Below are 105854 nucleotides of genomic sequence, written 5' to 3'. Positions count from 1 at the left end.
CCGCATCGCTGGTGGGCGTGGTCTGGGACGGGCAGGCCGACCGACGCCGACGGCGAGGGGGAGGTGCCGGGGCCCCGAGCCCACCGAACCTGCACCGGCAGCTTGACAGTCCCCCTCTCATAGATGGGTTCGCTCCGCGCGGAACGATGGCTTCGTTCCGTCTTGGGGAACGGGGAGCGAGCGGCGTTTTGTCGGAACAAGCCGGTGCGAGGAACCTCGGCCCGGGGACTCGCGATGGTGCATCCGAGGGTCGTCGGATCCTCGAGGTGCGCTGCTTGGTGCGCTGGGATGGATTGACGGAAGTCCGATTCTCGTCAATGGTTTCGCGAGTTCGTTGGGTTCGCTCCGCGCGGAACGGTGGCTTCGTTCCGTTTTGGAGAACGGGGAGCGGGCGGCGTTTTGTCGGAACAAGCCGGTGCGAGGAGCCTCGGCCCAGTCGCGAGCAATGGTGCATCCAGGGTCAAGCTCCGCCGGGCCCATCGCCGAGCGCGGAAGGAACGATCGCCAGCGCTGGGAATCGGACCGCATCATGGGAGAAGTCGTCGCGGGGCGAGGTCCTGGGTCGATCGGGAGGAAGTCGAGTCGGAAGCGGACGCCCGTGGTCGGGATCGGAGGACGGAAGTCTGATCGCCTTTCTGAGAGGATCGGCCCTAACGACCGATCCGGTGATTCTGGCCCGACGCCGGGGCGCTGAGGGCCCCGGACGTCGGGGGGACAGGCCTTCGGGTCAGATGCGGCCGTGAGCCATCTTTTTCAGCAGGGGATTGATCACCAGAAGGACGACGCCGGGGATGACCGCGAAGAGGAAGAGGAACCGCCAAAGGTCGGTCCCCTCGCCGACGATGGATTCCATCTTGCCGGCCAGGTAGTTCGCCGCCGCGGTGCAGACGAACCAGAGGGCCATCATCAACGAGGCCACCCGGGCCGGCGCGAGCTTGTTGATCAGCGAGAGGCCGATGGGAGAAAGGCAAAGCTCGCCGCTCGTGAACAGGAAGTAAACGAGGACCAGCCAGAGCGGGCTGGCCTTGTTCTCTTCCGAGGCGTTGGACTCCGCGGCGAACATCACCGCCATCCCCGCGCCGAGCAGGATCAGGCCCAGGCCGAACTTGGCGGCGGAGTTGATCGAGAACCGGGTGCGGTCGAGTGTCGTCCAGAGGATTGAGAACGGAATGGCCAGGATGAGGATCAGCAGGGGGTTGATCGACTGGAACCAGGAGGCCGGGATCTCCTCGCCGCCGGTCAGGCCTTGCAGCGTCGGGGGGACGGCGCGTTCCGTCAAGGTGTCGGCGAAGAGGTTCAGCGTGCCGCCGGACTGCTCGAAGCCGGCCCAAAAGAAGATCGAGAAGGCGGAGATGATCAGGGCGACGAAAATCCGCTGCCACTGGGCTGACGTGAAGGGGGAGCTTGGGTCCTCGTCGTCGTCGTCGTCGTCGGTTCGCGGAGCGGGGGGGGTCTGAGTACCGGCGGGATCGGCCATGTCCCTGCCGGGCTCGACCACATTGGCGACGTCTCCGAGGCGGGGGCGGGCGATTGGGCCGTCCGAAGGGGCGACGACGCCAAGCGACCGGCTGGTGAAGGCGATCACGGAGCCGAAGGCCCCGGCGAGCAGCACGAAGAGGGTGAGCAAGGCCGACTTCGCCGCTCCGGCGGGGAGCACGGCGTTGACGGCGGGGATGGCCAGGACCGCCACGACCACCCCTCCCACGCCGATCGCCGAGAGGAGGACCACGTGGAACCAGTCCCTCGCCGTGATCCGCTGACCCTCGGCATGCCGGCCGGGAGGGAACCCGGCGTGCCCGAGCGTCTTCTGGAACAGGGCGAAGTTCAGCAGCCCGAGCACCATGCCCACGCCGGCCAGCCCGAACCCATAGTGCCAGCCGTACTTGGGGCTCTCGCCCAGGTAGCCGCACGCCAGCGGGGCGACGAAGGCGCCGAGGTTGATCCCCATGTAGAAGATGGTGTAGGCGCCGTCTCTCCTCGGATCCCCCTGCGGGTAGAGCTGGCCGACCATCGTCGAGATGTTCGGCTTGAAGAACCCGTTGCCGAGGATCAGCAGCCCGAGGGCGACGTTCAGCAGCGGCTCGAAGGCCATCGCGAAGTGGCCCAGGGCCATGAGGATGCCGCCGATGAGGACCGCCTTGCGCTGGCCGAGGTAGCGGTCGGCCATCAGGCCGCCGAGGAACGGCGTCAGGTAGACCAGGCCGGTGTAGGTGGCGTAGACGTCCAGCGCCGAGGTGCGGTCGACCCCCAGATGGTTGGTCAGATAGAGGACCAGCAGCGCCCTCATCCCGTAGTAGCTGAAGCGTTCCCACATCTCGGCCCCGAAGAGGACATAGAGGCCGGGCGGGTGTCCCCTCCTCGTCGGGGGGGGCGCGACGGCGACGGCTCCTTCGGAGGAGGACATGGGGCAACTCCTGCGGGCGCGGCGGTCGAGGTCGGTGGCGGGTGTGATGAGCCGGGAGCCCGGGTGGGGAGAGGGGTGGGCCCGGGCCCTTCCGATCGAGGCCGCCCCAGCTTACTCGAAGGGGGACCGCCTCCCAAGCCCTCCTCGATCGCCCTCGGCCGGCCCGCCGAGAGCGATCAGTCCGATGCGCCCGGGGGAGTCGCCGGGAGCGTCTGGCCGAGCCATCGGAGGACGATGGGAGCGCAGGCGACCGGGCCGGGCTCCGGGAAGAAGAGGGGCCCCCGAATCAGCTCGACGTGATTGGCGTGGATGACGACGTGTTCGTCGGCACCGTCGAGTTGGGTCGAGGAGACGGCCACGGCGCCGTCTCCGGTCCCGTCGGCCAGGACCTCGAGGACGGCGGGCAGGTCGCCGATGGCGGCGTCGGCCAGCCCGCCCAGCAGGCCGGCCCGGCGCCGCAGGAGGCGGTACTGCGCCTCGATCCGGGCCCTTGTCTCCCTGGAGAGAAAACCGACGTCGCCGGCAAGGATGAAGTAGGGGACACCCGCCGGGGGGCGGGATCGGGAGAGCCGATCGAGGAAGGCGCTGCCGGGGCTGAGGTCCTCGGCGGCCTCGCCGATGCCGTCGCCAAGCTCGGCCAGGGCTCGGCCCCGGGGGTCTTGCGCGGTGTTGAGCCCCTCGATCCACTGGATCACGCCCTGGGCCCGGGCGATCGCCGAGCCCCGGTTCGGCGGGCCGATGAGGATCATCGCGGCGACGTCCCCCCGGTACCGGGGGCCCTCGACGTAGGTCCTCGCGAGCAACGCCCCCATCGAGTGGCAGAGGACCGCCCAGGGTCGGGCGTCTCCGGTTCGCTGTCGGAAGGCGAGCCAGTGGTCAACGAAGGCGGGCGCCGTTTCGTCCAGGTCGCGGTTGAAGGGGTAGTCATACACGACCACACCGTAGCCCGCCTGCTCCAGCTCGGGAATCAGATGGACGAACGAGCCGGAACTGGAATTGATCCCATGCACCAGGCAGACTGTCGGCCGGCCCGGGTCGTTGGGAGCATAGGACGGGCGGACGAAGAAGCCGTGGCGCTGCCGACGGTCGAGCGCCGACCGGGCGCGTGAGGCGAACGCCCGGATCCGATCAGGGAGCTTGTCGGGAGGGCCGGAGAGGGCCAGCTCCAGCGTTTTCTCCCGGACCTCGAGACGAAGGCCCGGCCCGAGGGTCTCCTCGAGGACCGTTCTCGTCAGCGCCCCGGGCAGGCCGGTGACGGGCAGGGTGATTGTCCGGGAGGGGATCAGGTTTTCGCCGTCGGGGCTGGTCAGGCCGCTCTCCCGAGCGAGGACGGCCACCAGCTCGGCCACGTCGACCTCGCCCTCCTGGTTCAACGGAACGACGACTCGGATCGGCTCGGGCCCCTCGACGACCGGGGTGGGCGGGGCCGAGAGGCCGGCGAGGAGCAGGATCAGGCCCATGAGACGACATCCGCACCGGATCACCGACGGGCCGACCGCGGCCGTCAGCCTCGGAAGATGAAATAGACGGCGCCGAGCAAACAGCACCCGGCCCAAAGGTAATTGAGCCGGATCGGCTCGCCGAGGTAGAGCAGCGCGAAGGGGACGAACACGCTCAGCGTGATCACCTCCTGGATGATCTTCAACTGGCCGACGTTGAGCACCTCGCTGCCGACCCGGTTGCTCGGGACCTGGATGAGGTACTCGAAGAACGCGATGAGCCAGCTGACCACGGCGGCGATCAGCCAGGGTCTCCCCTTGAAGTGCTTGAGGTGTCCGTACCAGGCGACCGTCATGAAGACGTTGCTCGCCGTCAGGCCAATCACCAGCAGCAGAACCCGATTCATCCCCGATTCCCTGGGGCCGTCGCGCCCCCGGAGCCGGCCACGGTGGCGGGCTCTGGAGGACCTTCGCGTCTCGGCGTTCCCATCATACGAGCGAGGAAAGACGCCGGGGAGGCGAAGTGAACCTCCCGCCTGGGGAAGAAGCCTTCCCCGGGTCGAGGCCTCCCTCGGCGGTCGTTCCCGATTTCCGAGGATCGGGAACGGAGGGAGCCGACGGTTCGTCCGGACCCGAGCCGGCCGGGCCGATCATTGAATGATCGAGGACCTGGCGGCGGCCGCCTGTTCCATGAACTCCTGGACGCGGGGGACCATCTCCTCGGGGTCGGCCAGGGAGCCCTCCAGGGCCAGGGCGTTGGACCAGAGCTGGAGGCCGCAGGTGGAGATGAAGGAATCGTTGGCGGGGTTGGCCGAAAGCTCGGCGAGGCGACGGATGAGGGGAGCGTCGGGGTTGACCTCCAGGATTCGGCCCACGGCGGGGAAGTCGCGGTTGGCCTGGCGGAGAATGCGCTGCATCTGGGTGCTGAAGCCTCCGGCGGCGTTGACGAGGCAGCAGGGAGCGTCGGTCAGCCGCTTCGATTCTCGGACCTCGGTCACTCGGTCGCCGAGGGCGGAGCGGAAGAGTTCCAGCACTCGGGAGAACCCGGCGAGGCCGGACTCGGCCGGAGGAGTCTCGATCTTCGGGGAGGGAAGGTCGACGTCGGCGGCGTCGATCGACTTCAGGTCCTTGCCGTCGAACCGGCCGAGGGAGGCCATGACGAACTCGTCGATCGGGTCGGTCAGAAACAGCACCTCGACCCCCCGCCGGCGGAAGATCTCGAGGTTGGGGCTCTTGCGAATCGCGGAGAGGTCGGGGCCGCCGAGGTAGTAGATCGCCTTCTGGTCGGCCTGCATCCGGGAGAGGTAGTCCTTCAAGGAGGTCGTCTCCTTGCCCGACTCGTCTCGGGAGGAGGCGAAGCGGAGCAGCGAGGCGATGCGCTCGCGGTGCTCGACGTCGGCGATGACCCCTTCCTTCAGGATCGGGCCGAACTGCTCGCCGAAGGTGCGGAAGGCGTCGGGGTCGTCCGTCGCGAGCTTCTCCAGGCGGTCGAAGACGGCTTTGACCAGGGCATTGCGGATGCGACGGATGACGGTGTTGTCCTGGAGCGTCTCCCGGGAGACGTTCAGGGGGAGGTCCTCGCTGTCGACCAGGCCGTAGAGGAAGCGGAGGAAGTCGGGGAGCAGCTCCCGGCAATCGCTCTGTACCAGGACACGGCGGGCCAGCAGGTTGAGGCCGTGCTCGGTGCGGCCGAAGCCAAGACGTTCCAGGTTGGTGCGCGGGCAGTACAGAACGGAGCGGAACTGGATCGGGGAATCGACCGCCAGGTGCAGGTGCCAGAGGGGTTTCTCGTCGGCCCGGTGGGCCAGGTGCTGGTAGAACTGGGCGTGCTGCTCGTTAGTGACCTGGGCCTTGGGCTCGACCCAGATCGGCCTGACGTCGTTGACAACCTCCTCCCCGATCGTGATCGGGTGGGGGATGAAGCGGGAGTAGGTGCGGACCACCCCCTTGAGGCGGTAGTCCTTGGTCAAATCCTTGACGTCCTCCTTGAGGTGGAGGATGACCTCGGTCCCTCGGTCTTGCTTGTCGATGGGCCGGATTTCGAAGCGTCCGGTGCCGTCGGAGCGCCACTCCCACCCGTGATCGTCCCGGTAGCTGCGGGTCCGGACGGTGACGTGGTCGGCCAGCATGAAGCTCGAATAGAAGCCGACGCCGAACTGGCCGATGAGCGACAGGTCGGCCTTGTCCCGGGCCTCTCCTAGGCTCTTGAGGAACTCCAGCGAGCCGCTGCGGGCGATCGTGCCGAGGTTCTCGACCAACTCGTCATGCGTCATGCCAATGCCGTTGTCTCGGACCACCAGGTCCCGGGAGTCGTCCCGGCCTTCGAGGGTGATCTTCAGGCCCTCGGCGGCGTCGCGATACGCTTCGTTGGTGAGCGCGACGAAGCGCATCTTGTCGAGGGCATCGGAGGCGTTGGAAATCAGCTCCCGGAGCGCGATCTCCCGGCTCTGGTAGAGGGAGTGCGCGAGCAGGTGGAGCAGCTGGGTGATCTCGGCCCGAAACGTGAACTGTTCGGGCTCCTGCACCGAGGTCGACATGGCCCAATGACCCCCGGACTAGCGCCGTCGAACGGATGCCGGCCGATCGCTCGGCCCGAGACGTCGCGGCTCCCCTAGCATGAGGCGTGCCGATCGGGTGCACACGGCGAAAGTTCCAATGGACAAAGACCTTGAGTTGTGGACTCCTCGGCTGGGGGGGGGAATCCATGCTGCCAGAATGACAGCCGGGTGGAACCGGGTCCCTGTCACTCCGGGGGATCGGGCGGTAGGATGTCGGGAAGACGAGACGGCGCGGCAGCTCTGGTCCCGAGGCGGGCGATCTCCAGGAGGCGGTTCATGGGTGAGCATCGAGGCAACGGTGATCGGCTCTCCGGCCTGGATTCTGGTCGACAGCCGGGGGAGGTCGGGCCTCGTCGGCCCGCGATTGGTTTGAGCCAACTCCCGAACTCGAAGGACTTCGAGCTGGTTCACCCCCGCTGCGTGCTCCAGCGCCGAGGGGACTATGAGGAAGGGATGGAACTCTGGAAGGCGGGCGACCCCGAGGGGGCCATTGAGGCGCTGAGGTTCGCGCTCGAGGGCTGCGGCGACAACCTCTGGATTCACGTCGCGCTCGGGAAAATCGCGCTGGAGGAATCCCAGGACTACAACCTGGCCCGGGGGCATTTCGGCTACGCCTTCGAGCTGGTCGAGCGCGCCTTGCCGAAGTCGGTCGCCGTCCGGCTGCCGAGAACCCTACCGGGGAACAAGCCGTTCTTCGAGGCCGCCGAAGGATTGGCCACCTGCTACGAGCGGATGAACCGCCGGGACGAGGCCTCCCGGGTTCGTCGCCAGGCGGAACGACTCGGCGGTCCGGAACGCTGACGGTTCGCCCGTTTCGCAACCACCTCCCATCGCCCGGTTCTCCTGGGGTGATCGGTTCGTTGAGGAGAACGGCCGGGTTCGGGCCGGACGAGAGGAGGCGGCTCGGCTCCCGCACGCTGGTCGCCGAGCTCAGGCGCGATCGGTGGCAATCGCTCCCCTGCCGCTCGGCCAGGCGGGCCGATCGAGGCGGAACTCGGCCGGTCGTTTCGGAGTGGACCGGCGGATTGTCAGATTTTCCGTCGCCGGCCCGATCCCGATTCCGAGATTGTATTTTTTCTATATTGCGGGGTTCCGGGGATCGGTATAGAACGGCCGCCGAACGGGACGGGACGACCGGGGGCGGCAACCGCCCCGGCCCCGACGTCTCGAATCGGCCGTCCCACGGGCGGCCGATGACGGCGGAGACGATCCCCGCGACGAGACTTCCCGACGCTCGGAGGGGCGTCGACACCCGGGGTACGGCCCAATGGTCATCCGTCCCATCGCCGGAGGCGTGCAGGTCCTCGCGCCGGCGAAGCTGAATCTCTTCCTGGAAGTCCTGGGCAAGCGTCCGGACGGCTACCACGAGCTCGAGACGTTGATGGTCGCCATCGATCTTCACGACACGCTGTCCTTCGAGGCCGACGACTCGGGCCGGATCGCGCTGAAATGCGACGATCCGGCCCTGCCGACCGGCCCGGAGAACCTCGTGGTGAAGGCGGCCGAGTTGCTGCGTCGCGAGGCGGGGCCGGAGGGCGTGAGCCGCCTGGGGGCCCGGATCGCGCTGAGCAAGGCGATTCCGGCGCAGGCGGGCCTGGGCGGCGGTTCGAGCGACGCGGCGGCTACGCTGGCGGCGCTGGATCGCCTCTGGGAGCTGAACACCCCGGCCGACCGGCTCCGCGAGCTGGCCGGCCAGATCGGCAGCGATGTGAGCTTCTTCCTGGACACCCCGGCGGCTGTCTGCCGCGGCCGGGGCGAGCGCGTGGAGCCGTTGAGTCTGGACCCGGAATCATCCCCGATCGATTTCCACGCCGTCTTGGTCTGCCCGCCAGTGGGAGTCCGCACGCCGGACGTCTACGCCGGGCTGACCCCGCCGGAGCGGCCCGAGCCGATCGGGCCGGCGATCGACGCCTTCTTGAGCGGCGACCCGGCCCGGTTGGGGAGGCGCCTGTTCAACCGGCTGCAACCGGTGGCCGAGCGGATCGAGCCGGCATTGGGCCGGGTCCGATCGGCCCTGATCGACCTGGGTCCTTCACTGGACGGTCACCTCTTGAGCGGCAGCGGCTCGGCCTACTTCGGCCTCGCCCGCGACCGCGAGGCGGCGCTCGACGCCGCCCAACGGCTCGGCGACCTCGAGATCGGGACGATCCGGGTCGTCCGATGCGGCCCCTGAGCCAGATACCCACCCCGCGTAAAGGAGTACGGCCGTGGAAATCACCGAAGTGCGCATCAAGCTCATGGAGGACAACTCCGGCAGCAACGAGCGGCTTCAGGCCTTCTGCAGCATCACGTTTGACGACATGTTCGTCATTCGGGACCTGAAGATCATCGAGGGAGCCAAGGGCTTCTTCGTGGCCATGCCGAGCCGAAAGCTGACCGACCGCTGCCACCACTGCGGTACGAAGAACCACCTGCGGTCGCGCTTCTGCAACCAGTGCGGGGCCCGCCTGGACGAGAACCGCGCCCTCCGCGACGCCGACGGCCGCGCCAAGCTGCACGCCGACATCGCGCACCCGATCAACTCGGCTTGCCGAGAGAAGATCCAGGCCGCCGTGCTCGCTTCCTACGCCGAGGAGCTGGAGCGCTCCAAGCTGCCGGGTTACGTCTGCCGCTACGACGACTTCGACGACGATTACGACGTCGTCCCCGCCGCCAACCCCTACGAGACCTCCGCTCCCGCCGCTTCGGCCCCTCAGGGCCCGCCGCTCCGCCGCGGACCGCTCCGCAGCCACACCCAGCACGCCCGAGGCGGCCAGCCCGTCTTCCGGGGCCCGCATGTCGCTCCGAGGCCCGAGGGCCGTCCCGCCACCCCGGCCGACCGAGACGCCGAGTTCGGCAACGGGCTCTGAGCGCCGCCGGCCGACTCCGACTCCCTCGCGGGCGGATCGCAACGGCCCCCGGCTCCCCCGACAGGGAGGCGCCGGGGGCCTTCGTCGTTGTGGGCCGGGGCGATCGCTCCCGAAAGCCCGCATCCGGGTGCCCTCTCCGGTCCCTTCCGGAGTCCAGAGCGCCCGGACCGGGGCTCCGGTCGTGCCGGAGCGGAGGTCAGCCCGAGGCTCGCACGCTGGCCAGGGCAAGGATGCCGTAGGCGGTGACGAGGTTTGGATCCCCCTCCATGAAGCGGTCGGCAGGGTTGACCCACTCGCCTCGAGGCCCCTGGCGCTTGACGAGGGCGGCGGTCAGGTCGGCTCGCCAGTCGTGGGAAACCCCCTGGGAATCGACGATGGTCGGCTCTCCGAAAGCGGCCAGCGCCTTGGCCATCGCCTGGTAGTAGTAGTACAGCCCGACCTGGCCGAGTCCGGGGTTCTCCTCGACCGTGTAGTGGGCCCGGATGTACTCCAGCGCGGCCTTCACTCGGGGGTCATCCCGGGTCAGTCCGGCGTAGACGAGGCTCTTGAAGCCGGCGTAGGTCATGCCGCCGTACGAACGGAGGCCGCCGCCGGGCGCCTCACCGGCCAGGCTGGAGCCTCCGTTGGCCGGAGTGTAGATGAAGCCGCCGTCGTTGACCTTCTCGGCCCAGGGCTGATCGTTGAACTCGCTGTCCAGGTTCTGGCTCCGGGAGACAAAAATAAGGGCCTTCTGCAAGGCGGGGTCGTCGGCGGGAAGGCCGGTCTCCCGAAGGGCCTCGACCATGAAGGCGGTGTTCGAGAGGTCGGGCCGATCGCTCCGGCCGCCGTAGCCGGCTCCGCCGTAGAAGACGTCGTCGGGATGCCTCCCTTCCCCCTCGTCCCACTGCTTGGTCTTGAGGAAGTCCTGGCCCCCCTTGACGATCGCGTCGTAGCGGCCGTCTCGGTTGGCCTCGTGGAAGGCCATGATGGCGATCGCCGTGGTGTAGTTGGCGTGAGAGGTGCCGGGAAAGCCGCCGGCGGGGTCGACGAACTGCTCGAGGTAGGCCAGGCCCTTCGAGACGACCGGGTCCAGCGGCGTCATTCGGCCCGACTTCAGCAGCGCCGCGACGACCAGGCCGGTGATGCCGGGTTCGTTCCGCTCTCCCGACCAACTGCCGTCGTCTGCCTGCCGGGTTCGGAGGAACTCGACCGCCCTGGCGATACTAGCGTCGGCGGACTGCGCCGAGGCCCTCCCGAGCCGGGGAAGACCGAGCACGAGGCCGGCAGCCCCAAGCCCCTGGGCCAGAAACGATCGACGCGATTGCATGTTCATCGGTTCCTGCCTCATGCGAGGATTCGTCTAGGATGCGGCGGGAGGAGCCGGGTGATCCGCCTGCCGAGGACGGTGATGACCACCGGCAAGGCGATCCGCGAGAACCCAAGACGCGGGCCACCCGGCCGGCACTCCCGATCGGATGGACCTCCGGGGACCGATCCTGCTTCGGGCAAAGAGCGTGCCCACGAGGCGCTTTGCCGTAAGACACTCGAAGACAATCGATTACGCTGAGGGACGAATCGCCCGACGCGGCGCCTCGGCGGTTTTCTCGCCACGCTCGATGAGAAACTGTCCTGGATTTGGGGTGGAGCGGATCTCCGAGGAGCTAGGGGAGCTCGTGGAGCGGGAGGCCCGGTGACGGGGAGGGCGACCGGGGAGAGCTCGTCTGGTCGAGTTCCGGAGGGTCGGCCGACCCGTCGACTCCGGGCCGGTGGCGAGGCCGACGGGTGGCGTCTCGGTCCATCCCGTTGAGGTGGGCGGTGGAGTAGCGGCCGTAGGAGTCCTCGCCGAGGTGAGCGTCCTCGGGGGAGACGTCGAGCAAGTGCTTGGCCCGGGCTCGGACCTTCTTGTGGCCGGCTCGCTTCAGCTCGCGCTTGGTTTCCCGGAGTTGCCGCTTCTCGTCGTTTCGGCTCATTGCCCGGCCTCCGATCGAGGGGCCTCGAGGGGGGATCGCCCCCCGACCTCGGGTCGAGCGGGTCGAGGGGGCAGACCACGGGAGGCAATCGTCCCCCGACCGTCGCTTCAGCGATAGGAGCGGGGGTCCTCTCGATCATACCGGATTCCAGGAGCTCGGCCGGGTTCGGCCGGTGCGGTCGCCCTCCGGAGGCGGTCCCTGATCGCGACCCAGGGCGGGAGGTCGGGAGGCATTCGGATGAGGATCCGATCGGCTTCCGAAGAGTCGCAGCGGTGCAGGGCGTCGTAGAGGGATTTCGAGGCGGCAACCGGGTCGGGGAGATCGATCCGGAGGCAGGGTTCGAGCTCCGAGAGGTCCCTCGGCTCTCCGCCGACGACGATCACCGCGAGGAGGGCCCCCGTCGGGGAAGGGGGGGGCGACTCTCCTGGCTCGATGCGGATGGCCGGGGTCCTTGGGGCGTAGTGGACGGCCATCAGGCCGGGACTGGCCGCGGCCGGGCCGGGGGAGGCGATCGCGACGGTCGGGGAGGAGGGCAGGACCGGGAAGCCCAGTGCCTCCGCGATCTCGTCTGCCGTGATCGGCCCCGGGCGGAGGATCCGGGGGGGATCGCTCGTGAGATCGAGCACGGTCGATTCGAGGCCGACGGCGGTGGGGCCCGCGTCCAGGATCAGGTCGATCCGGCCGTTGAGGTCCTGGGAGACGTGCTCGGCCCGGGTGGGGGAGATTCCGTTCGATCGGTTGGCGCTGGGAGCGGCCAGGGGACGGCCGACTCGGGCGATCAGGGCCCGGGCCTCGGCGACGGCGGGGACCCGGACGCCGACCGTCGCTCGGCCCCCGGTGACGACGTCGGGGATGATCCGGGAGCGGGGGAGCACGAGCGTCAGCGGGCCAGGCCAGAAGCGTCGGGCGAGGAGGTCGGCGGACTTGGGCCACTCGGCGACGCAGCGTCGGGCGAGGTCGATGCCGTCGGCGTGGACAATCAGCGGGTTGGTCGGCGGCCGGCCCTTGGCGGCGAAGATGCGGGAGACGGCGGCCGGATTGGTCGCGTCGGCGCCAAGGCCGTAGACCGTTTCGGTCGGAAAGGCGACGAGGCCGCCAGAGCGGAGCAGAACGGCTGCCTCGGCCAGAGCCGGAGCGTCGAGGTCATCGAGCGCGATCGACCGTATCGGGGTAGCTGGGATCACGAGAGGGTTGCTCGTTCGGCCCCTTGGTCTTCTGCTTTTCCCGACTGGCGAGGCCGGTGGGAAGGCCTCGGGAGACGCGATCGTGGTAGGCGTTCTTCAGCTGATCAAACATCGCCTCGCGGCGATCGTAGAGCCGCTTCAAGGGCCGGGGCTCGCGTCGGGCGAGGGCGTAGGCGGTCAGCAACGGCAGTGCAATGGTGCTATCCGTATAGCAAACCACCGCGTCGGGCAGCCGATCGGGGTCGACTTTGCCCCAGGTCATCGCCTCGTGCGGGGTGGCACCGGAGAGGCCGCCCGTGTCGGCTCGGGCGTCGGTGATCTGGAGGAAGTAGTCGTGCCCCGACTCTTCCAGGCCCAGGACCTCCTGGATTTGCGGCTCGGTCTGGAGGATGAAGTTCTTCGGGCTGCCGCCGCCGAGGATCAGGACCCCGGACGAGCCGCCGGAGCGCTTGGCGTCGTAGACGATGGCGGCGGTTTCGTTCACGTCCTTGAGCGTATCGAGCTGCAAGGAGCCGCCGGCCAGGGAGCGTTCGGCGGCGTTCATCCCGATGGAGCTGTCGCCGGGGCTGGAGGTGTAGATCGGCACGCCGGCCTGGAAGGCCGCGGCGAGCAGGCTGTTGCCCGGGGTCCCGCCCAAGGCGGAGGAGCGGGCGTGCAGGTACTTGCCGACCTCGTAATGGAACTCGGCGGTGCTCATGCTCCGAGAGAAGGCGTCGGAGGCGAGCAGCTCTCGGTAAAATGCGTCGGTGTCAAGCAGCGTTTTGTAATCGAAAACGATATCGTAAATGCGAATAATATCATGTTCCCGAAGCTTGAAATCATCCAGTCCGGGAAGGCTCTGGTGCAGGGGCAGATCCAGGGCGTAGTGGGTATCGTGGTACAGATTGGCCCCGGTGGAGACGATCCAGTCGACGAAGCCGGCCTTGAGCAGCGGGATCAGGCAGCTCATGCCCAGGCCGGCGGGGGTCAGCGCCCCGGAGATCGTCAGGCCGACGGTGCACTCGGGTTCCAGCATCTTCCTCGTGAAGACCTGGCAGAGCTCACGAAGCCGGCCGCCGTTGTAGCTGATCATCGCTCCATCAATCAGATCGGCGGCGGAAACGTCGCCGGTGACGGCGGGCGGGGCGATGCGGTGGCGGCTGATCTTGCGGAGGAAGTCGTCGGCCATCGGTGATCCCGGGGCGTGCGCCAAGCGAGGCGCGGGTGAGGGGAAAAGCGGCTGAAGGGGCCGGGCTCAGGGCAGGAGGATGGCCGCCGCCACCACGGTGGTCCAGTGGCCCCGGGCGTTGCCGACGGCGGTGGCGGTGATCTCCTTGGTCTGGTAGATCACGTCGGCGATTCTCCAGATCTCTCGCTTCTCGTCCCAGGAGCTGTCGGGGTCGAACTCGACGCCGAGCACGGTGGCCAGCATCTCGGCGGCGAGGTCCTCGGCATAATCCGAGGCGATCCGCTCGCTCTGGCCGTAGGCGTGGTGCTCGGAGAGGTATCCGAAGCGGTTGCGATCTCGAGGGATGGCCACGCCGACGCTGGCGGCGCACAGGCGGTTGGGCTCGGCGGTGGCGCACTCGCTCATCACGCAGTGCACGATCTGGCCGGGCTGGAGCTGCTCCAGGCCCTCGTCGATGGAGATCTCCTCGCAGTTGGGCGGGAAGATGCTCGACACCCGGACGAGGTTGTAATAGGCGATCCGGGCATCCCGCAGAGCCAGCTCGAAGCTTGAGAGCTTCTCGCGATGGACGCCGACACCCTTGGTGAAGAACAGCTTCTTGGGGACGTACATTTCGGGGTTCGCTCTCCTCGCTCGGTGTACGGATCCGGAACCGCCGGTGCCCCGAAGATCGCGAAAAAGACCCTGCAAGGCGGGTGCCGAATCGAATAGGACACTGTAGCGATCCGGGGCCTTCCCGGCAAGGGCGGCCGAGGTCACGAGGTCATCGAACAACCGGTTTCGCCGGGACGCGGGGCGATCGTGGCGATCTCGGCTCGGTTAGAATCATCATCGGAAGCGGCCGACCGGATCGAGGGAGGGGTCGAGGAGCCGGGGATGTCGCGCACGTTGGGGAGAAGGGCGGGAACCTGGGTCGCCGGGGCGAGCCTCGCCCTGGGAGTCGGGATCGTCTCGAGCCGGTTGGGGGCGGGGGTGTGGGCTTGGCTTGGGGCCGGAGCGGCGGGGGGGGGGCTGTGGGCCCTGTTCGCGACGTTCCGGAGGACCTCCGAGGTCGATTCGGAGGGGAATGCTGTCGGATCGGCGGAGGGGAGCGTCCTGGTCCCTTCCAGCGCCCCGAGAGACAACCGGCCAGCCGACGGCGAGGTCGGGATCGTGCCGGTGCTCGGGGTGATCGCCGGCGAAGGCCCCCTGGCCCCGGAGTTCCGACCGTTCGAGGCGCTGGGACCGCTGGCGGAGGAGCCGCCGGCCCGGGGATTCCGGGTCTGGGGGAGAAGGTTCCCCCCCCTGCTGGGACGAGTGGCGATCGTCTCGGTCTTCGTGGGCAGGGATGGCCAGCCGTGGTCCGATGACGAGCTGGTCGGAGCCCACCGCGCGCTGAAGCGGGCCGGAGCGTGGATCGAGCGGGAGGCGATCCGATGGCAGGTCCCGGTGAATGTCGACCTGGCGGATACGTACTTCTCGAGCGTGGAGGAGGACGCCGATCGCGAGGTCGCCATTTTCCGGCCGGATGACTGGGGAGGGATGGGCCTGCCGGACCCAGACGCCGAGGCCCGGATCCTCGGGATCCTTGGGAGGACAGCGGCGGCGCTGGGCTTCGCCGACCCGGTCGACCTGATCGGGAGGATCGGCCGCCGGATCGAGGCCGATCAGATCGTCTGGCTGCTCCACGTCCGGAGGGCGGGGAAGTCGATCGCCTTGCCTAGCGATGCGACCGGAATCCCGGGCGTGGCCGTCGCCGTCTGCTACGCGCAAGAGGAGGACTTCGAGGCGCCGATGTCCGGGCCGCCGTTCGCGGACCCGATCACCTTCGTGCACGAGCTGATGCATCTGTTCGGAGCGAACGACAAGTACGACCAACCTCGGTCGCACGTTCCGCACGGGACGGTGAGCGAGCGGGACATCATGGTGCTAGGCGTGGAGGCGTTGTCTCGCCTGGCGGTCGAGCCGCTGACGGCGGTCGAGATCGGCTGGGCGTCGTCGCCGACGGAGCGGCCGACGGGACCGGTCCGGCCGCTGCGGAGCGCGGCCGACGGGGGGATCCGCGGGACGTCGCCCGCCGGGAAGAAAAAACGCCCGCGTCGGCCGAGATGATCGGCCGGCGCGGGCGGTGGGAGTGATCAGAATGGATTGGGACGGATTCAGGGTTGACCGCAACGATCGGCCGGGAGAACGAACCCCCCGGTCCGGTCAGTTGACCTCGGCCGAATGGCCGGACTGAACGAGCCGATGGATGATTTCGAGGGCGTCCTCGGCCCTCCGAAAGTCGGCGTACTTGGCCATTGGCGCCGACACGGAGCCGTCGCCGTAGACCCCGACGATGGTATGCAGCCCGTTCGACTCGCCGAGGTCGGCCCGGACAAACAATCCCGAGCGGATGAGCGACGCGAGGTTGCGCTGCCAGAGTTGGACATCGGATAATTGCTTCTTCGTCGAGAGCATCGGCGAGTCCTCCCCTGAGGAGATGAGGACCATCCCTGGCCAGTTGTGGCGCCCGAGGACGCCCCGCTGATAATGTAGACGATAGAACGCCCCGAAGGGTTTGCCCGGCTCGATTCCGATCCTCGATCCTCGGGTCGGGCTCACTCCCGGCGGTCGTCCGAAGCGGGAAGCCCGCTCGGGGGGGCCGGGAGATTCGCGATGAGAATCTTCTCCGAGAGCCGAACGGGCGATTGCGTGTCGTCGTGTCAGGCTCCTCCCTGCTTGAGTCGCAAACCGGGGGCCGGGAGCGAAAAATCCGAGGAATGCATCCAATCACGGCTCCGTACGAATTCTACCGCATTCCTCCTTCTGGGTGACACCCAATTCGGGACCATTGTTCGGGACGAGGACGCGAAACGACGCAAGGGACGCAAGCCATTGATCGGAAACCACTTGGACGGCGGTTCCCCCGTCGAGGAGTCGGGCCGGGCCGCCCCTCGATTCGCCGAGGAACCGGACCCCGTTCCAGGGAAGGTGCCCGGCCGTCTGACCAGGCCCTCGGCCGGACGCCGGTTGATTCGGGGACAGGCCAGTTGGAAGCGTGGGCACCGTGCCCGAACTTCGGGCAGCGGAGCGAGCCCACACGAGTGCGACTGCCTCATCCGGTGGCTCCTCCGAGAGCCCGCCGCTTGTGCCAGTCCGGGGAAAAGATGTTGAAGTGCCCGGGCCGGAACGGGAGGGAGCGGATGATCTCCTCGTCCAGTTCGACTCCCCAGCCGGGCCCTCGGGGGAGGGCGAACGCGCCGTCGACGACGCCGGGGCAGCCCGAGGCGGCCGCGAGCACTGGGTTGCCGGGGGGACGGCCGGGGAGGGGGGAATCGGCCTCGAAGTCGTTGAAGGTTTCCATGATCCGGAGGTTCGGCAGGGTCGCGGCCAGGTGGAGATTGGCGGCCATGGCCACCGGGCCGGCGACGTTGTGCGGGGCCACGAGCATTCCGAACGCCTCGGCCATGCTGGCGATCGCCTTCGCCTCGGCGAGGCCGCAGCAGTGGGTCAGGTCGGGCTGGAGGATGGCGCAGGCTCGTTGTTCGAGGAAGGGGAGGAACTCGGATCGGTGGTAGAGCCGCTCTCCGGTGGCGACGGGAACGCCGACGGCGTCGGCCACGCGGCGGTGCCCGTTGGCGTCGAGCGGGTCGACCGGTTCTTCGACCCACCCGGGGTCGATGCGCTCCAGGGCCCGAATCACCCGGATGGCGTCGGCGACGCCGAACCGGCTGTGCATATCGATGAACACGTCGACTTCGGGCCCGACCGCGGCCCGGACCGCCTCGCAGAGGCGAACGACCTCGGCCAGCTCGGGCGAGGAGAGGGAGCCGAGCATCGTGCCGAAGGGGTCGAGCTTCAGTCCCCGGTAGCCGAGGGAGGCGACCTTCCGGGCCGCCTCGGCAAAGGCGTCGGGAGTGCGGTCGACGCGGTACCAGCCGTTGGCGTAGGCGGGGATCGAGTCCCGCACGGCCCCGCCCAGGAGCTGGTAGACGGGGACGCCGAGCGCCTTCCCCTTCAGGTCCCAGCAGGCCATCTCGACCAGGGCGATCGCCGTGGTGACGACCTCTCCCGGGCGGCCCTGATCGCCGACGATCATGGTCCGGACCAGTCGCTCGGTGTCGAACGGGTCGACGCCGAGGATGTAGCGGTCCCGGACGGCGTCGAGGTAGGCCAGCAGCGCCTCGGTCCGGTTGGTCAGGCGGGCCTCGCCGAGGCCGACCAGGCCGTTGTCGGTCGTCAGCTTCAGGAAGGTGAGGTTGCGCCAGGAGGTGCCGAGCACCAGCACTTCGAGGTCGACGATCCGCATGGGGCGGTCCCTCCGGGTCGGAATCCGTTCCTGCCCCCGATCACGACGAGGCCGATCGGGCGGCCGTCCAGGCGTCCTTCGCCAGGGCGAGGCCCCCGAGCAGGACGACGGCCTCCCCCAGGGCGGCCGGCACGACGTCGAACGAGCCGAGGAAGGGAGGGAAGGCGAGGCGGTTCAGCCGGCGTCGGATCGGGTCGAACCAGAGGTCCTCGCCGATCATCGAAACGCCTCCTCCGAGGATGATCCGGCTGGGGCCGAGGAGCGTGACGGCGTGCGCCAGCCCGGCGGCGAGCGACCGGGTCGCGTGGTCGAGGATCGCCTTCGAGGCGGTGTCCCCCAGGCCGGCGGCCATGGCGACGACTTCGGCCGAGACTTGCTCGGGGTCGCCGTCGACGAGGTCGGAGAGCGTCTCGGCGTCGGGGAGACTCTCCGCCACCGCCTGCCGGGCGGACCGGCCGATGGACCAACCGGAAGCCGCTTGCTCCACGGTCTGCCCTCCGAGCCCGTTGTCGTCTGGCGGAGTGACCCAGAGGTGTCCGATCTCGGCGGCGCCGAGGCCGGTGCCGCGGTGGATGCGGCCGCCGAGGATCAGGCCTCCGCCGACTCCGCTGCCAATGGTGACGTAGAGCAAGGGATCCTTCCCCTTGCCGGCGCCGAACCGAGCCTCGCCGAGGCCGGCGGTATCGGCGTCATTCTCGATCGAGACGGCTTCGACGCCGAGTTCGCGGCGGAGCCAGTCGGCCAGGGGAAAGCCATCCCAGCCGGGGACGTGGTGCGAGGTGGTGATGACACCCCGGGAGGAGTCGATCGGCCCTCCGAAGCCGACGCCGACGGCCTCAATCGCCGTTCGGGTCAGGTTGAGCGACCAGCAGCAGTGGTCGACGAGTTCGAGGAGCTGGGCCCGGATCCCCTCGGCGCCGGCGGCGAGGTCGACGGTGGCTCGCCGTTGCTGGAGGATGGTTTCGTCGCCGTGCCCCAGCGCGGCCTGGAGCTTGGTCCCGCCAATCTCGACGCCGAGCAGCAGGGGCTTCGCCATGGGAGGTCTCCATCCCCTCCTCGATCCGGCGGATCAGGCCGAGGCGGCCGGGCCGGAGATGCGCCGGTAGAGATCGCCAATCAGCCAGTGGAAGGCGACCATGTGCAGCGACTCGGCGGTCCCCATGTCGTCGACCGGGCAGTGCAGGTTGTGGTGGGCGATCTCCTTGAGCTTGCCGCCGCCGAAGCCGGTGATGCCGACCGTGATCAGGCCGTGGGCGTTGGCCCACTCGACGGCCTTGAGGATGTTCGGGCTGTTTCCCGAACCGGAGATGGCGAGGACGAGGTCGCCGGGAGAGGCGTAGGTCTTCAGCTGTTCGAGGAACACGCGGTCGTATCCCTCGTCGTTGGCCCAGGCCATGATGCCGGCGGTGTTATCCGTGAGGCTGAGCACCTTGAGGCGCTTCTGGGACTCGAAGTCGCGGAGGGTGCACTTGTTGAGGTCCTCGCACAGGTGCGAGGCGTTGGCCGCCGAGCCGCCGTTGCCGATGACGAAGACGAAGCGGTCGGCGTGATAGGAGCGCTCGATCAGGTCGGCGACCGTCTCCAGCTGCGAGGCGTCGATCCGCTGGATCTCCCGGCAGACGCGGTCGAGATACGCCCGGGCGTCGAGGTTGGCGGCGAGCATGCGCGGGGTTCCGTTCCGTATCGGGTCGGTGCGGCGGGGGGCCTCCGTTCGGGATCGAGCATATCCGAGGGGGGCGGAGGCGCCAATCGAAGCCGGGGCGGCGTGGTTCCGGATCCCCCTCGAAGCCGAGGCTCCTCGGCGGGGAGGAGGGGCGCGGACGGACGGGTCGAGCGACTCGAGGCCGGTTCGCTCCTCGAGCCGATCCCGATCCGAGCCCGAGGGGGAACCGAGTCCCCGACGGGCATCCCGGGGCTCGAAGTCGCCGAGATCGGAGACTTCCGGGACTACTTGCCGGCGGTCAGTCCCCTGGTCTTGGTGGGGATCCGGCACAGGTGCATGTCCGCGGTGACGAAGAGGGTGGAGCCGTCCTCGCCGCCGAAGGTGCAGTTGGCGGTTGCCTCGCCGGTCTTGAGGGTGCCGAGGTGGGTGCCGTCGGGGGAGAAGACGAGCACTCCCCCGGGGCCGGTGGCGAAGATCGTCCCGTCCTGGGAGACCGCCATACCGTCGGGGAGGCCGGGCTCCTTGCCGACCAGCTCGGTGACGTCGGCCAGGACCTTCCCCTCACCGATCGTGCCGTCCTCCTTCACGGGAAAGGCCATCCAGATGGCGCGATCGGGGTCGGAGTTGGCGACGTAGAGCGTCTTCTCGTCGGGGGAGAAGCCGATGCCGTTGGGTCGGCTCATCTCCTTCGTGAGCAGGGTCAGCTCGCCGTCGGGGGAGAGGCGGTAGACCCCCTGATAGTCGAGTTCCTTGGCCGGATCATCGACGTTTCCCGGCAGCCCATAGGGGGGGTCGGTGAAGTAGAGCGATCCGTCGGACTTGAACACGGCGTCATTGGGGCTATTCAGCCGCTTGCCCTGATACTCGGCGGCGAGGGTCTCGAAGGTGCCGTCCTCTTGGAGTCGGGCCACCCGGCGGTCGCCATGTTGGCAGAGGATCAGGTCGCCATCGGGGCTGAACACGAGACCGTTGGACCCGGGCTCCTGGCCGGTGAAGGCGGCGGAGCCGGTGTAGCCGCTCGGCTTCAGGAAGGTCTGAATGCCGCCGTCCTCGGTCCACATGAAGACGGTGTTGCGGGGGATGTCGGAGAACAGCAGGGCCCCCTTCTCCCGCCACCAAACGGGACCTTCGGACCACTCGAAACCGGTGGCGAGGATCGCCAGCGACTGCCCCTCGGGGATCAGGGAGCGAAGCCGCTGGTCCTTGACCTCCACGGTGCCGAGGGACGGGTAGGGGGGGGAGTTGGCCTGCTGGGCCGACACCTCCCTCGTCCCGGGGCTGACCAGGGGAGAGAGCAGGGCGACCGTCGCCCAGGCCAGGGGACGCGCGATCCGATGGAATGTGTTCATCGTCGGTTCCGGTAGATCGAAGGCTTGTCGGAATCCTGGCGACGTGACGAGCGGGGCGTCCGGCCCCGCTCGCACCGGGACGGCCTCGACGCTCGACCATAGTCGAGCCGGACGCGGGCGGCAACGGCCCGATCCCCGGTTCCTTCCCCATCCTGAGGTCCGGCCCGAGGGATTCCTCCCCCGGCGACTGGAACGGCCATCGAGGAAGCGATAGGCTACCAGTCCTGATCGCACCCTCAGGCATCCCATTCCTCGCGTCCCCTCCTTCCCCCGGGTTTCGATCATGTCTAGCCCGCCGACGATCACCGTGACCTGCTCGTGCGGTCGGACGTTCCTGGCGCCCGACTCGGCCGCCGGCAAGCGGGCCCGATGCCCGTCTTGCGACAAGGGGGTCCTCGTCCCGGTCCCCTCGCTGGAAACGAGCGAGGTCGACCACCTGTCGACGACGCAGCTTCGGATGATCGCCCGGCTTCCCTTCCCCCCTTCGGAGGCCCGACCCGAGACGGCGAACGCTCCCGCCGTCGACACGACCCCGGCCTCCTCCCCGCCTCCGGAGTGGGGGCTCCGGGAGTACAAGGTCCTGGGTCGATCCGACGAAGGGCACGATGCGGGGAGCTTCCAGCCCCAGGACCTGGAGGCGGAGCTGAACACCCACGCCGCGCAGGGGTGGCGGCTGCACTCGATCGTCGCGATCCGGGTCCCAGGCACGGCGGCCGACCAGGTGATCGCCATCCTGGAGCGTCCCGCCTGATCGCCGAGGGGAGAGCCGACCTCCGCTGGCGACGACCGACTATCCAGGACCGCCGGCCGGGGCGGCGATCACCGGCAATCGGTCGGGACGAGGCCCCAGGTCCCGGTAGTGGGTGACGCAATTCCGGCCGCGCTGCTTCGAGCTGTAGAGCGCCCGGTCGGCCTGGTCCAGCAAGGCCGAGGGGGTCGGGCTCGCCGGGGTGAGCGTGGCGACGCCGAAGCTGGCCGTGATCGGATCGACCGGCCACGATCGGCCGGCGATGCACTGGCGGAGCCGCTCGGCGAGCGCGACCCCATCGGCCGCCCCGGCTCGGGGCAACAGGACCACGAACTCCTCGCCGCCGTACCGGGCAATCAGGTCCCGGTCCCGGACGTTTCGTCGGAGCTCCTCGGCCACCGCGACCAGGACCTCGTCGCCGGCCGGATGGCCGAAGGTGTCGTTGTAGCGCTTGAACCCGTCCACGTCGAGCAGGATCACCGTCAACGGCAAGCCGGACTCGGCGGCCATCAGGAAGTTGGACTCGAAGAGCCGGTGGAAGTGGCGGCGGTTTCGGAGGCCGGTCAGGGCATCGGTGACCGCCATGTCGGCCAGCCGGGCGTTGCGTTCCTCCAACTCGTGCTTCAACGCTTCCAGCTCCAGGGAGCGGCGGACCAGCCCCTCCTGCATCTCGAGGATGCGACGGGCGATCTCGACCCGGGCCAGTAACTCGTCCAGATGGAGCGGCTTCGTCAGGAAGTCGTCGACGCCGGCGCGATACCCCTCCAGCCGGGCGTCGAGACCGGTGCGGGCGGTAATGAGGATGAAGTACGTGTAGAACGGCCCGGCCCATTCCCGAAGCCGTCGGCAGAGCTCCAGCCCGTCGAGGCCAGGCATCACCCAGTCGGAGATCACCAGCCGGATCGACCGGTCCTCCAGGAGCCGGTGCTCGGCCTCGAGTCCATCGTCGACCACGACGACCTCATAGCGGAGGCGGCGGACGGCGTCGACGATCAGCGCCGAGCTGTACGGATCGTCCTCTGCGAGCAGGAGTTTCATCAGAGCTTCGGCCGGACGACGGTGACTCGGACAGCCTTCGGCGGCGCCCGACGCGCGCGCCCGGTCGCCCCCCGACATCCCCGTCCCGAGGGAACCCTAGGGCGCGAATCGCCGCCGGTGAGGCTCCTGTTGCGCAAGATCACACCCACAATCCCAATGATGAAATCACGCATCATGTCGTCGCTCGGCCGCACCCGCCGAGGCAAGGGAACGGTCCTGGACAGACGTACGGGAGCCCGCTAGAGTAATGCGGCCGGCCCCCCGAGGGGCTGGCACCAGGGAGACGCATCAGGGAGGGGGCGCGCAGGGATGGCCATGGGTGACATCGTGGTCCGGGGAGCCCGGGAGCATAACCTCCGCGACGTGTCGCTGGAGCTGCCAAGAGGGGCGTTGATCTGCTTCACGGGCGTCTCGGGTTCGGGGAAGAGTTCCCTGGCCTTCGACACGTTGTATGCTGAGGGGCAGCGGCGCTACGTCGAGAGCCTCTCCAGCTACGCCCGCCAGTTCCTCGGACAGTTACCCAAGCCGGACGTCGACCGGATCGACGGCCTGAGCCCGTCGATCTCCATCCAGCAGAAGACCGGAGGCCGCAACCCGAGGAGCACCGTCGGGACGATCACCGAGATCCACGACCACCTCCGGGTGCTCTTCGCCCGGGTCGGCCGGCAGCACTGCCCGTCGTGCGGGAGGCCGGTGGCGGCCCAGTCGCGGGAGCAGATCGTCGCCCGGATCCTCGAGCAGCCCTCGGGAACGGCGATCACGGTCCTCGCACCCGTGATCCGAGGCCAGAAGGGGGAGCATCGCGACCGCTTCGCCGAACTCTCCCGGGCCGGCTACGTCCGCGTCCGAGTCGACGGCCGGATCGTCACCCTGTCCGACCCGCCGAGTCTGGACCGGCAGGTCAAGCACGACATCGAGGTGGTGATCGATCGGATCAAGCTCGGGCCGTCGGCCCGTCCCCGGCTGGCGGAGGCGGTCGAGGCGGCCTTGAGGCTGGGGGACGAAACGGTGATCGTGGCGGTCGAGGACCGGCCGGATCTGGTCCTCTCGTCGCGGTACGCCTGCGCCTCCTGCGGCATCGGATTCGACGCTCCCAGCCCTCAGCTCTTCAGCTTCAACAGCCCGCAGGGGATGTGCTCCTCGTGCGACGGTCTCGGTGTGCGGCACGATTTCGACCCCGAGCTGCTGGTGCCGGATCCCTCGCGGTCGGTCTGGGACGGGGCGATCGCGCCGATCGGCCCCGTGAAGACGCTGGGCAAGTGGAAGCGGCATCTGTACGAAGGGTTCGCCGCCAACCTCGAGGCCGAGGGGGAGGGGCTGAAGAAGGGGGCGCTGCTCAGGACCCCCTGGGAGGAGCTCTCGCCGGAGCACCGATCGGCCTGGCTCTTCGGCACCGGCGACCGCACGATCGTCTACCGGTGGCGGAACCGGGGAAGGCACTGGTCGCACGCGGGATCGTGGAAGGGAATCGCCGTCGAGCTGCTGGAGAAATACCGAGGCTCCCAGGGCGGGCCCCACCGAGCCGCTCTCGAGCCGTACATGAGAAGCATGACCTGCCCCGACTGCGGCGGTGCCCGGCTCAACGATCGGGCGCGCTCGGTCCTGGTCGGAGGGCGGTCGCTGCCAGAGCTGGAGGCGATGGACCTCGGCACCCTCTCCCGATGGTTCGACGCGCTCTCGGGAGGCGAGGGCGGCGGCTCGGACAGTCTGCCGGAGCCGCTCGACCCCCTCTCGATGAGGATTGCCGAGGAGCTGCTGAAGGAGATCCGGGGGAGGTTGACGTTCCTCACGGACGTCGGCCTGGAGTACCTGACGCTGGACCGCTCGGCGCCGACGCTCTCCGGAGGAGAGGCGCAGCGGATCCGGCTGGCGAGTCAGGTGGGCGCCGGGCTCGTCGGGGTGCTCTACATCCTGGACGAGCCGTCGATCGGCCTGCATCCGAGGGACAACGACCGGCTCATCGCGACGCTCCAGCGGCTGCGGGACATCGGCAACACCGTCGTCGTGGTCGAGCACGACGAGGACACGATGCGGGCCGCCGACCTGATCGTCGACTTCGGCCCCGGGCCCGGCATCAAGGGCGGCCAGGTGGTGGCTCGGGGAGACCTCTGCTCGGTGGCGAGGAACCCGAGGAGCGTGACCGGCCAGTACCTCTCGGGCCGGAAGATGATCGCGGTGCCCGAGGAGCGGAGGGGGGCGTCGGATCGTTGGCTTCGGATCGTCGGGGCCCGGCAGAACAACCTGAGGGGAGTGGACGTTTCCCTGCCGATCGGCCGGTTCGTCTGCGTGACGGGGGTCTCCGGGTCGGGGAAGAGCTCACTGGTGAGGGACATCCTCCGCGACGCGCTCGCCCGGGACCTCAACGGCGCGAAGGTCGAGCCCGGACGGCACGATCGGATCGAGGGGGTCGACCAGCTCGACAAGATCATCGACATCGACCAGTCCCCCATCGGCCGGACGCCGAGGTCGAACGCGGCGACGTACATCAAACTCTTCGACGAGATCCGGGATCTGTATACGAAGCTGCCTGAATCCAAGACCCGGGGCTACAAGCCCGGCCGGTTCAGCTTCAACGTCCCCGGAGGCCGCTGCGAGGCGTGCGAGGGGAACGGCTCGAACCGGCTGGAGATGGACTTCCTGGCCGACGTCTGGGTGACCTGCCCGGTCTGCGAGGGGCACCGGTTCAACCGGGAGACGCTCCACTGCCGCTTCAAGGGCAAGAGCATCAGCGACGTCCTGGAGATGGACGTCCAGGAGGCGCTGGAACACTTCGCCAATATCCCGAAGATCGAGGCGATGCTCCGGACCCTGCACGACGTGGGGCTCGACTACCTGAAGCTCGGCCAGCCCTCGCCGACGCTCTCCGGAGGAGAGGCGCAGCGAATCAAGCTGGCGAGGGAGCTGGTCAAGAAGGGGACGGGCAAGACGCTCTACGTCCTGGACGAGCCGACCACCGGCCTGCACTTCGAGGACATCCGCCGCCTGCTCGACGTGCTGCACGGCTTCGTCGAGCAGGGGAACACGGTGGTGGTCATCGAGCACAACCTAGACGTGATCAAGACCGCCGACTGGATCATCGACCTCGGCCCCGAGGGGGGCGCTGGTGGCGGCCGGATCGTCGCCGAGGGGACCCCGGAGCACGTGGCGGCCGTTCCGGAGAGTCACACCGGCCGGGCGCTGGCGAGAGTGCTCTCAGGGCCGGTGGGAGTGCCGGAGCATTCGAGGAACGGCACGCCGAGGAAGGCCGGAGCGGCGGAGCTGAAGGAGATCTCGATCGAGGGGGCGAGCCAGCACAACCTCAAGGGGATCGACGTCCGCATCCCTCGCAATCGGATGACGGTTTGCAGCGGGCCGAGCGGGTCGGGCAAGAGCTCGCTGGCGATGGACACCCTGTACGCCGAGGGGCAGCGGCGCTACGTCGAGAGCCTCTCCAGCTACGCCCGCCAGTTCCTCTCGCCGTTGCAGAAGCCGAAGGTGGAGCGCGTCACCGGGCTGTCTCCGGCGATCAGCATCGAGCAGAAGACCACGAGCAAGAGCCCGAGGTCGACGGTCGGCACCGTGACCGAGATCCACGATTACTTGCGGATCCTCTACGCCCGGCTCGGGCACATGCACTGCCCCTCGTGCGGCACCCCGGTCGGCACGCAGACCTCCGACGAGATCGTGGAGAAGATCCTCCACCACCCGGAGGGGACCCGCATCTCCATCATGGCGCCGGTCGATCGCAAGGAGGGGGACGACTACGCCCCGCTCTGGGACGAGCTGCGCGGCTCCGGCTTCGCCCGGGTGCGGGTTGACGGCGTCTCGCACAGCCTGGACGAGCCTCCGACGCTCAACCGGAGGCAGCGGCATCGGATCGAGGTGGTCGTCGACCGGGCGGTCGTCCGCCGCTCGACGCGGTCGAGGCTGGCCGACGCGGTCGAGGCGGCGCTGGACCTGGGCCGGGGCGTGGTTCTGGTGGCGAAGGTGGGGGACAAGGCCGACGAAGCCCGCTGGCCCGTCCGACGGTTCAGCCAGCATCGCTCGTGCGAGGGATGCGGCCGAAGCTTCGAGGAGCTGTCGCCGCACCACTTCTCGTTCAACAGCCCGATCGGATGGTGCCCCTCGTGCGAAGGGCTGGGCGTCCAGCTCGGGGCGGATCCCGCCGCTCTGATCCCCGACGGCCGCAAGAGCCTCCGGGGAGGGGCCGTCGTGGTCTGGCCGGCGATCGATCAGAACCCGACCTTCGCCCGGATGATCGAGGCGATGGCCCGGTCCCTGGGGATCGACCCGGACTCCCCCTTCGACGAGCTGGAGGCCCGGCATCGCCGGATGATCCTCCACGGATCCGGGGAGCACTGGTTCGAGGTGCCGGCCTCCGCCGAATCGCCCGGGTTCCGGTTCCAGTACAAGGGGCTCTTCCCAGCGCTGGAGGAGGCAGGACGGCTCTCGTACCTCTACCGGGCCAAGCTGCGGGGTCTGGTCGCCGAGGCTTCCTGCTCGACCTGCATGGGGGGCCGGCTGAGGGACGACGCGGCGGCCGTCCGCTTCAAGGGGTTCACGATCGATCAAGTGAGCAACTGTCCCCTCGGGCGGGCATACACCTTCTTCAAGGGCTTGAAGCTCTCGGGAGACGAGCGGCACATCGCGGGCGACCTGATCCGGGAGATCCGGGACCGCTTGAGGTTCCTGGTCGACGTGGGTTTGGATTATCTCTCGCTCTCCCGGTCGGCCCCGACGCTCTCCGGCGGCGAGAGCCAACGGATCCGCCTGGCCAGCCAGATCGGCAGCGGCCTGACCGGGGTTCTCTACGTGCTGGACGAGCCGACAATCGGTCTGCACCCGAGGGACAACGCCCGCCTGCTGGGGGCACTGAGGCGCCTGCGCGACCTGGGAAACACGCTGGTGCTGGTCGAGCACGACCGAGAGGTGATCGAGGCGGCCGACCACCTCATCGACCTCGGGCCCGGCTCGGGAGACGGGGGAGGCCGGGTGACGGCAGCCGGTGCTCCGGCCCGGGTGAAGAAGGCGGCTCGGTCGCTCACCGGCCGATACCTGGCGGGGAAGGCGAGCATCCCGATCCCCTCGAACCGGAGGCCGTGCGACGGGCCAGCGCTGGTGGTCCGGGGGGCGAGGCACCACAACCTCAAGGGGATCGACGTGGCCTTCCCGATCGGAGCGGTCACGGTCGTCTCGGGGGTGAGCGGCTCGGGGAAGAGTTCGCTGGTCGAAGACGTGTTGATGAAGGCGTGCTCACAGGCGTTGCACCGCTCCCAGGTGACGCCAGGACGGCACGAGGCGATCGAGGGGCTCGATCGGATCGACAAGGTCATCAGCGTGGACCAGTCGCCAATCGGCGGCACGCCGAACTCGACCCCGGCGACCTACACCGGTGCCTTCGACCTGATGCGCGAGCTCTTCGCCCGGCTTCCCGAGGCCAAGATCCGGGGATACGGGCCCGGCCGGTTCAGCTTCAACATCCCTGGAGGCCGCTGTGAAGCGTGCGAGGGGGCCGGGCAGAAGCGGATCGAGATGCACTTCCTCCCCGACGTCTGGGTGTCCTGCGAGTCGTGCGGCGGCTCCCGGTACACAAGAGAGACGCTGACGGTCACCTACCGGGGCAAGTCGATCGCCGAGGTGCTGGAGCTGAAGGTCGACGCGGCGCTGGAGCTGTTCGCGGCGGTGCCGAAGCTGCGAAGGGTGTTGCAGACGTTGCACGACGTCGGGCTCGGCTACCTGCCGCTCGGCCAGCCGGCGCCAACCCTCTCGGGAGGGGAAGCGCAGCGGATCAAGCTCGCCGCCGAACTGGCTCGGCCCCAGACCGGCAAAACGCTGTACATCTTGGACGAGCCGACCACGGGCCTCCATGCCGACGACGTCCGCAAGCTGCTCGACGTGATCCATCGGCTCGCCGACCTGGGAAACACGGTCGTCATCATCGAGCACAACCTCGATGTGATCAAGACCGCCGACTGGGTGGTCGACATCGGGCCCGAGGCCGGCGAGCGAGGGGGCTCGGTCGTCGCGGCCGGGCCTCCGGAGGAGATCGTGCGGGCGAAGCGGAGCCTGACGGGGGCGGTCCTGAAGCCGGTGCTGGAGGCGGGGCCCGTCGCCGATCGGCCGCGGTACGACCCGGTCGCCGCCGCCCGCCGCGAGCTGGCCGAGGCGAGGAAGGCGGCCGAGGCGCTCGGCGAGGACCAGGCGGTCGCCCCGCCCTGGGAAACCGACGGCCGGCGCTGGCACACCCGGGACCGCGTCACCCGGACCGGCAAGCCGGCCCGATGGGACGGCGAGGCGCTAGGGCTTGTGGTTGACAGGATCGCAGCGATTGAGGGCTTCTCCGAGCCGGACTGGTCGAAGCGGACGCTCGTTCGGATCTCCGGGAAGGCTCCGGGCCCTGGAGTCCCGCCCTTCTTCGAGGCGAGCACCGGCTTCGAATGGTACCTGCTGCTCCGATTCCGGTTTCCCAACGGTTCGGGCTTCTCGCCCACCTCGATCCAGAAGGAACTCGGCCTGCAGCCGTTCGACCGCCTGGCGACGCCGGTCCTCTGCGATCTTCCCCGGGTGTCGATCGGCCCGGTCACAACGACCTCCAGCGAGCTGGTGATCGCCGCTCATTCGGCGGAGGAGCTGTCCACCCCGGCCTTCGACGCCCTGCTGAGAAGGCTGGCCGACGCCTACCTCGGCCGAGGGGCGGTCGACCCCTGGGGGGATGCCAAGGAACGGACTCGGGCGCTGCTCAGCGCGACGGGCCGGCGATGAGGAGGAGGGGAGGGGTCATTTCCTGGGGACCTCCACGGTTCGAAGGAGGTCGACGAGCAGGTCGTCGATCTTCCTTCCCTCGATCTCGGCCTCGGGGGTGAGGATCACTCGATGGCGGAGGGCGGGGACGGCGACCTCGATCACGTCGTCCGGCACGACGAACTCCCTCCCCTCCAGCGCCGCCGCCGCCCGGGCTCCTCGGAGCACGGCGACCCCGGCCCGGGGGGAGGCGCCGATGGCGAAGGCGGGCCACTCTCGGGTCCGGCGGACGATCGCGGCGATGTAGTCGAGCAGGCGGTCGTCGACGAGCACTCGAGCGCAGTGACGCTGCATTTCCAGCACCTCGCTGGGGCCGGTCACGGTCGCGACTCGGTCGGAGAGGATCGACTCGGGGCTCTTCCCCTCGGTATGCAGGCGAAGGATCTCGGTTTCCTCTTGGGGGGAGGGGTAATCGGCGACGAGCTTGAAGAGGAAGCGGTCGAGCTGGGCCTCGGGGAGGTGATATGTCCCCTCGGACTCGATCGGGTTCTGCGTCGCTAGGACCAGGAACGGCGGGTCGAGGATGTGCTCCTGACCGTCGACGGTGACTCGGGCCTCCTGCATGATCTCCAGCAGGGCCGCATGCGTCTTGGCGGGGGAGCGGTTGATCTCGTCGGCCAGCAGAAGCTGGGTGAAGACGGGGCCGGGACGGAAGCGGAACTGGCCGGTGTGCTCCTCGAAGATCGAGGTGCCGGTGATGTCCGACGGCATCAGGTCGGGCGTGAACTGGATGCGGTTGAAGCCGCAGCCGAGGATGCGCCCGAGCACGCGGACCAGCAGCGTCTTGCCCAGTCCCGGCACGCTCTCGATCAGCACATGCCCCTCGGCGAGCAGGGCGATCAGCAGGCCGCGGACCAGCTCGCGCTGGCCGACGTACACCTTGTCGATCTCGGTCTTGACCCGATTGGCCCAGTCGGAGACGGGGCGGATCGGTCGGTCGATCGCAACGCCGTCGGGGTCCTCGGCGCCGGAAGCCGGTGAGGCGTGGAGCTCGGGCCTGGAGGACCCGAGGTTGGAACTGGGAGCGGCCTGGCCGATCTCGCGGTCATCGGCACGCGCGAGCGAGTCGGACAGGGGATCCGAGGACGGCGAGGCGCTGGGGATGACGATCGGATGTTCGCATTGCTTGCAGCGGACGCGTTTCCCCGCGAGGCTGTCATCGACCTGATAGGGTCGGCGGCACTGGTCGCACTCGAAGGAGATCGGCATGGCGGCCCCGGGGCGGTTCTCGGGTCAAACAACGAGGGCCGGGGTGTCGAGCGGGCCCCGGGCGGATCTATCAGAGCGGGCCCGCCGAGTTGCGGTCAAGGCGCCATCGGTGGGGGCCCGATCTCGGGAACGACGAACGCCGGCCACCCTCGAACGGGCGGCCGGCGTCTGGGGAATCGTTGGGAGCGAAGGGATCAACCCTGGTTGGGGCGGAGCCTCGAGAGGGCGTCCCGGACCCGGGTGTTCCCCGCGTTCTGGCCCAACTGGCCGAGGACCGCGTCGACGACCGTCGGGTCCTGGGCCGAGGTGGACGAGGTCTCCGACCCGGAGGACGAGGAGGCCGGGCGGACGAGCCCGGGTTCCTGGAGCGTCCGCTGGGCGACGTTCAGGTAGCGGTCGTAGTACGAGGGGATGCCGACGTTCTGCGACCCACTGCCCGACTGATTGTTCGAGGTCCCGGTGCCGGGGGCCTCGGCCGTCGGGGACTCCTGAGTGGCCTGCGAGTTCGCCTGGGTCGCCAGGGCCCGTTCGGCGGCGGTGCGAGTCGCCCGAGAGGGCTTCGCCGGCGCGCTCTGCTCGAAGAGAGCGTAGAAGGGACCGGCGTTCGGATCGTTGACGCCGAGGCCGCGATTGATCCCGAAGCGGGTCGGGGTGTAGTTCCGGAACCGCCGGACAATTTGCTGCGGCACGAAAGCGTAGGTCGGCAGCAGGCGCTGGAAGTCGGCCCAGTTGCGGACCGGGGTGGCGTCGACGAGGTAGCCGCCGGCCGACCCGCGCTGGCGGTCGGTGATGACGAAGCTGTCCGGCGACGGCAGCAGGGTGTGGGCGAGCAGCTCGAACTGCTGGATCGAGACGACGCCGTCGAGCTTGCCGTCGGCGGCATAGTCGAAGAAGTTGAACCGGCGCTGGTAGACGTTGGGGTCGCCGGGCTGCTCGAGCTGGCTGGTCAGGCCGAGCGGGGAGATCGGGCCGTTGACGACGTCGGTGACGAAGTTCGTCGGCCCGTCGATGGCATTCTCGCCGGTCACTCGGGCGGTCCCGCCGAGCAACCGGGCCATCGCCCCGGCCTCCTGCATGCCGGTCGTGCTCGAGGAATTGACGAAGTTCTCGATCTCCTGGGCGGTGATGAGGCCGTTGTTGTTCGAGTCGATCAGGTTGATCGCCCCCGTGGAGAACAGGTAGGGCAGCGCGACCGAGCCTTCGATCGCCGCGATGGCGTTCCCCACGTCGACTCGGGAGAACTCGCGGTAGAAGGACGGGTAGCCGAGCGAGAACGGCTGGATCTGGTCGACGACCTCGTCGCCGGGGATGTCGGAATCCTGGGCCGGGACGGCGGTCCACTGAAGGATCGAGTTGATCCCGTGAGGGTTGGCGTAGGCGTCGAGGATCCGGAGCGAGCCCGACCCGAAGTTCAGTGCTCTCGCGTCGACCGGGTTCGTCAGGTAGGGGTTGACCGTCGAACCGGTCACGGCCAGATCGTTGTAGAACTCCAGGGCCGAGGCCAGCATGGCGAAGGAGCCGGTGACCATGGCCGAGGAGAGCGAGGTGCCCGCGTCGGTGAACGTCATGTGGTCGTTGTTGTCACCGATGAAGGTGCGGCGATAGGTCGGCACGTTCAAGGCCGGTGCGGCGAAGTCGGTCTTGTGCGTCCGGTTGGCGGCCGAGAGGAGACGATCGGAGTAGATCGTCAGGTCGTTGGCCGCGATGGCCGGAAGCGTGGCGCCGTCCGGAGCGAGCGACGCGGGCGGCAGCAGTCGGCCGAGCGGACCGGGGGACGGGTCGGTCGGCGGGGTCGTCGGGCCGAGCCGGAACGGGAACGAGTAGGAGCCGGTGACGGACACGACCTCGCTGAGGATCGCCGGCAGCGGCTCGCCGTTGACGTTCCCGATCGTCGGGTCCTGCGGGTCGCCGAACTGGCCAGAGGCGGCCACGGGAGTGATTCCCCGGTGCAGCAACCGCTGCATCTGGTTCTTCAGCGCGATGACCAGTTGCTTGTTTTGCCGGAAGGCGGTGCCCTCGGTGTCGAAGGTTTCGATCGTGCCCAAGCCGAAATTGGCCGCGACGACACGGTTAATCTGACCCCGGCGCACCGGGTCGTTGACGAACGGCGTGTCGGCGACGTATCGGATGGCGTCGTAGAAGGCCTGGTTGGTCGTGCCGGAGGCCAAGGGGCTGAAGGCGTTGACCGGCAGCAGGGTCGCCTCGGGGACGAACTGGGCGATGACGCCAGCGACCTGGGTGCCGTGGCCGTTGCCGGCGGCCAGGTCGTCGTTGCCAGGGCCGCCGGTGAAGACGTTCGTGCCCGGCGCGACCCGGCCTCGGAGCTGAGGAGTCTGGGCGTCGATGCCCGAGTCGACCACGGCGACGGCCGTATCCTCCCCCTGGAACGGCACGCCCAGGGTCCGGAGATCGCCCAGGCCGACGAGCTCGCCGGAGTTGGAGTAGGCCAGGCTCAGGGTTGACTTGAACTGCCAGATGCCGTCGCCGTCGGAGACGTACAGCGTCGTGCCGTCGGCCGAGAAGGTGATGCTCAGGCTCGACTCGACGAAGGCGCCCGAATCCTGCCGGCCGGAGGTATTGAAGCCCTCGGCGAAGGGAGTCACGGTGCCGTCGGGGAGCACCCGGACCACCCGGCCGCCGACGTTCCCCCCCGTCGTGTTGCCGTTAATCGGGACGGCGACGACCTGCCCGCTGACCGGGTCCGTCTGCAGGGTGATCGTGCCGGGGCCCTGGATCGGGACGTTGACCGGGTCGGTCGGCAGAGGGTCGACCGGGGTGATCGTCGTCGCCAGGCCGGTCGCCAGGTCGGTGACGAAGAGACTGCCAGCGAAGACCGGAGTCCCGATGACGGGTAGCGCGCCGCCGGTGCCCGGGGTGACGGTCGTCCCGTAGGAGAAGAACCCAAACTCGTCGAAGGCGGCGTCCTGGAACCGGCGGAAGGGTGTGGAGATCGCCCCCTCGGCGTCGGGAGTCGCGCTGTCGTTGACCCCGTTGCCGTTGCCGATCAGGAGATTGCCGTTGAGCCCCTGGAGGCCGCTGTAGCCGGGGAGGGCGGGGCTGAAGCCGGAGATCGCCGGCTGGCCGAAGTCGGTGAAGGCGGAGTAGACGTCCGAGGCGTAGTCCGAATTGGCCGAGGCCAACGCGACCTGGGGCCCGTAGGTCAGGGGGGTCGTCGAGACTCCCATCGGGAACGGGGCGCCGTCGACGATCGTGGTGCCGGAAACCTCGTTGGCGTCGAAGAACAGGGCGGAGAAGAGCGTGTTGTTCCCGGCGGGGGGGATCGGCTCGGGGCTGCCGAGATTGGTCCCGGAGCCGACGAACAGGCCGCGGAGGAAGTCCTGCTGCTGGGCCGGCGGCACGAGCACGGCGCTGGGACGGCGCTGGAGGTTGCCGGCGTCAACCCCTTGGGTGTACACCACGAACAGGCCAAGGAAGGTGCCGTCGGGGGCGATCCGGTAGACGGAATTCTTGAGGGGATCGGTGCGGTCGACCGAGGAGACGAACATCGACGGCAGGCCGTCGAAGACGCCCTCCACGTCGAAGGTGATGTCGTACCAGTTAACCAGGCCCGTCTCGGCGCCGGCGGAGTTGGCGGCGGTCGCTCCGGGCTCGATCTGGTCGATCACGGTGTTCAGGTCGAAGAAGACGGAGGTGTCGCCGGTCGCCGGGTCGACCCGGTAGATGACGCCGGGACGGCCGCCGGAGGTGATTGGCGGGGAGCCGGAATTGATGCCCCGGGTGATGGCGTAGACCGACTTGCCGAAGTCCCCTCCCGGCCCGGCCTCGATCCGGACCAGGTTGTTGCCGAAGCTCGACAGCGGGGTCAGCTGCGAGACGGCCACGTACGGGGCGGCGCTGTTGGTGAGGGCGGCGCCGGGGTTCAGGTCCACGTTGAAGACGTTCTGGGTCGTATCCGGCTGCGTGACGACGACGTCCGTGGCGACGGTCGACAGGTACGGCGCCAGCAGTTGCCGGTCCTCCAGCGGACGGAGGGCCTCGAACCGGTACTTTGGACGCCGGCGCGACTCCGTGGCCTTCGCCCGCGAGCGGTTTGGCTGGGACATTCCGTTCTCTCCTTTGGGCTGACTCGACCGTCCTGGACCGAGGCCGAAACGCCCGGCGCTCCTCGGTATCGGCGCGGAACGCGCCCGCTTCGCAGTGAAATCGCGGACCGCGGCGGGGAGCTCCTGGCCCCCCCGCGCGATCGGCGGGCGCAAGCCGCTCGACCACTCTCCTCGTTGAAATCGGACGGAAGCGGCCCGCGTCATGAGTCAACCCGAATCCCCCGGGTCATCGGGCCCGACGCGGCCTCGGCCCGGTGCGAGCCGCCCCCCCCGGCGCGTCCTATAGTCCCGAGAGGCCCCCAGGCTGCGCTTGACCGGCCCGAGCGGTTTCAATAAAATTTGTTCACCATTGAAGTTAGGGCGGACACACCCCTTTCCCATCGGGAGGCGTTCGGCACTCATGGAGGCGACGGAGCTACTCAGCGACATTTGGGACAAGACCACCAACGCGTTGAACGCCTTCAGCGAGGGGGTCTCCAACGGCCTGGTCCGGATCTTCGGCAACTCGAACGAGCGGCAGATTCGGCGGATGCAACCGATTGTCGCTCGGATCAACGAGTTGGAGAGGACGGTCGAGGGCCTCTCCGACGACGAGTTGAAGGCCAAGTCGGCCGAGTTCCGCCGCCGGTTGGCCGAGGGGGAGACGCTCGACGAGATCCTTCCCGAGGCGTTCGCCGTCTGCCGAGAAGGTGGCAAGCGGTTCCTCAAGATGCGGCACTACGACGTCCAGCTCCTCGGCGGAATCGTGCTGCATGAGGGCAAGATCGCGGAGATGGTCACCGGCGAGGGGAAGACCCTCGTCGCCACCCTGGCGGCCTACCTCAACGCGTTGGAGGGCAAGGGGGTCCACGTCGTCACCGTCAATGACTACCTCGCCCGCCGGGACGCCGAGTGGATGAGCCCGCTGTACAATGGACTAGGGCTCTCGGTCGGCGCGATCCAGTCGCAGATGGACCCCCGCCAGCGCCAGCGGATCTATGGCTGCGACATCACCTACGGCACGAACAACGAATTCGGCTTCGACTACCTGCGCGACAACATGAAGCCGACGCGGGAGGCGCAGGCCCAGGGGCCCTTGCACTACGCGATCATCGACGAGGTCGACTCGATCCTCATTGATGAGGCCCGCACGCCGCTGATCATCTCCGGCCCGGCCTTCGACGACGTGAGAAAGTACGCCGAGGCCGACCGCATCGCCCGGCAGCTCCGCGAGGGGCAGCACTTCGAGGTCAAGGAGAAGGAACGCACCGCCCATCTCACCGAGGAAGGGATCCGAGAGGCCGAGCGCCTGGCCGGGGTCGAGAGCTTCTTCACGCCCGGCAACATGGAGTGGCCCCACCTGATCGACAACGCCTTGAAGGCCCATCACCTGTACAAGCGCGATCGGGAGTACGTCGTCAGCGACAAGGGCGAGATTATCATCGTCGACGAGTTCACCGGCCGCTTGATGGTCGGCCGTCAGTGGTCCGACGGCCTGCACCAGGCGGTCGAGGCCAAGGAGCGGGTCAAGATCAAGGAGGAGAACCAGACGCTCGCGACCATCACGCTCCAGAATTTCTTCAAGCTGTACACCAAGCTCTCAGGCATGACCGGCACGGCCATGACCGAGGCCAACGAGTTCTGGAAGGTGTACAAGCTGGATGTGGTGGCCATCCCCACCAACCGCCCGCTCCAGCGGATCAACGAGCCGGACGTGATCTTCCGGACCGAGAAGGAGAAGTTCCACGCGATCATCGACGAGATCCGGGAGGTCCACCGAACCGGGCGGCCAATCCTCGTCGGCACGACCTCGATCGAGAAGTCGGAGCTGCTCTCCGAGATGCTGAAGCGCTACGGCATCCCCCACCAGGTCCTCAACGCCAAGTATCACGAGCAGGAGGCCGAGATCGTCGCCCAGGCCGGCCGCAAGGGGAAGGTGACGATCGCCACGAACATGGCCGGCCGAGGCACCGACATCATCCTCGGCGGCAACCCCGAGTTCATGGCCTGGGCCGACCTCTCCCGCCTGAAGAACGAGGACGGCCGGCCCCTCTACCCGACCCGGCTGGAGGTCCCGCCGCAGGTCTGGAAGGAGGCCGTCGCGAAGTACGAGCCGGAGATGAAGGCCGAGGGCCGAGAGGTTGCCGAACTCGGCGGGCTGCACATCATCGGCACCGAGCGGCACGAGTCGCGCCGGATCGACAACCAGCTCCGAGGCCGCTCCGGCCGCCAGGGCGACCCGGGCAGCTCCCGGTTCTTCCTGAGCCTGCAAGACGACCTGATGCGGAAGTTCGCCGGGGAGTGGGTCTCCAACGTCCTCCAGCGGCTCGGCATGCAGGACGGCGAGGCGATCGAGAGCAAGCTCGTGACCCGTCGCATCGAGGGGGCGCAGAAGAAGGTCGAAGAGCGCAACTTCGATGCCCGGAAGAACCTCCTCGAATACGACGAGGTGATGGACACCCAGCGCAAGGGCGTCTACTCGTTCCGCCAGCGGCTGCTCGACGGGGCGCCGACGAAGGACGAGATCCTCGCCATGATCGATCGCCAGATCGACCTGGCGGTCGAGCAGTTCCTTGACCAGGACTACGGCCCGAGCAGCTTCGCCGCCTGGGTCGGCCAGCGCCTCGGGGTTGAGTTCGAGGGTCGAGACTTCCGGGGCGACCCGTTCGAGGAGGCGGCGGAGCGCGCCAAGGACCGGGCCGAGGCCCAGGCGGCCGACGCCATCGACGAGGCGATCGAGGAAAATCTCCCCTCCGAGGCCGAGCCCTCGGAGTGGAACTGGATCGCCCTGACCGGCTGGGCCAACGCCCGCTACGGCCTGAACCTGAAGGACCGCGACCTCCGGAAGTTCCAGAAGGGCACCCGGGACGAGGTCGAGTTGGACCGCGTCGAGTTGGCGGACTTCATCCGAGAACAGGCGGTCGCGAAGATCCGGGAGACGGATCTCGAACCCGCCCGCGAGTTCCTCACCCCCGACTGGGGGACCCGATCCCTCGCCGGCTGGGTCCACCGCAAATTCGGGCTGACGACCGATCCGGCCGACTGGGCCGGCAAGTCTCCCGAGGACGTCTCCTCGGATCTCAAGCACCGCGCTCGGGAGCTCTATGCCCGCAAGGAGGCCGAGTTCCCGGTGCGGGTCGGCATGAGCCGCTTTCTCGTCGAGCCGAAGCCCGGCCAGCCGGCCCGGTACGACCGCGAGGGGCTGGCCGCCTGGGCCTCGGAACGCTTCGGCACCCCGGTCGACGTCGAGACGCTCAAGCCGCTGCTCCGACCGGAAATGGAGGCCTTGCTCGTGGGCATCGCCCACGAAACCTACCCCGGGGCCCGGCTTTACGACGAACTCCAGGCGAAGCTCGACGCCGCCTTCGACGACGACGGCGACGCCGATCGCGAGCGCCTGGCCGAGCTGTCCCACTGGGCCCGTCAGCAGCTCGGCATCGAGACGACCGTCGAGGAGCTGGCCGAGCTGGGGGAGGAAGGAACTCGCTCCAAGCTCGTCGGCGCCCTCGACGCGAAGCATCGCCCCGAAATGCGGGAGATGGAGAAGGTGCTCCTGCTCCAGATCCTCGACCAGAGCTGGATGGAGCACCTCCGCACCATGGACCACCTCCGCAGCTCGATCGGGCTGCGAGGCTACGCCCAGGTTGACCCGAAGGTCGAATACAAGCGCGAGGGAAAGCGCATCTACGACGAGATGTGGCAAAGCATCTCCGACAAGATCACCGATCTGGTGTTCCGCATGGAGCAGGTCGACCCGGATTTCCTCTCCTACCTCGGCGCCCGCTGGCAACTCGACCGGGCCCGGACGATCAAGGAAGAGGCCTCGTCCTCGACGACCTCCTCCGGCGGCTCCTCCGCCGGGGCCCTCACCGCCGAAGGCCAGGCCCTGCGCTCCCAGCAGGAGGCGGCCATCGCCGCCAGTCAGCGCCAGGGGCAGCCGGCCAAGGTCGAGCCCGTCCGGAAGACCGGCAAGAAGGTGGGCCGGAACGACCCTTGCCCTTGCGGATCGGGTAAGAAGTTCAAGGCCTGTTGCATGAAAAAGGGAGGAGAGGGCGCTCCCTTCTGAGCGACTTTCCCCAGGGATGACCTCATCCCGTTCCCCGGACCTCATCCCCAGCTCGTTGCCGGGTCGGACCTTCCGCCTTCGGCCCGGCAACGAGTTCCCCGGCCGTCGGGCTCCCTGGGCCGGGATTGGCACTCGGCTTGCATGGAGAGAGCCCTGGCGAGCAGCGCGGCGAGCTCAGGACGGGGCCGCGCCCGGCCCCGCGCTCGCGAAATGGGGCCCAAGCCGCCGGTTCGATCGCCCGCTTCGGGCGAGTCGGGGTGAGGAAAGGAAGCCTGGATGCCCAACCTACTCGATGCGGCCTATCTAGGGCTGTTGCTTGCCTGTTCCCCCGTGCTGGCCTCCCGATCGCTGCGCCGGGGCAAGTACCGGGAAGGCTGGGCGGAGAAGCTCCGAGGCCGGGTCCCTCGCCGGCTGGGAGAGGCGCCGTGCCTCTGGTTCCATGCCGTGAGTGTCGGCGAGGTGCTTCTGCTGCGCCCCCTCGTCGCCGACCTTCAGCGGAGGAGGCCGGCCTGGGAGGTTGTCATCTCGACGACGACGCCGACCGGTCTCGAGGTGGCCCGCCGCACGTTCCCCGACCTCGTGACCTTCTATGCCCCGCTCGACTTTTCCTGGGCCGTCCGACGCGCCCTGGATCGGATCCGACCGACGGTGCTGGCCCTGGTCGAGACCGAACTTTGGCCGAACCTGATCCGGGCCGCCTCGGAACGGGGGGCGCGCGTCGCCGTCATCAACGGCCGGCTGAGCCGTCGGAGCCACCCGCGCTATCGCCGGTTCCGGGCGCTGCTCGGGCCGACTCTGCGTCGACTCGACGCCGTGGCGGCGCAGTCGGAGGAGTCGGCCGAGCGGTTCCGGGACATCGGCGTACCGGCCGATCGGCTCACGGTGACTGGCTCGATCAAGTACGACGGGCTGGACGGGGACCGGCAGTCCTCCCGGGTCCGATCCGCCCGTCGGTCGCTCGGCCTGGAGGATGTCTCCGGCCCGATCTTCGTCGCTGGCAGCACCCAGGAGGGGGAGGAACTCGCCGCCCTGGAGGCCTATCAGGCCGCCCGGGAGGAGCATCCAGGGCTCCGCCTGATCCTCGTTCCTCGTCATCCCGAGCGGGGGGCCGAGCTGGCCGGCTGGCTGGCCTCTCGGGGGGAGCCGGTCTGGAGAAGAAGCGTCGACGAGGTGCCTCCTCGAACGCCGGACCCCGGAGAGCGGCCCCCGGTCCTGCTGATCGACACGGTGGGAGAGCTGTCGAGCATCTGGGGACTGGCCGACGTGGCGTTCGTCGGCGGCAGCCTACACCCGGGCCGGGGCGGGCAAAACATGATGGAGCCGTCGGCCTTCGGGGCCTCGGTCCTGTTCGGCCCGCACACCAGCAACTTCCGGGAGGCGGTCGAGGGGCTCCTCGACCGAGGCGCCGCCCGGGTCGTCCGGGACGCGGCCGAACTGGCCTCGGCCCTCCGAGAGGAGTTGGCGCAACCGACCACCGCCCGGCAGCGAGGGGCCTCGGCCCGGGGCTTTGTGCTCGCCCAGCGCGGGGCGACCGAGCGGACGCTCGCGCTGCTGGACGGACTGGTCGGGCCGATCGGGAAGGCGTCCCGGCCGGGAACCTCGGTGTCGAGGAACGCGTCTCGACCGGCCTCCTCGGCGGCCTGATCGCGGGCGGGAAGTACCCTTGATCGGGGTCGACGCTTGCGTCAGACTGTCGAGACGTCGGGGCAACCGCTCCCGGCCGATCGCGGTGCGTCCCCGCCCCGCCGATTCACGTCCGGGGCCGATTGTGACCGCCGGAACCCGGGGTCGACCAGAGCGGAGGGGCCTGACGCCCCGCTCGAGGCCCCATTCTCTCGTCGGAACAAATTGGATTTCCAGACAGGAGTATGCCATGAGCAGCGGCGAAGGAGCGGGCCCGGAAAAAGAGGGCCAGGCCGCACCGCAGGGGCAGCCGCAGCAGGCGACCACCGAGGTCGTCGTCGATGACTCGAACACGCTGCCGTCCTACTCGAACTTCTGCCGGGTCACGGCCACTCCCGAGGAGGTCATCCTCGACTTCGGCCTCAACCCGCAGCCATTCGCCACGGGCCGGCAGGAGGTGAAGGCCAACCAACGGCTGGTGATGAACTTCTTCACGGCCAAGCGGCTCCTGACGGCGCTGGGGATGACCATCCAACGGCACGAGGCGACCTTCGGCGCCGTCGAGCTGGACGTCCGCCGCCGCGCCGGCGCTTTCCAGGCCCAGACCCAGCGGCCCCAGGGCACCGGCCCGCAGGGCGTCGTCGGCTCCCCCGGCCCGGCCTCCGAGTGACGCCAGCCAGCGCGCGACGAACCTTCGCGCCGCCGGGGCCTCGGCCTGGTCGGGGCCCCGGCGATTCTCGGTCCCGCGCCCCGGGTCCGGGGAGGCCTCCCCGGACTCGCGGGATCGAGTCGTCGCCGCTAGAATGACGGTGGTTGAACCGTCCCGGATCGAGCCGATTGGAGAGGAGTATCGCGCTCGTGGAGGAGTCCGGATCGCAGGCGGCCGCCCCCCCCTCCCGCCGCCTGATTGTGCTCGGTAGCGGCACCTCGACCGGCGTTCCCGTGCTCGGCTGCGACTGCCCGGTCTGTCGGTCGGACGACCCGAGGAATGCCCGGACCCGGCCCAGCGTGCTCCTCCGCCTGCCGGCAGGCGACCTGTTGATCGACACGACGCCGGAGCTTCGCCTGCAGTTGCTGCGGCAACGGGTCGCCGGGGCGCACGCGATCCTCTACACCCACGCCCACGCCGACCACCTCTTCGGGCTCGACGACGCCCGGCTCTTCCCCAAGGTCACGGGGGGCCCGGTCCCCATCTACTGCGAGCAAGAGGTCGAGGAGGCCATTCGCCGAGCCTTCTCCTACGCCTTCGACGAGCGCGTTCGCCGGCTCCCCAGTGGCGGCGTCCCCCAGGTGGAATTCCGTCGGATCGCCCCCGGCGAGCCGTTCGAGGTGCTCGGTGAGCGGATCACGCCGATGCGACTGGAGCACGGCCGCTTTCGCGTGCTCGGATTCCGGCTCGGCGGCCTGGCGTACTGCACCGACGTCTCGAAGATCCCCGAGGAGAGCTGGCCGATGCTCGAGGGGCTCGAGACCCTGCTCATCGACGCGCTGCGGCCCGAGCCGCATCCGACGCACTTCAGCCTGGACGAGGCCCTGGAGGTGATCGCTCGCCTCCGCCCTCGACGCGCCTACCTCACCCACCTTTCGCACTTCTACGATCACGGCCCGGTCGAGGCGCGCTTGCCCCCCGGCGTGTTCCTGGCCTACGATGGCCTCACCATCGCCTTCTGACCGCCGGACGAGACCGACGGACCCACGGCCGGGCAGCGATCGCCCAGGGCCGGGTCCGAGGTCGGCCGCCCTCACCGCCGCCTCCTCGCAGGAGCCGCCCGCCGATGCCCGCCGACCCCGAGCTCGTCGACCTCCTGGCCCGGTTCGGCCAGAGCCACGTGCTCCGATTCTGGGACGAACTCGATGCCCAGGGCCGAGAACGGCTGACCTCGCAGCTCACTCGGCTGGACCTCGGACGGCTCGCTGAGCTGATCGACCGTCTGGTGCTCTCACGAGCCATCGAGACGGACGAGCACGCCATCGACCCGTCCCGGGTCGGTCCGGTCGAGGTTTGTCGGCTGCCTCAAACCGATGCCGAGCGCGTCGCCCGCCGCCGGGCGGCCGATCGAGGGGAGGCGGCCCTGGCCTCTGGTGAGGTGGCCGCCGTGCTCGTCGCGGGAGGTCAGGGGACCCGGCTCGGCTTCGACGGTCCCAAGGGGACCTACCCGATCGGACCGGTTTCCGGCGCCAGCCTCTTTCAGATCCACGCCGAGAAGCTGCTCGCCCTCTCCCGCCGACATGGCCGGGCGATCCCGCTCTACATCATGACCAGCCCGGAGAACCACGAGGCCACGGCCTCCTTCTTCGAGCGTCACGGCAACTTCGGCCTGGAGCACGTCCGGCTGTTCGTCCAGGGCCAGATGCCCGCGGTCGACTCCAAGACCGGCAAGCTGCTGCTGGCCGGCAAGGACCGGCTGGCGATGAGCCCCGACGGCCACGGCGGGACAATCGCTGCGCTGGCCTCTCCTGGAGAGGAAGGCAAGCCGAGTTGCCTGGAGGAGATGAGGGAGCGAGGCATCCGGACCATCTACTATTTCCAGGTCGACAACCCGCTCGCCCAGATTTGCGATCCGGCCTACCTTGGCCTCCACCTGATCGCCGACGCCGAGATCTCCTTCAAGGTGGTCGAGAAGCAGCGTCCCGACGAGAAGGTCGGCGTGGTCGTTGAGGTCGATGGCCGTGCCCGGGTTATCGAGTATTCCGACCTGCCGGCCGAACTGGCCGAGCGCCGGGAGCCCGACGGACGCTTGCAGCTGTGGGCCGGCAGCATCGCCATCCATTGCTTCGACCGGGAGTTCCTCGAACGACTCGCTTCCGGGGGGGGAAAGCTGCCCTTCCACCGGGCGTTGAAGAAGGTGCCCTACGTGGGGGAGGACGGCCATCTCGTCTCCCCCTCGGAGCCGAACGCGGTGAAGTTCGAGACGTTCATCTTCGACGCGCTGCCGCTGGCGCGGCGGTGGTCGATTGTGGAAACCGACCGGGCCACCGAGTTCGAGCCCCTGAAGAACGCCACCGGGGCCGACTCTCCCGCGAGTGTGCGACAGCGTCTGAGCGACCTGTATGGCGACTGGCTGGAGCAGGCCGGCGCCAAGGTGCTGCGCCGGGGAGACGGCTCGGTCCCCTTCGGCATCGAGATCTCCCCCCTGCTGGCCCTGGAAGCGGCCGACCTCAAGGGGAAGATCGAGCCAGGGTTGGTCGTCGACCGGCCACTCTACCTCGGCCCGACCGGCTCGTCCTGAGGAACGACTACCGTGCACGCGATCGCACTCGCTTGAGTCGCTTTCTTAATCGAACAGTGTTTAACGTTGCGTTCCGAAGCGGATGCGCGGTAGGATAAGGAAACGTCGGCCCCAGCCGAACGACCAAGGGTTGCCGATTCGACCCGTCCCGTCCCGGGGAGGGCTTGGTCAAGCGGCCGGGGAGGCTGTTTCCGGGAGTCCTGAACTTCCGTCCTTCGCCCGCCTCCCGACTCGTCCCGGTTCGCGTCCGCCGGGGACCGACGGGCCGAGGAGGGGATCGACCCAGCGCGATCGGGGGCGTCGATGTCGACCGCTTCTGGCATCCCGGGCACGCCGCAGGTGCCTGGCTACGAGCTGTTGAGACCGCTGGGCCGAGGGGCGATGGGAGAGGTCTTCCTCGCTCGACAGTTGCGACTGGGGCGTCTGGTCGCCATCAAGTTCTTGACCGCCGACGGAACGAGCGACCCCGAGAAGCGGGCCGCCCGGTTCCGGCGCGAGGCGGAACTCATGGCGCGAATCTCCCACCCGAACATCCTGGGGATCCATGACTTCGGAGAGGTGGACGGACACCCCTTCCTTGTGATGGAGTATGTCGAGCGGGGCGACCTCCGCCGGATGATGCGCCCAGGTCGGCCGATGCCCGCGGCCCAGGCGATGGCGATCCTGGACGCCGTGGCCGAGGCGCTCGATCACTTGCATCGTCTCGGCATCCTGCATCGGGATCTGAAGCCCGAGAACATCCTGATGCACGACGAGGCCAACCCGAAGGTTGCCGACTTCGGCCTCGCGGTCCTCCGAACCGGGGCGGGGTCGCTGACCCAGACGCAGGAGGGGCTCGGCACGCTTGGCTACGTTGCCCCGGAGCAGCGCTACCGGCTCCGGATCGACGAGCGTGCCGACCAGTATTCGCTGGCCGCCCTATCTTACGAGTTGCTGACCGGCTCTTGCCCCCTCGGGATCATTCGCCCTCCGTCTCAGCTCAACCCTCGGCTACGCCGGGTCGTGGACTCCGTTCTGCTGCGGGCGCTGAAGGAGGATCCGGACGACCGCTACCCCTCAATCCGGCGGTTCGTCGACGACCTTCAGGCGTCGCTTTCGGTGTCCATCCCGACCAGATCATCGACCCGACTCGGCCGATCGACCTGGACCTGGCCCCTGGTTGGGATGATGGCCGCAAGCGTGGCCGTGGCGGCGGTCGTCTTGCCCCGGATCAAACGGCCGACGGAGACCGAGGCCAGCGGAACGGTTGCCGGGTGGGTTTCGGTTCCGACTCCGGTCGAGAAGGGCTCGGGGGCGTCCTCCCGGATGGGTGGTCCAATTCGACCGGCCTCCGCTCCCTCCTCGGGCCCGACCCGGACCAACCCGATGGGGATGACGATGGTCCGCCTGCCGGCTGGTGAGTTCTGGATGGGATCACCTCCGGACGATCCGATGGCCAAGGAGGACGAGCATCCCCGGCGGCTGGTCCGGATCTCCCAGCCCTTCTGGATGGCGGCGCACGAGGTCACTCACGGCCAGTTCCGGAGCTTCGTGGAAGACACCGGCTACATCACGATCGCCGAGTCGGAGGGCGGCCGCGTTTGGGACCGCGAGCTGGGCCAGGTCCGGGCGGACACGGCATTCCACTGGCGAGACCCAGGCTACGGGCGGCCTCCCCTCGACGACGAGCCGGTCGTTCAAATCGCCCGGCCCGACGCCGAGGAGTTCTGCCGCTGGCTCTCCGAGCGAGACGGCCGGGCGTATCGCCTCCCGACCGAGGCCGAATGGGAGTACGCTTGTCGGGCCGGCTCGACGACCCGGTGGTCGATGGGGGACGACCCCGACCGCCTGGCAGCGTTTGCCTGGTGGCGGGCCAATTCCTCCTGGAGGCTCCGCCCGGTCGGCTCGAAGCAGCCGAATCGCTGGGGCCTGTTCGACCTGCACGGCAACGCCTGGGAACTGTGTTCCGATTGGTACGCCCCGTATCCTCCCCCCGACCCGACGGGAGCCCCGATCGTCGACCCGAAGGGCCCGACGTCGGGGTATCGCTGGGTGATCCGGGGCGGCTCGTGGGACGGCCAGGACAGCGAGTCACAGACCCGATCAGCCGCGCGTAGCCACAAGGTTTCTCCGTATTTCACCGTCGGGTTCCGCGTCTGTCACGACGACTCGGGCGCCGGCCGGACGGCTGGCGACGAGTCCGAGTCCGCCCCCCGGCCCGCCGAGCCGGGCCCCTGACCGGGCCCAGTCGGTCCCGCCCCTCGGCGGGTGAGCCTGCCCAGGGAGGGGGCCGAGCCGAATCGGCTTCGAAAGGGCGCCATGTCCGAACGCCATGAGGAGATCGCCCGCTGCCTGTTCCGTGAGTCGAACGATGCCCTGTTCATCTTCGACCCGCGCGACCATCGGGTTATTGACGCCAACCCGGCCGCGCTGCGGCTCACCGGGTTCGAGCGCAAACCGTTGCTCCGGATGCGGGTCTGGGACCTGTTCCGGGGGGCCGAGCCGGGGATCGTCGACCAGTTGATCGAGGCGTACCAGATCAGCTGGTTCTACCACTCCCGGGAGGGGATCTCACTGAGCCGGAAGGCCGGCGAGCCAATCCCGGTCAACGTCACCGTCAGCCGCATCCATACCCGTCCCGACCCGATGGGACTGGTGGTGGCCCGGGACATCTCCGATCGCAAGCAGGCCCAGGAAGCGCTGGATCGCTTCTTCCGGCTGGCGCCGGATCTCTTCGCCATCGCCCGCCCCGGGCCGGACGGGCCAACCTTCGTCCGGCTCAACCCCGCGTGGGAGTCCAGTCTCGGCTACCGGCCCGATGAGTTGAAGGGGACCTCCCCGCTCGATCTGTTCCACCCCGAGGAGCGCGAGGCCGCCCGGTCCTGCCTCGACTCGATGCGGGGAGGCCGGGAGCTGGTCGGCCTGGAATATCGCCTCCGCCACCGGGACGACAGCTACAAGTGGCTCTCGCTGAACGCCGTGCTCGCCGACGGACAGTATTATATCGTGGGCAGGGACGTCACCGAGTCGAAGCGGTTGACCGCACTGCGGCGAGCGATGGAGCGCTCCGAGCTGGCCAGCCGGGCGAAGAGCGAACTGCTGCGCGACCTGGGGCACGAGCTGCGCACCCCTCTGGCGGCGATCGTTGAGTACGCCGAGATGCTCATCCGGGCCGAAAAGGAGGGCAACCCTCCGGCCACCGGCCGGCTCAACCCGCTGCGGACGATCCGGAGGAACGCTCGATACCTGATCCGGCTCCTAAGCGACCTGCTGGACCTGGCCCGGCTGGAGTCGGGGACGATGCGGGTCGACCTGGTCGAGTGCCGGGTGGGGGACCTGCTCGCGTCCGTCGTCGAGCTGATGGCGGCGCAGGCCAGGTCCCGGGGGCTGGCGCTCACCCTGTCGTACCGGACGCCGATTCCCAACGCAATCCGAACCGACCCGCTCCGACTCCGCCAGATCCTGATCAACCTGGTGAGCAACGCGATCAAGTTCACCGAGGCTGGAGCGGTGCGGGTCGAAACCGAGCTGGACGAGTCGCGCCCGGGTCGGGCGACGCTGATTGTGGAGGTCATCGACAGCGGCGTCGGCATGCCCCCGGAGGTCGTGGCCCGGCTCTTCGAGCCGTTCTACCGGGCCTCGGGCTCCGGCCCGGAGGGAGCCGGCCTCGGCCTGGCGCTGAGCCAGCGCATGGCTGGGCTGCTCGGCGGGAGGATCGCCGTCCGGAGCGAGCCGGGCCGGGGCAGCCGGTTCACCCTCTCGATCCCGGTTGGCCCGCTCGGGGCGGGGGATCGGCATCACGTTCCCCCCAACATCGAGCTTGATTCCTCGGAGTGGTCCACTCCCGAACCGGTTCCTCCGCGGCGGCCCCCGACGATCTCCCTGGCCCCGGTCCCGGAGCCGGTGGCCAGGAAGGAGGGGCCCCGCGTCCGCCTATTGCTGGCCGACGACAACCACGACCTCCGGAGGGCGCTGGCGATCCGGCTCAGGAGGTCGGGAATCGACGTGGTGGAGGTCGAGGACGGCCGGAGAGCCGTCGAGGAGTACGGCCGTTGCCGGGAGGAGGGCCAGCCGGTCGACCTGATCTTGATGGACCTCAGGATGACCGTGATGGACGGGCTGGAGGCGGCGAGGCAGCTCCGAGACCAGGGCTGCCAGGCGCCAATGGTGGCCCTGACCGCCTCGGAGGCGGTGGACCCGGCCGAGGAGGGGTTGTTCGTGGATCGCCTGGTCAAGCCGATCGACTGGGAGGTGCTGCGGCAGACCATCGACCGGCACGTGCGAGGCTCCCTTGACAACGACGCCACCGGCCGGGTCCAGTAGTGCCCCCGGCGGGAGGGTCGGAGGAGCCCCCCCGTTGCCGTCCCCAGCAGCCAGGCGTCCGGGACGATCGCAGGGCCGATCGCTCCCCGTCGCCGTCCAGGAGGCCCATCGTGCTCCACGCCGTGATCATGGCCGGCGGCAGCGGAACCCGGTTCTGGCCCAAGAGCCGCCGCAACCGCCCGAAGCAGTTGCTTCGCCTCGTCGGCGACTCGACGATGATCCAGCAGACTCTCTCCCGGGTCGCGCCGATCATCCCTCCGGAGCGCTGCTGGGTCATCACCGGGGAGGACCAGGCCGAGGCCACCCGGGAGCAGTTGCCGGGCCTGCCGGCCGATCAGATTGTGGGAGAGCCCTGCCCGAGAGACACCGCCGCCTGCGTGGGGCTGGCCGCGGCCCTGGTGGAGCGGAGGGATCCGGGCGCCACCACGATCGTCTTGCCGGCCGATCACGTGATCCAGCCGACGGAGGCCTTCCTCGCCTCGGCTCGGGCGGCGGCGGCGATCGTCGAGGCCGACCCCACGGCCTTTGTCACCTTCGGGATCGCCCCGAACCGGCCCGAGACCGGCTACGGCTACATCGAGCGGGGCGAGCTGCTGAGCCATCCCGAGGGGATCCCGCAGTACCGCGTCGAGCGGTTCCGAGAGAAGCCCGACCGCGCCACCGCCGAGCAGTTCCTTGCCACCGGCCGCTTCTTCTGGAATGGCGGCATCTTCGTCTGGAAGGCCCGGGCCATCCTCGAGGCGCTCCAGCGGCACCGGCCCGCCCTGGCCGGGGCGATTGACCGGGTCTCGAAGACCCTCGGCACTCCGGAGTTTCCGGGGGCGATCGAGCGGGAATACGCGACGATGGAGAAGGTCCCCATCGACAAGGCGGTCATGGAGCACGCCGAGAATGTCCGGGTGCTCGAGGTGCCGTTCTCCTGGAACGACGTTGGGGACTGGAGGGCCCTGACGGCCCTGGTTCCCCCCGACGATCGGGGCAACGCGGTGCAGGGACCGGTCCTCACGGTCGAGTCCTCGAACTGCATCATCGTGGCCGACGAGGGGAAACTGGTCGCCGCTCTGGGAGTCGACGACCTGGTGATCGTGCAGTCCGGCAACGCGACCCTGGTCGCCCGCAAGGACCAGCTCGACCGGCTGAAGGCCATGGTCGAGGGGCTGGAATCCGCTGGCTTCGGGGACCTGCTCTGATCCTCCTCCTCGGCGACCCCGCCCCCCTCGGCTCCCAATTCCTTCGGAACGGGGCACGCAGGCCCTTCCGGAGGCCCGATCGCCGCAGTAGATTGGGAATCGAGTCGGGCTCGGCGAGGACGGGACGGAGATCCGGGCCCGGATCGAGCGAGGGAGGCCGATCGTGATCCTGACGACCGGAAGGCCGGGGCGGACGCTGTTGGCGATGGTCGTGGGGATCGCCGTGTTCTCGATCCCGGCCGCCTCCCGGGCTCAGGGACTGGGGCTGGAGGAGGACGAGACGCAAGTCGAGAGCGAGGCCGCGCGCCGATTCCGAGAACTGACCGACCCCGACGCTCAGGCCGATCGGGAGAAGGATACGCTCAAGCCCCCCTTCGAGTTCTATCGGACCCAGGTCGCTCCCTTCGACGTCCTCACTTACGTCAAGCCGAACCACTGGGTCGCGCTGACCCAGGAGCTCCAAGCGAACAACTTCGACTACAGGGGCCAGCTCCGAACCGCCCCCGTCCCCCTGCGGGACATGCCCCGGGCGGTCGACTTCCGGCGCGACGTCCGGCTCCCGGAGGGGGAACCGATGCGGCTGAGCTGGACCGCCTTCCTCCCCGAGTCCTACAAGTCGCTGGAGATCTCCCTGGTCCGGCCCGGCGCCCTTCGGCCGGATGACGCGACCGAGGCCCCGCTGCTTCCCCTGCAGACCCATCAGATGCTTGTGGTCATCCTGGGAAAGGACCCGATGGCCTTCGACCCCTGGAAGCGCTACCAGGCGGTCATCCCCGCGACGACGGACCCCGAGGACCAGCAACTCATCGAGCGGCGCAGCTACTACCGGCTGGTGATCCCCCAGGACCCGGACGAGGTCAACCTGTCGGCCCATCCGCTGACCTGGACCACCATCAGCCACCTGATCTGGGACAACTACGATCCGAACAGCCTGAATGTCGGCCAGCAGCGGGCGATCGTCGACTGGCTGCACTGGGGGGGGCAGCTGATCATCACCGGAGGGCCTAACTCCTCGATCCCGGCGCTGGCCGACGTGGAGAGCTTCCTCGCCCCCTACCTGCCGGGAGAGCTCTCGGGAGAGACGATCACGCTCACCGAGGAGGATCTGCTCGACCTCTCGGCCGACTACCCTCCCCCGGTCTGGCAAGACGTGCTGGAGTCGAACCGGGTGATCGACTACTCCGGATTCCTGCCGACTCAAGAGCCCACCCGATACGGGGACCCGGTGCCGATCGACCTGCCGCCCGACCGCCCACTCGTGCTGACCGGGCTCTCGCCGATCGCCGGGGACGTCTCGTGGATCACGGACGCCCGGGGCCGGCGATTCGGCCTGGAACGCCGGGTCGGGCGGGGCCGGATCTTGATGCTGACCTTCGACCCCAAGGAGGCGGCCTTTCAGCGCTGGCGGGGCAACGACACGTTCGTCCGTCGCGTCGTCCTCCGACGCCCCGAGGACCGTTGGGATCCGACGAATGCGACGGATACGTCGATGCTCGGCGGCCCGGAGCTGAGCTGGTACCGGTTGCTGGCCCGGGACCTCGACCCGGCCCAGCCCCCCTCGGAAGGGAATCGAGTGGTGATGGCTCCCTACGGAATGACTTCCTCGGTCGACCCGCTCGATGAGCTGCCTGGGGCGCCGGTCGCCTCGTGGCTCGACTCGGCCCGGCTGCCGGCCCTGGCGAGGGACACGCTGTTGAAGGCCTCGGGCATCGAGGTGCCCGGGGCGCCGTTCGTGTTGCGGGTGATGGTGGCCTACATCGTGGCCCTGGTGCCGCTGAATTGGTTTGTCTGCCGGTTTGTCCTCCGCCGTCGGGAGCTGGCCTGGGTGGTGGTGCCGCTGCTGGCCCTGGGATTCGCCGGCGCGGTCGAGCGGGCGGCGGCGATCGACACCGGCTACGATCGGGCCTGCGACGAGATTGACCTCCTGGAACTTCAGGCCGAGTACCCGAGGGCGCATCTTAGCCGATTCTCGGTCCTCTACTCGACCGGCCGGGAGGACTTCTCGATCGGCTTCCCGGGCGACCCGACGGCCCTTGCCCTGCCCATGAACGCCAGGCTGACGATCCGGGGGGAGCAGACGACCCAGTCCTCCTGGCAGGCGACCCCCGGGCCCCAATTGCTCGACTTCCGCGTCGAGCCGAGGAGCCTGGCGATGTTCCGGTCCGAGCAACTGGTCGACTTGCCCGGAGGGATCACCCTCCAGGGTACGGCCGAGGGTCCGAGGGAGATCGTCAACGGCTCAGGCCTGGAGTTGCGGGATGCCGTGCTGGTCGACGTCGGGGTCGAGCCGGGCGGGCGGAATCGCTTCTCGACGATCGGGGCGATCCCCGCCGGCGGCGTCGTGACGCTGCCCGGGCCCGAGGCCTCATTTTCGGAGTACACCGGGCCCGATCCGGCCGAGGAGGCCGGGGAAGGGCCTCACTGGGCTGATCTGTCGGGGTTCCTCGGGCCGCTGGCCTCCTACAACTGGGGACGGCCGGAAGACGCCGGAGAGCTCCGGCTGGTTGCCTGGTCCGATGGCCCGATGCCCGGCCAGGAACTACGGCCCGGGGTCGACCGCCACCGAGGCGTCACGCTCGTGGTCGCCCACCTCCGCTACGGGCCGCCACCGTCCCCGCACTCCCGCTCCTACACGTCCTACGAGCCCAAGCCCGTCGATCAGCTGAGACAGGCGAGGTAACCCCTCCGGAGGCCGAGCGGCCATGATCGAGGTGCGGAACTTCACGAAGCGCTACGGCGACTTCGTGGCGGTCGACGACCTGAGCTTCTCCATCGGAGAGGGGGAGATCTTCGGTTTCATCGGCCCCAATGGCGCCGGCAAGAGCACGACGATCCGATTCCTTGCCACGCTGCTCCGCCCCAGCTCCGGCGAGGGATACATCGCCGGGCATTCCGTCGTCGAGGATCCGATGGCCGTTCGCAAGGTCATCGGCTTCATGCCCGACGACTTCGGCGTGTATGACGGCATGAAGGTCTGGGAATTCCTCGACTTCTTCGCCGTCGCCTACAAGATTCCCCGCTCATCCCGCAAGAAGATCATCGCCGAGGTGCTCGAGCTGCTGGACCTGACCCACAAGCGCGACGACTACGTCAACGGCCTCTCGAAGGGGATGAAGCAGCGCCTCTGCCTGGCCAAGACCCTCGTGCACGATCCCCCGGTCCTGATCCTCGACGAGCCCGCCTCGGGGCTCGACCCGAGGGCACGGGCCGAGATGAAGGCGCTGCTGACCGAACTGCGGTCGATGGGGAAGACGATTCTCGTTTCCAGCCACATCCTCCCCGAGCTGGCCGACTTCGTCACCTCGATCGGCATTATCGAGCGGGGGAAGCTGCTGGCCGCCGGCAGCGTGCAGGAGATCCAGCGTCAACTCCGTGCCCACCGCCGGCTTCAGATCCGCATCCTCGACTCCGACCTCGCTCACGCCGAGGCCATCCTCCGGGCTGACGACAAGGTCCGCGACATCACCGGCTACGACCACACCCTCACCGCCGAGGTGGACGGCGGCGACACCGAGATGGCCCGGCTGCTCCAGCACCTCATTGGCTCCGGCGTCTCCGTTCAGTCGTTCGCCGAGGTGGAGATGACGCTCGATGAGGTGTTCATGACAGTGACCAAGGGTATCGTGAACTGATCGAGGAACCCGAGCGGGACGACGGACGACCGAGCGGTGCGGGGAGGGACGGCGGAGGCATCAGGGCCGATCACGGTCGGGGAGTCATCGGTCGGCGATGCTCCGGAACGCTTCCGGTGACGGCTCGGCTCGCTCGGTCGGGCGTCCTCCTCCGCTCGGCGGAGAGACGATCGGCCGCCTTCCGAGCTCTTCTCGCCCCCGGCCCTCTCGGCAGCACCCTCGTCATCCGGCCATCCGCCTCCCGATCCGCTCGTCCTCGCCCCTTCGCAGCCCCGGACTCGGGGACCGGACCCATGATCCTTCGAGAGAACCCCGTCCTGATCCGAGAGCTGCTGGTCAACCTCCGCTCGTCGCGGTCGTTTCTGCTCCAGCTGGCCTACGTCGTGTTTCTCGGCGTGGTCGTCTACTTCGCCTGGCCAGCGGGCGAGGAGGCCACCAATCAGGTCAGCCCGGGGGTGTCGCAGCGGCTCTTCAACCTGTTCTTCCTAGGCCAGTTTTTCCTCGTCGCACTGGTTGCCCCCACCTTCGCCGCCGGCAGCATCACCGGCGAGAAGGAGCGGAAGACGTATGAGCTGCTGCTGGCCAGTCCGCTGGAGCCGTCGACCATCCTGGTGGGCAAGCTGCTCAGCTCGTCGACCTACCTGGTGCTGCTGATCATCTCCAGCCTTCCGCTGATGATCCTCTGTTTCCTGCTGGGGGGGATCCTACTCTCCGAGATCGCCCGGGCGTACCTGGTGCTGATCCTGGCGGCCGGGACGTTCGGCCTGATCAGCGTGGCGTGCTCCAGCTTCTTCGGCCGGACCAGCTCGGCGTTGGTGGTCAGCTACCTGGTGATCCTGCCGCTGGCGCTGATCACGGTCACGGTGACGCAGACCGACGACGTGGTCCTTCGCGATTTCGTGTCGATCGCCGTGCTGCCTCCCTGGTGCATCGCGATCTGGGTGATCGTCGGTCTGCTCATCAATCGCCGCTTGCTCTTCCCTCCGGACGTGGGCAGCGAGGGGAAAGAGGTGATCGACGAAGAGGAGGAGATGAAGTACGCCGTTGGGGTGGTCATCGACCGTGAGCTGTTCCCTGACATGCTCTTCGCGCCGGCCAAGCGCACCGACCTGATGCCCGACGGCACCAACCCCGTGCTCGACAAGGAGCTGCGCTCGGAGATCTTCAGCCAGGGGACCCTGATGCTCCGCCTGGTGATCCAGGTGAGCATGTTCCTCTCGATCCCGCTGATGGCCTACCTGCTGTTCCTCCGGCCGGAGCTCACGGGGTACTATGTCGGTTATGTGCTCATGTTCAACCTGCTCGTTGGCCCGGTCTTCTCCAGCGGCAGCATTACCCAGGAGCGCGAGCGGAAGACGCTCGGCCTGCTGCTGACGACCCTGCTCAAGCCGGGGACGATCGTCATCGCCAAGCTCCTGGCCTCGGCCCGGGTATCGACGGTGCTGACCTTCCTGCTCACGGAGCAACTCCTGCTGGCCTACATCCTGATCCCCGAGCTGCGCGACCGCTGGTGGACGCTGCTGATCTTCCTCTCCCTGATCGCGGCGACCTGTGTGACGACAACCACCGTGGGCCTGCTCTGCTCGGCCCTCAGCCGAAGGACGGCGGTGGCGATGGTGGTGACCTACCTGGCCCTGCTCGCCCTGTTCATCGGCCCGGTGGGGCTGGTCTGGTACCTCCAGGGCTACACCGCGCTGTCTGAGGAGCGGCTCGCGTCGCTGACGATCACCAGCCCCTTCGCGGCGGCCATGAGCATCCCCATCCCCTCGTCGGACGACGGCCAGCCATACACGCCGAGCTTCCTCGGCTCGACCGCCCTGGACCTTTCGATCGGGTCGAAGACCCTCTCGGTGCCGATCTGGGTGGCGTATCTCGCGATGACCCCTGTGATCGTTGTCGTCCTGAACGTGCTCACCTACCTCGCCTTCCGTTGGCGGTGGTGGCGGGCGGGCATGTCGATCTGACGGGGAAGGAGCCGGTCCCCCGCTCAGGGAGGAGGAAGGCGGCCGTCGTCGAGGTACCACATCCGATCGGGGCCCCGGGAGAGTGTGGTCTCGGTCTGGCTCGAGTAGATCGGGCCGTCGGACTCCCGACCCCTCAGGAAGATGAGCAGCCGGTACGACACCTCGATCGCCTCCAGGCCGGCGCTTTTCTCCGATTTGACGACCTCGATGCGGACGCTCACGGGCGTCGCCCTTCCCGCCTTCTCCCGCTTGAGCCGGGAGAGGGTGCGCGTCCAGTAGGAGCGGAACTCGCCATAGGACTGGAAGTCCCGAGACACCTTCCCCGAGGAGCTGAGCAGGAGCCACATCCTCCGGTGATGCGGGAGATGGTGGGCGAGCGCCCCGAAGTAGTCTCGCAGGGCATGCTCCGGGGTCATGCGCACCGGACGCTCCAGTGTGATCGCGATCGGGTAGCTGAGGATAACCGCGATCGCCAGGCCGATCGCCGAGACCGCGACCGCCCCCATCCCGCCTCCGGGGGCAAGCCCGAGGTACAGCAACGCCGCCGTCGTGAGCAAGACCATGCCGATCCGGGAGAGCGTCGGGCCCCATTCCGAGAGGCGGTTCCAGGGCTGATCCACGGGGCTCGGCGCGATCGACCGGCGCTCGGCCGGCCTGGATTCCGGCCTCTCGATCGAGGAGGGCAGGGGGGGGACCGGCCGGGAGGGGACGGCGATCGGCTCGCTCCCGGATTCGGAGTCGGCGAGCTCGTAGCCGCCCTCGGGTTCCCCCGAGTCGGACGGCTTCGAGGCCGATCGACCGGGTGGCCTGGAGCGGTCAGGCTTCGCTGGAACGTTCTCGTCATCGAACAGGAACGACGCATCGGCGATCTCGCGATCGTCGTCGGGTGGGAGGGGCATGAGGGGCGGAACCTCCGTGTCGATCGGTCCCGATGGGAGTGGCGAGCGGGCCTTGGATTACCAGAGGAGGGACGACCTCGGGAACAGTTCGACCATGCCCGAGCCGGAGCCGATCAGCAGATCGAGCGAACCTCGGCCGGTCCAGTCGACGCCCGAAGGACTGACCGAGTCGTCTCTCACGATCAGCGGCCCGCCGTCGGCGAGTCGGATCGGGCGGGGGATGACGACGTTCTCCCCCTGGTTCTCCAGCAAGATCACGTTGGGGACGTCGTCCAGGTCGACAAGCGGCTCCCCCGTCATCGCCGGCACGACGAATCGGGAAGTGATCGGTAGCCCGAGCAGCAGATCGGGCCTCCCCGAGCCGGTCCAGGGGCCCGCCCAGAGGCAGCAATTCCCCACAAGCCCGAAGGGGCCATCGACCCGGATCGGCCGGCCGAGGCGGTCGATCAGCGGCTCGGGAGGGGCGACCTCGAGCGTGTCGACCCTCCTCCAAAGGCAGAGAATCCCGAAGGAATCCGGGGCGATGAGGTCGATCGCCCCCGAGCCTTCCCAGTCGGCTGCCGCCGGCCGGACGCGGGGAGGCAGGTGCACCGGCTTCCGCTCGCACCGCAGAGGCTCGGCGAAGTCGAAGCGGGGCTGGGTCGCATGGCCGTTGTTGCGCAGGAACAGGGTCGCTCCGCCGTTCCCGGTGACGATCAGATCCGGCCTTCCGTTGTTTTTCCAGTCGACGAGCAAGGGAGCGGCGACACTGAGCGGCGGCTCGACCGGACCGAGCCAGAGGCCGTCAGCCCTCGGCCCGATCCGGAAGGGATCGCCCCCGGATTCGATCGCCTCCGGGGGGCCGTAGCGATGGTCCCCGGGACCCCCCAGGTCGAACAGCCAGTGGAGGCGCCCTGAGAGGTCGCCGACGACGAGATCGAGGCCGCCGTCACCGTCCAGGTCGCCGGCCGTCACCACCGCCCCGCCTCCCAGCCGGAGCATCGTCCCTTCCTGGAGCACCGGGCCGACGACCCGCCCTGTATCCTTCCCCTTGCCGGCAACGACCGCGAAGACCCTGCCGTCGGACGTGCCGAAGATCAGCTCGTCGCGGTGGTCTCGGTCGATGTCGGCCGCCGAGACGATGGTGCGGTCCTCCGGCAGGACGATCGGCCGGCCGTCTCCCAGATCGCGGAGCGGCCTGGGTTCCATGAGGACGGGGGGAAGCTGGCCGCCGAAGTTGCGGTAGAACCGCACGGCCCCGGTCGCATCGCTCGCGACCACCTCGGGCGCCCGAGAGGATCCCCAGGGGAGACGCACAACGGCCGGTCGCGCGGCGAAGGCGAGCGAACCATCGGAGTCGATGGGCTCGGGCCCCTCAAACCGCGGGGAGCCGGGCTCGCCGACGTTTCGGAGCCAGAAGAGCCGGCCGATCGGCTCTCGCCCTCGCCAGCGGCCTCGGCGGTCGAGACTGGGGTGGCCACCGTCCACGTCCCAGCCGACCTGCTGTGCCGGCGGCACCTTGGGATCCGGCCAGTAGCCTTCCAGGTCGTCGAGGCCGATCACCAGGTCGACCCGGCCGTCGCCGTCCCAGTCGATGGGAAGCATCTGGGCAATCCGGATGGGCCCGAGGCCGAGATCGGCAGGGAGATCGAGCGAGACGCGAGGGCCGAAGCTCGGGTCGTGCGCTCCCCCGAGATTGGACAGGAACACCAGGCCGGAAGTCGCCAGGGAGATCAGGTCGAAGCGGCTGGGACGGCCGTTGGGGAGCGGGCAAGGCAGCCGGAGTCCATCGAGCGCCGGCAGGTCGATGCCCGGGTCGAAGACCGCCGGCCAGACTCCCGGGGAGGACCTCGGTCGATAGAGCCGGGACCTCCGCCCGGCTCGGCCGACTCGAGTGGTGACGAGCAACTCGGGCTCCCCCCGGCCGGACCAGTCGAGCACGATCGGCTCGGCATCGGGTCCGAATCCCAGGGGCTGGGGACCGACCGATTCGTCCCAGACCAGGACCGATCGCGTCGCCGAGGTTTCGTCTGCTCCGGGCTGGCCCTCGTCGTCCGAACCGAGCTCGAACATCGTCTTTCCCCTCGAACTGGCCGCCTTGCCGGTCGACTTGCATCGGGTTCCATTGTACGAGATCCGCCCCTTCCCCGCGCAGGGTGAGCGGTTCCCGGGAGTCTCCCCCCGCTTTAAAATCGAGGGATGAAGCGCATCCTCGGCCTCGATTTCGGGATTCGTCGCGTCGGCGTCGCGGTGAGCGACCCGGATCGGCGGCTCGCCTCGCCGGTGGAGGTCTACGAACGGCGATCCGATCGGCTCGACGCCGCGTACTTCCGATCGCTGGTCGAGGAATACCGGGTCGATCTCATCGTCATCGGCTTACCGCTGCTCGGCCACGGCGCCGAGGGGAGGTCGGCCGAGTCGGCGAGGACGTGGGGGCGCTGGCTCTCCGATCAACTCGGCATGCCCGTCCGCTTCGTTGACGAACGCTACTCCACCGTCGAGGCCGAGGAGCTGCTCCGGGAGGGCGGGCTGAAGGCCAGCCGCCGCAAGGCGATCCGGGACATGATCGCGGCGCGAATCTTGCTCCAGGCGTATCTGGACGCCGGGTGTCCCGACGAGGAGGCCCCCCCGATGCCGCTCGACGACCCAAGCCCGTCCTTCGAGGACGAGGAGGAGCCGTGAGCACGCTGATCGTCGGGTGCGGGTACCTCGGCATCCGGGTCGCCCGTCTCTTGCGCGCCGAAGGGCAGCGGGTCTTCGCCACCACTCGATCCCGGCAACGGGCCGAGGCCCTGGCCGCCGAGGGGATCGAGCCGATCATCGCCGACGTGCTCGACCGGGAATCGCTCTCGGCCCTGCCTTCGGTCGACCGGGCCTTGTACTGCGTTGGCTTCGACCGCAAGGCCGGGGTGCCGATGGGGATTGTCGCGGTCGACGGACTGCGGCACGCGCTGGGGAAACTGGCGACCCGGGCCCGTCGGCTGGTCTACTCGGGTTCGATCGGCGTTTACGGAAACCAAGGCGGGGATTGGATCGACGAGGAGACGCCGGCCTCTCCCGAGACCGAGTCGGGCCTCGCCAGCCTCGCGGCGGAGGAAGCGATCCGGGAGTTCTCCAGGGAGTACGCCTTCCCGGTCACCATCCTCCGCTACTCGGGCCTCTACGGCCCTGGCCGTCTGATGCGTCGCGACGCGATCTCGGCCGGCGAGCCGATCCCTGCCGACCCCGGCTCGTACCTCAACGTGATTCACATCGACGACGCCGCCTCGGCCGCCTTGCTGGCGCTTCGGGCCCAGAAACCGGGACCGCTTTACCTCGTCAGCGACGATCGGCCGGTGACCCGGGGAGAGTTCTATGCCCGGCTTGCCGAGGCCCTTGGCGCCCCGGCCCCCACGTTCACCGAGCCGACCGACACTGGGCCGGTCCGGGGAAGGGCGAGCAAGCGCGTCTCGAACCGGAAGGCGAAGCGGGAACTCGGACTCTCGCTCGCCTTCCCCGACGTCTCGACGGGCATACCCGCTGCGCTGGCGGCCGAACGAGGGGACACCCAGGAGGGTTCCTGAGCTTCGCCGTCGGAAGGAGTCGGAGGACCGATCATGTCAAACCGGCATTACGTCAGGCGTCCGGGGATCCTCAACGCGATCACGTTCTTCAGCCTGATCCTGTCGCTCCTCAATGTGGTCTGGGTCGTCGTCATCGGTGCGATCGCCACGGTGGCGGGGGTCGCCGGCTGGCTGCTGGGCCCGGTGGCGGGAGCGGTCGGCTCGATTGCGGCGGTGCTGGTGATCTTGGTCTTGCTCATCCAATCGGCCATGGGTATCCTGCTTTTCATGGCCGGGTGGATCACCTGGAGCGGCGATCCCCGGGGCCGATCCCTGCACCTGGCCTGGGCGTGGATCACCGTGGTGATCGACCTGCTCGACCTTGCCTTCACCGCGGGCATCGACGGGGGAGCCTGGGTTCGTTTGATCTATGCGGGGGTCGTCATCCTGGTGATGAACCGGGAGGATGTCAAGGCGTACTTCCTGGGAGGGACGCCGATTGCGTCGAAGACCAGAGGGTGGGACGACTGGTCCTGAGGGCCAGCCACCCACGGACGAGACGGATGCCTTTCGGTTCGTCACCTCCTTGCCACAATTGTAGGCATTGGCACTCCGTGGCACGCCCGGGGGAACGAGTCGAGGGAGATTCTTGAAATCTCCTCCGAATGAACCGGAAAAAGTTCTCCGCCATAACCTAAACTCTGATCAAGAGAACGGGCGTTAGGGCGGGGAATTGCGGGAAAAGGCGAACCCGGCGAGCAGATTTGGCATCGGGTTTTCGACTGGTTAGGAGACGTCGTCGAGTGATCGCGAGGGTCGCGATCAAGACAACCGCGCGGACTTGGAAATCGTGAGGACGATCGTAAGGTCGCATGGCGATGGGCAGCCCTGGTGAGACGTTTGATCGGATTGAGGCACTTCGGGCCCTCCTGGAGCGCCTCAGCGCCCCGGACCTGACTCTCGCCGAGGCCAAGGCCCTGCGGCCCCACCTGACCGATCTGCTGAATCCTCGGATCCAGGACGCCGTTCCGGGGCGGCTCGCCGATTCTGGAGAGGTTGCCTCCCGCCTGGAGTAGCCGTCGTGGCCTGCCGCCCCCCGGCCGGGGGTTGATGAGGCCGTTCCGGTTCGGGTACACCGGAACGGTCCCGCGACTCGCCGCGGGGTCCCAACGTCCCCGGCCGATCGTGCGAGGCCCGCGATCCCGACCCGGCTCGATCGTCGGGCGATCGCTCCACGCCTCCACCCCGGCGAGGAGGCATGGTTTGTCATGTCCCGACCCGCTCGGATCCTGCTCGCCCTTTCGCTGCTTCCCCTGGGATCGATCGCGAGCGCACAGCGCTTCCCCGAGCCATACGATTCGCAGGATCCGGGCAACGGCCTGACACCAACCTCGGAGGCGATCGACGGGCTCCAGCTCCCCGACGGCTTCCGGGCCACCCTGTTCGCCTCGGAGCCTGACGTCCGCCAGCCGATCGCCCTGGCGACCGACCCAAGGGGAAGACTCTGGGTCGCCGAGAACTACACCTATGCCGAGCAGGCCGTCAATTTCGACACGGACCTGCGAGACCGGATCCTCATCCTCGACGATGAGGATGGCGACGGCCGGTTTGATCGCCGCACGGTCTTCTGGGACGAGGGGATCCGCCTGACCAGTGTCGAGGTTGGGTTCGGGGGCGTCTGGGCCCTGTGCGCTCCCTACTTGCTGTTCATCCCCGACCGGGACGGCGACGACCGGCCCGACGGCCCTCCCGTTGTCCTGCTCGACGGCTGGAACGCGGATTCGATTCGGCACAACCTCGTCAACGGCCTCCGCTGGGGACCCGACGGCTGGCTCTACGGCCGACACGGCATTCAGGCGAACTCCCGTGTGGGAGCCCCCGGCACCCCTGACGAGGACCGGGTCCTCCTGAACTGCGGCGTCTGGCGGTATCACCCGACCCGGAAGACCTTCGAGGTCGTGGCCCGGGGGACCACCAATCCCTGGGGCATGGACTGGGACGAGCATGGCCAGCTCTTCCTGATCAACACGGTCATCCCCCACCTCTGGCACGTGATCCCCGGCGCCTCGTTCGAGCGGATGTACGGCGAGCACTTCGACCCTCACCTCTACGTCCTGCTGGGCCAGACCGCTGACCACGTCCACTGGGACACTCGGGAGTCCTGGACCGCCGCCAGCCGATCCGGCGTCTCCGACGGCACTGACCGCGCCGGCGGCGGCCACGCCCACTCTGGATTGCTGATCTACCAGGGAGACGACTGGCCCGAGGAGTATCGCGGCGACATCTTCGCCCTGAACTTCCACGGCCGTCGGGTCAACCGAGACCGGCCCGAACGCGCCGGGGCGACCTACACCGCCCGGCACCTGCCGGACCCGATCCTCTGGTCCGACCCCTGGTTCCGGGGCATCGAGCTGGTGTCCGGCCCCGACGGCGGCGTCTTCGTGGCCGACTGGTCCGATGTGGGCGAATGCCACGAGAACGATGGCGTCCACCGCTCCTCCGGGCGGATCTACAAGATCACGCACGGCGATCCGAGCGAACCCGCCGCCTCCGATCTCTCCTCGCTGGACGACGCTGCCCTGGTTGCACTGCTCCGCCATCCCAACGTCTGGTACGCCCGACAGGCCCGTCATCTGCTCCAGCAGCGGGCTTCGGCAGGGGCCGACCTCTCTCCGATCCTCGATCTCCTGCGCGAGCTGAGTTCGGGGGAAGGCGACGAGGTGCTCAGGCTCCGAGCCTTGTGGACGCTCCATGGCATCGGTGGGACGACCGAGGACGGCCTGATCGCGCTGCTGGACGATCCGGACGAGCAGATCCGGACCTGGGCCATCCGCCTACTGGTCGACCGGGGCCAGCCGTCCGAGAAGGCGATCTCGGCCTTCGGGCGACTGGCCGAGCGGGAGCAATCCGGCCTCGTCCTGACCTTCCTCGCTTCGGCCTTGCAGCGGATGCCGACCGATCGGCGCTGGCCGATCGCCAGGGCGATCGCCTCGCATTCGGAGTTCGCCGATGACCCGGTCCTGCCGATCATGCTCTGGTACGGGATCAAGGACAGCGTTCCGACGGCTCCCGATCGTGCCGCCGAACTGGCCTCCTCAGGGCGATTCGGGGCACTTCCTCGGTTCATCGCCCGTCGGCTCACGGCGGAAGGTTCCGATCCGGGGATGAGGCTCCTCTCCCGGTTCCTCATCCGCCGCGAGGATCTGGCGTTCCGGCGCGACGTGCTCTCCGGGATGGCCGACGCCCTCCGAGGGCTGCGACGGGCCGACCCGCCTCCGGCCTGGGACGAGGTGACGGACTCCCTCTCCTCGATCGACGACGAGGAAATACGAGGCCTCGTCCGGGAGCTTTCCATCGTCTTCGGCCACGGCCGGGGCCTGGATGAGCTGCGTCGGATCGCAACCAATCCGGAGGAAACCCTGTCGGCCCGCCGAGACGCGATCGCGACCCTCGTCCGCAGCCGGGCCGACGGCCTGGCCGAGCTGCTCTCGGGCCTCCTTTCCGAGCGAGACCTGGCCAGCGATGCGGTCCGGGGGCTGGCGACGGTTGACGACCCGGCGACCTCGGCCCTATTGCTCGAGCTTCTCGGCCGCCTCCCGGCCGAGGCGAACCGAGAGGCGCTGGTTGCCCTGGCCTCCCGGGCGACCTCCGCCCGGGCGTTGCTGGATGCCGTGGAGGCTGGCAGGATTGATCGTTCAACGATCTCGGCGTTCCTGGTCCGCCAGCTCCGGACGCTCGGTGACGAGGAGATCGAGCAGCGGGTCGCGACGATCTGGCCGGAGTACCGGCCGATCTCCGAGTCGGCGAGCGCCCGGATCGCGGCCTTGCGCGCCGAATTGACCCCCGATCGCCTCGGCTCGGCCGACCCGACCCGGGGCCGACTCCTGTTCTCCCAGACCTGTGCCCAGTGCCACGTCCTCTTCGGCGAGGGGAGCAAGGTCGGCCCCGAGCTGACCGGGGCCCAGCGCGGAGACCTGGGCTACCTGCTGGAGAACCTCGTCGATCCGAATGCCACGCTCGCGGCTGACTATCGGATGCGCGTCTTCGCCCTCGCCGACGGCCGGATCGTCAACGGCCTGGCCGTCGAGCAAACGGATCGGACGGTGACGATCCAGACCCCATCCGACCGGATGATCATTCCCCGGGACGAGATCGAGGACCAGCGCGTATCCGACGTCTCGCTGATGCCCGAGGGGATGCTCGACAGACTCTCAATCGACGAGGTCGCCGACCTCATCCGCTACTTGCAATCCCCCGGCCAGGTCCCGCTGCCCGACGGAGCGGGGGAATCGGCCCCCTGATCCTCGCCGACGGCCCGTATCGGATCATGGCGTCCGGCGAGGCGAAGCCGTATCGTCGGGGGATCGCGGCGAGACAGCCGTGCGGAGTCGAGGGGAGTCCCATGCGAATCGCCATCCTGACCAACGAGTACCCGCCACACATCTACGGAGGGGCCGGGGTCCATGTCGAATACCTCACCCGGGCCCTGACCGAGGTGGAACCCGGCCTCCATACCGTCCAAGTGCTCTGCTTCGGCGACCAGGATCTTCAGAAGGGGAACCTCACCGTCCGAGGGATCGAGCCGGACTTCCCGCTCCCCTACCAGGATCCTCGCCATAAGAAGTTCAAGGAGACGCTGCTCCGGAACCTGATCATGGCGGGAATGCTCGAGGACGTCGACATCGTCCACTGCCACACGTGGTACACCCACCTGGCCGGGTGTCTGGTCAAGCAACTGGCTGGGGCGAAGCTCGTGCTGACGACCCATTCGTTGGAGCCCCACCGCCCCTGGAAGCGCGAGCAGCTTGGCACCGCTTACGACGCCAGCACCTGGATCGAACGCACCGCCTATCAGAACGCTGACGGCGTCGTCGCCGTCTCCGAGTCAATGAAGGCGGACGTCCACGAACTGTATAAGGTTCCCTTCGAGAAGATCCGGGTCATCCACAACGGGATCGATCTGGACCAGTATCGGCCGACGATTGAGCCGGCGGTGCTCGACCGTTACGGGATCGACCGCTCCCGCCCTTTCGTCCTCTTCGTCGGCCGGATCACCCGGCAGAAGGGGATCATCCACCTCGTCGACGCGATCAAGCACCTCCGCACCGACTGCCAGGTGGTCCTCTGCGCCGGAGCGCCGGACACTGAGGAGATCGGTCGAGAGATGGCCGAGCACGTCGAGAAAGCCCGATCCGAGGCGAAGACGCCGATCCTCTGGATCCCCAAGGTCCTGCCGAAGCCGGAGATCATCGCTCTGTACTCGCAGGCGGCGGTCTTCGTCTGCCCGTCGGTCTACGAGCCATTCGGGATCATCAACCTGGAGGCAATGGCCTGCGGAACGCCAGTGGTCGCTTCGAGCGTGGGAGGGATCAAGGAGGTTGTGATCCCCGAGCGAACCGGCTTGCTCGTTCCCTTCGAGCCCCGGGGAGAGGGTGATCCCCACCCCCACGAGCCGAAGGACCCTGATCGGTTCGCCGCGGACCTGGCCCAGGCCATCGACCGCCTGATTGGGGATCCCGGGCTCCTTCGGGAGATGGGGGCTCGAAGCCGGGAGCGCGTGGAGCACTTCTTCAGCTGGAAGAGCGTCGCCCGGTGGACGATGGACTTCTACTGGGACCTCGTTCAGGCCTGACCCCGGCCGCGATCACCCCGATCGAAGGACCGCGGCCCCGAACGTGAATCCGCCGCCGAACGCCGTCAGGCCGACCCGTCTCGGCATCGGTCCCTTCCCGGCCAGAGCGGCAAGGGCGAGCGGAATGCTCGACGAGGACGTGTTGCCCACCTCTCCGAGGTGGAGGAAGGCGCGATCGGGAGGAAGCTTCAAACGCATCCGGACGTCGTTGATGATCCGGGCGTTCGCTTGGTGAGGAACGATCAGATCAAGGTCCGAAGGAGCGAAACCCTCCGCTCCGCAAGCCGTCTCCAGCAGCGCGATCATGCGGCGCACCGCCTCGGCATACACGCGCCGGCCGTCCATGGCGAGAGAGCCGCTCCCCTCCGCCGGCACCCGGAGCACCTCCCCTGGCTCTCCTCGGGCGGAGAGGACCGGTCTCCGCAGCCGGCCGAGACAAGAGGCGCTGCCGAGGTCGGCGAGCGGGCCTGCGATCAGCGTGGCCGTCGCGGCGTCACCGAAGAGAATGGCGGTGTCGAAGTCGTCCGGATCCGCGAGCGGCGAGAGAGCCTCGGCGGTGATGAGCAGGAGGCGGGCATCTGGCTTCGATTGAGCGAAGTCATACGACGCCGCCAGGCCGTAGAGGTAGCCCGAGCAGGCCGCCGACAGGTCGAAGGCCGGCACCTCTGGGCTCGAACCCTCCCGATCCCCGAGTAGGTGCAGAATTCGGCAGGCGAGGGACGGGGTCACCAGGCCGGGCGTCCCCGTGCAGCAAATCAGCAGGTCGAGATCCGAGGCGGACAGCCCGGCCTCGTCGAGCGCCGACCGCGCCGCCGACACCGCAAGCGTCAGGGCCGACTCCCCGGGCCCGACCCGACGCCGGGAGGCGATCCCCGTCCGCTTGAGGATGTCGTCCTCCGTCCTCCCGGGGAAGCGAGGGGTGAGGTCGGCATTGGTCACGACCGCCGAACCAACGGCGACTCCGGGGACGGCCAGCGTGATCGGGGCCGACCTCCCCGACGTCCCGGCGGCCAGCACGCCGGGAACGCGGCGGCGGAGGAGCGGTCGGCCGTGCTCCTCTCGAGTCGGGGGACGCCTCGGGCCGAGCTGATCCTCCGGCCGATCCAGCTCGAACAACGGGGAACGGACCCGGACCTCCTGCCCCTCCTCGGCGCAGAGCCTCGAGACGCGACCGTCGACCGGCGAGGCGAACTCGAAGACCGCCTTGTCGGCGACCAGTTCAGCCACCGGCTCCCCGGCCCGGACCAGGTCGCCGGGGCGGATTTTCCAGGAGAGCACTCTCACGGCCTCGTCGGCCGGGCTCGTCCCCCGAGCCTCAACGATCGTACCCGGTCCGCCTCCCGACGCCGATTCGGGCTCCCAGGAGAGGTCGAGCCCGAGCAGCTCGGCCGCGACGGCGAGGGTCCGGCGGAACGAGGGAAGGATTTCCAGTTGCGCCGAGAAATTGCAGGGGATGTACGTGTCGGGCCGGGCCACCCGACGGCAGCGCACGTCCGAACCGACCGCCTCGGCGACGTCGGCGACGACCTCGGCGCCAAGGCCACAGGTCAGATTATCCTCGTGGACCACGAGCAATCGCCCGGTGCGCCGGCAGGACTCCCGGACGGCATCCCGGTCCCAGGGGGAGAGGGATCGGAGGTCGATCACGTCGCTGCGCAGGCCGGTTTGCTCCGAGATCGCGTCGGCAGCCTTCTCCGAGATCGCGACGGTCGCCCCCCAGGAAACAAGGGTCAGATCGTCTCCCCTGCGGGCGAACCGAGCCCGGCCGACAGGCAGAAGACGGGCGGTCACATCGGCCGAGGTGGCCCGGTCGCGGTCGTTCAGCGCGATCTTCGGGTAAAAGAAGATCGTCGGCCGTCCCGACTCGAACGCCGCGTTCAGCAACCCGGCGGCATCACCGGCGGTGGACGGCATGAACACGTCCACCCCCGGGACATGGGCCGCGATCGACTCCATCGTCTGCGCGTGGAACGGACCCAGCCCCGGCCGGTATCCGCCGCAGGCGACCAGCAGAATCACCGGGCAGGAGAATGTCCCGGCGCTCCGCCACCAGAGGCTGCCCAGCTCGGAGTGAATCTGATTGAAGGCCACCGGCAAGAAGTCGGCGAACTGGAGGAACGCCACGGGACGCTCGCCGAGCATCGCCCGGCCGATCGCCCCACCAACGATCGTCGCCTCGGCCAGCGGCGCGTTCCGCACCCGGCCGGGGAAGGCGCTGCTCAGCCCCCGGGTCACGCCGAAAACGTCCCCCTTGGGGTCTTCGATGTCCTGCCCGCAGAGAGTCACGCGCGGATCCGTCTCCAGGCGATGGCGGAGGACCTCTCGGATCGCCTCCAGCATCGTCCACCGGCGACCGTTCTCCGGTTCGTCGGGCTCGGCCGGAGCCTGGACCAGGAGGGGGGGCAGGGGAGCCTTCGCCTCGAAAACCGGGGAGGGATCGGGGGCCCGCAGGGCGGCATCGACGGCGAGCCGCACCTCGTCGTCGACCTCGTGCTCGATCCGGTCCAACTCCTCGGGAGACAAGCCCGAGGAGATCAGATGCTGTCTCAGGTTGTGAAGCGGATCGCCGAGACGACGGGCCCGATCGACCTCCTCGGCGGGGCGATAGACACGGTCGTCGTCGGCGTTGGTATGGCTCGTCAGCCGGTCCATCGAAACGACGACGAGCGCGGGGAGGCGATCCTCCCGCATCATCTCCACGATCGGCGCCAATCCGGCATGCAAGGCGACCGGATCCCGGCCATCGAGGCGATGGATCGGCAGCCCGAAGACGAGATCCGGCGTCGGATACACCTCCGGCAACGAGTAGAACGTTCGGCCGGTCGTGCGGGTTGAGATCGAGAGCCCGTTGTCTTCGATCACGAAGAGGACCGGCAGCGATTGTCGGACGGCCTCGGCGACCGCTTCGAGCGCCTCCCCCTCCTGCGAGGCGCCGTCCCCCATCGAGCAGAGGACAATCGGCCGGCCAGGCCGGCGGACGACCGCCTCAGCCACCCCGACGGCCTGCGGGGCGTGATTCCCCACCGGCACATTCTGACAGAGCAGCTTCAGGGCGGGATCGCCCAGGAAGGGGGTCATTTGTCGTCCGGCCGACGGAGACTCGGCACTGGCGACGATGTTGTGCAGGAGCGAGGCCACAGGAAGGCCCCGAGCAAGCACCAGGGCCTTGTCGCGGTAGTGGAGGTGGAGCCAGTCGTCCGGCGTCAGCAATCGAGCCAGGACGGCCATCGCCTCGTGGCCCGAGCAGGGGCAAGAGAAGAACGCCAGCCCTCGGGCGATCAGGTCGGCCTCGGCGAGGTCGACGCGCCTCGCGGCGGCCATGGCCCGATAGACGTCCAGCCATTCGGCCGGATCGACGGGGACGAGGCGATCGGTGTACCGACGATGGGCGACCCGGGGCGACCCCCGGCGATGGTCCTTCTGACTCATGTCCCGTCCCTGGGCCGGTTCCTTCGGGGAGGCTGGGCCTCAGCCGTCCGGGGGATGGCCTCCCTCCTCGATCCAAGCGGACCCCACAACCAGCCAATCACGCCGCGGGTCGCGAGCGGAGCCGGCGGCGGAGCTCGTCCATCAGGTCCGAGACGACACGGAACTCGGGCACGACGTCCAGGTCGAGCTCGATGCCGTGCTCGTCCTGGAGCCGCATCAGCACTGCCACCAGGTCGAGTGAATCGAGGCCGAGATCCTCCACCAGTCGAGACTGAATCTCGATGGGTGTGGCATCGTCGATGGATTCGTTGCAGGCCCGGACGGCGTCGGCCACGGTGCGTAACAGTTCCGGATCGCTCACGGGTCCCCCCCGGCGCTTCGGCAGTCGATCGGGGCCGGTGTGCAAGCGCCTCAAGACGGCCCTCGCCCGGCACCGCTTCCCGAGCCTTCCGAGGGTGATCGACGACCCGCACCGGTAGGCCCTCTCATTGCTATCGACCCGTGTCGATCCCCCTCTTGAACGATGCTCCTCGTCAAGCCCGGGCGGAAACCGCTCCGGTCGTAATGGTCGGGAATGGGAGGACTGGGACGATCCGGCCGATCCGAGCGACCGCTCGCCTCCACAGTCGAGCGTGCCGGTGTTCCCTCGCGTCCCGGAGGCCCCGGGAGCCAACAGAAGCGAATTGACGAGGATCGAGGATGATAGAAGAGAAGATCAATGCGAAGGGAACCGGGCGGTCGAAACCGAGCGCATGGGCCCGGTCCCGGAGAGCGAGTAGGTCGATGCGGTCGCGGACCAGCGCGGAGGTCCCGCGGATGACGGCAAGCATCAGCAGACCGGAGCCGATCCCCTCCATCATCCCGGACCGGGTTAGCCCGACGAGGGCCGAGCGGCGCTCCACGCGAAGGGTCCAGAGGATCGGGAAGCCGAACATCCAGAGCCGGCTGAGTGCGCCCGGCGCCTTGCTCATCGGGCCGGGGGAAGGCGAAGCGCATCGCACCCACCCCGAGCCCCTGAGCGGGCACGATCAGGGCCAATGCCACCAGCGCCCGACGCCGGGAAGAGGAAGCGATCTCCTCCGGATCATGCGAGGCGTCCGCATCGCGCTCTTCAGAAACTCGACTTATGCCGACGGATCGCTCCGGGGCCGGGAGCGCCTCTTGAGCCGACCAGCGACCTGGTGGACCCAGTCGATCGGGGGGGGACCGTAGGGCCGGAACTTCTCCATCAACCCGGCTTCCTCACTCACCAACAGAGCGCGCCGCATGCCGAGTCGGTTGGCCAGCGGAGAGTCGATCAGGGTGGAGGAGTCACCGGAGGACATCTGGAAGAGGACACGGTGCTCCAGCTCTCGGAGCGAGGAGCGGTCGAATGTCCGATTCAGGTTGTTCAGCGTGTCTCCCCAGACGATCAGATGGACTCCGTGGATTGGTCCGTCCCTCAAGATCGTGCCGAGCAGCTCGGAAGGCTTCGCGGGCTCGTCGGGAGCGGGGGTCGAGAAGGAGAAGTCGTCCTCGGCCTTCCGAAGCTGCCGGAAGCGCTGGAGGTCGTGGATCATCAGGTAGAGAGGGGGAGCGTCGGTGATCCCCTCGTCTCGTCGGCGATCCACCTCGGCGGCGACCTCGGCCACGATGGACTCGACTTGTCCCCAGGTGATCGCCTTCGCGTCGTGGGGAAGGGCGTTGAGGATCTCGGCCAGGTAGCCCGAGCTTGGGTCGTCGGCCGGGGTGCCGTCGAGGAGGAGGATGCGGGCGTCGGGCCGATGGGCGGCGAGGCTGAGGATCGAGGTCGCCATCAGGCCTCGGGCCGCCTCTTCGTTCTGACCGACGATGAGCAGGTGCGAGCCGGCCTGCCTCCGGAAGAGCATCGCCGTCGGCGCCTTGATCGCCACCGGCTCGCCGAGCCAGGCGGACGACGCCTTCGGCAGCGGGTCGGGATAGGAGTCGGCCGAGAGAAGGTCGGCGAGGGGTTCGTTCTGAGCGACATCGGGGGCGACATTCCCCTCGAAGATGATGGGAGGCCGGGACTTGATGCCGCGCTCGATTGCCAGGTCGGCAATGCGACGGAGATACTCCTCGCGGCGGTCGTCGGGGAGCCAGACGACCTGGAAGATGCTGTTCCCCTCGAGGCGGCCGTTGGCGTCGTTGTAGATCGCCTCGCCGGGGCGGGAGAGGAGGCGGGCGGCGGTGTTGTCGTCGGAGAGGATCAGGCTGGCGTCGGCCTCGCTGCACTGCAAGGCAATCCGGACGGCCATCTGGCCAATCGTCGCCCGGGCCAGCGTGTAGGCGCCGGCGAGCGTCTGCGAGCCGAGGTGGACGTGGATGCCGAAGGCCCTTCCCTGGCGGACAAGGCGATCGAGCAGCAAAGCGGCCTCCTGCGCGAGCTTGTCATCCTCGACGAAGAACTCCTGGAACTCATCGACGATGAGCAGGATCCGAGGCATCGGCCGGTCGGGGCGGGAGGATCGGAAGGAGGCGAGATCCTGGGCGCCGACCTCCCGGAACAGGTCGCCCCGGACCTTCAGCTCCTCGTCGAGCCGCTGGAGCACCGAGAGGCCGAACTCGCGCTCGCTCTCGACGGCGATCACCCGGGCGTGCGGGAGGCGGTGGGTCGCATACGCCTTGAACTCGACCCCCTTCTTGAAGTCGATCAGGTAGAGCTCGAGCTGGTCGGGGGCATAGGAGAGGGCGGCGCTGGTAATCAACGCGTGCAGCAACGTCGACTTGCCCGACCCCGTCTTGCCGGCGATCAGCACATGCTGCGCCGTACCGGCACCGAGGCGAAGCTGCTGGACCTTGGTCGCGCCGGCCCGGCCGAGGGGGATGGCGACTCCGCTGGCACTGTCGGACCTCCAGTAGGCGTCCGGCTTCGGGGCGAGAAAATCGAAGGGAACCTCGACCCGGCTGGCCCCCTCGGCCTTTCTGCCGATCGCTCGGACGACCTGGGAGAACAGGTCAGGCGGGGGCGGCTCGTCGAGCTGCATCGGGAAGCCGCCCTGGTCGGGGTCGTCCCATCGGAATCGGCCCTCTCGCCATCGGAAGACGGCGCAGTGGCGCTCCAGGTCCTTCAGGTCGATCCCCTGCGGCAGTTCCTGGCGGGTGTCGACCGAGACGATCACGTGGACCCCGCACCGGGGCCCGCTCTGGGCGATGCTCAGCAGACGTCGGGCGGCGGCCTCGTTGAAGCGGACGGGGAAATCGGCGACGATGAGGAAGCGAAACGGCTCGGCGACCTCGCCGGCCTTGGCGTTATACTCGGTGATCGACCGGTACTCGTTGCGCAGGTATTTCTGGATCACATTCTCCATGTGCTCGGTCAGATCCTGGAGGCGCTGCTCGATGTGCTGCGTCTCGGTCCAGACCCGGCTGGAGACGAGTTGCTCGTCGACGTCGGCGAGATGCATGAAGGCGGCGAACGTCTGGCCGAGGCCGACGGGGTCGATCATCGTGAACCGCGCCTTCCCGGGCGGGAAGCCGGTGAGGATCCGGAGCATGACGGCCTGCATCGCCGACAGCGCGGCGGCTCTCCCTTCGGCGTCGGCCTTGAACAGCATCGAGCAGCCTTCGGGGCACCGGACGATCGCCGGGGCCTCGAAACGGTCGGGCAATCCCTCCATCAGAGCGGGATCAGCCGGCCGTCCCCGGGGGAACATGTCCAGATCAATCCGGAGCCGGCCGAACCGAAGGGCGGGGGGGACCTCGGACGGCATGGGGGTGCCGTCCCGGGCCGCGGCCTCGAACGAGGGGAAGCGATGCCCCATCTCGGTGGCGACCTGAGCGATCGCCTCCCCCACCGAGGTCAGGCCTGATCGCCATCGCTTGGCCAGCTCGGCGAAATCGGCCGCGGCACGAGAGTCGGCGTCGGTGATCACCCGGGTATGCTCGGCCGAGAGCCGATCGCGCTCCGCCTCAAACCGGGACCGGATCTCCGGAGTCCGCCGCTCGACCTCCTCGGCGATGCTTCTCAGGATCTCATCCCTCCGGCGTTCCGCCTCCGAGATCGCCGTGAGATGGGCTTCAACGGCGGCGGCGACGGCGGCATCGTGGCGACCGCGGGCGTCGGCGAGGGCGGCACGGGCACGATCGTCGACGGCGGCCTGCTCGCGGTCGCGCTTGCGGAGAAGTTCCTCCTCTCGGCGTCGCTGGAAGGACACCTCGTGCTGCCTCGCATGTCCGGCCTGCGAGGCGGCCGAGGCGATCGCCTCCTGAAGCGGGTCGAGCGCCCGCCTCACCTGCACCCGGGCCGTCGCGAGAAGCCAGATCGCGGCGATCAGGCCGAGAGTCGCTCCGACGACGCCACCGACCGGCGCCGCGACCGTCCACCCCCGGAGTATTCCCCCGGCGACCGCTCCCAGAGCGGCCGGCAGGACCACGATCGCCACCGGGCGAGCCCCTCGGAAGAGCCTCGGGAGCGAGAGCCGGCGCAGGTCGTCCAACCGTTCCTCCGCCTCGTCGAGCGCCCGAGAGGCCGACTCAGCCGAGGGCGGCTGGTCCGGGGAACCGGACCCACTTGAGAGGTCGCCTCGGACGTCGTCGGCCTTGCCGAGCCGATGGGTGCGGAGATACTCCTCGATTTCCTGCCGGATCGCCCGGAGCCGGGAATCGACCTGAGAGAGTGTCGCCTGGGCCTTTTCCAGACGGCTCCGGGAGTCGTTGAGCCCAGCCTCGCAGATGGTTCCGATCTCCCAGCGCTGATCGGCCTGAGCCTTCTTGATCTCCTCCACGTCGTCCCGGAGCCGACGCTCGGCGTCGGCCCGGGCGACTCGGAGGGCGGCCTCGGCTCGTTGCCGGGCGGCCTCGAAGGCGGTCCGAGCGGCCTCGGGCTCCTCCCGGGCCCGTCGTTCGAGGGAACTGCGATCGGCCTTGTAGGTTGCCTCGTTGGCCTTCGTCTCCTGCTGGTAGGCGCGGTCGGCGGCCTCGACGCGTTGGGAGCGATCGAGCTCGATCCGGGCCTCGGCCTCAGTACGCTCCGCCACCAGACGGGCCAGCATCTTCAGGGCCTCGACCTGGCGGTCGACCGGTCCCCGGGTGTGCTCCTGCTGCTCTGACATCGAGGCGTCCCCTCCGCTCCGCTCGGCTCGACTTGGACGCCGGGCGGGATCGTCCCGTTCCCCTCGTCCGATCTCCCCGAGATTCGACCCCGGGACGGAGACGAGCCGTCCCGATCTTTCCAGCCGAGAAGGCCAGTGACAAGGGGGACCGCCCCGTGATGGTCCCGATCAACGGCTCGGGGCACCACTCTCCGGTCGATCGGGGTCGCCTCGATCGCTGAGATCGAGGACGGTGGGACCCGATCGGTCCGATCGCCTGGGTTGCCCCGGACGGACCGCCGCAACCGCTGTCGGTCCGGAAGACCATCACGACTCCTCTCCCGTCCACCACCTGGTCGCACCAGTCATTCACGAACTCGGCATCGGGGCACGTGCCGGAGGCTCGGGAGGGGAGTGCCGGTCCAGAGGGCGGATCTGCTGGCCTTCAGCGGATTCTACCGGGGGAGGACGCGAAGGGGTCATCCCCGGGAGCCGTCTCCCGAGATGAGGGGCCGGACTTGCCTTGGCGTGCGAGCCCCGGGATCTCGTCGTAAACTGGAACGTCGCGTCGGCGATGTTCGACCGGCCTGGACCCGGGACCGACGCGAGCCGGCACCGCCATTCCTCGCGGAGCGATCCCGATGTCGAACCCAATTCCCGCACTTCGGCAGTTTGTCTCCCCGGGCGTCGTGCTCGGCGTGATCGCCTGCGGGACTGCCCTGATGGCCATGGTCCGATCGGAGCCGGACCTGACCGCCCGCCAGGCCGGTGCGGTGCGAGTGGTCTATGTCCCCGCGGAAACCGACCGGAAGCCGGATCGGGGCCCGGCCGTCACAGCCGACCTGCCCCAGATCCAGGGGACGGAATGGGTCGTCGTCGTCGACGGCCCGACGCTTGCGAAGCGGGTCGAGGCCGCGGCGACGGCGCTGTCCGGTGACGGATACGCGATCGTCTCCGTGACTCCGATCCTTCGGGGAGAGGCCCGGACTCAGGAGCGCCAGGGGCCGGCGACTCAGATCGGGGTCGGCGGCGTGGGATCGGTCATCGGCGGCTTTGGCACCGGATGGGGGTCAGGCTACTCGGTGACGGATGGCGTGCTCATCGTCGCGGAGCGCCGCTAACATGACGCTCAAACGGCAGGGACCCAATCCAACGCCACCGCGCACCGCCCCCTCGACCTGCCTGCCTCACCCCGCTTTCGGGAGGAAGGAGCGGCGAGCGGGAGCCCTGTCGCGATCGCGATCCGCCGAGGCCTCCCGGATCGGCGGTCAACTGTGACCGTCCTCCATCTGAAGATGGGTCTGGAGCGTTGGCCTTACCGCCGGGCCGCTCGTCCCAGCCGAAGGGTGGCGAACTCCATGAAAACGTCCCAGTCGCGCAGCGTCACGTCGTGCGCTCCCGGTCGGATGTGATATCCAATCGTCCCGCCGACGAGCGTGTTCACCGGCGGCATTTCGTCGACCCCGAGATCGTCGGCGCCGAGCAGGCGATAGACCGGCCCGGCGTGCTTCGCGGAAAGGAATTCGCCGCGGGGGTCGGCCCAGAGGTCCTCTTCGGCCGAGCAGACGAGCACCGGCCGGGGGGCGATCAGGGCGATGAGCATGTGCTGGTCGAACGGGAGCGAATCCTCGTTGGCGTTGAATTGGTTGAATGAATCGCTGAACCAATGAGGGAAAGTGGTATTGATTCGCTCGACCGTCTCTCCGAACCGTCGGCGGCTCAGGGCGGCGCCACCGCAGCCGGAGTCGTTCGAGATGACCAGCGCGAATCGTTCATCCTGGGCGCCGGCCCACAGGGACGTCTTCCCGAGTCTGGAGTGTCCGAGGACGATCACGCGGCTGCCGTCCACGTCCTCATCGGCTTCCAGGTAGTCCATCGCCCGGCTCAGGCCCCAGGCCCAGGCGCCGATCGCCCCCCATTCGTCAGGGAGGGGACGGTCCTGTCCCTCGGCGTAGAAAATCGGGTGGACGCCGTCGGACCACTGGTCCTTGACATCGGGATCGATGTCGAAGTACCAGGCGGTCGCGACGCCGAAGCCGTTCCGGAGGATGACGTCGATCGGCCAGCGGCCCCTTCGTTCGCCGCGATCCGCCTCGTCCGCCCCGTCGGGGAGGAGGATGGCCGGGTCGGGGAAAACGGTGTGATTCCCCCGGAAGTTCAGGCCGAGGAAAGTCGGCACCGGGCCCTCCGCGGCGGCGGGCGTGTACAGGAGCAGGTCCATGCGGGGGCCGTCGTCGCGACCGTCGAAAAATATGCGGATCTGCTTCCGCGTTGCCAGGCCGTCCAGCGCGTCGTCGCTGGAGTCGACCACCTCCCAGCGCATCCGCTCGGGGCGGCCGCCGGGGGTCTTGCCGTACATGAGCTCCGAGAAGAGGCGGAGGATCTCGGGACGCCGGACGTCCCGCCACTGCTCGGGGGACATCACGCGGGTGCCGTCCTCGGCGACGAGGGGGTCGGGCAGGGTGTAGTCGGGGACCTTCGACTCGTCGTAATTCGCCCCGGCCGGCTGGGCTTCCGCCCGGGGGGACGCGGAGAGCACGGCCGCCGCGAGCACGGCGAGCGACGCGAGTGAGGCGCGGTGGTTCATCCGAGGACTCCTCGGCGGCGGGAATCGGCCTGGGACAAACGAGACGGGCCCGCTCCCGGCCGGAGGAGGCTGGAAGCGGGCCCGTCCAGGATGACCGATGGCCGTCAGGCGAGCAAGGCGGCGACGGGATCGTTGTCCTCGACGCCGGTGAGCCGCACGTCGAGCCCCTGGAACTTGTAGGTCAAGCGGCGGTGATCGATCCCCAGGCAGTGAAGGATCGTGGCGTTCAGGTCGTGGATGTGCACCGGATCCTTGGTGACATTGTAGCTGAACTCGTCCGTCTCGCCGTGGACGATGCCCGGCTTGATCCCGCCGCCGGCCATCCAGATGGTGAAACAGCGGGGGTGGTGGTCCCGACCGTAATTCTCCCTGGTGAGCCCGCCCTGGCAGTAGATGGTTCGGCCGAACTCCCCTCCCCAGACGACCAGGGTGTCGTCGAGCAGCCCGCGTTGCTTGAGGTCCTGGACGAGGGCCCAGCACGGCTGGTCGATGTCCCTGCACTGGTTCGGGAGGTCTCCGGCGATGTTGCCGTGCTGGTCCCAGCCTCGGTGGAAGAGCTGGACGAAGCGGACGTCGCGCTCGGCCAGACGGCGGGCCATCAACGAGCAGTAAGCGAAGGTGCCGGGCTTGGTGACTTCAGGCCCGTACATGTCGAGGATGTGCTTCGGCTCGTCTGACAGATCCATCAGGTCGGGGACCGAAGTCTGCATCCGGAACGCCATCTCGTACTGGGCGATCCGGGACTGGGTCTCGGGGTCGGCGAACTCGTCGAAGTGCTTCTGGTTGAGGGCGCCGAGCGTGTCGAGCATCCGTCGACGGTTGGCCTGGCTGACGCCGGGAGGGTCCGAGAGGAAGAGGACCGGATCGCCATCGGTGCGCAGGCGGACCCCTTGGTGCTTGCTCGGCAGGAAGCCGGAACCCCAGAGGCGATTGTACAGCGCCTGGGCGTCCCTGCGGCCGGACCAGCTCGGGGTCATCACGACGAAGTCGGGCAGATTGGCGTTCATCGTCCCCAGGCCGTAGCTGAGCCAGGCACCGAGGCTGGCTCGGCCGGGGAGCTGGTGACCCGTGCAGATATAGGTGATCGCCGGGTCGTGGTTGATCGCCTCGGTATTCAGCGAGCGGACGATGGCGAGGTCGTCGACCATCTTCGCCGTATACGGCAGGAGTTCGCTGACCCAGGCCCCCGACTGCCCGTGCTGCGCGAACTTGAACTTCGACGGGGCGATGGGGAAGCGGGCCTGGCCGCTGGTCATCGTCGTCAGACGCTGCCCCATGCGGATCGACTCGGGCAGGTCCTTGTCGAACCACTCGCCCATGGCGGGCTTGTAGTCGAAGAGGTCGATCTGCGAGGGGGCGCCGGACATGAACAGGTAGATCGCCCGCTTCGCCCTGGGGGCGAAGTGCGGCAGGCCGGGCAGGCCGCCGGAGGGTGCGGGGCGGTTCTGATCGGCCGCGCCGTTCGCTCCCCTCGCGGCGCGGTCGGGCAGCATCGAGGCCAACGCAGCCGTCCCCAGGCCGAGGGCGCCGCGGCCGAAAAAGTGGCGGCGGGTGAGCGTCTGGATCCGCTCAAGGATCGGGTCCATGGTCGCGTTCCTCCGATTCTGAGGTCGGGATTCTTCCGATCTGAGGGGATCAGCCCTTCACGATGACCTCGTCCAGGTTCAGCAAGGTATTGGCGATCACTGTCCAGGCGGCCAGTTCGGCCGGATCGAGGTCCGGATTCGGGGTCGTCTCGCCGATGGTGATGAGCTGCCGGGCCGACTCGACGTCCGACCGATAGGAGGCGATCAGATCCTCGTACGTGGCGGTGAGCTGGGCCAGTTCATCGGCCTCGGGACGGCGGGCGGTGGCCAGGCGGAACATGCGAACGATTCGCTCCTCGGTGGTCGAGCCGGCCTCTCCCATCGTTCGCTCGGCCAGGGCGCGGGCGGCCTCGACGTACTGCGGATCGTTCAGCAGCAGCAGCGCCTGCAACGGGGTGTTGGTCCGCTCTCGCCGCATGATGCACGCCTCGCGTGAGGGGGCGTCGAAGGTCGTCATCTGGGGAGGCGGAGCGGTCCGCTTCCAGAAGGTGTAGAGGCTGCGGCGGTGGACCTTCTCCCGGCCGGTGTCGGCGACAAACTTGGCGGTGTTCGAGCTGGTGTAGCCGACCGCTTCCCAGAGACCGGCCGGCTGGGGCGGCTTGACGCTCGGGCCGCCGACCTCCTCGAACAGTAGGCCGGAGACGTAGAGCGCCTGGTCGCGAATCGTCTCCGCATCGAGGCGGAACCGAGGCCCCCGGGCGTAGAGCCGGTTCTTCGGATCCTTCGCCAGCAGTTCCGGAGTGATCCGGGAGGTCTGCCGGTAGGTGCTCGACGTGACGAGCCTCCGCATGAACTGCTTCACGTCCCAGCCGTCCTCCTGGAACTGGACGGCGAGCCAGTCGAGCAGCTTCGGGTGGCTGGGAGGTTCGCCCTGGGCGCCGAAGTCCTCGGAGGTCTTCACGAGGCCGACGCCGAAGACCTGCTGCCAGAAGCGGTTGGCCGCGACCCGGGCGGTCAGCGGGTGGGATGGGTCGACGAGCCATCGGGCCAGGCCGAGTCGGTCCTTCGGCGCGCCGTCGGGCATCGGGGGCAGGAAGGCGGGGACGGCCCGACCGACTTGCTCGCCGCGCTGATCGTACTCTCCCCGATTGAGGATGTAGGCCGGCTTCGGCTCAGCCATCTCCTTCCAGACGAGGGTGGTCGGGATCGAATCCTCCAGCTCCTTGCGAGCCTTCTCGACCGCGGCCCGTTCGGCGAGCAGGGGCTCCAGCACCGCCCGAGCCGGGGCGTAGGCGTGTTCGACGAAGTAGTCGCGGAGCCGGGCCTTCTGCTGCTCGGTCCGATTGCCGGGCTCGACCGCGACGAGCTTGCGGATCTCCTCGGGGGCGGGGGACGTGTCGCCAAGGATCTTCTGGTCTCGGATCCACGAGGCGAGCGTCGTGTAGGTCTTGCCTGGTTGCGGAGTCCAGGTGCGGATGCCGGCGGCATCCCAGCGAACGGTGCCCCCGTGCTGGGTGAAGGCCATGCCAGTGATCGACGTTCCCGGGGCGATGCCCAGTTCGGCCGCGGGGACCTCCAGACGGACCCACTCACCGGTCGTCGGCAGCGGCCCTCGGAAGAGACGCTCGCCGGTGCCGTCCTCGCCGAATTCGATCAGGTTCTCACCCCAGTACGCCCGGTGTTTCCAATCGCCGGTGTTCCACTGGAGCATCAGCTCCTTGGGGGGATTGAGCGGGTCGAGGAAGACGTGGGCGAACAGGGTGTCCCCCTCGCCGACCAGCAAGCCCTGCGACGCCTCGGTGAAGTCGTGCTGCGACAGGCCATCGGCCGATCGGACGTGGGCCAACTCCCCCCGGAAGACCGGGTGCTGCGGCCCGGAGACGAACGACCAGTCGCCTTCTCCCGAGGGCTTGGCGCCGGGCGGGAGGGCGTCGTCGACCCAGACGAAATCCTCTCGGCGGACGTATTCCCCCTGATCGTCGTCCCGGCTCGGGTCGTAGTCGACGGCGGCCACGGCGGCCGCGATCCGCTCCGTGACCGAGGCGAGCTCGGCCTTCAATCGTTCTCGTTCGGCCTCCTGCGCTTCGGAGGGGACCTGGACGACCGGCGGGTGGGCCTTGGCGTTGCCGTCCAGCGGGTTGCCGTCGATCGAGTTGAAGAACGCGAAGAGGGAGTAGTAATCCTGCTGGGTGATCGGGTCGAATTTGTGGTCGTGACAGCGGGCGCAACCGATCGTCAGGCCGAGGAAGACGGATCCGGTCGCGTCGACGCGCTCGACGACGTTGCGGACGTAGACCTCCTCTTCGATCGACCCGCCTTCGCTCGTGGTGACGTGGGCGCGGTTGAAGCCGGTGGCGATGATCTGGTCGAGCGACGGGTCGGGCAGCAGATCACCGGCCAGTTGCTCGATGATGAACTGGTCGTAGGGGAGGTTGCGGTTGAAGGCGTTGATGACCCAGTCGCGGTAGGGCCACATCTCGCGGTAATTGTCCAGGTGCAAGCCGTGCGTGTCGCCGTATCGGGCGGCGTCGAGCCAGAATCGAGCCATATGCTCGCCGAATCGAGGGTCCTCGAGCAGGCGATCGACGAGTTGCTCGAAGCGGTCGGGGCGATCGTCGGCGAGGTAGGCGTCAACGTCCTCGGGGGTCGGGGGCAGGCCGATCAGGTCAAGGAACACGCGCCGCACGAGCGCCTCGGGCTCGGCCTCGGGGGAGGGGCGAAGGCCTTCCCGATCAAGCCGGTGGAGGATGAATCGGTCGATGGGATTACGGACCCAGCTCTCATCCTCCACCGCGGGAGGATCGGGGCGGGTGGGGGTGACGAAGGCCCAGTGCTCCTCCCACGGTGCCCCCTGGGCGATCCAGGCTCGGAACAGCTCGACTTGCTCGGGGGTGAGCCGTTTGTTCGACTCGGGGGGAGGCATTTGGTCGAGTTCGTCGTCGCTGGCGATCCGGTGGAGGAGCTCACTCGCCTCGGGGTCGCCGGGGACGATCGCCGCGTAACCACCGCGATCGGCGAAGGCGCTTGCTTTTTGATCGAGCCGAAGGTCGGCCTTGAGCGATTTCTGATCGGGGCCGTGGCAGGCGAAGCACGCGTCGGAAAGCAGCGGGCGAATGTCCCGGCTGTAGTCGACCGCCGCGGCCGGATCGGCGTCGTCGGCGAGGGCCGGCGGGGAAGCGAACCCGGCGCAGCAGGCCAGCATCGCGAGCGATCGCGTCAGCGGGGCAAAGGTCGGCGGTCTCATCGATTCGGCTCCCGGTTCGGCTGGGGGCCGGCCTCGCCCGGTCTCGGCGCGGTGGCCGGCCCGATCAGGGAGGGTCGCAGTCGTCGGGGTCGAGAGCAGGGGGGGGGAGGGCTCCGATCCGGTCGGACGGACCGGGGCGGGAGGCCGGGGCGATCGAGCCGGTTCGACGCACGATCACCCCGATCCTTTTGTTGCTACGAGGGTTGCTGATTAGTAGTTCGGTGGGGACTGCACCACGAAGGTCCTCGTCATGAGCTTCCGGAGCAGGGAGATTTCCCCACTATGCCGGGCCTCGTCGTGCAGGCCGTGCATGATGCTAAAGCGAACGGTGTGATTGGGGTTCCCCGGGTCGGTCGCGTCGAGTTGCTCGGGGGAGAGCCCGGCAATCACATCCCGAAGCCGCTGGTGCTGGGCCTTCAGGGCCGCGATGACCTCCTCCAGGGGAGGCCAGGTCTCGGGGGCGATGTGCGCCGGGTTGCTCTCCCAACTGAACATCTTGAACCAACCTTCGGGCACTTGGGGGGAGGCCCCGAGGCCGCGCATGGTCAGATGCTCGGTAACCACGTAGGCGTGGCCGGCGTGCCAGAGGCAGGAATTCTGGAGATTCGGAGGCGCCCAGCGCGCATGGGTATCATCGAGGTTTTGCAGTTCCTTGAGCGTCTTGCTTCGGACATCGTCGAGCAAGTTCAGGAGGGTTTCGTCGGCCATCAGTGCATTCTCCGCCCGGGACGAGGCCGGGCGATCATCGGGGAGGGGAAATCACGGCGGGATTCGAACTCCTTGCAATTATCCCGCATCCGAGCCAACAGTCGCAACGGGGTTCCCGACCCCCTCGCCCCCGTCGGAGACGCCCGGAGCATGGGATCGAGGGCACGTCCGAGGAGTTCTTGTGAGCGATCCGAACGACCGGCGCAACCCGATCGGCCCGGTGCTCGGCATGGGGGCCGTTGCGATCGACGAGCTGCTGACCGTCGCGTCCTACCCCCTCGCCGACGGCAAGGCTCGCGTCCTCGGCCGGGCTCGACGGATCGGAGGGCTGGCCGGCACGGCCCTGCTGGCCGCGGCGAGGCTGGGGGTGCCATGCTCCTACGCTGGGGTGATCGGCGACGACGAGGCCGGGGATCTCGTCCTCCAAACCCTCCGCGAGGCCGGGATCGACACGTCCATGACGCGCCGACGGCCCGGAGCCGGGCCGATCCGGTCGACCATCATCGTCGGCAGAGACGACGAGTCTCGGACGATCTTCTCCAACCGATCGGGATTCGTCGGCCCCGATCCGGATTGGCCCCCAGGCGAGGCGATCCGATCCGCCTCGGCCCTGCTGGTCGACCATATCGGCGTCGTGGCCATGCTCCGGGCGGCCCGGATCGCCCGGGAGGCAGGCGTCCCGGTCGTCGGCGACTTCGAGCGTGACGAGGAGCCCGGATTCCGGGAACTGCTGGCAACCACTGACCACCTGATCCTCGCTCGATCGTTCGCCGCTTGGCTGACCGGCAGTGACGACCCGGGAGAGGCGGCCAAACGGCTCTGCGCTCCGGGCCAATCGGCCGTGGTGGTCACCTGCGGGGAGGCCGGGGTTCAGGCGGTTGACGCCCTAGCGCCGGACGAGACGATCCGGGTTCCCGCGCTGCCGGTTCGGGTCATCGACACCACGGGTTGCGGCGACGTCTTCCATGGCGTCTATGCCGTCGCTCTGGCCGAGGGCCGTCCTCTGATCGACCGGCTCCGGCTGGCCTCCGCCGCCGCCGGGATCGTGGCGGGTCGCCCGGCCGATCGCCGCCTCCTCCCCGATCGAACCGAACTGCTCTCCCGGATCGGGGACCTCGGCGGATGACTCGGTAGACGCGAGCGAATCAATCGCGACAATGCAATCGAGAACGACAATCGAGTGTGAGCCCCCCACCGCGGACCCACCCGGATCGAACGATGCGACGTCCCGACTCGACTCCCTCCGGCTCCGATCGGACCGGGGTCGGCCCCGCTGAGGTGCTGGTGATCATCCTCGTCATCGGCGTCCTGATCCTGCTCCTGATGATGGGACTGACTCGGAGCCGGGAGGCGGCCCGATCGGTGACCTGTACTCGAAACCTCCACCAGATCGGTCTGGCGCTGGGGCTCTACGAGCAGGCGACGAGACGGTTGCCGGCGGTGCCGCTGCTCGACGGGACCGAACCGCCCCGCTCCGGGCCGATCGCCGAGATGCTCCAGCAGCTCGGAGTGACCGACCTCACCGCGCTGGCCCCCGACTCGCCTCCGCCCCCCCCCTCGGGAGAGCCTCCCCTCGAAGGTTACCTCCCCGGGGTCGTCTGCCCGAGCGATCGGATGGCCACCGCCCGGGTGTTCCCGGCCCCGGTCAGCTATCGGGCGAACGCCGGGATTGGCCCTGATGGCCGCCTGGGGCCGTTCTCCCCCGGGGAGAGGGTCACAACCCAGGAGGTCGAGGCCGGGCACGGGGCCTCGTACACCGCCTCCTTCGCCGAGCGGCTCGTCGGCTCGGCCGGGACCGCGAAGGAACGCATCCGGGACTACCAGGTCGTCCCCGGGCCGATCCCCGAGGCCGGCTGCCCCGACCTCCCGAGTTCTCCGCTCCTCACCGACGCCGGCCGGTCCTGGCTCGAACTCGGCTGGAGGTCGACCCTGTACTCCCATGCGCTCCCGCCGGCCTCGGCCTCCTCGTGCATCGCCGAGGACGGGCGATCGGCGTTCATGGGAGCCTCCAGCGGGCACGTCGAGGGGATCCGGATCCTCTTGATGGACGGGAGCGTGCGGACTTACGCCCGGTCGGTCGCACCGGCCGTCTGGCGGGCGCTGGGCAGCTATCGGGACGAGGACTCTCCCGAGGCCCCGGTCCCGGACGAGTCGGCGCTCGAGCCCTCCGAAACCGTCCCCGAGCCGAACTGAAGCCTCCCGATCCCGAGCGTCCTGGCCCTCGCCAGGCTCGGTCGCCTCCCGATGGTCGTCCCCCCGGATCCGGGTCTCGGCTCTCCCCGGAACATCGGAGGGGCGTCGTCCGATGATCGTCGCTGCCACACCGTCGGTCAGGGCGATGTCGGCAACGGCGGCGATCGATCTGCTCGGGGTCGCTCCGGATCGAGCATCAGCACGGCCTCTCGGCGACGTCCGGCAGGGCCGGTCTGGATCACTCGATCGCACCAGGCAGACAACGCCCGACCCGTTCGGCCTCCATCGGGTCCGAGCGCGGCCGATGATGCTGCCGGTCCCCCCCGGTCGGCTTCTTCCGGGCAACCGGGTTGCCGCCGAGGGGTCGGTGCGGCGATGCGAGTCGGGAGGAGATTGCCGGGTTCAGCGACCGCGACGTGCCCTCGCCGGCTTCGGGCGGTTCGACTCGGGACTCCCGCTCCGGCCGCTCCTGGGGACCGACAGGCACTCGATGCCGAACAGTACGAGCATGGCGGCAAACGCGAGCACCGTCAGCGGCGCCCCGGGGCCGAGGGTTGCCGCTCCTCCGCCGGAGAAGAGGTAGACCATCACGCCGGCGTGGCCGATCCCATACAGGCAGAAGCAGATCGGCAGGGCGACCGGGATCCGGCCGATCCCCACCGCCCGAAGCCAGGAGCACCAGCAGACGATCCCAGCCGCGAGGACCACCAGTTGGTTCGGCAGCCAGAACGGGCCGATGATCAGCCGACCCGCCCATCCGGTCGTCTCGAACTCACCGATGCCGCCGCCGAGGGCCCTCGGCACGGCCAGCGCGTGCTCCCCCCAGGTCAGGCCAGCCGCCCCGACCACGCCGAGGGTCGCGAGGGTCGCGCCCATCGCGGTGATCAACCGGGACGAGAGTCCAGCCATGGCGGGTTCCCGATCGTTCCGGGGAAAGGTCCGGATCCGAGGACGTCTGAATTCAAGGACGTCTCCTGCCGGCTCCGGCTCCGGCTCGGTCGACCTCCCAGGACGAGGTCGGACGCCCACCTCCGCTCGATGATCCTCTCGGCCGTCTCGGCCTGAGCCATCGTATCATCGACCGGCGTTCCCGTCTCCCCGGCCAGGCTCAGAGGGAGGACACTCCTCTTCTCGACGATCGGCCCTCTCCAACGATCCGGTCGGAAACGCCCCGGTGAGCGGAGAGGCCAGCGGACGTCGGCGTTCGTTCCCGAATGACCCGAGATCGCCGAATCGCGGCGGGCGGTCGGCGTGGCCGTCGGGGGAGGCTCGCGATAGAGTGGGGCCGAGAATCGCAGGGAACGCCGTCCCGAGGACGAGGGAGGGAGGCCGGGCATGGCAGCGAAACGATCGAAGAACGCGGTGGGCTGGATCCGCCGCAAGTTCGGGGCGCACATGAGCATCGCCGGCGGCCACGACAAGGCGGCCCGAGCCGCGGCCGCCCTGGGAATGAACGCGCTGCAGGTCTTCACCAAGAGCAACAACCAGTGGAAGGCCAAGCCCCTGACCGACGATCAGATTGCCGCGTTCCGCCAGGCGACCGCCGAAATGGGGCTGACCGACCCGGTGGCCCACGACTCGTACCTGATCAACCTGGCCAGCCCCGACGACGTGCTCTGGCACAAGTCGATCGACGCCATGACCGTCGAGCTAGAACGTGCCGAGGCGCTGGGGATCGTCGCCCTGGTTAGCCACCCCGGGGCCCACGTTGGCAGCGGTGAGGAGGCCGGGATCGCCCGAGTGGCGGCGGCGCTCGACGAGGTCCACCGGAGGACCGCCGGAGTGCGATGTCAGATCACCCTGGAGACGACCGCCGGGCAGGGAAGCTGCCTCGGCCACCGGTTCGAGCACCTGAGAGCCATCCTCGACCGAGTGACCGATCCCGACCGCCTGGGAATCTGCCTGGACTCCTGCCACATCTTCGCGGCGGGCTATCGGCTGAGGACGGATTCGGAGTACAATGAGACGATCGGGGAGCTAGATCGGATCGTCGGCCTCGGCCGCGTCCGGGCCTGGCACCTCAACGACAGCGCCAAGGGGTGCGGCAGCCGGGTCGATCGGCACGCCGGGATCGGCCGGGGGGAGCTCGGCCTGGGCCCGTTCGCCCGGATCGTGGCCGACCCCCGGTTCGCCGCGCTGCCGATGATTCTCGAAACGCCCAAGGGCACCGAAGGCGGCGAGAACCTCGACGCGATCAACCTCCGCCTCCTCCGCCAGCTGGAGGCCTCGGCCGAGGCCGCCGCGGCCGGCGGCGCGTCCCGGGCCGCCCGGGCATCCTGACGGGTGAGGAAGGCACGCGCCCGATGTCCGAGCCGATCCAAACCGAGGCGATCCCCATTCCCTATGCCAGCCCCGAGGGGGTCCCGGAGGGCTCGGCGCTCGACCCCTCGCTGTTCCTCAACCGCGAGTTGAGCTGGCTCGACTTCAACGAGCGGGTGTTGGAGGAGGCCCGGGACCCGACCGTCCCGCTGCTGGAGCGCCTGCGATTCCTGGCGATCACCGCCTCGAATCTCGACGAGTTCTTCGAGGTCCGCGTCGCCGGCCTCCAGGCTCAGATTTTCGAGCAGCTCGAGCCCCAGGATCCTCCCCCCGACGGGATGAGCCCGATGGCTCAGCTCGTCGAGATCGCCAAGCGAGTTCGCGACTTTGTCTCCCGGCAATACGAAACCTGGCTGCAGGATCTCCGCCCGAAGCTGGCCGAGGTGGGGATCGAGGTCGTCGACCCCGAGGAAGTGACCGCCGAGGAAACCGCGTTCCTCGACTCGTATTTCGAGTCCGAAGTCTACCCCGTCCTCACCCCGCTGGCGATCGACCCAGCCCACCCATTCCCCCACCTGCATAACAAAAGCCTCAACCTCATCCTCCGACTGGAAGGCCAGGACCGCGACCGCGGCGGGGCCCAGACCCCTCGGCTGCTCTACGCGGTCCTCCAGGTTCCCGGAGTGCTCAGCCGCCTGGTCCGCCTGCCGGTCGAGGAGCCGGGGCGACATCGGTTCGTGCTGCTGGAAGACGTCATCGGCCCCCGGCTCGACTCCCTCTTCGGCGGCTTCCGGGTCGTCGGCTACGCTCCGTTCCGCGTCACGCGCAACAGCGACCTCAGCATCCAGGAGAGCGAGGTCAAGTCGAGCCTCCTCTCGATCATCCAGGAAAACCTGCGCAAGCGGATGTGGGGCGACGCCGTTCGGATGGAGATCTCCGACCGGGCCGACGACGCCTTCGCCTCCCTCCTGCAGACCGCCCCGGCGCTGGACCTGGACGATCGCGACGTCTATCGAGTCTCTGGACCAGTGGCGCTCTCGGCGTTGGCGGCCCTCTGCAAGATCGAGGGCTACCGAGAACTGAAGGAGCCGCCCTGGGAGCCCCGACTGCCAACGCCCATCTCCGCTCGACCGACGATCTTCGACGCGATCCGGGAGCAGGACATCCTCGTTCACCACCCGTTTGAGTCGTTTGACGCCGTGGTCCAGCTCATCGAGCAGGCGGCCGTCGATCCTCAGGTGCTGGCGATCAAGCAGACGCTCTATCGCACCGCCGAAGACAACCCGATCATCGACGCCCTCGCCCGGGCCGCCGGCAACGGCAAGCAGGTGACGGTGCTCGTCGAGATCCAGGCCCGGCTCGACGAGGAGAACAATATCTCCAAGGCCCGCATGCTCCAGAAAGCCGGCGTGCACGTCGTCTATGGCATGGTCGGGCTGAAGACGCACTGCAAGGCCGCCCTGGTCGTCCGTCGAGAGCCAGACGGAATCCGTCGCTACATTCATCTCGGCACCGGCAACTACAACCCGACGACGGCCCGGCTCTACACCGACCTCGGCCTCTTCACCTGCAGCCCCGAGTTCGGCGATGACGCCTCCGCCCTGTTCAACCTGTTGACCGGATACTCCCACGGCCACGACTGGCGGAAACTCCACGTCGCGCCGTTCCACCTGGTCGACAAAGTGCTGGAGATGATCGATCGAGAGCGTCAGCACGCCGAGGCCGGCCGACCCGCCCGGATCATCGCGAAGATGAACGCGCTGGTCGACCCCAGGGCGATCGCGGCCCTCTACGCCGCCTCCCGATCCGGCGTGAAGGTCGACCTGATCGTCCGGGGCATCTGCTGCCTCCGTCCCGGGGTGCCGGGGGTCTCGGAGAACATCCGGGTTATCAGCATCATCGACAAGTTCCTCGAACACTCGCGGATCGTGTACTTCCAGAACGGAGACGCCCCGGAGTTGTACCTCTCCTCGGCCGACTGGATGCCGCGCAACTTCAACCGACGCGTCGAACTGCTCTTCCCCGTCGAGGAGCCGAGGCTGCATGACCGCATCGTCCGCGAGATCCTCGGCGTCTACCTCGCCGACAACGTCAAGGCCCGCGAGCTTCAGCCCGATGGCACGTACCGCCGCCTCTCGCCCCCTCCCGATGGTCCCGCCATCCGAGCCCAGACCGCGCTCCAGGAGCAGGCGACGCGCCGAGAGCTGCCGGCGGCCGTCGCCTCGGCGGTCGACGGGCTGGGACTGCCCGTCAGGTTCCGCTGACGCGATTGGGAGGGCAAGCATGCCGTTGGATTTGCTCCGCCAATCGGAGCATCCTCCGGCCCCATCTCGGAAGCGGCCTTGATGCAACCCGTTCTCGGGAAGTGATTCCGGATCAGCGGCGGATTCGCCTCAGAAGCCGGGGGGGGGCCAGCCAGTCGAGCCGGTACACCCCCGGTCCCTCCACAGCGAAGCAAGCCAGGCCCCCCTTCTTCAGCGCGCAGATCGGGGGAGCGTCGTCTCCCATCGGCAGCACGGTGACCAGCTCCGAGAAGGCGGGGTTGTGGCCGACGATCATCACCTCCTCGCCCTCCTGGCCGCTCAGCCAGGACCGGATCGCGGCAGCCGACTGATGGGCGAGCAGGGCCTCATCTCGTTCGACTCGATCCGCCAGACCCAGCGCCTTCGCGACGATCTCCGCCGTCTGTTCGGCCCGGGGCAGGGGGCTGGTGACGATTCGGTCGGGCTGGATCCGCATCGCCTTCAATCCCTGGGCCACCTGCTCCATCCGACGCCTCCCCTTCGGGGTCAGCGGGCGTTCCCCCTCCTCAACGGAGGGCGTCCCGCTCGGGAGAGCGATACCGTGACGGAGGACGTAGAGCGTTCGCATCCTTCGATCCTTCCGGGCCGCGATCCGGGGGGCTCAGCCGGTGGCGGCACTGGCGGCCGTCCGCCACGAGGCGGCGTCCTCGCCGTCAAGCCGGAAGGTCAGGCACTTGGCGCTTCCCCCGGCCTTGATGAACTCGGTCAGGTCCAGGGGAACCGCCGCGAAGCCGAGCCGCTCCAGCTCCCTGGCCAGCTTCGGCGCCCCCCGGTTGAGCAGAACCGACCGGCCGACGACCACCGCGTTGCAACTGAAGGAGAACGCCTCCTCAGCCGACACCTCGATCAGGGTCCAGATCCGGTCCTGGAGCACCGATCGGCCATACTCGTCGAAGGCGCCGGGAAAGTAGATCGCCGCGTTGGGGGCGATCGGGCAGAAGCAAGTGTCGAGATGATAATATCTCGGGTCGACCAGCTCCAGAGGCAAGACCTCGACCCCGAGCCGGTCGCCGACCCATGACATCGTCCTCGCGTCCGATCGGAACCGGTAGCCGGCGAACAGGGTCTCGCCACAGAAGAGGGCGTCGCCGGCCCCCTCGAAGTGCATCCCGTCGGGGGTGTGCTCGACGCGGAAGCCGTGCTCCGCGAACCAGCGGTCGAAGACAGGTGTCTCCCCCTGCCGCTCGCCGTAGCGAAAGCGGGAACTCAGGAAAAGATCGCGATAGACGAGGCCCGCGTTGGCGGTGAAGACAAGATCCGGGAGCCCTTCGACCGGCTCGAGCAGTTCGACTGCCGCGCCGAGGCCGATGAGCGCGTCGTGCAGCGCCTGCCATTGGCGAGCGGCCTTGTCCGGGTCGCTCTTGACCCGGCGGTTCATCCACGGGTTGATCTCGTACTCGATCCCGTAGAACCGAGGAGGGCACATCAGGATCCAAGGCGTTTTGACCATGGCGGGTCCTCCCGCTCATCCGTCGCGATCAGGCGCTTGGCTCAGGGGCCGGCGAGCTCCGCGGCGAGCGATCGGAGAAACGGCTCCACGTCGGTGACCATGCCGATCGTCTGGAACGTGCCCCGATCGGCCAGCTTGGTGACGGTCGCGGGGTTGATGTCGACGCAGACGACCTGAACCGAGGCCGGCAGCAGGTTCCCCGTGGCGATCCCGTGCAGGGCCGAGGCGATCAGCAGCGCGAAGCCCACGTCCTTGATCGCCGCTCTCATGGCCCGCTGGGCGGCCAGCGTGTCCGTGATCACGTCCGGCAAGGGGCCGTCGTCCCGGATCGACCCGGCGAGCACGTAGTCGACCCCCGATCGGATGCACTCATACATGATCCCCGAGGTCAGCCGTCCCGACTCGACCGCCTGGCGGATGCCGCCGAGCCTCCGGATCGTGTTGATCGCCCGCAGGTGGTGCTCGTGGCCGTGTTCGAGGGCCTCTCCCTTCTCGAGGTCGACCCCGAGGCTCGTGTTGTAGAACGCCTGCTCGATGTCGTGTGTCGCCAGGGCGTTTCCGGCGAAGAGGAGCTGGATCCATCCCTCCCGGATCAGCCTCGCGACATGCCCGGCCGACCCGGTGTGCACGATCGCCGGGCCGCCGACCAGCAGCACCTTCTTGCCGGCCTGGCGGGTAGCCCGGATCGACCCGGCGACGCTCCGCAGGCTCACCGCCTTGGGCTTCTCACTGGAGACGCGAGAACTCATAAAGGCGAACGGGCTGGCATCCCTCGGCCGCTCGAGCGGCACGACCCGAACGCCGACGTGGCCGACGACGATCGGCATGCCGAGAGGCACGTCTGCCATCGCCACGCAACGGGCCGTCGGCGGATCTCCGGAGACCGTCAGCCCGCAGTCCATCTCCTGATCGAGCACGTCGATCCAACGGCCGCCCACGCGAACCTGGGTCGGTTGGTTGGTCGTGCTGTAGAATCCCTCGGGAAAGGCGCCCGCGACGTCGGCGGGAACAACCCGGGCGTCCTCGGCATGCAGTGGCCAGGCCCCGTGCTCGATCAGGTCGCCGACAATCTCGTCGAGTTTCTCTGGGGTTTCGGCCCGCACGGCGATCACCGCTCGGCTCGGGTCGACGCGGCGCGTGCCGATGACGCACTCCCGGATCTCGAAGCTGCCGCCCATCTGGAGGATGCGGTCGAGCACCTTGGGCAGCAGCAGCGAGTCGACGATGTGGCCCCGGACCTCGACCTCCTCGACGGCCCCCGTCCCCGCGTCCGGCGACTCCCGATCCGTCCCCGTCGGCTCGGCCTGACCCATGACGTCGGCCTCCGTCCCGGTTGGTGATGACGCATCCCCGGCGGCATCATCCCATTCTATCCGTCCGGGCCAGGGGCGTCAGGTCCGGCCTGAGGGTGACGGATATTCCTCCCCATCGCTACAACCGGCCCGGGACGGGGATCGGGTGGGATACGATTCATGCGTATTGTCAATACATAGGGTATCGTCAAGGTGGACCGAGTGGAATCGTCCCGACCTCCGGCCAGAGCGCCGGGGACGATGGTCAGCGAACCCACGAGGGGGACTCGCCGATGAAGTTGACCGAGTTCTACCAGGAAGTCGCCCGCAAGGCTGACACGCCGAAGGTGCAGATCAACGCCGCCGATGTGAGCCGGGTGCTCTCGGTGATGTTCGACATCCTCGAGGACCTTAAGCCCGCCGAGGCCTTCGACCTCATCTCCAAGGGCCTCTCGTCCGCTGCCAAACGGAAGCGTTGAGCCGGCCTCAGACCAGCCGGGGCCTCCAACAAGGCGGCCCCGGCCGGGGCGTCCTTCGATCACTCGAAGAAACTCCGCCTCAGGGACTCGGCCGCCCGGTCGAACTCTGGCCGCCACCGAATCTCGGGGGCTCCGTTCTTCAGGCAGTCGCGCAACTTCTCCAGCGTGTTCCGGGCCATGTGCGGGCAGTTGTTGCAGGCGCACGTGATTCCCGGCACGGGGAGATAAGTATGCCGGGGGACGGCGTGCTGGAGCTGCCAGAGCATGTTGGCCTCGGTGGCCACGAGGAACTCGGTCGGAGACGCGAAGCGGTCGACGAACCGGATCATCGCCTCGGTGCCGCCGATGAAGTCGGCGTGCTCTCGGATGTTCGCCGGGCATTCCGGGTGGGCGACCGTCTTCGCGTCGGGCTTGCGGCGCTTCATGCGGAGCAGGTCATTGACGCTGAAGACCTCGTGGACCATGCACGAGCCCTCCCAGAGGATCATCGTGCGGCCAGTGACCTCTTCAAGGTAGGAGCCGAGGTGGCGGTCGGGCACGAAGAGGATCTCGAACTCCTCGGGCACCCGACGGATGATCTCCTCGGCATTGCCCGAGGTGACGATCCAGTCGGAGAGGGCCTTCACACTCGCGGTGCTGTTGATGTAGGCCACAGTCTGGAACCGCCGGCCCTCGGCGCGGAGGGCCTCCTGCCGGCGTTTGAGGAGCGGAGCGGGGCAGCTGTCGGCCAGGCTGCAACCGGCCAGGGGGTCAGGCAGGAGAACGCGCTTCTCGGGGTTCAGGATCTTGGCCGTTTCGGCCATGAAGTGGACGCCGCAGAAGACGATGGTGCCGGTGCTGACGGTCGTGGCGGCCCGGGCGAGCTTGAGGCTATCGCCGGTGAAGTCGGCCAGCTCCTGAATCTCGCCGTTCTGGTAGTAGTGGGCCAGGATGGTGGCATCCTGCTCGCGCTTGAGCGCCTCGATCTCGTCGAAAATGTCGAGGGAGGGCGTTGTGGACGTGGTCGTCACAGGGGGGATTCCTTGTTTTTTACGTGGCGGAGGAGAAACCCACGGGTCCCCCGGTCGGTCGATCGCCGGGGGGGTCTTCGTGATCCTACGCCGCCCGGGAGCGGATCGTTCATTATGAAGGATCGATTGGCGGGAGGCGAGGGGGAGGGGGCGTCGTCGGGGCGTCGGCGTCCTCGCTTCGGGGTTGAGCGATTCTCTCGGGGGCGGACGGCGGCCCCGGGGGTTTGTTCGGGATGTGCTGGGAGTGGCGTGCCCGCCGCCAAACTGGGCCGACTGGGCGCGAACGCGGAAGGGACCGGGGGACGATCAATGGGACGAAGAACGTGCCTGGCCGCGCCGGCGGGCCGGCGAACCGAGGACCCGCAGAGAGGACCACCAACGTGCTCTTGCCCTGGATGACGCGGCGTTGGATCTTCTGGCTGATGGTTGTGGCGGCCGGGGCCTCGACGGGCCCCTCGGCGCCGACCGCGGCCGCCGCCGGGGGCCTGGCGTCGAGGAGGACGCCGCTGGTCGAGGCGATCGAACGGGCGATGCCCGCGGTCGTCAACATCACCAGCGAGAAGCGGGCCCAATCCAATAGCCGATGGCCCTTCTCCGCCGAGGAGAACCGCCGCCCGCTGGTCAGCGGCATGGGAACCGGCGTGATCCTCGACGAACGCGGCTTCGTGCTCACCAACCAGCACGTGGTCGACAAGGTCGCCGATATCCGAGTCTACCTCGCCGACGGCTCCTCCTACCCCGCCCGGGTCCTCCAGGAGGATCGCGCGATGGACCTCGCCCTGCTGAAGGTCGATGCCGGCCGACCCTTGCCGGCCATCGCCATCGGCACCTCGTCCGACCTGATGATCGGAGAGACGGTCATCACCATCGGAAACGCCTTCGGCTACGAGAACACCACCTCCACCGGCATCATCAGCGCCCTGGGCCGCAACGTGACCCTGGCCGACGATCAGGTCTACCGCAACCTGATTCAGACCGACGCCGGCATCAACCCCGGCAATTCCGGCGGTCCGCTGATCAACATCGATGGCGAGCTGATCGGCATCAACGTCGCCACCCGGGCCGGCGCCCAGGGAATCGGCTTCGCCCTCCCGATCGACGACGTCAAGCCCGTGGCCGCCGAGATGATCAGCACCCGACGGCTCGTCGGCGCCTGGCATGGCCTGGTCGCGGTCGAGCGCGTCCTCGACGGCGCCCGCCGCGTCGTCGTCTCGGCGATCGAGGCCGGTAGTCCCGCCGAGGAGGCCGGCCTGAAGCCCGGGGACCAGATCGTCCAGGCGAACAACCTGGAGGTCACCAATCCGATCGACCTGGAGCGTGCTCTGCTCGACGCCGGCCAGGGCAAGCCGGCCGCCGTGGTCGTCGACCGAGGGGGAGAGCGTCGGGAGCTCTCCCTGACGCTTCGCCCCCTCGGCCAGGCGGCGGCCGCCGCCTCCGAGTCCCCGGCGATCGAGCCAGACGACCAGCTCTGGCGACTGCTCGGGATCAAGACCCAGCACGTCTCCCAGGACTATGTCGCCGTCGCCTCGCCGAAGCTCCGGGGAGGCCTCTACGTCCGCGAGATCCTCCCCGGTAGCCTGGCCGACCGCGCCGCCATCCGCCCCGGGGACATCCTCGTCGGCATGCACGTCGGCGATCGCCACCTCGAGACGATCCGCCCCGAAAACATCCTGTACATCCTCCGCCAGGCCGAGTCCGTCGGTGCCCAGGCCGTGCCGTATTACATCGTCCGCTCCAACATTCTCCATCAGGGGACCCTGAGCCTGACCGACGTCTACCAGGCCCAGGCCGTCGGCAATCCGGTGCGATAATCGATCATCCTGGCGACTCGTCGCCCCCGATTCCCTCTGAATCCGGCACCGAGACGATCGACGAAGGCACCTCGAAGGGGGGCGATCTCCCCTGGGATCGTCCCCCGCCTCCCCCTTCGGCATCCCCACTCTTCCCCCGGGTTCCAGCTCCCCGCTCCGGAACCCGGTTCTCACTCGCCCTCCTTCCCGCCGGTTGGCGGCCGGCTCCGCCTTGGCCGCTCCCCCCGAGATCGGCTATCGTTGAGCCGAGCCGGACCCGGGAGCCCCCGATGCGCATCCTCATCGCCCCCGACAAATTCAAGGGAAGCCTCTCGGCCGTCTCCGCCGCCCGGGCCATCGCCCGGGGAGCCCGCCGGGCCGATCCCGAGGCCGAAATCGACGAGGTCCCGATGGCCGACGGCGGCGAGGGGACCGTCGACGCCCTCGTGACCGCCACAACCGGCACCTTCCGCACGATCCGGGCCACCGGCCCGCTCGGCGACCCGGTCGACGCCCGATTCGGGATCTCCGGGGATGGGCGCACGGCCTTCGTCGAGATGGCCTCGGCCTCGGGTCTCGTTCTCGTCCCTCCCGACCGCCTCGATCCGACCGTCGCCACCACGTTCGGGACAGGGGAATTAATCCGAGCCGCGCTCGACTCCGGGGCCGATCGCATCATCGTCGGCATCGGCGGCAGCGCCACCAACGACGGTGGGACCGGCATGGCCGCTGCCCTCGGCTATCGCCTGCTCGACGAGGAGGGGAACGATCTCCCCCCCGGCGGAGGCCCCCTGGAACGGCTCGATCGAATCGACCCTCGCGGGCGAGACAGCCGGCTCGATCGTGTCGAGATTGCCGTGGCCTGCGACGTCACCAACCCCCTCTGCGGCCCCGAGGGCGCCTCGGCGGTCTACGGGCCGCAGAAGGGCGCCGACGCGAACGCCATCCGACTCCTCGACCGCAACCTGGCAAGGCTGGCCAGAGTGATCGCCCGCGACCTCGGCCAAGACGTGGCCGACCTGCCGGGCGCCGGCGCCGCGGGAGGCCTGGGGGCGGGTCTGGTCGCCTTCGCGGGAGGGCGGCTGGAGCGGGGGGTCGAGCTGATCGCCCGGACGGTCGGCCTGACCGATCGGCTCAGGCAGGTTGACCTCTGCGTCTCGGCCGAGGGACTGCTCGACGAGCAGACCGCCCACGGAAAGACCGTCGCCGGGGTCGCCCAGCTCGCCCGGGAGGCGGGCTGCCCGGTCATCGTCCTGGCCGGCGGAATCAAGCCGGGGGCCAGAGCCCTGCTCAAGGCCGGCGTCTCCGCCTATTTCAGCATCTGCGACCGGCCCATGTCGCTCGACGAGGCGATCGCCGACGCGGACGCCCTGCTGGATCGGGCCGCCGAGCAGGCCGTCCGAGCCGTCCTCGCCGGCCGAGGGGGCCAAGAATGACCACGCCGGTCGGGCCGTTGGGCGAATTCGAGCTGATCCGCCTCCTCCGAGCGCGGGCGGTCCCGCATCCCGGAGTGGCGCTGGGGATCGGCGACGACGCGGCGGTCCTCTCCCCAGGTCGGCCCGGCTCGTCCCTCGTGGTGACGACGGACCTCCTCCTCGATGGCCGCCACTTCCTCTTCTCCGAGTGCGGCGCCGAGGCGGCCGGATATAAGAGCCTGGCGGTGAACCTGTCGGACCTCGCCGCGATGGCCGCCCGGCCGGTCGCGGCCTTCGTCGCCGTGGCGCTGCCGAGGAGTTCGGCCGCCGAGGTCGCCCTCGGCCTGATGGACGGCATGGCCCCTCTGGCCGACCGCTTCGGCCTCACCCTGGCCGGCGGCGACACGAACGCCTGGGAAGGGCCGCTGGTCGTCTGCGTCACCGCGATTGGGGAGGCAGACGCTCCCGGCCCCATCACCCGGTCGGGCGCCAGGCCGGGGGATGCCGTCCTCGTCACCGGGCCGCTCGGCGGCAGCATCCTCGGTCGACACCTGAGGCCGGAGCCGAGAGTCGTCGAGGCCCTGGCCCTGCTTGAATCAGCGGAATTGCATGCCCTGATCGACCTCTCGGACGGTCTCGCCTCCGACCTCGGCCACGTCCTTGAAGCCAGCGGCGGCCTTGGGGCGTGCCTCGACGCCGAGGCGATTCCGATCCACTCGGACGCCTTCCGGCTTGCCGACCAGACGGGGCGTCCTCCTCTGGAGCACGCTCTCGGCGACGGCGAGGATTTCGAACTCTGCGTCATCGTCCCGCCCGGGGCGGCCTCTGCCCTGCTGGCTTCGCCACCAGGAGGCGTCCGGCTGACTCGGGTTGGCACGATCGACGACGGCCCGGGGCTAAGGCTCCGCTCCCCCAAAGGGAAGATCGAACCGGTGCGAACCCGAGGGTTCGATCACCTGGCGAGCCGGGGGGATGGCGATGCGGGTTGATCGGCAGACCGGCGAGCTGGTGGTTTCGGTGACCTCGGAGGAGGAGACGGTTCGCCTGGGCAAGGCGATCGCCTCGGCCGTCGGTCCGGGGGACGTCCTCGCCCTGGTAGGGCCGCTCGGGGCCGGCAAGACGAGGCTCTCCCGAGCGATCGCCGAGGCGCTCGGCGTCGACCCGGGAGCGATCGCGAGCCCAACCTTTGTGCTGATCCACGAATACGAAGGGCGCCTGCCGGTTTACCACTTCGACGCCTACCGCCTCGATCACCCCGACGCCTTCGACGCCCTCGGCCCCGGCGACTACTTCGGACGATCGGGGATCTGTCTTGTCGAATGGGCCGACACCGTCGCCGACCGCCTGCCGGACGACTCCTGGTGGCTTCGGATCGATCCCACCGGTCTGGAGTCGAGGCGCATCCTGCTGCGGGCCCCGGCGCCGGCGATAGGCCGAATCGCCGAGTCGCTCGAGGTCGGAGGCCCCGACTCGGACCCGGATTGACCGGCCGCCGACCGCGACCTAGGGTCCCGATAGCGGGCCAGTCGGCGCCGGGTCGACGCTCCGCCCCGGACACTGGGAACCCCCGTCCTTCCCCGACGGGTCTCGACGATCGCCGAAGGGCGGGCCGGGGCAAGAGATTGCGCAAACCCTTGAAGTCAATGTCCAAGCTGCGCCACCGATCCGACTTCGTTATCGCTAATCAGCGCGCGGCTCGGCCGGCTGATCGCCGGGCCTGGCCGCGCTTCGCGTCGGTCGGCGTCCGGTGCTGGATGGGCTGGTGGCCCGAGGGGAAGCCCCGCGTCGAGCAGGCGGTGGTCCTTGACGTCGGGCAGGGCGGGGCGGCCGTCGTGTCTCGGGTTGCCCCTCGACGGGGGAACCTGATCTGGATCCGGCCGGTGAGCGCCATGAACATCGGCTGGATCGAGGGGACCGTCGCCCGGATCTCCGGCCCCGGCTGGCTCGGCGTCTTGCTGGGCCAACCCGCTGAGATTGGCATCCGATTCCACGAGGTCTGCGCCTGGGAGGCGCTCCGGGCGGCCCTGTTCGGCGAGGAAGGGCCAACCACCCCCGAACTCCAGCCCCCGACACTCCCCGGCCCCGGGAGAACCGGACCGTGAGCATCGCGACGAGCCCCCTTCCCCCGACCGAGGCCAAGGAGGCTGCGCCGTTCCGACCGAAGGCGGTCACCGACTTCGCCTCCGCCGGCTTGAACCCCGCGCTGATCGAGTCGCTGGTCCTGAAATACTTGCTCGGCGTCGGCGTCGCCAGCGGCCGGAAGGTCGCCCACGAGCTCGGCCTGCCCTTCGGCCCCTTCCCGGAATTCCTCCGGGGCCTCAAGGCCCAGCAGATCGTCACCTACACCGACGCCGCCGCGGCCAACGACTACCACTTCTCACTCACCGACGCCGGCCGAGCCCGGGCCCGCGGATACCTGGAGGAATGCGCCTACGTCGGCACCGCCCCGGTTCCGTTCGCCGACTACGTCGCCTCGGTGGAGGCGCAATCAATCGCCACGGAGAATCCCAAGGAGGCCGACCTCCGCCGTGCGTTCTCCGATCTGCTGATCTCCGAAGACATGTTCCGGATGCTTGGTCCGGCCATCAACTCGGGCAAGGGCCTGTTCCTCTATGGTTACCCCGGGAACGGCAAGACGAGCATCGCCGAACGCATCACCCGATGCTTCGGCACCACGGTCTGGATCCCGCGCACCATTCTCGTCGAAGGCCAAATCCTCAAGCTCTTCGACCCAGCCAACCACGAGCCGATCGAGAACGTCCGCAGCAGCCTCCTCCGCGAGGACGACCAGGATGACCGCTGGGTCGAAATCAAAAGGCCCACCATCGTCGCGGGCGGCGAGCTGACCATGGAAGCGCTGGAAATCTACTACGATCGGGACAATAAAATCTGCGAGGCCCCCCTCCAGATGAAGTCCAACTGCGGCACCTTCCTCATCGATGATTTCGGCCGCCAGAGGATGGCCCCGATCGAGCTGCTCAACCGCTGGATCGTTCCGCTGGAGAAACGATACGACTTTCTTCGCCTGCCCAACGGCAAGCAGATCCGAGTCCCCTTCGACCAGTTGATCCTCTTCTCCACCAACCTGGAGCCCAAGGACCTGGTCGATGAGGCGTTCCTGCGCCGCATCCCCTACAAGATCAACGCCTCCGATCCGACCGAGGCGATGTTCCGCCGTATGATTGAGATCTTCGCGCCGAAGCTCGGCTTCCGAGAGATTGATCAGGCCTCGGTCGACCACCTGATCGAACACCACTACCGCCGCATCAACCGCCCCTTCCGTTGCTGCCAGCCGCGCGACCTGCTGCTTCAGGTGAAAAATTACTGCATCTACAACGATCTGCCGCTGGAAATGAAGCCGGAGTACTTTGACTTCGCGGCCGAGAACTACTTCACCGTCCTCTGAGCCGGACCCGACGCTGGGGAGAGCCGCCGGTCAGGGCGCTCCGGTCCCTCCCATCCGATCCAGGCGCCCCCGGAACTCGGCTCGCCAGTCGTCGGGCAGCGCCTCGACGTCGGCGGCCCTCCGGATCAGATCGCCGTCCTCCTTGTCGATCGCCATCGCCCGCGCGGCCTCGGAGATGGTCAGATCCCAATCGGAGCGACCGATGCGAGCGACGGCATCCCCGGCACCAATCTTCCCCTCGCTCCTCACGCGGAAGTAGAAACCGAAACGCCCGGATGAGAGCATTCGCTTGACCATGTCCGGGCGATCGAAGCGCAGGTTCAGCTTGAAGCAAGGGAGCCGGGGCTGAGAGACTTCGAACTCGGCGTCGCCGATCCGGAAGCGATCGCCGATGCGGATCCCGTCCTCCCGCCAGCCTCCGGAGATCGACAGATTCTCCCCGAACGCCCCCCAAGGCAGCTCGACTCCCGGTAGCTCGGCACGCCAGGCGTCGTAATGCTCGCTCGGGTAGACGTAGACCGCCTTGTCTGGCCCGCCGTGCACGGAGCGGTCCGACTGCTGGTCCCCTTCCAGGCCCTCCCGCCGGGCCATGATTCGACCCTCGACCGGCGTCTTGAAGATCGCCGTCGAGGTTGGCCGCCCCCTCCACAGCTTCAGAAGGGGGCGGCCAACATTCACCGAGAGGACGACGCCCATCGGCTTAATCCTGCTCACCGACACCGGTATCCTCGCTCGGATCCGGGCGGAACTCATGGATCGGTGTGGTCAGGTGGTAGTCGATTCCGTCGATTTCGAAGGTGAGGTCGAACAGGGCCGCCACGGAGCCTGACTCCGGCCGGTCGAGGGAAAGGGTCCAGGTCGCCGAGCCTCCGCCCAGCTCCGGTGCAACCGCCTGGCTCTCGTACCGGTCGTCGCGGAGATCGCGGTCGGAGGAGCGAGCCACCCAGACCTTGACTTCCTTCGGCATGGGGCCGGACGGGACGGTCAGGATGTAGTGCGCGACCCCACCCTCGTCGACCGTTCGCCAGGAGAACCGAGGCCGCTCGGCTCCCGTCGCCAACTGGCGGACCAGGGCGCCCAGGCCGTTGATGGCGTAGTCCCGGTGCTCCTCCAGGCCGTGTCCGGCGTTGGGCAGGTAGATGACGGACTTCGGCCCTCGGATGTCATCCCAGTAAAACCGCATCGAGTCGTGGGTCCAGTAGCGGTCGTTCGTGCCGTTGATTTGCAGCACGGGGATGTCGATTCGGTCGAGGTAGAAGTAGGGGTCGACGATCCGCCAGAGTTTCCTACCTTCCTCGGTGTCAAACGTCTCGGTTAGCCCCCGGCGGGTGTAGTCCTCGATCTGCTCGCTGTACTTGCCCCAAAGGGCCATCTGATTCTCGGTGTTGGCCTTCATGTTTAGTGTGGGGATGACCATCGGCGCGATCGCGGCGACGCGGTCGTCCACGGCGCCGGTCAGCCAGGTCGTCCAGCCCCGCTTCGAGGCGCCGGTGACGACGAACCGCGAGACGGGCCGTCCCCGACGTTCGCCGAACTCCTGGGCGGCGTCCATCGCCCGGACGGCGCTCTTGACCATCGGTTGCAGCAGCGGCCAATCCTCCTCGCCAGTCTCCAGAAAGTTCACGAACGTCTCGCTGATCAGGTCGTCCTCGACGCGGTCCCCCAGCAGCGGCTGGTTGGGCACCTGAGGCAGGACCGCGACCCGACAGCCAGCGGCCGAGGCGATCGCGAAGGCCTGCAGATCGTCCGACGGCTTGTGCTGCGATCGGCTGCTCCCCCCAGTGATGAAGAGGACCATGATGTCCTCGTGGTCGACCTGGGCCGGCTCGTAGATCCGGAACTGATGCGTCCAGGGGATGTCCCGCCAGGTCTGGGAGGTCAGGTCGAGGTGATGGACCGTCCCGATCGGCGTCGTATCGTTCTTGGTCTGCTCCCAGCGATAGCTCGGGTCGGGTGTGGTGACGTAGGAATGCAGGTCGGCGTTCGCCAAGGGGGTCAGCGGCATCCCCAGGGCCAGTGCCAGGGCCATCAGCGGGCGGTGCATCTCGGGTTGGCTCCGTATCGATGGATCCGTTTCACGCAATCGGGGCCGAAGGGACGACGAGGGACGGGGCGTCATCGCCCCTCAAACAAATCCCGGCCTCGGACGAGGGCCCGAAGCTTGGCGTCGGCCACGGCCCGGGGAAGCATCCAGAGGCCGCAATCCGGGTGAACGAAGCGGAGCCGATCGGCACCCAGGACCGAAGCCGCCCGCTCGATCCGCCTGGCGACGACCTCGGGGGTCTCGACAACGTTGTCCTTGATGTCGATCACTCCGATCCCCAGGCCGATCCTCGGGTCGACGCCGAGGAGCGCCTGCAGGTCGGCCTCCGGACGGCGGGCCAGTTCCAGGACGAGGTGGTCGACCTCCAGCGCGTTCAGGAAGGCGAGGAGCGTCTTATACGCCCCGCGCTGGATTACCTGTCCGCCGTAGTTGCCGAAGCAGAGGTGAACGGCCTTCTCTCCCCTGGCCGATCGGAGGAGGCGGTTGATCCCCTCCGCCGCGATCGGGGCGTCGTCAGGGTTGCCGGTGACGTTCGCCTCGTCCACCTGGAGAACGCTCGCCGAGAGCCCCTGGACTTGCCGGGCGAGCACGTCGGCGATGGCGAGGACCACCGCCTTCCGATCTCCATAGTACTCGTCCCCGAGCACTCGGGCGAGCATGTAGGGACTGGTCAGGGTGAACTTGCGGGGGAGGTCGGTCAGGGCGGCGACCTCGGCGTCCTCCGAGGGAAGGTCGAGTCTCCCCTCGACGATCGGGCCGACGACGATGCCCGCGGGCCGGGAGCGATAGGACATCGCCGGGTCGGCCCGCCAGCGGCGGACCTGCTCGGTGGTCGGCTCCACCGAGACGCCACCCATCGGACGAACGAAGGCATCGATCATCCCGTTGGTTTCGGGATGATTCGGGTCGAATCGGCCAAGCTCGCCGTCGCCAATCACGTCCAGGCCGGCGAGTTCCTGGATCTTCAGGACCGATCGCAGGGCATCGAGCCGGGCCTCCCGGGACGGGAAGGCACGCAACCAGCTCGGGGCGGGATAGCTGCCGACGACGGTCGTCCGGATCACAGCGATGCCTCCGCTCGGCCGATCGGGCAGGCCGGAGTTGAGCATCGCAAGGCGGGAGGGCCCGGGTCAAGCCCCTCCCTGATCCTCGGCCGCCATCGATCGGATCTGCACGATGAGCGGGCGGAACCAGTCATCCTTCCAGAGTCGGAGCACGGCCGAGGACCAGGCCTCGGCCTCGGTCGCTCCCTCTCCCAGCCGGTGGGAGCGGTGCTGCGGATCGGAGACGATCTCCCAGCCCCCGTCCCGCCGCCGGGCCTCCGCGTCAGGGAAGAAGACACGCACCAGGTCGAGATCGGTCATCGTTCGCTCCGGAGTCGAGGACACCTCGGACGGGTGGAGATCACGGGCCTCCGGTCGGCGGAGCAGCATCTCGCCATCCCCGAGCATCCGGGCGCCGAAGGCAGCCCGAACCTGGGAGACGATCCGGTCCAGTCCCAGCATCCTGATCAGCTCCTCATGAATGGCCTCAGCTCGCTCCAGCGGAAGCCGGAGCCGATCGGCGAGCTCGGCAATGCCCCCTCCCCGCGTGATCAACCGGAGGGCCCGACGGTTGCGCGACGAGAGCAAGCGCCGACGAGAGGGACGTCCCGTGACACCGACGACCCTGATCGCCACGCCCTCGACCAGGAACAGCGGGTCGAGGAGGCCGAGTTGGATCAGAGGGTGCTCGTCCCGAACCATGACGACGACCGTCTCCATGACTTTCCTCCCCTTCCCGGGGTATGCCAGGCGCGGACCACCCCCGGGCTCGCCCCTGGATCGGTGGGAGCTCCGCAGGCGGATCGATCTCGATCGGGCCGACGATTCGTCTCAGGCCCGGCGGCCCCCTCCGCGAGCATGGAGCCGACGATCGCTCACCTTCCCATACGGCGGCCGCTCGGCACTGTTAGGACTTTCCTTTCATTTTTTTCGTACCGACAGGCATTCCCGACGATCGGGCCGATTCGAGGCCGAGACCCGGATGGAGTCCATATCGCCCGGCCTCGGGTGATCGATACAATAGACACTCGCGCGAGGTGATAACCCGATCCAAACACGCCGATCTCCGACCTTAATCTGAGGCGAGGTACCCGGCGATGCGAAACGAATCTGCTTACCTGAGCCGCATCTCGACCGAATGGGACCTGGTCTTTCAGGCCCACAATGGCCCCCCCGCCGAGGTCTCGGCCGCCCAGACCCGGCTCATGGCCCGGTACGCCGGCGCCGTGCACCGCTACCTCCTCGGCGCGCTCCGAGACCCCGACCTCGCCGCCGAACTTGACCAGGAGTTCGCCCTCCGTTTCCTCCGCGGCGACCTCCATCGCGCCGATCCCACTCGGGGCCGCTTCCGGGACTTTCTGAAGCGAGCCCTGCGGAATCTGATGCTTGATCACCTCCGGAAGCGTCGTCGACAATCGGCCGTCTCAATCGACTCCGACGATGTCCCCGAGCCGATCGCTCCCGAGCAGGAGCTGCCCGACTTCGACCGGCAGTTCACCGAGAGCTGGCGACGGGAGTTGATGGCTCAGGCCTGGGCCGCCCTCTCCCGACACCAGGAGCAGACCGGCCAGCCCCTGCACACCGTTCTTCAAATCCGCTCCCGTAATCCCGGGAAGCGGTCCCCGGAACTCGCCGTTCTCCTGTCCGCAGAACTGGGGAAACCGATCTCCTCCGCCTGGGTCCGAGAGGCCCTGTTCCGTGCCCGAGAGCTGTTTGTCGGCGCCCTGCTCGATGGCGTCCGCGCCTCACTCGTGATCCCCTCCCGGGAGCTGATCGTCGAGGAGCTCACCGAACTCGGGCTGCTCGACTACTGCCGCCCCAGCCTCAAGCGTCGCGGGCTGGTCGACTGATCACTCAGCCGGTCGGCCCGGGGAGGTCGTCGAGACCGAGTGATTCGAATCGCCAGTCCTCCTCGCTGGTGTACGACTCGAAGCTCGGCTCCACCGCGAAACCAAAACCGGCGCAGCGAAGCGAGCCAATCTCGAAGCGGCCGTCGCGGACGGCCGGGCCGATGATCGTGCCCTGCTCGGCGTAAAAATCGGGGTGCGCCGCCAGCGCCGCCCGACGGTCGGCCTCGGGGAGGTACGACAGCCCGGGGTGATAGTAGTGACCGTTCCGCTCGACGTGCCCCAGGCCAAGCGTCGCGACCAGGCAGAGATCCGATTGCACCGGGACGACCCCAACCGAGCACAGGTCCTCTCCCGTCATGATCAGATCCGTCCGAGCGCCTCGATCGTTCCGCACCCACGTCACGCCGGCATTCAACAACGATTTGACCGGCCCCTTGCAACTCTTGCTGCTCACCCCCCGGTAGCCGACTTCCAGCGCCTTTGGGTAGGCGTCCGAGGACCCGTCCGACTCGTCGATGATCACCGGCCTCCAGGCCGAGAGGGCCCGGATGGCCTCCGAGTGACTCGAGTCGAGAGCGATCGAGCGCTCCAACGGCTGCTCGATGGCGACGACCCGGTCCAGCAGCCGATTGAGGCTCGGCTCCGATCGCAGCGACTCGAACAGCGAACACACCGCCCAGGCGTCCTTGAACTGCTCGTTGCCGTCGAGCGTGACGATCGCCGGGCGTTCTCCCAGGCGATCGAGGATCGCCGCGATCCGAGCGAGGCGGTCCCGGTCGCAGTCCGTCTCTCCCGAGAGCTTGATCTTGAACCCCCGCAACCCGCATCGATCGATGGACTCCTCCAGCGCCTGGGGCAGCCCGTCATCGACTCGCGCTTCCTCGGCGATCTCCGAGGCGGTCAGCGGGTCGAGCAGCCCGACGGTATGGCGGACGAGGACCGATTCCCTCGGCCGATCGGGCAACCAATCGGCCGGTCGCAGACCGGTCAACTCCGGATGGACCTTCCCCGGCTCGATCCGGAACAGGTCGCGCCGGATCGCCGCCGAGAAGCCAAGCCCGGCGGCCCGGGCCAGCGCATCCATGATCGCCCGCTCGACCAGGCTCACCCCGAAGCCGGCCAGCAACGGGTTGAATCTCCGACGCTCCCCCTCGGTCCGGGAGTATCGATCCGCCTCCAGCCAGGAGTCGAAGAACCCGATTGGTTTGCGGGCAATCTCGGCGAACGCCGACCGGGCGATGGCGACCGAGCCGATCAGGTCGGCGACCTGCTCGCGGTACGACCGGCCCGGCGTCTTGTCGAACCAGCCCGGAGGCAGGCAATCGCCCGACCAGCCCCGATGGGGCCGGCCCTCGACCTCGATCGTCACCTCCAGCAACGCCTGGGGGCATCGGCTGAGCGTCGCCGCTCCGTAACGGAAGGGCAATCGGGTCGTCGAATTCCTCAGACCCAGGCGGGAGTCCTTCAGGGCATACCGCATCGCGATCGTCCGGGTCGATGGGCGGGGCAGGGGAGGGGGTCCGACCCGAGGAGTGTGCTTCCACAACGGCCGATCGTCAACGGCCCCAGCCGCCCGCTCGCCACCTGGATCAGGCCCCCGGCACCCCTCCCCGCGCCGGTTTCAGAACCGGGGGAAGGTCGGACGTGCAATACGCACACCGGCTCGCCTGATCAGGGATCTTCGACAGGCAGAACGGGCACTCCTTGGTCGTCGGCTCGGACGGGTCGGGCGGGTCGATGGCCTTGCGGATTGAGCCGATCACCTTTCTGATGACCAGGAACAGGGCGATCGCGATCAGCGCGAAGTTCACGATCGCGGCGAGAAACGCTCCGATCCGGATTCGGCCAATCGTCCAGTCGGCCAGCGTCTCCACCTCCGGGGTGACATAGCTGAGCATCGGCATGAGCACGAACTCGACCAGCCCGTTGACCACCTGCTGGAACGCTCCGCCGAGCACAGGCTCTGTCGCAAAGAGAGCCGAAATGGGGGTGGGCCCGGTTGACAGTTTCGATGGAAGGGGAGGCACCTTCGTGGTGGACTGGGTCACAGCGACAATCGCCAGCACCCCGAAGGGCCCCCCCGATG

The 105854-nt window shown here is 68.6% G+C and carries 73 protein-coding genes; 36 read left to right on the top strand and 37 right to left on the bottom strand.

From position 1 onward, the window contains the following. Positions 1 to 727 precede the first annotated feature (727 nt). From TsocGM_RS12815 to htpG, 4 genes are all read right to left on the bottom strand, one after another. The gene (locus TsocGM_RS12815; protein ID WP_126725769.1) at positions 728 to 2404 is read right to left on the bottom strand and encodes a peptide MFS transporter; all 1677 of its coding nucleotides are present in this window, start codon (positions 2402 to 2404) and stop codon (positions 728 to 730) included. 176 nt (positions 2405 to 2580) lie between these two features. Beyond that, positions 2581 to 3864, bottom strand: coding sequence for an esterase/lipase family protein (locus tag TsocGM_RS12810; RefSeq protein ID WP_126725768.1), 1284 nt, complete (start codon positions 3862 to 3864; stop codon positions 2581 to 2583). A gap of 44 nt (positions 3865 to 3908) precedes the next feature. Further along, on the bottom strand, positions 3909 to 4250 hold the full coding sequence (locus TsocGM_RS12805) for a DMT family protein (protein ID WP_126725767.1): 342 nt from the start codon (positions 4248 to 4250) through the stop codon (positions 3909 to 3911). A gap of 243 nt (positions 4251 to 4493) precedes the next feature. After that, complete coding sequence (gene htpG, locus TsocGM_RS12800) at positions 4494 to 6380, bottom strand: molecular chaperone HtpG (protein ID WP_126725766.1); 1887 nt, start codon at positions 6378 to 6380, stop codon at positions 4494 to 4496. Between the two features lie 297 nt (positions 6381 to 6677). Here htpG and TsocGM_RS12795 point away from each other — a divergent pair, with 297 nt between their 5' ends. From TsocGM_RS12795 to TsocGM_RS12785, 3 genes are all read left to right on the top strand, one after another. After that, positions 6678 to 7202 carry a tetratricopeptide repeat protein gene (locus TsocGM_RS12795; protein ID WP_126725765.1) on the top strand — a complete coding sequence of 175 codons (525 nt, stop codon included), beginning with the start codon at positions 6678 to 6680 and terminating at the stop codon, positions 7200 to 7202. A 466-nt stretch (positions 7203 to 7668) separates the two neighbouring features. Then, the gene (ispE, locus tag TsocGM_RS12790; RefSeq protein ID WP_126725764.1) at positions 7669 to 8574 is read left to right on the top strand and encodes a 4-(cytidine 5'-diphospho)-2-C-methyl-D-erythritol kinase; all 906 of its coding nucleotides are present in this window, start codon (positions 7669 to 7671) and stop codon (positions 8572 to 8574) included. Positions 8575 to 8608: 34 nt separating this feature from the next. Then, entirely contained in the window at positions 8609 to 9250 is a 642-nt protein-coding gene (locus TsocGM_RS12785; protein ID WP_126725763.1) for a SpoVG family protein, read from the top strand. A gap of 196 nt (positions 9251 to 9446) precedes the next feature. Here TsocGM_RS12785 and TsocGM_RS12780 read toward each other — a convergent pair whose 3' ends face one another. From TsocGM_RS12780 to TsocGM_RS12760, 5 genes are all read right to left on the bottom strand, one after another. Next, entirely contained in the window at positions 9447 to 10556 is a 1110-nt protein-coding gene (locus TsocGM_RS12780) for a prenyltransferase/squalene oxidase repeat-containing protein (protein ID WP_233578810.1), read from the bottom strand. A 334-nt stretch (positions 10557 to 10890) separates the two neighbouring features. Continuing rightward, positions 10891 to 11199 carry a hypothetical protein gene (locus TsocGM_RS26495; protein WP_199756773.1) on the bottom strand — a complete coding sequence of 103 codons (309 nt, stop codon included), beginning with the start codon at positions 11197 to 11199 and terminating at the stop codon, positions 10891 to 10893. A 107-nt stretch (positions 11200 to 11306) separates the two neighbouring features. Then, positions 11307 to 12383 carry an L-threonylcarbamoyladenylate synthase gene (locus tag TsocGM_RS12770; protein ID WP_126725761.1) on the bottom strand — a complete coding sequence of 359 codons (1077 nt, stop codon included), beginning with the start codon at positions 12381 to 12383 and terminating at the stop codon, positions 11307 to 11309. Further along, complete coding sequence (locus TsocGM_RS12765; RefSeq protein WP_126725760.1) at positions 12343 to 13551, bottom strand: homospermidine biosynthesis protein; 1209 nt, start codon at positions 13549 to 13551, stop codon at positions 12343 to 12345. The genes TsocGM_RS12770 and TsocGM_RS12765 overlap by 41 nt, the downstream gene beginning before the upstream one ends. Before the next feature lie 66 nt (positions 13552 to 13617). Continuing rightward, positions 13618 to 14163, bottom strand: coding sequence for a pyruvoyl-dependent arginine decarboxylase (locus tag TsocGM_RS12760; RefSeq protein WP_126725759.1), 546 nt, complete (start codon positions 14161 to 14163; stop codon positions 13618 to 13620). Positions 14164 to 14427: 264 nt separating this feature from the next. On the opposite strand from TsocGM_RS12760, the gene TsocGM_RS26015 reads away from it, so the two are divergent. After that, the gene (locus tag TsocGM_RS26015) at positions 14428 to 15642 is read left to right on the top strand and encodes a hypothetical protein (RefSeq protein WP_158633526.1); all 1215 of its coding nucleotides are present in this window, start codon (positions 14428 to 14430) and stop codon (positions 15640 to 15642) included. Positions 15643 to 15738: 96 nt separating this feature from the next. On the opposite strand, the gene TsocGM_RS12750 is transcribed toward TsocGM_RS26015, so the two are convergent. The 5 genes from TsocGM_RS12750 to TsocGM_RS12730 form a co-directional block, all read right to left on the bottom strand. Further along, complete coding sequence (locus TsocGM_RS12750) at positions 15739 to 15990, bottom strand: hypothetical protein (RefSeq protein WP_126725757.1); 252 nt, start codon at positions 15988 to 15990, stop codon at positions 15739 to 15741. Positions 15991 to 16627: 637 nt separating this feature from the next. Continuing rightward, complete coding sequence (locus TsocGM_RS12745; RefSeq protein ID WP_126725756.1) at positions 16628 to 17821, bottom strand: mandelate racemase/muconate lactonizing enzyme family protein; 1194 nt, start codon at positions 17819 to 17821, stop codon at positions 16628 to 16630. A gap of 40 nt (positions 17822 to 17861) precedes the next feature. Then, a complete protein-coding gene (locus tag TsocGM_RS12740; protein ID WP_126725755.1) occupies positions 17862 to 18857 on the bottom strand; it encodes an ROK family protein in 996 nt (331 codons plus the stop codon). Between the two features lie 33 nt (positions 18858 to 18890). Next, positions 18891 to 19484 carry an SIS domain-containing protein gene (locus TsocGM_RS12735; protein WP_126725754.1) on the bottom strand — a complete coding sequence of 198 codons (594 nt, stop codon included), beginning with the start codon at positions 19482 to 19484 and terminating at the stop codon, positions 18891 to 18893. A gap of 284 nt (positions 19485 to 19768) precedes the next feature. Then, on the bottom strand, positions 19769 to 20833 hold the full coding sequence (locus TsocGM_RS12730; protein WP_126725753.1) for an SMP-30/gluconolactonase/LRE family protein: 1065 nt from the start codon (positions 20831 to 20833) through the stop codon (positions 19769 to 19771). 283 nt (positions 20834 to 21116) lie between these two features. Between TsocGM_RS12730 and TsocGM_RS12725 the strand changes: the two genes are divergently transcribed. Then, the gene (locus tag TsocGM_RS12725) at positions 21117 to 21584 is read left to right on the top strand and encodes a DUF4177 domain-containing protein (RefSeq protein ID WP_126725752.1); all 468 of its coding nucleotides are present in this window, start codon (positions 21117 to 21119) and stop codon (positions 21582 to 21584) included. 39 nt (positions 21585 to 21623) lie between these two features. On the opposite strand, the gene TsocGM_RS12720 is transcribed toward TsocGM_RS12725, so the two are convergent. After that, positions 21624 to 22619, bottom strand: a complete 996-nt coding sequence (locus tag TsocGM_RS12720) for a GGDEF domain-containing response regulator (RefSeq protein WP_126725751.1) — start codon at positions 22617 to 22619, stop codon at positions 21624 to 21626. A gap of 309 nt (positions 22620 to 22928) precedes the next feature. Here TsocGM_RS12720 and uvrA point away from each other — a divergent pair, with 309 nt between their 5' ends. Then, positions 22929 to 29360 (top strand): excinuclease ABC subunit UvrA, encoded by a 6432-nt coding sequence (gene uvrA / locus TsocGM_RS12715; RefSeq protein WP_126725750.1) that lies wholly within the window; start codon positions 22929 to 22931, stop codon positions 29358 to 29360. 15 nt (positions 29361 to 29375) lie between these two features. Here the strand turns inward: uvrA and TsocGM_RS12710 are convergent, their stop codons facing one another. Continuing rightward, on the bottom strand, positions 29376 to 30608 hold the full coding sequence (locus tag TsocGM_RS12710; RefSeq protein WP_126725749.1) for an AAA family ATPase: 1233 nt from the start codon (positions 30606 to 30608) through the stop codon (positions 29376 to 29378). Between the two features lie 194 nt (positions 30609 to 30802). Further along, positions 30803 to 34672 (bottom strand): S8 family serine peptidase, encoded by a 3870-nt coding sequence (locus TsocGM_RS12705; RefSeq protein WP_158633525.1) that lies wholly within the window; start codon positions 34670 to 34672, stop codon positions 30803 to 30805. A gap of 400 nt (positions 34673 to 35072) precedes the next feature. Here TsocGM_RS12705 and secA point away from each other — a divergent pair, with 400 nt between their 5' ends. The 11 genes from secA (at position 35073) to TsocGM_RS12650 (ending at position 54658) form a co-directional block, all read left to right on the top strand. After that, positions 35073 to 38717: a preprotein translocase subunit SecA gene (gene secA, locus TsocGM_RS12700; RefSeq protein WP_126725747.1), complete on the top strand. Its 3645-nt coding sequence runs from the start codon at positions 35073 to 35075 to the stop codon at positions 38715 to 38717. 276 nt (positions 38718 to 38993) lie between these two features. Beyond that, on the top strand, positions 38994 to 40361 hold the full coding sequence (locus TsocGM_RS12695; RefSeq protein WP_126725746.1) for a 3-deoxy-D-manno-octulosonic acid transferase: 1368 nt from the start codon (positions 38994 to 38996) through the stop codon (positions 40359 to 40361). A gap of 229 nt (positions 40362 to 40590) precedes the next feature. Beyond that, a complete protein-coding gene (locus tag TsocGM_RS12690; RefSeq protein WP_126725745.1) occupies positions 40591 to 41010 on the top strand; it encodes a DUF3467 domain-containing protein in 420 nt (139 codons plus the stop codon). Between the two features lie 188 nt (positions 41011 to 41198). Continuing rightward, positions 41199 to 42011: an MBL fold metallo-hydrolase gene (locus tag TsocGM_RS12685; RefSeq protein ID WP_199756772.1), complete on the top strand. Its 813-nt coding sequence runs from the start codon at positions 41199 to 41201 to the stop codon at positions 42009 to 42011. Positions 42012 to 42115: 104 nt separating this feature from the next. Then, complete coding sequence (locus TsocGM_RS12680) at positions 42116 to 43570, top strand: UTP--glucose-1-phosphate uridylyltransferase (RefSeq protein WP_126725743.1); 1455 nt, start codon at positions 42116 to 42118, stop codon at positions 43568 to 43570. A gap of 303 nt (positions 43571 to 43873) precedes the next feature. After that, the gene (locus tag TsocGM_RS12675; RefSeq protein WP_126725742.1) at positions 43874 to 45787 is read left to right on the top strand and encodes a bifunctional serine/threonine-protein kinase/formylglycine-generating enzyme family protein; all 1914 of its coding nucleotides are present in this window, start codon (positions 43874 to 43876) and stop codon (positions 45785 to 45787) included. Between the two features lie 81 nt (positions 45788 to 45868). Continuing rightward, positions 45869 to 47872, top strand: a complete 2004-nt coding sequence (locus TsocGM_RS12670; protein ID WP_126725741.1) for an ATP-binding protein — start codon at positions 45869 to 45871, stop codon at positions 47870 to 47872. A 110-nt stretch (positions 47873 to 47982) separates the two neighbouring features. After that, positions 47983 to 49062, top strand: coding sequence for a mannose-1-phosphate guanylyltransferase (locus TsocGM_RS12665; protein ID WP_126725740.1), 1080 nt, complete (start codon positions 47983 to 47985; stop codon positions 49060 to 49062). 163 nt (positions 49063 to 49225) lie between these two features. Next, positions 49226 to 51742 carry a hypothetical protein gene (locus TsocGM_RS12660; RefSeq protein ID WP_126725739.1) on the top strand — a complete coding sequence of 839 codons (2517 nt, stop codon included), beginning with the start codon at positions 49226 to 49228 and terminating at the stop codon, positions 51740 to 51742. A gap of 22 nt (positions 51743 to 51764) precedes the next feature. Beyond that, the gene (locus tag TsocGM_RS12655; RefSeq protein WP_126725738.1) at positions 51765 to 52694 is read left to right on the top strand and encodes an ABC transporter ATP-binding protein; all 930 of its coding nucleotides are present in this window, start codon (positions 51765 to 51767) and stop codon (positions 52692 to 52694) included. A 293-nt stretch (positions 52695 to 52987) separates the two neighbouring features. Continuing rightward, entirely contained in the window at positions 52988 to 54658 is a 1671-nt protein-coding gene (locus tag TsocGM_RS12650) for an ABC transporter permease subunit (RefSeq protein WP_126725737.1), read from the top strand. A gap of 23 nt (positions 54659 to 54681) precedes the next feature. On the opposite strand, the gene TsocGM_RS12645 is transcribed toward TsocGM_RS12650, so the two are convergent. Both TsocGM_RS12645 and TsocGM_RS12640 read right to left on the bottom strand, forming a co-directional pair. Further along, positions 54682 to 55557: a hypothetical protein gene (locus TsocGM_RS12645; RefSeq protein ID WP_126725736.1), complete on the bottom strand. Its 876-nt coding sequence runs from the start codon at positions 55555 to 55557 to the stop codon at positions 54682 to 54684. A 57-nt stretch (positions 55558 to 55614) separates the two neighbouring features. Further along, positions 55615 to 57609, bottom strand: a complete 1995-nt coding sequence (locus tag TsocGM_RS12640) for a hypothetical protein (protein ID WP_126725735.1) — start codon at positions 57607 to 57609, stop codon at positions 55615 to 55617. A gap of 126 nt (positions 57610 to 57735) precedes the next feature. Here TsocGM_RS12640 and ruvX point away from each other — a divergent pair, with 126 nt between their 5' ends. The 6 genes from ruvX to glgA all read left to right on the top strand — a co-directional run bounded on the left by ruvX (position 57736) and on the right by glgA (position 64710). Beyond that, complete coding sequence (gene ruvX / locus TsocGM_RS12635; RefSeq protein WP_126725734.1) at positions 57736 to 58218, top strand: Holliday junction resolvase RuvX; 483 nt, start codon at positions 57736 to 57738, stop codon at positions 58216 to 58218. Beyond that, the gene (locus tag TsocGM_RS12630; protein WP_158633524.1) at positions 58215 to 59099 is read left to right on the top strand and encodes an SDR family oxidoreductase; all 885 of its coding nucleotides are present in this window, start codon (positions 58215 to 58217) and stop codon (positions 59097 to 59099) included. The genes ruvX and TsocGM_RS12630 overlap by 4 nt, the downstream gene beginning before the upstream one ends. Positions 59100 to 59132: 33 nt before the next feature. Further along, positions 59133 to 59615 carry a hypothetical protein gene (locus TsocGM_RS12625; RefSeq protein ID WP_126725732.1) on the top strand — a complete coding sequence of 161 codons (483 nt, stop codon included), beginning with the start codon at positions 59133 to 59135 and terminating at the stop codon, positions 59613 to 59615. Between the two features lie 335 nt (positions 59616 to 59950). Then, on the top strand, positions 59951 to 60154 hold the full coding sequence (locus TsocGM_RS12620) for a hypothetical protein (protein ID WP_126725731.1): 204 nt from the start codon (positions 59951 to 59953) through the stop codon (positions 60152 to 60154). Positions 60155 to 60346: 192 nt separating this feature from the next. Next, entirely contained in the window at positions 60347 to 63379 is a 3033-nt protein-coding gene (locus tag TsocGM_RS12615; protein WP_126725730.1) for a PVC-type heme-binding CxxCH protein, read from the top strand. Positions 63380 to 63480: 101 nt separating this feature from the next. Continuing rightward, entirely contained in the window at positions 63481 to 64710 is a 1230-nt protein-coding gene (gene glgA / locus TsocGM_RS12610) for a glycogen synthase (RefSeq protein ID WP_126725729.1), read from the top strand. Positions 64711 to 64722: 12 nt separating this feature from the next. Here glgA and TsocGM_RS12605 read toward each other — a convergent pair whose 3' ends face one another. From TsocGM_RS12605 to TsocGM_RS12595, 3 genes are all read right to left on the bottom strand, one after another. Next, entirely contained in the window at positions 64723 to 68139 is a 3417-nt protein-coding gene (locus tag TsocGM_RS12605; RefSeq protein WP_126725728.1) for a thiamine pyrophosphate-dependent enzyme, read from the bottom strand. A gap of 97 nt (positions 68140 to 68236) precedes the next feature. After that, positions 68237 to 68500 (bottom strand): acyl carrier protein, encoded by a 264-nt coding sequence (locus tag TsocGM_RS26010; RefSeq protein ID WP_158633523.1) that lies wholly within the window; start codon positions 68498 to 68500, stop codon positions 68237 to 68239. 763 nt (positions 68501 to 69263) lie between these two features. Next, positions 69264 to 73190 (bottom strand): FtsK/SpoIIIE domain-containing protein, encoded by a 3927-nt coding sequence (locus TsocGM_RS12595; RefSeq protein WP_126725726.1) that lies wholly within the window; start codon positions 73188 to 73190, stop codon positions 69264 to 69266. Positions 73191 to 73810: 620 nt separating this feature from the next. On the opposite strand from TsocGM_RS12595, the gene TsocGM_RS12590 reads away from it, so the two are divergent. Next, on the top strand, positions 73811 to 74290 hold the full coding sequence (locus tag TsocGM_RS12590) for a hypothetical protein (RefSeq protein WP_126725725.1): 480 nt from the start codon (positions 73811 to 73813) through the stop codon (positions 74288 to 74290). A gap of 194 nt (positions 74291 to 74484) precedes the next feature. Here TsocGM_RS12590 and TsocGM_RS12585 read toward each other — a convergent pair whose 3' ends face one another. The 4 genes from TsocGM_RS12585 to TsocGM_RS12570 all read right to left on the bottom strand — a co-directional run bounded on the left by TsocGM_RS12585 (position 74485) and on the right by TsocGM_RS12570 (position 81234). Next, positions 74485 to 75756, bottom strand: coding sequence for a glucuronyl esterase domain-containing protein (locus TsocGM_RS12585; protein ID WP_199756771.1), 1272 nt, complete (start codon positions 75754 to 75756; stop codon positions 74485 to 74487). Positions 75757 to 75860: 104 nt separating this feature from the next. Then, positions 75861 to 77342: a DUF1501 domain-containing protein gene (locus TsocGM_RS12580; RefSeq protein ID WP_126725724.1), complete on the bottom strand. Its 1482-nt coding sequence runs from the start codon at positions 77340 to 77342 to the stop codon at positions 75861 to 75863. Between the two features lie 49 nt (positions 77343 to 77391). After that, entirely contained in the window at positions 77392 to 80526 is a 3135-nt protein-coding gene (locus tag TsocGM_RS12575) for a PSD1 and planctomycete cytochrome C domain-containing protein (protein ID WP_126725723.1), read from the bottom strand. Positions 80527 to 80736: 210 nt separating this feature from the next. Then, positions 80737 to 81234 carry a DinB family protein gene (locus TsocGM_RS12570; protein WP_126725722.1) on the bottom strand — a complete coding sequence of 166 codons (498 nt, stop codon included), beginning with the start codon at positions 81232 to 81234 and terminating at the stop codon, positions 80737 to 80739. 181 nt (positions 81235 to 81415) lie between these two features. Between TsocGM_RS12570 and TsocGM_RS12565 the strand changes: the two genes are divergently transcribed. Both TsocGM_RS12565 and TsocGM_RS12560 read left to right on the top strand, forming a co-directional pair. Beyond that, entirely contained in the window at positions 81416 to 82360 is a 945-nt protein-coding gene (locus TsocGM_RS12565; RefSeq protein ID WP_126725721.1) for a carbohydrate kinase family protein, read from the top strand. A 92-nt stretch (positions 82361 to 82452) separates the two neighbouring features. Beyond that, positions 82453 to 83427 carry a DUF1559 family PulG-like putative transporter gene (locus TsocGM_RS12560; protein ID WP_126725720.1) on the top strand — a complete coding sequence of 325 codons (975 nt, stop codon included), beginning with the start codon at positions 82453 to 82455 and terminating at the stop codon, positions 83425 to 83427. 402 nt (positions 83428 to 83829) lie between these two features. Here the strand turns inward: TsocGM_RS12560 and TsocGM_RS12555 are convergent, their stop codons facing one another. Then, positions 83830 to 84336 carry a hypothetical protein gene (locus TsocGM_RS12555; protein ID WP_126725719.1) on the bottom strand — a complete coding sequence of 169 codons (507 nt, stop codon included), beginning with the start codon at positions 84334 to 84336 and terminating at the stop codon, positions 83830 to 83832. 426 nt (positions 84337 to 84762) lie between these two features. Here TsocGM_RS12555 and TsocGM_RS12550 point away from each other — a divergent pair, with 426 nt between their 5' ends. Together TsocGM_RS12550 and ppk1 are read left to right on the top strand one after the other, a co-directional pair. Further along, positions 84763 to 85707, top strand: coding sequence for a deoxyribonuclease IV (locus tag TsocGM_RS12550; RefSeq protein WP_233578808.1), 945 nt, complete (start codon positions 84763 to 84765; stop codon positions 85705 to 85707). 23 nt (positions 85708 to 85730) lie between these two features. After that, entirely contained in the window at positions 85731 to 87950 is a 2220-nt protein-coding gene (ppk1, locus tag TsocGM_RS12545; protein WP_126725718.1) for a polyphosphate kinase 1, read from the top strand. Positions 87951 to 88062: 112 nt separating this feature from the next. Here the strand turns inward: ppk1 and sixA are convergent, their stop codons facing one another. From sixA to TsocGM_RS12530, 3 genes are read right to left on the bottom strand one after another with little or no spacing between them, the layout of a single operon-like run. Then, complete coding sequence (gene sixA / locus TsocGM_RS12540) at positions 88063 to 88557, bottom strand: phosphohistidine phosphatase SixA (RefSeq protein WP_126725717.1); 495 nt, start codon at positions 88555 to 88557, stop codon at positions 88063 to 88065. A 33-nt stretch (positions 88558 to 88590) separates the two neighbouring features. Further along, a complete protein-coding gene (locus tag TsocGM_RS12535) occupies positions 88591 to 89439 on the bottom strand; it encodes a dimethylarginine dimethylaminohydrolase family protein (protein ID WP_126725716.1) in 849 nt (282 codons plus the stop codon). 41 nt (positions 89440 to 89480) lie between these two features. Continuing rightward, a complete protein-coding gene (locus TsocGM_RS12530) occupies positions 89481 to 90752 on the bottom strand; it encodes an ornithine cyclodeaminase (protein ID WP_126725715.1) in 1272 nt (423 codons plus the stop codon). A gap of 272 nt (positions 90753 to 91024) precedes the next feature. On the opposite strand from TsocGM_RS12530, the gene TsocGM_RS12525 reads away from it, so the two are divergent. Then, complete coding sequence (locus TsocGM_RS12525; RefSeq protein ID WP_126725714.1) at positions 91025 to 91210, top strand: hypothetical protein; 186 nt, start codon at positions 91025 to 91027, stop codon at positions 91208 to 91210. Between the two features lie 59 nt (positions 91211 to 91269). Here TsocGM_RS12525 and nadA read toward each other — a convergent pair whose 3' ends face one another. Next, positions 91270 to 92220 (bottom strand): quinolinate synthase NadA, encoded by a 951-nt coding sequence (gene nadA / locus TsocGM_RS12520; RefSeq protein WP_126725713.1) that lies wholly within the window; start codon positions 92218 to 92220, stop codon positions 91270 to 91272. 380 nt (positions 92221 to 92600) lie between these two features. Here nadA and TsocGM_RS12515 point away from each other — a divergent pair, with 380 nt between their 5' ends. The 6 genes from TsocGM_RS12515 (at position 92601) to TsocGM_RS12490 (ending at position 98831) form a co-directional block, all read left to right on the top strand. Further along, on the top strand, positions 92601 to 94031 hold the full coding sequence (locus TsocGM_RS12515; protein ID WP_233578806.1) for a trypsin-like peptidase domain-containing protein: 1431 nt from the start codon (positions 92601 to 92603) through the stop codon (positions 94029 to 94031). Positions 94032 to 94300: 269 nt separating this feature from the next. Then, positions 94301 to 95446: a glycerate kinase gene (locus TsocGM_RS12510; protein ID WP_126725712.1), complete on the top strand. Its 1146-nt coding sequence runs from the start codon at positions 94301 to 94303 to the stop codon at positions 95444 to 95446. After that, positions 95443 to 96414: a thiamine-phosphate kinase gene (locus TsocGM_RS12505; protein ID WP_126725711.1), complete on the top strand. Its 972-nt coding sequence runs from the start codon at positions 95443 to 95445 to the stop codon at positions 96412 to 96414. The genes TsocGM_RS12510 and TsocGM_RS12505 overlap by 4 nt, the downstream gene beginning before the upstream one ends. Further along, on the top strand, positions 96398 to 96910 hold the full coding sequence (tsaE, locus tag TsocGM_RS12500) for a tRNA (adenosine(37)-N6)-threonylcarbamoyltransferase complex ATPase subunit type 1 TsaE (protein WP_233578804.1): 513 nt from the start codon (positions 96398 to 96400) through the stop codon (positions 96908 to 96910). The genes TsocGM_RS12505 and tsaE overlap by 17 nt, the downstream gene beginning before the upstream one ends. A gap of 158 nt (positions 96911 to 97068) precedes the next feature. Continuing rightward, positions 97069 to 97527, top strand: coding sequence for a hypothetical protein (locus TsocGM_RS12495; protein ID WP_126725710.1), 459 nt, complete (start codon positions 97069 to 97071; stop codon positions 97525 to 97527). Then, positions 97524 to 98831, top strand: a complete 1308-nt coding sequence (locus TsocGM_RS12490) for a P-loop NTPase family protein (RefSeq protein WP_126725709.1) — start codon at positions 97524 to 97526, stop codon at positions 98829 to 98831. Before TsocGM_RS12495 ends, TsocGM_RS12490 begins: the two co-directional genes overlap by 4 nt. Before the next feature lie 30 nt (positions 98832 to 98861). Here TsocGM_RS12490 and TsocGM_RS12485 read toward each other — a convergent pair whose 3' ends face one another. The 4 genes from TsocGM_RS12485 to TsocGM_RS12470 all read right to left on the bottom strand — a co-directional run bounded on the left by TsocGM_RS12485 (position 98862) and on the right by TsocGM_RS12470 (position 102638). After that, complete coding sequence (locus TsocGM_RS12485; protein ID WP_233578800.1) at positions 98862 to 99545, bottom strand: MOSC domain-containing protein; 684 nt, start codon at positions 99543 to 99545, stop codon at positions 98862 to 98864. Continuing rightward, complete coding sequence (locus tag TsocGM_RS12480) at positions 99532 to 100875, bottom strand: PhoPQ-activated pathogenicity-related family protein (RefSeq protein ID WP_158633522.1); 1344 nt, start codon at positions 100873 to 100875, stop codon at positions 99532 to 99534. Before TsocGM_RS12480 ends, TsocGM_RS12485 begins: the two co-directional genes overlap by 14 nt. Before the next feature lie 71 nt (positions 100876 to 100946). Further along, the gene (locus TsocGM_RS12475) at positions 100947 to 101939 is read right to left on the bottom strand and encodes a cobalamin-independent methionine synthase II family protein (RefSeq protein WP_199756770.1); all 993 of its coding nucleotides are present in this window, start codon (positions 101937 to 101939) and stop codon (positions 100947 to 100949) included. A 66-nt stretch (positions 101940 to 102005) separates the two neighbouring features. Beyond that, positions 102006 to 102638 (bottom strand): immunoglobulin domain-containing family protein, encoded by a 633-nt coding sequence (locus TsocGM_RS12470; RefSeq protein ID WP_126725706.1) that lies wholly within the window; start codon positions 102636 to 102638, stop codon positions 102006 to 102008. 377 nt (positions 102639 to 103015) lie between these two features. Between TsocGM_RS12470 and TsocGM_RS12465 the strand changes: the two genes are divergently transcribed. Beyond that, positions 103016 to 103768 carry an RNA polymerase sigma factor gene (locus TsocGM_RS12465; protein WP_126725705.1) on the top strand — a complete coding sequence of 251 codons (753 nt, stop codon included), beginning with the start codon at positions 103016 to 103018 and terminating at the stop codon, positions 103766 to 103768. Between the two features lie 4 nt (positions 103769 to 103772). On the opposite strand, the gene TsocGM_RS12460 is transcribed toward TsocGM_RS12465, so the two are convergent. Next, entirely contained in the window at positions 103773 to 105248 is a 1476-nt protein-coding gene (locus tag TsocGM_RS12460; RefSeq protein ID WP_126725704.1) for a mandelate racemase, read from the bottom strand. Between the two features lie 109 nt (positions 105249 to 105357). Then, the coding region (locus tag TsocGM_RS12455) for an MscL family protein (RefSeq protein WP_233578798.1) at positions 105358 to 105854 on the bottom strand (497 nt) is incomplete at its 5' end.

Source organism: Tautonia sociabilis (assembly GCF_003977685.1).
GTDB lineage: Bacteria > Planctomycetota > Planctomycetia > Isosphaerales > Isosphaeraceae > Tautonia > Tautonia sociabilis.
Note: the sequence above shows the minus strand (reverse complement) of the source record. Positions and strands in the feature narration are given on the sequence as shown.

Coding starts and splice junctions, on each gene's coding strand:
- TsocGM_RS12815 (WP_126725769.1), bottom strand. CDS start 2,404: ATGTCCTCCTCCGAAGGAGCCGTCGCCGTCGCGCCCCCCCCGACGAGG.
- TsocGM_RS12810 (WP_126725768.1), bottom strand. CDS start 3,864: ATGGGCCTGATCCTGCTCCTCGCCGGCCTCTCGGCCCCGCCCACCCCG.
- TsocGM_RS12805 (WP_126725767.1), bottom strand. CDS start 4,250: ATGAATCGGGTTCTGCTGCTGGTGATTGGCCTGACGGCGAGCAACGTC.
- htpG (WP_126725766.1), bottom strand. CDS start 6,380: ATGTCGACCTCGGTGCAGGAGCCCGAACAGTTCACGTTTCGGGCCGAG.
- TsocGM_RS12795 (WP_126725765.1), top strand. CDS start 6,678: ATGGGTGAGCATCGAGGCAACGGTGATCGGCTCTCCGGCCTGGATTCT.
- ispE (WP_126725764.1), top strand. CDS start 7,669: ATGGTCATCCGTCCCATCGCCGGAGGCGTGCAGGTCCTCGCGCCGGCG.
- TsocGM_RS12780 (WP_233578810.1), bottom strand. CDS start 10,556: ATGCAATCGCGTCGATCGTTTCTGGCCCAGGGGCTTGGGGCTGCCGGC.
- TsocGM_RS26495 (WP_199756773.1), bottom strand. CDS start 11,199: ATGAGCCGAAACGACGAGAAGCGGCAACTCCGGGAAACCAAGCGCGAG.
- TsocGM_RS12765 (WP_126725760.1), bottom strand. CDS start 13,551: ATGGCCGACGACTTCCTCCGCAAGATCAGCCGCCACCGCATCGCCCCG.
- TsocGM_RS12760 (WP_126725759.1), bottom strand. CDS start 14,163: ATGTACGTCCCCAAGAAGCTGTTCTTCACCAAGGGTGTCGGCGTCCAT.
- TsocGM_RS26015 (WP_158633526.1), top strand. CDS start 14,428: ATGTCGCGCACGTTGGGGAGAAGGGCGGGAACCTGGGTCGCCGGGGCG.
- TsocGM_RS12750 (WP_126725757.1), bottom strand. CDS start 15,990: ATGCTCTCGACGAAGAAGCAATTATCCGATGTCCAACTCTGGCAGCGC.
- TsocGM_RS12745 (WP_126725756.1), bottom strand. CDS start 17,821: ATGCGGATCGTCGACCTCGAAGTGCTGGTGCTCGGCACCTCCTGGCGC.
- TsocGM_RS12740 (WP_126725755.1), bottom strand. CDS start 18,857: ATGGCGAAGCCCCTGCTGCTCGGCGTCGAGATTGGCGGGACCAAGCTC.
- TsocGM_RS12735 (WP_126725754.1), bottom strand. CDS start 19,484: ATGCTCGCCGCCAACCTCGACGCCCGGGCGTATCTCGACCGCGTCTGC.
- TsocGM_RS12730 (WP_126725753.1), bottom strand. CDS start 20,833: ATGAACACATTCCATCGGATCGCGCGTCCCCTGGCCTGGGCGACGGTC.
- TsocGM_RS12725 (WP_126725752.1), top strand. CDS start 21,117: ATGTCTAGCCCGCCGACGATCACCGTGACCTGCTCGTGCGGTCGGACG.
- TsocGM_RS12720 (WP_126725751.1), bottom strand. CDS start 22,619: ATGAAACTCCTGCTCGCAGAGGACGATCCGTACAGCTCGGCGCTGATC.
- uvrA (WP_126725750.1), top strand. CDS start 22,929: ATGGCCATGGGTGACATCGTGGTCCGGGGAGCCCGGGAGCATAACCTC.
- TsocGM_RS12710 (WP_126725749.1), bottom strand. CDS start 30,608: ATGCCGATCTCCTTCGAGTGCGACCAGTGCCGCCGACCCTATCAGGTC.
- TsocGM_RS12705 (WP_158633525.1), bottom strand. CDS start 34,672: ATGTCCCAGCCAAACCGCTCGCGGGCGAAGGCCACGGAGTCGCGCCGG.
- secA (WP_126725747.1), top strand. CDS start 35,073: ATGGAGGCGACGGAGCTACTCAGCGACATTTGGGACAAGACCACCAAC.
- TsocGM_RS12695 (WP_126725746.1), top strand. CDS start 38,994: ATGCCCAACCTACTCGATGCGGCCTATCTAGGGCTGTTGCTTGCCTGT.
- TsocGM_RS12690 (WP_126725745.1), top strand. CDS start 40,591: ATGAGCAGCGGCGAAGGAGCGGGCCCGGAAAAAGAGGGCCAGGCCGCA.
- TsocGM_RS12680 (WP_126725743.1), top strand. CDS start 42,116: ATGCCCGCCGACCCCGAGCTCGTCGACCTCCTGGCCCGGTTCGGCCAG.
- TsocGM_RS12675 (WP_126725742.1), top strand. CDS start 43,874: ATGTCGACCGCTTCTGGCATCCCGGGCACGCCGCAGGTGCCTGGCTAC.
- TsocGM_RS12670 (WP_126725741.1), top strand. CDS start 45,869: ATGTCCGAACGCCATGAGGAGATCGCCCGCTGCCTGTTCCGTGAGTCG.
- TsocGM_RS12655 (WP_126725738.1), top strand. CDS start 51,765: ATGATCGAGGTGCGGAACTTCACGAAGCGCTACGGCGACTTCGTGGCG.
- TsocGM_RS12650 (WP_126725737.1), top strand. CDS start 52,988: ATGATCCTTCGAGAGAACCCCGTCCTGATCCGAGAGCTGCTGGTCAAC.
- TsocGM_RS12645 (WP_126725736.1), bottom strand. CDS start 55,557: ATGCCCCTCCCACCCGACGACGATCGCGAGATCGCCGATGCGTCGTTC.
- TsocGM_RS12640 (WP_126725735.1), bottom strand. CDS start 57,609: ATGTTCGAGCTCGGTTCGGACGACGAGGGCCAGCCCGGAGCAGACGAA.
- ruvX (WP_126725734.1), top strand. CDS start 57,736: ATGAAGCGCATCCTCGGCCTCGATTTCGGGATTCGTCGCGTCGGCGTC.
- TsocGM_RS12625 (WP_126725732.1), top strand. CDS start 59,133: ATGTCAAACCGGCATTACGTCAGGCGTCCGGGGATCCTCAACGCGATC.
- TsocGM_RS12620 (WP_126725731.1), top strand. CDS start 59,951: ATGGCGATGGGCAGCCCTGGTGAGACGTTTGATCGGATTGAGGCACTT.
- TsocGM_RS12615 (WP_126725730.1), top strand. CDS start 60,347: ATGTCCCGACCCGCTCGGATCCTGCTCGCCCTTTCGCTGCTTCCCCTG.
- glgA (WP_126725729.1), top strand. CDS start 63,481: ATGCGAATCGCCATCCTGACCAACGAGTACCCGCCACACATCTACGGA.
- TsocGM_RS12605 (WP_126725728.1), bottom strand. CDS start 68,139: ATGAGTCAGAAGGACCATCGCCGGGGGTCGCCCCGGGTCGCCCATCGT.
- TsocGM_RS12595 (WP_126725726.1), bottom strand. CDS start 73,190: ATGTCAGAGCAGCAGGAGCACACCCGGGGACCGGTCGACCGCCAGGTC.
- TsocGM_RS12590 (WP_126725725.1), top strand. CDS start 73,811: ATGTCGAACCCAATTCCCGCACTTCGGCAGTTTGTCTCCCCGGGCGTC.
- TsocGM_RS12585 (WP_199756771.1), bottom strand. CDS start 75,756: ATGAACCACCGCGCCTCACTCGCGTCGCTCGCCGTGCTCGCGGCGGCC.
- TsocGM_RS12580 (WP_126725724.1), bottom strand. CDS start 77,342: ATGGACCCGATCCTTGAGCGGATCCAGACGCTCACCCGCCGCCACTTT.
- TsocGM_RS12575 (WP_126725723.1), bottom strand. CDS start 80,526: ATGAGACCGCCGACCTTTGCCCCGCTGACGCGATCGCTCGCGATGCTG.
- TsocGM_RS12570 (WP_126725722.1), bottom strand. CDS start 81,234: ATGGCCGACGAAACCCTCCTGAACTTGCTCGACGATGTCCGAAGCAAG.
- TsocGM_RS12560 (WP_126725720.1), top strand. CDS start 82,453: ATGCGACGTCCCGACTCGACTCCCTCCGGCTCCGATCGGACCGGGGTC.
- TsocGM_RS12555 (WP_126725719.1), bottom strand. CDS start 84,336: ATGGCTGGACTCTCGTCCCGGTTGATCACCGCGATGGGCGCGACCCTC.
- TsocGM_RS12550 (WP_233578808.1), top strand. CDS start 84,763: ATGGCAGCGAAACGATCGAAGAACGCGGTGGGCTGGATCCGCCGCAAG.
- ppk1 (WP_126725718.1), top strand. CDS start 85,731: ATGTCCGAGCCGATCCAAACCGAGGCGATCCCCATTCCCTATGCCAGC.
- sixA (WP_126725717.1), bottom strand. CDS start 88,557: ATGCGAACGCTCTACGTCCTCCGTCACGGTATCGCTCTCCCGAGCGGG.
- TsocGM_RS12535 (WP_126725716.1), bottom strand. CDS start 89,439: ATGGTCAAAACGCCTTGGATCCTGATGTGCCCTCCTCGGTTCTACGGG.
- TsocGM_RS12530 (WP_126725715.1), bottom strand. CDS start 90,752: ATGGGTCAGGCCGAGCCGACGGGGACGGATCGGGAGTCGCCGGACGCG.
- TsocGM_RS12525 (WP_126725714.1), top strand. CDS start 91,025: ATGAAGTTGACCGAGTTCTACCAGGAAGTCGCCCGCAAGGCTGACACG.
- TsocGM_RS12510 (WP_126725712.1), top strand. CDS start 94,301: ATGCGCATCCTCATCGCCCCCGACAAATTCAAGGGAAGCCTCTCGGCC.
- TsocGM_RS12505 (WP_126725711.1), top strand. CDS start 95,443: ATGACCACGCCGGTCGGGCCGTTGGGCGAATTCGAGCTGATCCGCCTC.
- tsaE (WP_233578804.1), top strand. CDS start 96,398: ATGGCGATGCGGGTTGATCGGCAGACCGGCGAGCTGGTGGTTTCGGTG.
- TsocGM_RS12495 (WP_126725710.1), top strand. CDS start 97,069: ATGTCCAAGCTGCGCCACCGATCCGACTTCGTTATCGCTAATCAGCGC.
- TsocGM_RS12480 (WP_158633522.1), bottom strand. CDS start 100,875: ATGCACCGCCCGCTGATGGCCCTGGCACTGGCCCTGGGGATGCCGCTG.
- TsocGM_RS12470 (WP_126725706.1), bottom strand. CDS start 102,638: ATGGAGACGGTCGTCGTCATGGTTCGGGACGAGCACCCTCTGATCCAA.
- TsocGM_RS12465 (WP_126725705.1), top strand. CDS start 103,016: ATGCGAAACGAATCTGCTTACCTGAGCCGCATCTCGACCGAATGGGAC.
- TsocGM_RS12460 (WP_126725704.1), bottom strand. CDS start 105,248: ATGCGGTATGCCCTGAAGGACTCCCGCCTGGGTCTGAGGAATTCGACG.